Source organism: Nostoc sp. (genome assembly GCF_036916735.1).
GTDB lineage: Bacteria > Cyanobacteriota > Cyanobacteriia > Cyanobacteriales > Nostocaceae > Nostoc.
In genome coordinates, this window is the sequence record NZ_JBALFV010000123.1 from 1 (window position 1) to 115,343 (window position 115,343).

Sequence of the window (115,343 nt, forward strand, 5' to 3'; positions counted from 1 at the left end):
ATGGATGTTCTTCACCCAGCAGTTGACGCCTGAGTGCCAAAGCTTGGATGTAAAGGGGTTCGGCTTGGCTGTATCTGCCTTGGGAGTCGTAGAGAGAAGCCAGGTTGTTGAGGCTTTGGGCGACAGATGGATGTTCTTCACCCAGCAGTTGACGCCTGAGTGCCAAAGCTTGGATGTAAAGGGGTTCGGCTTGGCTGTATCTGCCTTGGGAGTCGTAGAGAAAAGCTAGGTTGTTGAAGCTAGTGGCGACAGATGGATCTGATTCTCCCAAGCGCTTTTTAGTGATTTCTAGACATTGTTCGCACCAGGGCAAAGCTTGGTTATATAAACCTTGACCATTATAAAATGTAACGTTGCCGTAGAAAGGCCAAAATAAATCATCATCGCTGAGGTATTGAATGAGATGATTCGCTACTTCAGCTATATGAGGAATGGCGCCAGAAACGGCAGTGATTTGCTCAAGGGTGGGGGAGTCAGGAATATCTTGGGCGACTGCTACCATTACCTTGCAAAAACTTCGCTTTAATTCTTCTGCTTGCTCTAAACCTGTAAGCTTATATTGAAAAAACTCCCTTAGCAGTGAATGCAATTGGTAAATTCCCTCACCTTTACGCTGTAGCAAATGTAGTTTCAGCAAAGTATCATCTCTAATTTCCTCTAACTCTTCCTTGTCTGACTCTGGTAAACACTGTTCCACCAACTTCCAAGATATAGGTGCGGCGGCAAATAAACTCAGCAAACAGCCAAGCTGCTTATCGGTGTCTTCTAATTCCTGCCAACTCAACTCAAAGGCTGCTAATACACCTCCTTGTGCGGTCATATCGGCTTCTGGTTTAATAAGGGCGGGTTGTTCTAGTCGCTTTTTCTCCAACCGCCGCAACATTTCTGTGAAAGAAAGGTCTTGTTTTCGCGCCAAATATCGCCCGACTAATTCCAAACCCAAAGGCAAATATCCCAACCACTCACACAACTGATTTGCAACAGCCAATTCTTGCTCAATTCGCTGTGGTGTTTCTTTAAAAAATGACTTTAATAACTCCAGTGCTGCTTTTGGTTGCAATACATCTAAAGATAATTCCTTTATAGATGCTCCTAAGTGTTGGCGCGTGGTAATCAACACTTTAAATCGGGAAGATAACGAGGGTAAGTAAGGCTTAACCTGCTGATATTCCCCAACATCGTCTAATACTAGCAGCACATTGCCGCCCTCACGCCAATGCTGAAAGCAATACTGCACTTGTGTGAGGACATCCAAATCTTCTGGCGGGTTTAAGTCAAGCTGCGTTCTGGCAAACTTCACAATTTGAATGCCCACATCTCCAGCCTTTGCCAGCAACCAGCAAATTCCACCTTTGTAAATTTCACGGTGAGCCTTTGCATATTGTAAGGCCAGTTCTGTTTTACCCAGTCCACCCATGCCAGCGATCGCAGCAATTACCACCTGATTATTTTCCTGCAACATCTCATGCAGGTTTTGCAGTTCAGCTTTACGTCCAACAAACTTCACCACCCCACTCAGGGGTAAATTTTGCGGTGTTTCAGTAGAGGGATTTGACTTTACCCGTTCCCGTTCGGGCGAGTACAGTCAGAAGTTATTAGTACCAGTGAAAGTATTTCCCTGAAAGACGTTTTTAATAGAGTCAGCTAACTTTGTAGAATTGATAACGCCTGCTGGTTGCGAGTTTAGGTCATTTGCTAGCGCCTGGACTTTTGGCGCTACTTGGGGATCGGCATTTGCGGCTGCTTCCACTTCCCGCACAGATTGAGCAATTTCACTATCTGCATCTGCTACTGCTTTTAACTCCAGCACTGCTTTACCATAATCTAATGACTGCTGTGGATTTTGCTGTGTTGCATTCGTTAGCAAGGGCAACTTATTTTTATTATGTAGCTGTTCGATTAACTCACGACTTTTGTCTAACGCAGCTTCACCAAGCTTTTCGCCAGTTTTTTCTAGAGCTTTAGTTAAAACTATAGTAGCGATCGCTGTTGCAACTGCTGTTAATGTTACAGGTTCCATAATTTAGTAATAAGATACGACATCATCTGAGAAATACAAATGCAGTTCTGTCTATTTCGAAAATATATCACACACATTAAAGTCAACACACCAACTGATGCAATTTGATACCCAACTGTTACCACGGATTAATGCCACATCCAAGAGAGAAAATGGTAAACAATATTATGTAGATGCCAAGGGAAATCGCTTTCCCAGCGTGACTACAATACTTAATGCCACCAAATCACAAGCAGACAGAGACAGATTATTAAACTGGAAAGCGCGTGTTGGTACAGAAGAAGCTACCCGCATTACTACATCTGCTAGTCGTCGGGGAACCCAAACACACAAACAAATTGAGCGCTACCTCCTTGGACAAAACCCTGTTTGTCCGGAAGCAAGTCGCCCTTATTGGGAGAGTATCCAGCCAGTTTTACAACAAATTGATACAGTTAGACTTGTGGAAGGCTCTGTTTTTCATCATGATTTAGGTTATTCTGGCAAAGTTGATTGTATTGCCAGCTATCAAGGTATTCCCTGTATTTGCGAGTGGAAAACAGCAGACAAACCCAAAGGTTCAATTGAGCATTTATATGAACATCCACTGCAACTGACAGCGTACATAGGAGCAGCTAACGAGTATTATCGAGATTACGACATTCAGCTAAAGCACGCTCTATTGGTAATAGCAATTCCAGAAATGCCAGCTGAAGTATTTTGGTTTGAATCAGCAGTCATTAAAGATTACTGGGAGCAGTGGGAAAAAAGAGTCGCCCAGTTTTGGGAACGCAGAAGTGTTTGGGATTAATCAGTAGAATTCTACAATTAACGAAAGGCTGCATTTTATAACGTGAAGTGAATTTTCACGATTAGTAACAACAAGCAATCTAACCTTGTAATGGCAAGACAGTAATTAACCCAGAAAATCTTGGAAAATCACTTGTGTTGTGAGTGAGTAACTGAGGAATACCATAAACTAGCATCGTGGCGACGATATTTGCATCATGAACTTGCTTACCACCGCTAGGAATTTCCTCCATGAGCGTTAGTAGTCTTTCTGTCACCTGAGAATTATCCTCAGCCACCTGAAAGCGGTTATAGAAATAGCGGAGATCCTGAATTACTATTGCAATGGGTAGTGGGTTGGCAAATTGTTGCGGACGGGTAAGCGTAGCTAAATATTCTCGCAAGACTTGTCGGCTAATCCATAACTCAACCCCTGTATCATAAAAACCTTGGATAGTCTCCATAGCAGCTTGGTGAAATGGAGACTGAATCTGACTAGCGTACACCAGGATATTTGTGTCTAGAAAAACAGAATCACCGCCCCCAATCACCATACATATCCTCACGTCTTAAAGAAAGATTTTCAGGCCAAGGGCCATAATTATGTACAGGAAAGTTTAAAGGAGGACGCTTTTCTTTCCTCTCTACTTCCTCAGTCAAAGGCTTTTCATCAATTACTATTACCACCTGATGCTTACCCTCTGGAATATCCAATGGTAACTGCGCTGTAATCTTACCATCTTTAGTAACTGTGGCAATTGTTTCTATACTTTTCATCTCATTTCTCCTTAATCAATCCATTACAGCTAACACAGCTTTCGGCAATAACTTATCTTTAAACCAAACAATTCTGGCGGGGACATCATTTAATTTTACTCCTGCTTTTTCTAAATTAAGTCGCTCGGAAATTGCCAAAATTAAGTCATCACGTCCAGCCCGTCGCACCTGAGAAAACTTCTTTTGTAAATATTCAGGTCGCCAATAACCAACAATTTCTAACAAAAAAGTGCGTCCATCAACATGAACTAAGCGAAAATCGGGAATCATTACACTACCAGGAATTGGGATTAAATCAACTTCTCGCTCTAACGCCCAACCACTTTTCAACGCATCCCATTTATCAGCAAAGGATGCTTCTAGCATACTATCGTAGGGCTTGCCTGGTGGATAATGGGATACTAAACCACATTCGGAATTGAGAGTAAAACGTCCAGTTTTCCAGGTATTTGTATAAGCATCGCGGGTTTGGAGAATCGACGAAAGACTCCACTTAGTAACGTGAAGTAAAGCGGGAATAAGTTTAGCGATCGCTAATCCATATCGCGTACTAGGATTAAACAAACTCGTCGGCCCATCTATCGTAATTGTAAACCCGTGGTCAGCATCACCTTCAATATAAGCCATCAATTGAAACAACTTTAAATAGCGAAATAACAGCTTATATTCACCCGGAACATTCCGATGAGCATTTAACACTAATTGACTGGCTTTATAAAATACACCCTGCACTTGAGATAAATTATATCGATTTAATAAATCTGGCGCTGTTGGTGCATCAAACACTGTCAAAATCTTATTTTCAGATAAATCAGCATATAATCCATTACGAACCTGTTCTAATAAAACTTCCCGCTCAAGTTCTTGAGTTAACTCATCAGCAATTTGACTCAGAGTAATTTGTGTAGATTCTCGACTAGAAACCGATTTTGCCGCCAACGAAAACACCCGTTCTCTTAACATTTGTGGATCCAAAGGACTTACCACCTCAAAAGTGCAAAAACTGCTTTTGAGAATATAAGCTAACCCTCGCTTCACCCGATAATCTGTAGAATCACCTTCAAAATCAGTCAATTGTCGCTCAAGCACACCTTGAGTCTTCCCCACTGTTGATTGAAAATAATTAATTAACTCAATCGCCAACTCCGAAGTTTTCTGATCAATCTTCAGTCTCTTCGGAATAATCTCCTCCCCGTTTTGGCGATGCATTAGTAACTCTGTCGGTAACATCTGCTGAATTTTTGATTTTAGATACTTCGACTACTTCGACTTCGCTCAGTACAAGTTCGCTCAGTACAAGTTTTGGATTTTGGATTGAATAATTAATTTCTAATTGTTCCGCAGCCTTCAAACTCCGTTCCTTCCCACTCCCATACACAACCTGTAACTTCCCTTTCTCCTCTGTGCGCTCTTTGCGTCTCTGTGGTACCCTTTGGGAAGCAGCTGGCGCGTCTACGTCTCTCCTCTCCCCTCTTCTCCTAGCCGAAGTCCCCTCCTCACTCGTATCCTCCGCCACCACCTCATATAAAATCGCTTGCTTATTCTCAATATTCCCCTTCCGTAAAACCCTCCCCAAACGTTGAGTATACTCCCTAGCCGAACCCGTCCCCGATAAAATAATTGCCACAGAAGCCGCCGGTACATCAACCCCTTCATTCAACACATGAGAAGCAACTAAAGTATTATATTTACCCTCCCGAAACTTTGTTAATATCTCATGCCGTTCCTTCACAGGAGTTTGATGAGTAATTGCCGGAATTAGCAACTCTTGAGAAATACGATAAACCGTTGCATTATCAGCAGTAAAAATCAAAATTCTGGCTGGATAATGTTCTGCCAATAAATCAATTAGAATTCGCAACTTACCATCAGTACCCAAAGCGATATCTTTCGCTTCTCGATGCGCTAACATAGCCCTACGTCCAGATTGCGATCTAGCACTCATTTGCACAAACATTTGCCAACCTTGCAAACTCCCCAAAGAAATCTTAGATTGCTTCAAAAAGTCATTGCGAGTTTGAATTAGTTGATTGTATCTTTCCCGCTCAAGTTGCGATAACTTTACCTTAATTTGGACAATTTCATGCTCTGCTAACGCCTTCCCTGCCAAATCTTCAGCGCGTTTGCGATATACTTCTTGACCAATGAGGATATTTAAGTCAGCGTGTTTACCATCAGTGCGTTCTGGTGTAGCAGAGAGTCCCAGACGATAAGGTGCGATCGCATATTCAGCAATCACCCGATTAAAATCTGTAGGTAAATGATGACATTCATCAAAAACAATTAAACCATATTGATTTCCTAACGTCTCAGCATGAATTGCAGCACTATCATAAGTTGCAACTAAAATTGCCGTTCTATCCCGTGAACCACCTCCTAGCAATCCCACCTCAGCATCGGGGAAAGCCGCTACTAAGTGTGCATACCACTGATGCATTAAATCCAAAGTTGGCACCACAATTAGCGTAGTGCGTGGCGTTGATTGCATCGCCATTTGTGCCAAATAAGTCTTTCCCGCCGCCGTAGGAAGCACAACAACCCCTTGTCTACCCGCCAGTTTCCAAGCTGCTAGCGCCTCAGTTTGGTGAGAATAGGGTTCCATTTCCAAACTAGGAACCAAATCTACAGGATAAAATTGCTTCGCCTCATCGATAAAATTCACATCTTCCGCTTGTAGTGCTTCCACTAGCGATCGGTATCTAATTGCAAGAATGCGGAATTTTTCAACTCTATCATCCCACGTAGCATAATCCATCCAACCTTTGCCGCGTGGTGGTGGATGCAAAATTAATGTGCCGCGATCAAAATTTAATGTAGGAGTACGAGCCATTTTGGGGATTAGGGATTGGGGATTGAGGATTGGGGATTGGGGATTGGGGATTGGTAATTTTTCTATTTGCCATGCCCCATTCTCTAGTCTATTGATTACTAATAACGCAAAAAGTGCATGATTCATCCAACTAACTCTGAGAAAATCCAGGTAGTCATTGCGAATGGAGAGAAGCAAAATGTAGGCGGAGCCTTCCTGAAGGGTAGCAATCGCAAAATCTAGATGCTGCGATTGCAACTCTAAGAGACGTTTCGCGTTAAGCGAAGCTACGCCGTTCGCGTAGCGTCTCGTTCGCGCAGCGTCTTTGATATGAGAAGAGAAGGCTTTACGCTTCATTTCATTACGTACCCTGCAAGAACGCCAAGGGCGAACGCAATGACAAAATATGTTTTATACATTTGGAATGCTCCCAGAGTTTTAGCCTTAACCCAAGCGTATTGAGTTTAATTCAGGTTAAAGACAAAGGAGAAATGATGGCTTATATCCTAAAAGGAATTAATCTAAAAATTTAGTATATCTATGCTCTTTGATGGATAATTAAAAATAAATATATATAATTAGAGCGACTATTATTAAGTTATTGTATATTTGCTAAAACTAAGTTTTACTACCTTAGATAGATTCACAGTAACTAACTGCTTAGATGTGTATTTTTACGATGCATAATAAATGTTAAGCGATGTCTACAACAGTCACTAAGCGGCTGGTGAGCAACTTGCCTTGAGCCTGTCCTCTTGGTAGCCGACTTGTACTGAGCGGCGTCGAAGTAAGGGCGAAGTCGAAGGGAGTCGAACCATGCCTAAGTGCGGGCTACACTAACCCATTGTCTAGCTGATTTTGGGAATAATCCTTTAGCTAGCTGCATAAAAGGAGAAGCCACTTTGAAAGCAATACGTTTCCTTCTAGCGTCCTATTCTGTAACATTATTGGCTGTTGGTAGCGCATTGCTACTAACACTATTGCTACAGCCACTACTGAAACCAACTATTTTCCTGCTATTTTTTCCCGCCGTGTCGGTTAGTGCCTGGTATGGCGGTATGAAAGCAGGGTTAATAGCTACTGCTTTGTCTACTTTAGCCGTTAGCTTATTTTTATTAGAGCCAGTGTTTTCGCTCTTTGTTGACAATCTAAAGAGCATAGTGCGGTTAGGCTTATTTATACTGGTGACAATACTCATTAGTTTGCTCACCTCAGAGTTACGCACTGCTAAACAACATCTTCAAATGAGTTTGCAGAAGCTAGAGGTGAGCGAAGCAAAGTTTAGAAGGTTGGTAGATTCTAACATTATTGGGGTAATTGTAGCCAATATGGACGGGGCGATCGCAGAAGCTAACGATGCTTTTTTAACAATGGTAGGTTATTCGCAAGAGGATTTGTTAGCAGGGCTTCGATGGCGCGACATGATACCACCAGAATATATTGAAGCTAACAACAGTGCGATGCCTACGGCGGCCTACGCCTACGCAGAACTCAAAACCAAAGGTGTGTGTCAACCCTTTGAAAACGAATACATCCACAAAGATGACAGTCGCGTTCCCATTTTATTAGGTTGCGCCTTGTTAGAAAATAATCCAGAGCATGTTATCTGTTTCGTACTTAATTTAAGCGAACGCAAGCAAGTAGAAGCAGCATTGCGTGAACGAGAAGATCAACTTTGCCTGATTACAAATGCTCTACCCGTCCAGATTTTCTATGTTGATGACGAACAGCGTTATCGCTTTAATAATAAAGGATATGAAGACTGGTTTAAAATTCCTACTTCAGAGATTTATGGTAAACACATTAGAGAAATTGTCGGAGAATCTGTTTATCAGTCAATTCTTCCTTATATAGAAACGGTACTTTCAGGAGAACAAGTAACTTACGAAACCCAAGTACCCGATAAAGATGGCACAAACCATTACCTGAATATCACTTACGTTCCCCAGTTCAGTCAGCAGGGAAAAGTTGAAGGATTTGTTGCCCTAATCACAGATATTACACTTTACAAATTAGCACAAGCAGCTCTCAAACAGAGCGAAAAACGGTTAAAGACACTCACAGAAAAAGCCCGCGTAATTCCTTGGGAAGTAAATGCTACTACCGGAAATTTTACTTATGTAGGGCCACAAACCGTTGAGGTTCTTGGCTATCCATTGTCAGACTGGTACACCGATGATTTCTGGGCAAAACAGATGCATCCAGAAGATCGGGAGTGGGCTATCGAGTATTGCTTAGAATCTTCTTTATCACTGAATAATTACGAATTTGAATACAGAATGTTGGCTGCTGATGGCAGAGTGGTGTGGTTATATGACATTGTTAATGTAGTGCGGGATGAGAATGGCCCGCAGCTATTACATGGATTTATAATTGACATTACCGATCGCAAGCAAGCAGAGCAAGAATGCGAACAATTGCTGAAGCGCGAACAGATAGCACGCGCCGATGCCGAAGCTGCAAACCGCATGAAAGATGAGTTTCTCGCCACACTCTCCCACGAACTCCGCACACCCTTAAACGCCATATTGGGCTGGACGCAGCTACTTAGGAATCGCAGGTTTGATGAAACTACTACTGGCCAGGCACTAGAGACAATCGAGCGTAACACCAGATCCTTAGCTCAACTAATCGAAGATGTCTTAGATGTCTCGCGGATTATTAGAGGCACACTCCATTTAAATATTCATCGGGTAAAACTTGCACCAGTTGTAGAGGCAGCAATCGATACTGTGTACCCAGCAGCCCAGGCTAAAGAGATTAGCATCAACTGTAAATTCGACCCGGAAGTAGGGGTAGTTATGGGTGATGCCAACCGCTTACAACAGGTTGTGTGGAATTTGCTCTCCAATGCCGTTAAGTTTACACCCAACGGGGGAAGAATTGATGTGCAATTAGAGCGCATTGAATCTTGCGTGCAAATTCGGGTGAGGGATACAGGAGTAGGAATTGCTGCCGAATTCCTGTGCCATGTATTTGAACGTTTCCGTCAAGAAGACAGTTCGATCACGCGATCGCATGGTGGATTAGGATTAGGGTTAGCGATCGTCCGCCATTTAGTAGAATTACACGGCGGCACAGTCTGTGCCGAAAGTTTAGGAATTGGACAAGGGGCAACATTTATTGTCAATCTACCAATGAAAGCCGTTTATGTAGACGCTAATACCGCACAGCAGCTTTCATCTGTTGGAGATATCGAAGGGGTTAATAATTACCTGCCAAACCTAGATGGCTTGCGGGTGCTAATTGTTGATGATGAGGCAGACGCACGTCATTTGCTCACTATGATTCTGCGACAGTATGGGGCCCAAGTCATGGCTGCTCCATCTGCAAGTGATGCACTGCTTGCCCTGCAAGAATATCGCCCTCATATACTGGTGAGCGATATTGGTATGCCACAAGAAGACGGCTACACACTAATTCGGCAAGTTAGGGCGCTACCAACAGACCAAGGTGGGCGGATTCCAGCAGTGGCGTTGACAGCCTATGCTAGGGCAGAAGATCGCACGCAAGCTCTGTTAGCGGGCTTTCAACTCCATGTCCCCAAACCAGTCAATCCAGGCGAGTTAGCAGCCGTAATTGCCAACCTTACCGGACGTACTTGAATAGTTTTAGGACTTATACCAATTCTGTATGAAGATGCACAAAATATTAAACGAACCCCCAAGTACGCCTTCTCTGCCAGAGGCTTTGCCAACGCCTAGCGTCTCGTTAGAGAAGAGCACCAAAAATAGAGAGTTACTCATTTAGTGCAGCTTTAGTGCAGCTTCACATTAATAGGACTTAGGCACAAGTTACGGAATAACGTAGACGCTGCATCGGCTTGCCGCAGGCTACCGCAGAGGCGCTGAGGACATGGAGAAATCAGAGTTTAATATTACACAAAAAGTGCTAAAAAGCTTAATTTATCGAACCGCCAAGAACACCAACGCGTAACGTCTCGTTAGAGAAGAAAGCCAAGAATCGTAAATTAATTATCCTGCGATGGTAAATGCGTTAATTGACTGCTTAAGGTATGTATTACGCTTGTGTTGGTAGAGCTTGAACTTAAGGTTTTTCATGTTAATATTTTACAGCATATAGTCAAAATTCATCATGAAAAAACGATTAGATTTTAGGAGTTAAAAGGACTGGGGATTGGGCTATCAAACGAAAAATTATGTCCTAGGCTTTAACCGCTCCCAAATTTTGGAATGTTTTCCCAGTCCCCAGCGATGCACTGAGTTTCGACTTTGCAAAAATCGAGTTTCGGCTACGCGGTAATCGAGCCAAGTCGAGATTCAACTGCGGCGAAGTCGAGATTCAACTACCGCTTGTCGTACCCCTTTGGGGAAGCAAGCTACGCAAAGTGTCTCGTTGGCGCAGCCTCTCCTAGAGAAGAGAAGTGTCCCCAGTCCCCAGTTCTTCGGGAACTGATTAGAAACTTGAGGCTGAAGAGAAAGCTGTCCTAGCAGTGCGTAGCTCTAAACCTATTGTTTTGATAACATCGCGTAATTTCACTAAACAATGCCACGCCAAGCCCAAGTAAAAAGCTTCACAAAACGTTGGTTTCCCAAGATTCTCAAAAGAACTTTGATTGTACTGTTAATAATGGGTCTATTGTTAGTACAATTCGCCACTTACACTATGCGCCAATCCTTTGCTCAAGAGAATGGCACAATTCAACTACCTGAACTCAAAGCAGAAGTAACTGTCCAGCGCGATAAATGGGGAATTCCCCATATTTATGCTGCCAACTCCCATGATTTATTCATGGCACAAGGTTATATCCACGCCCAAGACCGATTTTGGCAAATGGATTTTTGGCGACACATTGGTTCTGGGCGATTGGCAGAAATGTTTGGTTCCTCTCAGGTTGACACTGACAGATATCTGCGGACTATGGGTTGGGCAAGGGTGGCGCAGCAAGAAATTCAAGAAATAAATGCAGAGATGAAGGCATACCTGGAAGCTTATGCAGATGGTGTTAATGCTTATCTGGCAGAGCATCAAGGCAGCGCCCTGAGTCTAGAATACACTGTGCTAAAATTCCTCAATCCTGGGTATAAGCCAGAACCTTGGCAAGTAGTGCATTCCCTCACTTGGGGGAAGGTAATGGCTTACGACTTGGGCAGAAATTTCGATAGCGAAATTGAACGTGCTATCCTGCTCAAAACCCTTACCCCTACTCAAGTAGAGGAACTTTTTCCACCATACCCTAAAGAACTGCCAGTGATTTTGCCTAAGTTCGAGGAAGGAGGGCGAGGAAAAATTCAAAATTCAAAACTTGTACTGAGCGCAGTCGAAGTATTCAAAATTCAAAATTACTCAGACTCTAGCCTATTTACCCAGTCTCCAAATGTCTTTGCCGAAGCTATAACCCCAGCTTTAGAGTCAATTACTAAGCCGATGATGGCTCTGGAAAAACTTATAGGGTCTACGGGTATAGGTATTGGCTCAAACAACTGGGTGATATCTGGTGAGCGGACGGCTACGGGTAAGCCAATTTTGGCGAATGATCCCCATTTAGGTGTGCAAATACCTTCTATCTGGTATGAGGTTGGTTTGCATTGTACGCCCAAGAGTGCAGAATGTCCTTACAATGTTACCGGCTTTTCTTTTGCAGGAATGATTGGGGTAATTATCGGTCATAGCGATCGCATTGCCTGGGGTGTGACCAATGTACAATCTGATGTAATGGATTTATACATTGAGAAAATCAACCCGAAAAACCCTAACCAGTATGAGGTAAATGGCAAATGGGTTGATATGCAACTTGTGAAAGAGACGATTCAAGTCGCAGGAAGTCAGCCAATTGTCCAAACGGTACGTTATACCCGGCATGGGCCGATTCTCTCTGATGTTTCGCCTCATCTGAAGGAATTCCAGCCAAGTCAGCCCTTAGAAGTACCGCAAAACTACGCCGTAGCTCTGCGCTGGACAGCTCTAGCACCTTCTAAACTAGGGTATGCTATTCCTCAGATCAATCGCGCTCAAAATTGGCAGGAATTCCGCACTGCTGCCAGTAACTATGATGTCCCCGCTCAAAACTTGGTCTACGCTGATATAGATGGCAATATTGGCTACCAAATGCCTGGTAAATTCCCCATCCGAGCCAAGGGAGATGGGCGTTATCCCGTTCCTGGTTGGACGGATGAATATGAATGGCAAGGCTATATTAACTTTGAGCAGTTACCCAAAAGTTTTAATCCATCCCAAGGTTATATTGCTACTGCCAATAATTTAGTTATGCGTGAATATCCTTACCTGATTACCACAGACTGGGTTTATGGCTATCGGGCACAGCGCATCGTTGAGATGATTTCACAACAAACTGAAGCGATTTCCTTAAAAGATGTACAACAGATACAGGGTGACGATCGCAATCTTAATGCACAAACACTAGTACCAATACTGCAATCTATCACTGTTGATACTCCCCGCTTGCAAGCAGCCCAAAAACTGCTATTAGATTGGAATTTGCAGTTGGAAATGACATCGCCTGCTGCGGCCTTATTTGAAGTATTCTGGAAGCACTTGCTAGCAGATACGTTTCACGATCAGTTGCCTGAAAAGTACTTTCCTGATGGAGGCGATCGCTGGTATGCTGTGGTAGGAAATTTAGTCAAACAGCCCAATAGTTTTTGGTGGGATAATCGCAACACCCCAAAAGTTGAAAACCGCGACCAAATTCTACGGCAGTCCTTTACAAAAGCCGTGGATGAACTAGAACGTATTCAAAGCAAAGATACAAAAAACTGGAATTGGGGCAAGCTACATACTGTTACTTTTAAAAACGCCACCTTGGGTAAATCTGGGGTTGTACCAATCGAAGCTTTATTTAATCGTGGTGCATTTGCCACGGCTGGTAATGGCGAAACAGTCAATGCTAACCGATGGAGAGCAAACGAATCTTTTGAAGTAACTGATATTCCTTCACTGCGGATGATTGTAGATTTGGGAAATTTGGAGAACTCAGTAGCCATTCATACTCCTGGACAATCAGGACATGCTTTCCATACCCACTACAACGATATGGTTGACCCCTGGCGCAAACTTGAATACCACCCCATGCTGTGGTCACAAAAGGATGTAACAACTAATACTGGTGGGACATTGAAGTTAGTTCCAAAATAATTTACCAGTACCGCAAAGCAAAAGTCAGCCCCAACTTTTAAAGATAAATTCGCGTTTAGGGAAGTCAAAAGTTAAAGGTCAAATTAAATTAGGACTATGGTTTAGCGCATCTTCATACAGAATTGGTATAAGTCCTATAAATATAAAACCTCACTCCCAACCCCTCTGCTTGATTACTTGAGCTGCTAGCAACGCTAATGCTGCTGTACCAGCGATCGCACCCCACTGGAGAAGCGGATTTTTTTCTAGCCAGTCAGAAACACTCGGTATAACTAAGTTACCAAAATCTCCGTTAACTCTTTCATCTTCAGCAACAGGTTGGTAAAAATTATTTGGTGCATCTTCAGACTTCGGCTCGGAACTATGTAGTAAATCGAAGCCGACGAGCAGTAACAGTGAATCTACTAATGATGGTGAGACACGCTGTACCACATCTAATATTTTAGCTATATCCCCAACTAAGTAGTCACGAGTTGGATGTTCGGCTACATAGAGGATAGCATCAGCTACAAGTTTAGGCTGGTAGTAAGGTGGTATCCCGGAAGGCTTTACGCCTAATTTCGTCAGACCATTGTTCCAGAAGGGAGTATTGATCACAGCTGGCTTGACACTCGTGACGCTGATCGGCCATTTTTCATGTTGTAACTCGAGGCGCATGGCTTCGATAAAGCCCTCGACCCCGTGCTTGGCTGCCGAGTAAGCACTTTGGTAGGGGAGCGATCGCCTACCTTCCATTGAAGAGACATGGATCAATGCTCCTCTTCCCTCACGCTTCAGATGAGGTAAGGCCGCCATTGCACCATACACCTGTCCCATGAGATCGACATCAATGACATGCTTAAACTCTTCTGGTGTTGTATTGTCGAAAGTGGCAAAGATGCCGACAGCAGGGACATGTACCCATGTATCGAGTCGCCCATACACTTCTACAGTTTTATCTGCGATCGCCTTAACTTGGTCAAATACTTTTACATCAGCTACGCAATAAGTTGCCTCGCCCCCAAAGCCGCGAATCTCCTCTACTAAAGACTTTAGCTTTGACTCACCACGAGCCGAAACTACCACTTTTGCCCCACGTCTAGCAAACTCAAGAGCTGTGACACGTCCGATCCCACTGGAGGCTCCAACGACAGAAACGACTTGCTGATTGATTGGCTTTAATTTCATAAGTGTTACTTTTTAAAATAAATTAGGGATTGGGAATTGGCTTCGACAGCGTTAGAGACTTTAGCTTCAGTAGGTAATTCAGTCGCTTTGTTAGTATCAGTTGTTATTAAAAATATTTCTTAATAACTCTACTATACATATATATGTTAATTATTATTACGGTTGCAGTTCTCTGTCTATTGGGGAATTTGAAAGCGTCACAGGATGTATCTCAAGGCATTGTCTAGACTTTTGATAGTTTCGACTAAGAAGCATCAGGAACTTACCCGAAAAAGTTTAAAAAATCTCATCTGTAGCCGTTTACCTACTTCAGACTCAACTTTTAAATAAAGCAATATCCTGATGCTATTTACTTTTTTTACAAACAGCCTCTTAGTCTGATTCCCTCCTCAAGACAGATGCAAAAGCAGATTTAATTCAACCTCCCGCTTCCTTGATTTTCTGGGCGATGGGTTGCTCATTATGCAAAAACACACGCACACAGTTGCGTCCCGGCAAACCGGAAATTGAGCCACCGCGATGAGTTCCAGCACCAGTAAGATATAAGTTATCAATTGGTGTTTTATAGTTAGCTAATTCCGGCAAGGGACGGAAGCAAAGCATCTGCTCTAAGATCATATCGATGTGGTAATAATTACCTTTGTAAGTCCCTAACAGTTCTCCCAACTCAGTCGGACTTTCGACATGACGGGCGATGATTGAATGTTGCAGATTAGGCGAGTACTGCGCCAGTTTATTAATCACCTTGTCTGCAACTTTGTTTTTCAGTTCATCCGTCCAACCCGTACCTTTTAACCCCGTACCCTCTGCACCAGCAATTTGATAAGGGGCAAAAAACTCTATCTATAATGTGTGTTTGCCTTCCGGTGCCATTGATGGGTCGAGTCCGGTAGGCATTACTATATACATTGATGGGTCTTCATCAGGCATAAGTTCTTCAGTTGTAGAACCGCCACCGGGGAGCGATCGCCCCTCTAATAACAGGACGCTGTAACCAGCTTTCAGTAGGTAGCCTGCACAAACTAAACCATTATGACCAGCGCCAATAATTACAACGTCATACGCTTCCATGATTGCAATGTGGAGATTAAAGTATATTCCCTGATATTAGAAAGTGCTGAAGATATCTAAATCTTTCGTGGGTTATAGAATATTTATATGTCTAACAGAAGCAAATTTATTTTTCATCTAATTTTGCTACTATCTACGTATAGTATTGTGCCCAAATGGGCAAAGCTATAAATAAATCCAAATTTTAGATTACTTGCCCTTTGTCTCACTTTTTACCTGCGTTTTCGTAGTCATTTCTTCCAGTTCTTTGAGGTGTTGTGCATTCACCAGCCATTCTTCTTCTAAGTTAAATTTATCTACACCATATTGACTTTGTTGTTCTTTTAATGTTGCAATTTCATGATTAATTATTGCTAATGCTCTGCCTTGAATAATTGCTTTTTTTAGCAACTCAAACCGTGATGTTTCGTCAAGCTGATGCAACAGCCGTAATATAAAACGACTGATGATAACTTCATCTCCAAAATCAAGAATGCCATTAGATTCATCATTTTGACACAATGAGAGTTGCTCGCTTACATCAAACAAAGCTTCCACAACTGAGGGAATATAATTTACAGGAATTTCTTGTTTAATGGAATTCTCGAGCTGTTCTATAAATACCCTAGCTTGTGTTGTACCGCCTGGAAGTTTTTGTTTAGCAAGTTCTATCAAATGGTTTTTAAATTTGTCTTCATCTCCAACCAAACCAAGGATAGTTTTTCTCTGAATATTAGATAATTCGTCTGCTGATAACGATAGACGAAAGTAAATAGGAAATATTTCTAAACTACACACACGTAGTTGTTCACGCCATTCCAACTTTTGTTTTTCATCTAAATAGGTATTTACCAAAATGAATTTTAACTTCGGAAAAAGGTACATTAGCAAATTTTTAATGGGCTGCTTGTCCTCATCTGGCAGTTGAGCAATCCAGGTATTCAGAAGACTGTTGAGTTCGTCTTTTGAAGGGTTTACCTCTCCTACAAAAATATGAGGATTTTGATGGATTATACTATATATCTTTGGACTAAAGACTCGCAAACACTCAATAGCAATGTAATCAACTGGGTTTACTTCATCTTTTACTGCTGGATACGTCACTGTTAAAGTGTTAACAAAACGAACAATATTACGGATGTTAATAATAAAGCGATCTATTCCTTGAAAGTAAATATCACCCCAGCGAGTTTGGTTAATTTTTTGTTTTTCATTTTTAGTAAATATATTATCAAGCTTTGCAAAAAGCAGCCTGCGAAGTGAAGTTTTATTAGGAATAGGTAACTCAAAACTAACTTGAATAAATTTTTCTAAGTATGTTTCACCTGATATTTCTTTGGGATCTGCAATTGTTTTTCTGACAATTTCTTCTTTGTCAAAAACTATTAAATAGACAACGTTAGTAAAATTCCGCATTGCTTTAAAAATACGAAATAACTGCTTAATATCTTCAGCAGGTAACCGATCAATATCGTCAATTGTTACAACTATTCGCCGTTGCTGCTGTACTAGCGTGTCTTCTACTTCTTCTTTTAATTGGGCAGCTTCCTTATCCTTCTCGTCCAATAATGCTGCTAATGCTTTGCCAGTTTGAGCATAAGGTAGAGGAATGTCTGAAATAATGGCAGCAAAATCAGCTAGTCTCCCTTTCAAACCTCTTGACACAGATGATTCTTGGCTTAAAACGTTTTGTAATTGCTCGAAAAAGCGTCTTGTGATATTTTCGTGTCCAGACAATAACCAAGGATTAAAAGGAACGATGATTGGTTGCTCCTCGTCTGGTTTTTGCTGAAGATAGTGAACTACAAAGTTTAATAATGTGGATTTGCCAGAGTTCCAAGAACCATAAACTGCAATAACAAAACCTTCAGGAAAAGGCATTTTGCAAATGCTGTCTGCTAGATACTTGGCAAAGTTCGCATGTCCTAGCAGGTCTTTTTCTGGATCAACTAAGGAGCTATCTACCGATATATCGTTAATTTCCGTCTGTGCCATAAAAAATTTTGATTGCTTAATACTGCGATCAGAAATAGACCGTGCTGTAGGGGCACAGTAATGCTGTGCCCTTACGAAAGATGTGATTTTTAAACTTATGCATATTTAGCATTTATTGTCAATGCGTAAGTCCTAAAGAAGTAAAACAGGCTTTATACCTAGCTTTGAGACGAATCGTTGTGTACTTCACCTTCCTTGAAATCTGCTGTATGTATTTAAACTATCATTTTTTGAGGTTTTATAAACTTAATTACAGGCGTGAAGTCCAGGTGGTAAATGCTTTAGGGCATATTCTAAAAACAAAATTATAATAAATTTAAATTTAAAATTTATATTAATTGTGTAAAACAAAAATAATCCATCTTTGTGAAAACCCTATAAACTTCAAAAGTCAGTTTTTTCCAATAGTCAATATACTCTAAAACGTCAAATTAAGTGAGCCATTGTAATCCTTTCTCATGTAATTTATGTTCGATATACTGCATTTGTTCGAGAGATTCTCCAGTAGCGATCGCATAAATTTCGGTGTAGATTTTTCCATATTTGACCTTCTCTAAAGCCGATAGGATAATAAAGTCTTTGCGAGCTAGTTCTGGTTTTAAAGTTACTAAAATTGAATCTAACGTTCCTTCCATGCGGTAGTCACTAGAATATTTAGCTACTTCCTTTCCTAGTCCCAGTAGGGTATGACGCTGCAAGCACAGAGGAGTCGAGCCATTGACTCGAAAATTGGCATCAATGGCATAAAATTGTCCGTCTTGGTCTTCAAGCACATCGAACCCAATTACGCCAAAATAACCCTGTTTGTGAGCATACTGACCAATGGCAGCAATCATCTCAAAGAACTTGCTCATGTCTGTGTTGCGGTAGTCAATCAGTCCCCCTAAATAGTTGCCTTCTGGAGTGACAAGTTGGCTGGTAGTACCGATGAGGGTTATCTCTCCCGCCTTGTTGACATAGAATTGTACGCAGTAATTCTGCACCTGATTCTTGATGAACTCGGAGACAATAATCCTATCGAGCAACTTAATATCCAGATATTTCTTGATTTCTTCAAGACAGTAGTTGAGATCGTTGGGGCTTTTGATGATATAAGTGCCTTCTCCAGAGAGTCCGTGGGACGTTTTAATTAAGTAGGGAAATTGTGGTAACTGAATGTCTTCTAGACTACAGGAGTGCAAATTGTAACTCTCGTATTTTGGACATTGTACCCCCAGTTCGGCTAGGGTTACTTTGCTGAGTAAGCGGTAATGGGTGTCTGAATCAATAGCGTGTTTTTCAGGTTTTAGATGATCAAAGGGAAATAAAGTGATGAGTTTGTCAAAGCGTTCGCTGTGACTAAGGTCATCCAGATAAGTCAAGCGATCCATCATCAACCTATTGGAGTAGCTGAAGCCGAAATGCTCTTGCCAGTATGCAAGCAGCGACTTCGGCGGCGGATTAATCGCAATTCCTGGAATGCGATCGCCTAATACAGCTAAAATTTTCCAAGGTTCCTTTTGGCAAATCTTGTCAAAGGAAGTTTTGGTGGCTTCACTACTGCCATCTTGAATAAAATATTTTTCTATGTTGGGATAAGCAGCCCAACTGGCAGTTGCAGGGTAATTTAGGATAAACCCATAAGATGCATCTGTGATGTCTTGAGCAAATAAATCAGAAAGAGAACTTCCTTGAAAGTATTGAAAGTTATATTTTGAGTTCATTTAGCCCTCCGACAAAGTTAATATCATAAAAGTGTAAATATGCAAATATTGCTGTATTGAGATATTTAATCTAATTGCATTAACTAGTTCATACTTTAAACAAATGCGCTCGTAACCTACTTTTAAAAGGGCCAATTACAGATGAGCAAATGTTACACTCTACTAAATATTGGGCGCTTGTATTCATATTATGTCTTTTCGGATTACATCTGGACTATAAATATGAGCTATATAAAATTTTAACTGTTCTAAATTATTGTGTTGATATAATTGGTAATCACCATTTATCGTTTTTAATACAGCAGCATGTTTTTCTTCTTGTTCATAAAAAATTATTTCGTAATCTGCTTGTTTTATATTATTAATTTGTGTCCAAAAATTATTAATATCTGGAAAATTCGGTTGGCTCAAAACAGGTAAGTTAACCTGCTTTTGGAAACTGTCAGTGAACCATCCCCAAACAGTATGAATTGTCAATACCTGCCTAGAATCAGCAGCATCAACTAGCTCATAATTGGTTTTAGCTTTTGGATACCACAATGATACATACATTCCATCTTGTACCAGAGCATCAATCAGAGGCTTAAAATCTAAATCACTTGTGAGCAAAGTTGCTTCATCCATATTTTTCCGAAAAGAATGCCTGAGCATGTCTACAGCAATCATAATGTCAACTTCCTTTTGCTCTTGCCCTCTTCGCTTATCTCGGAATCGAGCAGTACCCTCATATACATGAAATCTATCCAGTGATTTTAAGTGGTTGAATAACTTAATTTTAGGCTTAATACGATTTTGGTAGTCTACTTCATTTTCTCCTTGCTTTTGAGCAGGTAGACAATCGTAATAGAACACTTTATGATAGCCACTTGCTAACCGATAGTAATCTATTTCAAGCTGTTTTTTATCAAAAAGATTCTCTGAAAATAATTCTAGTAGCGAATCCAAACAACCGCCATCAATAAATAAATATTTAACATTCTGGGATACAGGGCTATTGTATAGAGGCATATTAGCGTTGGATATTTGCGGAATAAATTGAGATTTATTGCCAAGATTCAAAGTAGAGGATTTGCGCCTTTGCGTGAGATAAAATTCATCCTATCAATCAGCAACGCCAACATATTTAGGATAAATTTCATTTCCAGGTCAAGTCTAACAATTTAATTATAAAACTATCTCGCAGATGAAAGTCAGCCTCTGTTGCTTGATGAGTTAACGCCCAGTAAGTCACCTCACCATCTCTATGTTTAACAACTGTAGTAATGGCAAGTTCAATTTCTTGCTCTGCCGAGATAATTTTATCCAAATCGACATCTAACGCAAGTGCTAAACTATCGGCTTGATTCTGAACGCTAAACGGTAGCTTTTCAAAAGCTGTTTCCTCTTGCATCCCTTGACGATAGCCATCAAAGCGATAGACATTCCAGTATCCGGTGGGGGAGAGGTTAAATTCCCAATACCGTTGAGAATCTTTGATGCCAAGGAAGAACTCGAAGCAGGTGTCTTTCCATAGTTCATCCTTGCGTAATGATTTATTTGATGGTGCGTCCGCTATGGGTAGCTTGCTTAAGAGTAGGGGTACGGTAGGCTTCTCTACGAGACGCTGCGCCAATGCCAACGCAATTTCTTTTAAGTCGCCTCCAAGGGTGTAGCAGATGCTAAGTTGATTATAATTTCGGGCGATATTGCCTGCAATTTTCAAATTAGGCAGGGATTTTGTAGAAGGAAAGGGTTTGAGAGAAAATGTCTGGTCGTTCATTTCATGTCTTTGATAATGTTACGAATCTGCGTTTCTTGAGATTCAATACTTTCGGTAAGCTTAAACTGGACGATCGCTCTTGCCAAGTTATGTTCTGGGTGTTTAACTTTGAAGTAGACATTTCCTGCTAAATAATCAGCAAAAAATCTCAATCCTAATTCAAAGGTGATCAGACGAATTGCATCGTATATATATGCATACTCATTCTCAGTCAGAAATGCTTTTGCTACCGCGAGATAACCTTGTAAGATTCCCTGGCATAGGTCGGTATCGAAATAAACACTGTCCCAATTCTCAGTTTCTTCTCCAGCCGGATTGCAACCTGATCGTAGGCAATCACCAATATCGTAATGTACCAGACCGGGTTTAACAGTGTCGAGGTCAATGACACTAACGGCTTGCTGGGTAGCAGTGTCAAACATGACATTATTGATTTTTGGATCGCCGTGCATCAGACGCAGAGGTAGCTTGCCTTCAACTTTGGCATCTTCTAGGATATGTGCAAAGGTTTGGCGATCGCTAACAAACTGTAAGCAATAATTAACTTCCGAAGATTGACACGCACTAGTTTTCGCCAACACTTCTTGGTAATGCTGGAGATAAAGCGGTGTAATATGGAACCCTTGCAGGGTATCGGCGAGTTTTTCTGGTGGCAAATCGCTGATCAAATTGTGGAACATCCCCAAGGCATAACCGATTTCTTTGGCCTGTGAGCGATCGCCCATAGTATCGAAAGACTGGGAGCCTTCAATAAAGCTGATCGCCCGCCAAAAGGAGCCATCTGCATCCTTCCAGTAGTCTTGAGCATCCTTAGTGAACAGTACGTGTGGCACTTCCCAGCGACGATTCAGAGGTGTGTGCTGTAACCGTTTGCGGACATGCTCAGTAAAGGTACGCATATTCTGCATAATCAGTTGTGGCTGCCGAAATACTTGTGTATTGATGCGTTGCAGGACAAAATATTGTTCTTCTGAAGAATCTACATTTACGAAGAATGTGTCATTGATATTACCATTTCCAAAAGCTTTAACGCCTGTAACTTTCCCCAGTCTAGCGAATTGATTGGCGATCGCAACCAGATTTTCTGCACCCTGTGTATTAAATTCTTCTGTCATGTTTTTGACCTGTACTACTCCTCACATACATTGCACAAAGGCAATAGGGGATATCGTAGCGCAAGTGTCACGTCGCTTTGCTTTGAATTTAAAATTCAATAATTTTTAATCCCCATAAATAAATTTAATTACTCTGTATCATGAGTCTATTTTGGTTAAAATAATTTGTAATTCTTAATTAAAAAAGGTTTGTTTCCTGATGCTAGGCAAACCTCTACCTAATATCATGTCCGGTGAATCACTTATGATTACCGTATCTGTGCAAACATTGGAAAAGCCTTTTTCCCCCGCTCCCTGCCCCCAGCAAGAACTGCGCTCTAAATGATAAGTCTTTAGCAGGACATGATATAACCTACTGGTTGGTCTTTTCGTTTTAGGATTGGTTCTGCAACCGATGACTACCGATTCCTAATGTTGACTTATACGCAAGACATTTTCGTAATTATGAGGCTTATCACTCATTTGAACCATTTTTATCTCAACAGGAATTCTAACTAAGAGAATTATTCTTCCCAGACATCGATACGGACTTTGCCTAAGTATGGCGCTTGGTACTTGCTGGTCTTGTGCTGGGTGAGTTAATCGTTTACTGACTTCAAAATAAAAAAATACTCAATTACTTCTTGTGGGGTGGGCGACACGAGCGCCATAGGCAAAGGCGGGCTTTTCGGCCTACCCTACAAGATTGGATATTGCCTATTTTCCCGTTTCCAATTCCTCCCGTTGCTTACCATACTCCCGCAGTTGCTTCAACAGGTCTTCTTGAGATGAGTTAGAGATAGACGGACTAGGGGTTGCGATTGGTTCAGAGTTAATGTCAGTACTTCCAAAATTAGCAGGTGGAGGATTAATTACGTAGATGGGTAGGGACTTATTATTAGACATCGCCTCTTGAGTTGGTGCTGGGGTAGGAATTAAATGATTTGGTTTACTCACATCAGTTTTTACCGAATCTAGAGTAGTAGCAACTTGCACTTGTTGCTGCATCTGTTGTGTAGAAGATACCAAACTACTTAGACCATTCACCAATTGCCGCAAATTTTGTCGGAAAGTAGGATCGCCAGTCAACTCATCCAAATCAGATGTAATTTTTTGGCTATTTTCAAAAGTTACTCGTGCTGAATCTAAAGTTTGTTGCAGCAGCACCACATTCTTTGGATCGTTTAAGGTTTTTGAAGCATCACGTAAATTAGCTGAGGCTTGCGCTGCATTTGCTGAAAGAGTTTCTAAATTGTTGATTAATGCTCCTTGAGTGAATCGATTCACAGCTGGTGATAGACTACTGACTGTAACACGCAGTTGGTTGCTGGTTTCGGTGATATTATTCAAAGCGCCAACCAGCGAAGAACGATTTGTTGTCAATAAATTATCCAGGTTGTTCAGCAAACGATTTGCTTGAGTTGCAGTTGTACCGAATTTATTTATTGTTTGACTCGAGGATGCACTAAGTTGGTTTGTCGCTCGTTGCACTGAATTAGCAGTAGCTGAAAAAGTATTAAGTTGTTGTCGCAAGTTTTTGGTCAAACCTTGTAAATCCTGATTTAGCTCAGTAAAACTGGTTGCTGCGCTTGTAGTAGTTTCTAGAACCCTATTGACATTTCTATAAAATTGGGGGTTATTGTATGCAGCAGCTAGCTCAGTTGAACTGCGAATTAATTCATCAACACTAATGCCAACCTGACCTTTTAACCGAGAGTTATTACAAATTATCAGACTGGGATCGCAATTTTTATCTAGGGGTTTAGCAATCACAACCCCAGTAGGTAACGTTGCTTTTGGTGTGATGTCAATAATACTTTCGCTAATTAACCCGCTTTGATTAGCTTCTACCAATACATCCCGGGGGAGAATTAAGTTAGTTTGGGCAATTTCAATCTCTACATCGACGGCATTTGGCCCTGGTTGAATCTGGGAAATAGTTCCTACCTTAACGCCTCGATAGCGAACTGTTGCTCCCTTTTGCATTCCGCCAGCGTTAGCAAATTCCACAATAACTTTGTATGAATGACCAGCAGGAGTGAATCTATTTAACCACAAAAAAACTAACCCAAATACCCCTAATCCTAGCAGGAGTAACAATCCCACAGAGCCTTCTCTAAATGTTCGCCCAGAAGCGAAGCGGCTTGTCATAAGACCTCGCATTTTTTTCCTCCACCCAATAATTAGTTATGAGTTATGAGTCATGAGTTGGGAGTTAGGAGTTGAATTTAACTCTCGCTTCTGATTCTTAACTGCTCACTTTCTAACCAACGACTTGAATCGGCCCATCTACACTTCCACTGAGAAATTGTTTGATTAAAGGATTTTCTGTGTTGTATGTTTCACTAACTGTACCCTGCCACTGCACTCTACCTTCATAGAGAAATATAAGTCTATCAGTTGTACGGCGCATAGTGCTGTCTTGGTGGGTAACAACAGCATAAGTACTACAATCTCCATGTAAACATTGTAAATAACGGATTAAATCTTCGATTACTGTTGAGGCAATGGGATCAAGTCCGGCCGTTGGTTCATCGTATAGTAGAACTTCTGGCCCTTCTGAAGGATTATCGGGGTTGGACATAATCGCACGGGCAAAACTTACCCGTTTTCGCATTCCTCCCGAAAGTTCGGCTGGGTAGAGATCGCCTACTTCTGGTAAACCTACCATCTCCAATTTTTCTTTTACCAAATCTTGGATGCGCGATCGCGGTAGCTTTGAATTTTGATAAAGTAAAAATCCCACATTTTCATCCACCGTCAGCGAATCAAATAGCGCCGCCTGCTGAAACACCATGCCAATGCCAAGCTGCTGGCCACCATCCTCAATCAAACCCTCTCGCCGCACTCCTTGGACATAAATTTCTCCTTCATCGACAGTAAGTAACCCCGCCATTACCCGTAAAATTGTTGATTTACCAGTCCCTGATGGGCCAATAATCCCTAATGCTTCTCCCCGGTAAATGGTCAAGTCTACATTATCTAGAACTTTATGGCTACCAAAAGACTTAGAAACACCTTTCAGTTCAATCAATGGTTCAGTCATTAGTTATTAGTCATTGGTCATTTGTCATTGGTCTTTTTGGCTTTTTCTTTATGTGAATTGTAGTAATAAAATTACCATAGCCGTTGGTTTCGACACTTTGACTACACCTAACTCTACCAGAGGCTGCGCCCTAAGCGTAGCTATGCCGTAGGCTTTACGACTACACCCTTCTCTACGAGAGGCTACGCCCTAAGCGTAGCTATGCCGTAGGCTTTACGACTACACCCTTCTCTACGAGAGGCTACGCCCTAAGCGTAGCTATGCCGTAGGCTTTACGACTACGCCCTTTGACTACGCTCAGGACAAGCTTAGGACAAGCTCAGGACAAGCTCAGGACAAGCTCAGGACAAGCTCAGTGCATCGCTTCACTCAACCAACTGAGTGGTCGAGAGTTGAGCGACTCGTGCCGAGCGCAGCCGAGGTAAGTCGAAATTCGTCAACATAGGTATTTTTTTCATCAGAAATAACCTTAGTTTCTTTGTGTCCTTCTCTACAAGAAGATAGGCAAATGCGCCCTACCCTGCGGGAAGTCGCTTCGTGTCTATGCAGTTCGTTTTTCATATAGTTTAGTGCATCTTAATACAGAATTAGTATTACTTGGCATGGAAGTTCAATTTCACTTTTGATTGCTGCCACAATCCAAGCGCTATTTTTAGCATTAGCTTCTGAAATTAAAAATTGGATTTTGCTCTGGTAGTAATTTTGTCAAGATTCTCGGTCAACCACGGTATTACCTGACTCTACCAACAGGAAATTTACTGACCGATTATCCACAAACACTTGACCAACTGTGTAGCCACTTTTGAGTTCTTCTGTAGCCAATAAATAAGTGGTATCATTTTGAGTAAAGTAAAACAATCTCAGATCATTACGTAGGCGTAGCCCATTCTAGATATCTATTGACCAGCAACAAAAAGGTACAGAGCAAGTAAATTTATTTATGGAAAAATAAAAACTGTATTTCGAGACGGACAGGGCAAGAAATACAGCGCAAAGGCGAGTGTCTTTGCCTTTGCTCTTTGTTACAGAGCAAGTAAATTTATTTATGGGGTTCAAAATGTTTGACTTTTGACTTTTGACACTTCGACTACTTCGACTACGCTTAGTACAAGTCCGCTCAGTGTTAAGTTTTGACTTCCCCGTACCCCTGCGGGGAAGCAAGCTACGCGCAGTGTCCTGTAAAGAAGAGGTTGACTTCAGTCTGTTCTATTCACGATGATATAGTTAGGTTTATTTTTGTCTAAGTAGTTACAAGCTGAAAATTTATATTTTGCTGATAAATGCATCATAGAAAACATCTTAAATGGAAATTGCTATGACACTCAATGCTTCAAAATATGGTTTTTAAATTATTTGGCCGTCTGCTGAATCTTCGCAGATATAGGTTAATATAACTACAAGCGATCGCATGACACTAAACAATAGTGCCAAAAAGTCTGAGAGAAGGCATCGCTAACTAAACCAATCAACAAAATTAAATCAATTCGTAACTAAAATTTTGATTAAATGCTCAGAAGTTTAACAAAATAAAATTTGTTTCATGCCTGTGTGGAAGTTTACGGATGAATGTTGGTGATGGTTGCGATAGCAAAGTGTCCCGCAGGGAATAACTCTCGCTTGCCCCTAAAGATTCTCAATACCAGGGTAAGACGGTTGGCAATCAGTATCAACATCATAGAGCTTATCACTAGAAAACAACGAAGCATTGAGTTAACAGCAAGAGTTTGACTTATTAGAATATCTCTATATCCGCGTCAGGTATTTACTAGAAATGAAAATAAGATAGAAAGTTTGGGGTCACGACTTCATGGGTGATTCTAATATTATTGAGGTTTATGTTGGTTCTCTGCGACTAAAATTGAAAGACAATAAGAAAAAGCTTGTGATTCATCCAGTCCGTGGTGTAGGTTATGCACTGCAGGAGCAATCATAATGACTTGGTGATTTCGGCAAAAAAAGAACATATTAAAGACAAAAGAGGATCATGAATAAAAAATGGGCTGTTAAACGACTGACAATAAATCTCACAACCGAGGAAATGAATAAACTTCAATCATACTGTGCTTCGACAGGAAGGCCAGCAACAGATGTAATTCGAGAATTGCTCCGAACTCTTGAGGTTGACAATGCTGAAAACTCTGAGATGAAAACAGCATACTCAACAAAAACAGTTGGCATTGGGTCAAAATTACAGTAACTATTGACTCAATATCTCGCCAAATATCAGAAATCTGCTACCCTGATTTCCTGACAAATAGGACTAAAGCATGATCATCTTTTGGTCTAGTTTTTGCTGTTCCATCTAGATGTTAGCAAAAGTACTCCCACCAACCATTCTGGTGTGGCGATGACTCTTAATTGCAAAACAAGTGAGGGGGTAAAATGCCCCCTCTTGTCATACTCATTTAAAGACTTAGGGACTTTGAAATAAACAATACCCTACAAGATTGAATCATTTATTTGTTGGAAATCTCCTACAGGTTATTAAAATGGCGATCGCGCTACTTGTCATTTTGCTACAATTCCTTTGAGCCAATTATTATATTGCAGATGACAGGTAGCGCCAGCTGTTATATGCTGGGGACGATCGCCTCTATGTCATCATAGGCAATACATGATCGCCAGACAAACTCAGGCAGCTATTTCAATCTGCTTGGTAACTTTAGCAGGGTTCATAAATCTGGTCATAGAGGGCGCGATCGTCCATACTAGATGTTAGACACCTTCAACCATAGGAGCCGTCTATGTTGCTACAACAATTGAAGGAGCAGGTCTTCAAGCTACCACCCAGCGATCGTTTTGCACTGGTGAGCGCCATCATTGAGTCCTTGCAAGACACGCCAATTTCTCAGCCTGAGCGCTCTAGCGCGATTAGACGGATGCGAGGCTTACTAAAAACTCCCCGTTCGCTCCGGCAAAGTACAAGCTCCGTCTCAGTTTTTCCCCTTGCTCCCTTGCCTCTTTTGACCTCAATTTATCCCTTTATTATGTAACGCCAGTTTTTTCATTGTCTTGGAATCTTAACTGTAACTTACGGTGTTCTGATAGCCTTTTCGATTGACTTCTGACTTTTAACTCCTGCCCAAACTGTAAGTGGCTGTCCGACCTTTTTATACAGCAAGCTTTCTAAAATCACGCCATTATTATTGGCGGTGAGAGTTTTATTCGACTGATGCAAAGATTCATAAAAACCGTTATACCAGCCGTCTTTAGATTTAAGATTAGCTTGGACGAAATCAAATAACTGGCTGGTATAAGTAGTATTGTAAAGCACATGCCAGCCGATCGCAGCTTTCGCACTGAGGAACCGCAAATCGTTGTGTTTTTCTCTGGTATCTGCAATGGTTGCCCAAGGTTCTCCATTGACAAACAAGCTGCTATAAACAAAGTATGGAGGACGATCTAAGTTGTCTTCGGTAACAGCAGTTAATTGTTTTGTCGCTTCATAACGCGCTGCTTGAGCAGCTAAAATGCGATCAGCGTATGCTTTAGGCAAAGCTTGAAACCCAGTTTCGATGCCATCTAAGATATAGGGTTCGCTAAGAACATAGTTATTAGCTCCAGAGTTTTTATAGTCCCGTTGGTCGTAAGGAACTCCCTGTCCGTAAAGATCAACAAAGGCAGTATGAGATTGATAATCCAATGCTTGTGTAACATTCAAGCCCCAAAGCTTTAAACCATAAGCAGCATAATTCTCATAGCCCAAGCGACCTTCTTGATTGTACTGTTCTTTGCCATTAATAACAGCAGTACCATACATTTGTCCATTTTTGGTCAGACGCAAGACTAGCCAACGTTGCCAAATTGCTTCGGTTTTTAGCCGCATCTGTGGATACTTTGTCCCGACAATCTTCAGCCAGATTGCCATCCGCCCTAAATCTATGGCTGACCAACCAATTTCTTCACGTTTTTCTAGTTGACCATAATTAACGGGTACAAGAGTTTTTGCATTATAGACTTTGTTGGGTAGTTCGCCTTTGTATAGAGGCATAGATGCCAATGTATTCAACATTTTAGTCATTTTGGCATCAAATTCAGCCGCAGGCACGATATTGAGTTCTTTAGCACTGACCAAAGCTGCCATCGCTGCTGTCTGATCCCACATACTCACAGAGGCAAAGCCATCAACGGAATTGACTAAGCCAGTTTCATCGTTCCAGTTACGCTGGAAGTATGACCAAGCCTGACGGGCAGTTGTCGTTTCCTCTGGGGTCAGTTTTCCAACTCTAGGAGCAACGTATGGAATTATTGATACTGTTAGTTGGTTCTTAGGAATGGGCTGGCCTGGTAAAACTACGGTTTTCGCATCAAGACTGGCAACTATTTCAGCTTCTTTAGCACCAGAAACAGGGCGTTGGGATTTCTTTGGTTGTACTAATTGTCGTACAGTAGTTTGGGATGTTGATATTTCAGGTTTTGCTATAGAAGTCTTGGGAACTTGCTTAGACCAAACATTTAAAATTGCGATCGCTATTAGACCGGTAACTACTCCTCCGACAGCAGCTAGTATGGACAAACTCTTAGATGGCGGTTGAAAATCAGAACTCATACTGATTAAAGCCTTATCGTTGTAGGTTAGTGTTTTGCGTATTTTTACCAAATACATTCTTCCCAATTTTGAAATCTAACTAACACTCAGAAGTTCACCTGACTACTACAATAAAATAGTCACGCACCCAATCTCTGGAGTTCTAGCAGTGGGATTATTTGATGATTTAAGTCGGTTTCTAGAAAACCGTTTAGAAGAATTCTTGCGTAACAATCCACATTTGGAGTTAGAGGCGCTGTTAGAACAGCTGCGTGAGCAAGAGGAAGGCACATTAAAGCTGATCGCAGATTTACAATTACAAGAGAAGCGATCGCAAGAAGAAATTCTGTCAACAGCTCAAGAAATTCAGCGTTGGCATATCCGTATTCAAAAAGCCAAAAACGCTGGCAGAGAGGATTTGGCAACTGCGGCAGGTGAACGAGAAGCAGCCCTGTTGCGCGAAGGAAATCAGCGCTGGGGACACATGCAAGGGCTGAAAGAACGCATTAACCAATCTCAGGAATTACTACGAAAAATTCAGCAACGGCGACAGGAAGTGCAAGCTAAAGCAGCGCAAGCACAGACAGCCCGTGCTAAGGCGCAAACCCAGCAGCGTTTTGAAACTAGCGGCTGGTCGAATCAAACTAGCAGTTATTCTAGTAGTTTTGATGACTTAGAAGAGAAGTTCCGTAGTTGGGAAACTCAGGATGAGTTAGAACAAATGAAGCGGAATTTAGGAAAATAATCGCAAAGGCACAATCAGCCCCTTTCCTACGGGACGCACTCGCGTTCGTGGAAGTCACGCATTCACGCATTCACGCATTCAAAAATTTACCAAGCCCATAAATAAAAATACTTATGTAGTAATCAATAATACAAGATATACTACGTCAGTTAACTTGAGTAAGCGCATTTATGCGTGGGGAAAGAAATTGCTCTCTTCTCTACGAGACGCTTTGCGAACGTAGCGGGGCGTAGCAAGAGTGCAAATTGCGAATTGGTTTGACGACCAACTTAAACTTGGTTGAACTTACCAGAATAAAGTTCATCAGACACTTGTTTGAGTTTTGGTTCAACTACTGTCAAATGTTGCTCCAAAATTGCCAAATTGCGAATATTAGACTTATAGAAAGCATCAAATAAATCACCCACCAAAGGCACAGTACCAAGGACTGCTTCTAAACCAACATTAAAAATCATTTTGACTAAATCTTGACGTGGTATGCCAAAACGGGTAGCTAAAAATATGATGTAAGCTGAAAATGCTGTACTGATTAAATCACCAGCACCTGGAACCAAACCAATAATTGGGTCTATTCCAATGCGAAAACCTGTTAAAGGGATGCGTATAGATGTATCCATCAGACGGCTGAGTTTGCGGATGCGATTGAGAGTAGCAAGGCGTTTAGCAGCGTCCATAATTACTGATATTTACACTATTCTTAATTTGCACTATTTTTAGTTATTTGTCCTGTACCGTCAGAAATAAAAACGTAGTCTACTACCTACACTGACCCTATGAGATTGCTCCCGAATTTGCTCAAGCCTCAAGTCCGATCAAGCTTGATTTTGTTCTAATTCACTAAGAATTGCTATTAGTACGATTATTAAGCAAGTAAATTATGGAAATTGTATTTAATTTACTAATCATGATTTTTTTTTCTGATAAGGTTTAGTAAAGCTAAGTTTTACCTCTTTTTTGGGTTACTACTATCACATCGTAAGAATACCTAAATTTTTGATTAGCCATTATTAAGGAGGAGAGAATATCAAAAATCTTGTGGTATTCAAAGACAACGTGTAATTAAATACACTTCTTTAATCGCTATTTTGTGTTATTGCCACAGTATTTTCCAAGTGTTTTCTATGAGAACTGAGGCAGAGAGAATAATATGTTTTTAGACATTTTAGCTAGTCTACAACGGTTATTTGTCGGTTACATCCCAGCCGTTGTTTTGGGTAGCTTTATCGGATATATCATAGGCATTAATAGCATGATTTATCAGCTATTTAGGTTGATATTTCAAATACCACATAGTATCCCGCCTATAGCTTTGCTACCTATTGCCCTAATAACATTTCAAGAGAGTGAATCGGCTGCTATTATAGTAGTTTTTTTAGGAACTCTGTGGACAATGATTATTAATACAGCAATAGGGATGCGGCATTTTCACAGACAGAACAAGAACTTTCGAGTAGCTATATTTCATCTATTTCATGCCTTGAAAGTTAGTATTTGGGTAGCCTGGTTTATAGTTATTGCTACAGAAATGTTAATCGGTCCAAAAGGACTTGGCTTTACCCTTTGGGATGCTTATAAAGCAGGCAATACCGATTATATAATCCAGGTGATCCTCTACATCGGTATCATTGGCTTTTTGCTGGATCAATTACTAGATTTTGCAGCCTATATTCTTTCGCAAATAGTTTCAGATGGAAAAAAATCTTCTTAAATTTTATCTAGACTTGCGGATTGCACCTTGCCAGCTAATAGTTTGCTTGGCAGAATGTATTCCTAAAGAACGAGTTGCTACGACTTCAATATCAACGTTGACACCAGAGCGTAAAGCTTCATCAGAAATTTTGAGTTTGCCCAAAGCTAGAGTAAAACGGTTGTAGTCACGAGTTACAAGTTTGTTAGGAATATCTTCTTCTTATTCAGTTTTGTAACCAGAAAAACCTTGCAAGTTATCCTAGGCGCGGAGTTTTATGCAAAACTGAGTATTAGAAGCTGCGCCTATGCGTTGAGGCAAAAAGCTAGTAAATAAGCAGAATGTTAGCAGTAGTGGTAGCTTACTCCTAAAACCATTGTGCCTAAAACTTTAGTTTAATTATCTACTCCTGACGCTGACTTTCAATAATTTACTCCCTCTTGTCCAGTAATGTACTATTGATTTGCGTCAACATAGCACACACCCAGCTTCATAACCAATTAAGCTGTTGTTAGGTCGTCATTAACCTTAACAATCAGCTTGCCAAAATTATCACCCCGAAGTAAACCGATAAATGCACCAGGAGCCTTTTCTAAACCAACAACTATATCTTCTTTATACTTGAGTTGCCCAGACTGCAACCATCCAGAAACATCACGCAAAAAGTCATTAAATCGATGTTGATAATCGCTAACTAAGAAACCTTTGATTAAAGCTCGTTTGATTAGTAGTGGTCTTAAATTAGGCCCTGCTGGAGTAGATGTAGCGTTATACTCCGAAATCAAACCTACTAGTGGAATTCTTGCCCCAAGGTTGATTTGCTGCAACACAGTTTCTAAAATTACACCAGCTGTATTGTCATAGTAAATATCAATGCCATTAGGAGCAGCTTCTTTGAGCGCTGAATCAAGTTCTTGAGTTTTGCGGTTAATGCCAACATCAAAACCTAATTCTTTAACTATATAATCCTGCTTATCGTTACTCCCGACAATTCCCACGACTCTCGTACCTTTAATCTTGGCAATTTGACCTGCTACTGTACCAACAGCACCAGAAGCAGCTGAAACCACAACAGTTTCACCTTCTTTTGGTTGACCGATATCAAGTAGAGCAGCATAAGCAGTCAGACCTGGCATACCCAATACACCTAGACTATAAGATAAAGGTACTTGAGTATAATCAAGTTTACGCAGTGTCTCACCCTTAGATACAGCATAAATTTGCCAACCGTTATTACTAAGAACAAAATCCCCAACTTGAAATTGAGGATGATTTGATTTAATTACTTGGCTGACTGTACCACCTACAATAACTGAATCCAACTCTACTGATGCAGCATAAGACTTACCTGCACTAATGCGACCACGCATGTAAGGGTCTAGAGATAGATAAATGGTGCGGCTAAGAATTTCGCCTTCACCCGGTTCGAGAGCTGGTGTTTCTACTAAAGCAAAATCACTCTCCTTTGGTTCGCCAACTGGACGACTTTTAAGGATAATTTGTTTGTTAATTAATTCAGGCATAAATTATTTCCCTCTAAATTAATCTGACCATTTATATATAGATCTATGTACTCATTCCGAAAATACTTCTACCTTTAGTGTGAGATATGCACAAAAATATAGGATTTCTATTTTATTTTAAAAAAACTCTGCACAACTCGAAAAAAAGCCTGATTCACTATTATTTAGTATGCGATTAAGTAGGTAGCGGGACTTAAACAAATTCGCAATTTGCAATGGGCTTTGCCTCGCTTCGCTCTAAGCAAAGCTATGCCGTAGGCTTTACGCAATTCATAATTACGTTTCTTCAAATAATCTTGGTGTCTAAGATAATATTATTGAATTTGTTTATAATAGCAACTCCTCTGTTTGTAGCTAGACAAAATTACTCTTGACAAACTCTGCGATTTCTATACGATTCCCACCGGGATCGCAAAGGAAAAACCGTACACATCCTGGAATTGGTCGTTGATCGGGAATAATTTCTACCCCATATCCTTTTAGGTGTTCCTCAAAAGCGTTTAAGTTATCGACTTGGAAACAATAATGTCGTCTAGATGCTTGGTTATTGGTGTTTTTCTCTGTACTAATGTGCAGTTCAATATCTCCCAAATTGTACCAGGCTCCTGAATTGTTTTTGATTACTTCAGGTCTGGAAATTTCAGTCAATCCCAAAACTTTACTATAGAAAAACAGCATTGCATCCTCCACTTCTAGAGGATAAGTTACTTGAATATGATGAACTGCTGTGAGCTTCATAAATTTTTCTCCTAGTTTGGGTTAAATTTGGCAACACTACAATTACCTATGCGATAAGCTTTCCCATACTGACGCGTTCTTCGACAAGATAGCCAAGTTTTCTATAAAACTCAACTACTTCTGCCTTAGAGACACTAACTTGGAGATTGATTTTGAGACATTTCATCGCTATCAATATCCTCTCTGCGTGCCGCACTAGCTTGCTACCAATACCCTGCCGTTGATAGTTAGGACTGACCGCAACTGTGTATAGCCAACCGCGATGCCCGTCATATTCTGTAATAATAGTGTTTATAATTACATATAAATCTCCGTAATGTAAAATAATTCAGGCTGTACAGCAAGCTTCTGACTGATTACTAATTTTGGGCTGCTGTGCGATGGCTTATTAGGAAACACCTCATTCCACAGAGCAATTACTGATTCAGCATCAGATTCTTGATATGGTCTTATATTCATCTACATCTCTAAATCAAATGACTTGCCTTTGCCCATTGTTTGTGAAATACTACTCTGCAAAATACGGTAAATCGGTAAAATTTAAGTAATATTATACAAAACTTACCATAAAAAATTTCTTCCTCAAAGCAATTACAGACTAATCTCTAAAATGACAAACACAGAAATTCGCACCGCTCAAGTTAAAGTCCTTAACAGGGATTTGCAAATTGATGCTTACTTAGCTGAACCAGCACAAAAGGGAACGTTCCCAGTAATACCAAAATATTTTTTCAGCTAAAAATTAATCAAGCAAACTCAACATACTCAATAATGGTTCCATCAGGATGCATCGCTCGCATATTGGCTCCAGCAGGAACTTTGTTAGGTTCTGCCAGAATCACTGCACCCTGCTGAATAAGTGCTTCTCGAAAATCATTGAGTGAGTCAACGAGAAATGTTGCATGTGTACTCTTGAATGAAGAGAGTGCTTCTGCCGAACCAGCAATTAAAAGAATAGAACCCACACCTGCGAGTTCCAACTCAGCTTCGGAATATTGAAACCACAACCAACATTTTTCTGTAAAGAGATTTTCATAGAAAGCGATCGCCTCATCCAAGTCTATCGGACTAAGATAGACTCTAGTTAGTACTTTAAGAATTTGCATTGCAAACTGTCTGTTAGGCAGCTAGTGGATTTTATTTTGCTTACTCAGCAATTATAGTTAACTAAGATCGATCAATAATTTATCTTCAATTTTAAAAAGGTCTTCAACTCTGTGTTCACCTAGCTCTAGATAACGTTGTTCGCTGTCAATTAAAATACATTTCATTTTTACTCCTTTAGTCCCATAAAAGTCATCTGTATAGCTATTACCAATATATATACATGATGAAGCATCAGTACTTGGTAAAAATTTGCATAAAATCGTGGTAATTGAGCTATAAAAGTGAAACGCATAGGCGCTTCGCCTCAGCGTAGGAGCGAAAAGGTGGGTGCAGAGAAAGCAACGTAGAGTTTTTAAATTTTATTTGCTATGAGTTTATGAAATCCTGTACTTAGCTAGAGCGATGTATCACAAGAATTCGTAATTACGAACGGGTTACTTTAACGTAACTCTTAATTACAATCACTGGTCAATTTAGTGTAATGTATTTTTGATAACAGCTAGTTCGTTAAACCAGCGCTGGTTATTCTGGGTACTGCGATCGTAGCGTCCTTTTGTATAGAACTACTCATCATATTCGTTGGCTCTAGCGCGATACGACTCAATCTGTTGTTCAAGAGTATTATGTATTATCACCTGCTTTCTGATTCCGTTGAGTTTAGATTTGACGTTGCTATGACTTTTAAAGAAAATTTTGTATTCAGCAAATAAACTTGCCTTTCAGCTTTAATTATGTGATATTTTTATCATTATACATTAATACGGTAAATCAATAAACTTGCCGGAGTTATGCCGTAGTTTTGCTGTAGTCTGATATTAATTTACCCTTTAAAGTAGAGTGATGATATTGACTAAGTTCTTTCTAACCCGACTGTTGGGTATGGCTTTTGCCTTCCTCGAAAGATTCCAAGAACGAAGAATCGGCACTTTTTCGCTACTGTTTGCAGTGGGACTTGGCTTAACTCTGGCTATCTCTGCTTGTTCTCCAAGCGCAAGCGACAACTCTGGCACACCGCAGACAACCCAAGCCCCCAGTCCAGCAGCTAGCGGTACTACAGTTCACATAGGTTACCAGAAAGCGTCAACTGTTCTCTATGCCTTGAAAGCGAGAGGCGAATTAGAAAAAGTTTTCGCAGCTTCAGGAACTTCCGTAACTTGGTCGGAATTTCCTGCTGGACCTCCACTCCTAGAGGCATTGAATGCAGGTAGTATTGATTTTGGCTATACCGGAGAATCACCACCTATATTTGCTCAAGCTGGGGGTATTCCTTTGGTTTATGTTGCCTACGATCCTTGGAGTCCCAAGGCTGAAGCTATTTTGGTACCCAAGGATTCACCTATTAAAAGCGTGGCTGAACTCAAGGGTAAAAAAGTGGCTTTTGCCAAAGGTTCTAATGCTAACTATTTATTAGTAAAAGCCCTGGAAAAGGCAGGGGTACAGTACAGTGACATTCAACGAGTAACTCTCACTCCTGCCGATGCTCGTGCTGTATTTGAGCGAAAAAACGTTGATGCTTGGGCAATTTGGGACCCGTACTTAGCCGCAGCAGAAGCAGCAACAGGCGCACGTATTTTAGCAGACGCGACGGGATTAGCTTCCAATCGTGGTTATTATCTGGCTGCAAAATCTTTTGTTGATGGCAAGCCGGATGCCTTGAAAATAGTTCTTAATCAGATAAAGAAAGTTAGTGACTGGGCAAAAAATAATCCTAGTGAAGTTGCTAAATTTCTTTCTCCAGCTTTAGGTATAGATGTTCCTGTGTTAGAAATAGCAGAAAAGCGGCGTGAGTATGATTTACTTCCACTCACAGATGAAGTAATTACTAAACAACAAGAGGTTGCAGATACCTTCTACAAAATTAAATTGATTCCGAAAGAAATCAAAGTTAAGGAAATTGTTTGGCAAGGCAAATTGAATAATTCATAATTCCTAATACTAACCTTCTGCAAGAAGTAAGCTACGTAATTCGTAATTTTTGAATTACCAATTTGGATGAAACAGCCCTGGCTTTAAAAAAAAGAGCCACTGGGGTCTTGAGGTCTCCTTCAAGCCTGCGAACGCTGCTGTCTATTTTAGAGCATCGATAATCATTTTCATACTCAATGGTGGACGACCACTAGTAATGGCGAAAAGAATGCCTGCGTCCTGAAGTTGGCAAACAGCTGCACGAGCGCGATCGGTTATACCATTTCTTTGTGAGGCTGCGCCAAATTTTCTTTCTTCCTTTATGTCCTTTGCGCCTTTGCGGTTCGTTCCTTATATAATTTGGCGCATCATTATACAGAATTGGTATTAGTATTTTTTCCTTGGTGACTAATGTGCCATCAACATCTGCTAACAGCAGAGAAATTTTATAAAATTGAGTTGAATTTGTTTGACTCATAATCAAGGTACTAGTTGAAGCCAATTTACAAAAAAAGGCAGAGGGCAGGGGGGATGAGGGAGACAAGGAGAATAACTTCCGACTTCCGACTTCCTACTTCTGCCTCCTACCTTCCGAAGCAAATCCTTAGCAAGTTCTTGCCCCTGGTTCATCAATGAGCCAATGCCTAACTAGTCCTGCCGAACCAAGCTCAGAGATGATGTCGCAAAAGAAATTAGAGGCGCTTGCCAAGTAGGATAGGTAGTTTTGTTGAGTGCCGCATTCTCGATCTACTTGAGTTAACAAACAAATTTTGCAACTGCTGGAACATCTTAGCATCCTGAAATTCACCGCAAAGATAGTATGATCGCTGCTCAAGTTGCTGCCAAAGGCGATCATCAACACTAACGGTGGCGAATTCGTGAATATCCCGATTGAGTTGACTGCGAAAGTCGTTTTGGCTGATTTGGGTGTGAGCAACCCCAACAATCGCAAACTCCTGCGGTAGTAAATTGCTACGTGCCAGGTCGTAAAGTGCAGGTAATAATAAACGCTTGGTCAAATCTTCGGCAGCATCAAAGATGACGATCGCGCAAGGCCCAGCAGGATGAACCGAGGTTTAAACCTGAGACTGAGGTGCAGTTGTGATCGTCATGACGAAATCTCCGCGTGTTCTTCGTTATGTCCGCCGAATTGATGGCGCATGGCAGAGAGGATCTTACAGGCAAATTCGTCCTCTCCCCTGGAGCTAAACCGTTGATAGAGAGCGGCACTCAGCACGGGGGCAGGTGTGCCTTCATCGATGGCCGCCATAATTGTCCAGCGTCCTTCACCTGAATCCGACACGCGACCTGTAAAGTTAGAAAGTTGGGGATCTTGGAGCAGGGCGATCGCGGTTAAATCCAGCAGCCAAGAAGCAATGACGCTGCCCCGCCGCCAAACCTCAGCCACATCCGGCAAATTGAAGTCATATTGGTAGTGTTGGGGATCGCGTAGCGGAGTCGATTCAGCACTGGCAGCCCGCTGATGTTTACCGACGTTAGCGTGTTGCAAAATACTCAATCCTTCTGCATACGCCGCCATAATACCGTATTCAATGCCGTTATGCACCATCTTGACAAAGTGACCCGCGCCATTTGTACCACAGTGCAAATAGCCTTGTTCGGCCGTACCCCCTACCTTTTCTCGACCGGGTGTGCGAGAAATATCGCCTAGTCCGGGAGCTAATGTTTGTAGAATCGGGTCAAGATGTTTCACAGCAGCTTCCGACCCGCCAATCATCATGCAGTAGCCCCGTTCTAGCCCCCAGACTCCGCCACTAGTTCCGATATCAACATAGTGGATTCCCTTTGAGGCGATCGCTTTTGCTCGACGAATATCATCAATGTAATAAGAGTTGCCACCATCAATTAAGATGTCTCCTGAATCCAGTTTGGCAGACAGCTCCATCACCATGTCTTCGGTGGGATCTCCTGCTGGTACCATTAACCAGATGGCACGAGGCTTATCGAGCTTCTGCACAAAATCGTCCAAGCTATAGGTGCCGATTGCTCCTTCCGAAGCTAGCTGTTTAACTTTTTCTGGCGTGCGATTGAACACGACACACTCATGGTTGTTTCGCAGCAGTCGGCGGACAATATTCGCGCCCATGCGCCCCAGACCAATAACACCAAGTTGCATTGTTTTTTCTCCAAATATGATTGATTTAAATAGAATTTAGGAGTCACAATTCTTCTTCAAAGAATTTGCTTGATCGCAGTTTTCAAAGTAGCTAAATCGGCTCGAACATCTTTGCCCAGATGGACTCGCAGTGCTAGCCGATCGCGATCAGCTAGAACCTAAAAGTCTCCCCGCACTTGAGCCGCTTTCATTACTCCAAAGGTGTATTTCTGTTTAGGAACGGGGATGTCAGTGGTATCATCACAGGTGATTTGCAGAAATACACCGCTATTTGGCCCACCTTTGATGCCTGCCCTGTGGAGTGCAAGAAGCAAAGGCTAAAGCCGAGGCAGGTAGGAACCTGCTTGGCATCGCGAATTTTTGATCGAATCGCTTGCAGTTGCTCCTGATGAAACTCATTGCGCTCAATATACGCCAACAGTGCAAAATAATCTTCTGCCTGTAGTTGGTTCAAGTGAACACGCAGATAGTCAGCCAGCGATTGAGATTTACCTCCGTAGACTCTGTTAACAGTTGCTCCAGCCATGCACCTAAATCTGCAATTTTCGGTGAGCTAATCAGCGTCACTTTGTCTCGTCGTCCCTGCTTGGCCCAAGCGACGGGGGGAACAACCTTGTTCCCCCACGGAGTGCGTAGCAAGACGAAGTCCGGGGATGGAGTTTCCCGTCGCTTTCAATGAAGAAATAATGATTGTCAAAAGAGGCAAGGGAATTCCGGTGATCATAGTGGTAATTTTGGTGGAAATGGCGGTAATCAGCCTCCTATACCCTCTCCTTGGTTAAACCCATAAAATCCACCTCAACCACATTCAGAGGCTAGTTTTGTTGAATATCTGCGGTGGATGCGATCGCCCTCTTCTGAATACAAAGACCCTACCAAAGTACAAATATTGCAAATGGCCCAAGAGGGAGCAAACTACTCAAAGCGATTAGATGACCTCACCAAACGTACAGAATTAATAGCTAAAAATAGTTTTAAAGTTCAATGTCCTTGGAGAATTCGAGTCGGGGGGCATCGAGGCCCAGAGAGTATTTTATTAACCGCTTTTGATGCTTTAGGTATTGCTTATATTCCCTCTAGTACCTTGCGAGGTATCGTTAGAACCCAAGCTATTCGAGAAATAATCACTCAACAGCAAATAGATTGGAAACAAGCAGAAAAGCAAATTGCACCTTGCTTTGGTTGATTAGACGCAAAAAATAAAAGCGATCGCTTAGGTAAAATAGTATTTCTGGATGCTTACCCTCTGCCCAATCAAAGGGGGAATATTTTTGGTCGTTAGAAAGACTGCGAATTATTTTTGCTTGGCAAAGAGGTGATTTTGTCGAAGCTCAATTATGGTTAAAAATCCATCAAAATCATCATCTACTATTATATAAATTAGCTGGTTTTTTAACAAGATATAGTAACTAGGAATCTGATAGTGATTTTTTCCGGAAGTTGGGATAATGGCTAAATTCTAATAATCTCAACAATGTTGTTGATTCGGAGAAGATCCAAAGTTGGAGTTGCTAGCAATTGCACTGTGGGCTTCTGTTCCTCCCGACATAGTAATAATGTCTCCGTTGCGGTATTCATGGATGGCGTTCTGGGTTGGTTTCTTCCATAGCCCAATACTCGTCTAACGTAAGGCGAGTTATTATTACATCACAGGGACTGGTTTGAGCAAAGACCATAATCAGACCTCTTGAATAATTAGCTCTAAAACTATTATCAGCAACGCAAGGAAGAATTGCTAATGAATAGTCGAATGCCGCAACTTCCAATTGGAGCTACGATGTGCGTAATCGCCTAGTTTGATGTGTTTTATTGCCTTTGGGCAAGAATTCATCCAATTCACCAACAGCAAAGAAATACTGGTAGAGACGGCTTGGCGTTGGGAGCTTGGGAGAGTGCTGGAATATGCCAGTAGTTGAAATGGCGATCGCTATTTTATCCCATGTTTTCCATCTGAGCGATCACTTGTATTACTTGAGCTGATACCTATTTGCGTCCAATCAACATTAAGTGCCGCGCCCCTTGCTGTACCATCCACTGTGCTACTTTTAGACCTAACGCCCACAAGCCTCCAGTAATTAGATATGTCCAATCCGATTGCAACCGCACTGAACAGCCACATAACGCTGTCCTTGTCTGAAGGCGATTTGGTCTTCCCCTTGAGAATCCCAAATATAATATTAATTCTAACCTTTGCCTCCTTAATTGTTTGACATCCCACGGTGATTCAACTACGCCATTTGCCGAGCCATTAACTGGGCAAATAGCCCATCAACAGCAGCTAGTTCCTGAAAATTTCCTTGCTGTATAACCCTACCTGCTTGAAGTACATAGATACGATGAGCGTTACGGATGGTGCTAAGTCGATGAGCAATAACTATCCTAGTAACTTGCAATTTATCCAAACTTTCACTGACAATCGCCTGGGTTTTGTTATCAAGCGCACTAGTAGCCTCATCGAATAACAAAATGCGGGGTTTCAATGCTAAAGCACGGGCAATCAGTAACCGTTGTCGTTGCCCTCCAGAGAGATTACCACCTCCTTCACTAATCACAGTATGCATAGACATGGGCATGGCTGCAACATCGTCAGCAAACCCAGACATCCGCGCTGCCTCCCAAGCTTCATCGAGTGTAATCTGAGCACCGCTAGTAATATTATCGAAAATAGAGGCTGACATAATCCGGCCATTTTGCAGAACGACACCTAACTGTCGCCGTACTGCCTCAACATCCAACCCAGACAAATCTTGACCATCATAATAAATACTGCCATCTTCAGGAGCCTCAAACCCCAACAGCAATCTAAATATAGTAGATTTACCACTTCCAGAACCGCCTACAAGTGCAATAAACTCCCCAGGCTCGGCATGAAGACTGATATCTTCCAGGGTTACAAGCCCATCTTGACGGTAGCGAAACGTGACATAATCCACAGCAATTCTACCCATGAGTTTACCAGGATCGGCTTTGCACAGATCCACTTCCGGGATAGTTTCTAAAATTGGTTGAGCGCGTTTCCACTGGGGAATGACTTGCAAAGCGTCGGTAAGTGTATTGCTTACGTCTGTGGCACCTTTAATAAAAGTACCAAACGCACTGTTAAAAGCCAGAAAAGTCCCAATGCTCAATCCGATTGCACCTGTAGTCTGGGCTGATTCAAGCTGTTGGATAGTAAACCAAAACAGGATGGCAGAAGTTAGCGTCGGCATGACTGTATTGAAAAGGGCAACACCGTCTTCAACGTTCTGGGTGCTAAGTTCCAGTTTTATTTGCCGACTGTAATTTTTACTCCAAGAAGCGAAACCGCGCTCCTGCGCCCCAGCGACACGTAGTTTAGAAATGCCATTGATTAGCTGCACCGTCTGTCCAAAGATATTTCCCTTTATTTCCAACAGTGGACGAACTTTACGGACGAGGAGCATACCAGAGAGTGTAGTAACAACGATTACAACTACTGCTACAGCCACAGCAACTAAAGCTAATTTCCAGCTGTAGTAAAACAAAAGTCCTAAGTTTAATAATGAAAACAAGCCAGTGATTAGAGTAATCAGAGTTGTGCCACTTAGTAGGCGACGGATTGTACTAATTGATGTCACACGAGACTGAAGATCCCCTGTAGTGTATTGGCGAAAAAAGGATACTGGCAAGTTTAGCAGCCGATCCCACACAGCAGCTTGAGTAGAGGCATCCGAAATTGTTTCCACGCGCAAAAGTGCAAATCCCTGAGCCAGCCGAAATACTGCCGTCCCAAAAGCTGCAACCAGCAACCCCAACCCAACTTGTAGCAACAATCCGCGATCGCTATCTGGAATGGCGTTGTCAATCAAAATGGCTGTGGCGTAGGGTGTGAGCATACCCAGCAGTGTAGCGGCAATACCAGTCAAAAAAACGATTAGTATATCCCTGCCACGATTTTGAAGCGCGAACTGAAATAAATCGCCAGCTTTGAGAACTTTATCGGGCAAAGACCGATAAAACATATAAGCAACTGGCGCTAGTGTCGAGGCAATTTTGGCATCTACAGTCAGACGAGTGCGGTCGCTTGGATCAAAGATTTCGTAGCGAGTGGCAGAAATGGGCAGGAGTGCCATCGGTCGGTTGTCCTCTTGGGTATAAGCAACCAAAGGGCCACAGTCCTTTTCCCACCAGTTGTCTCGCAACAAAATCTGTCGCATCCTTAACCGCGAAGCTCTAACAATTGCCTCCAATGGCTCCTTCACCCGCTTCAAATTCTCTGATTTAGCAGGGGGGCGAATTTTCACGCCTAAACACCTGCCTACAGCACCAGCAACAATTAACAACGGCGCACCTTCCAAGAAAAAGGTTGCTTCTTGAGTTCCCAAGGAAGATGCTAGTTCGCCTAGAGCCTCTGCTGTCACCTGGTGATTGAGACGTTCTTGTTCAGTCAGCCGTTGCAGTTCTTCTTGCGCTTCTTGCTGTTCTAGAAAGTTGATATATTGCAGCAGTTGAGTATGAAGCTGAGAAAGTCCCCCAAGCAATATATCTGGGTTGCGGATGGTGCTTGTGGTTTGAGTGGCAAGCTGAACCTCTCCCACAGCTTCTAACCACATACCATCACTGAGGGGAAAAATTCCCGATGCTGGATCTATCAATTCCTCAAGCTCCATCCAGCGTGCATTTCCTTGCTGAATTTGTACCCAAGTGATCGCTTTAGGTTCAGGTTGGAGAGTTTGACCATCAATTAAAGAAAATCGCGCTTCTCCCACAGCCGGGACTTGAATTGCTGAGGTGGCGACATGGGGAAGTGTCGCGTCGATTTGCTCAAGCCAACCCTCCACCAAAGTAATTATTCTAGTATCTCCATCAACAACTAACTCCTCAAAGTATTCTCGGTCTACCTTCAGCAATTCTGTTTCTCCCATCGGCACTGCCAAGAGTCGGCGTTGCCTATCAATAGAGTCATGAGCAGTTCCGAAAAGTGCCTGTTGGGGATTGCTAGTGAACAAATAACGGCGAGTTCCTTCTATAACATTATTTTCAACTGTGACAGCAAACAACGCTACAGAACCGGACTGCACCACCCAAATGGTCTGTGGGTCGTCTAGCAGTATTGGTTCATTTCCTTTAAGGCTGTGCAGTTGCCCTTTAAGGTCTTTGATCCTAAGTTGGTTGATGACCATAATTAAGTTCCCTCTTCACTGCTGATTAACCGTGAGTACACCCCCTCTACTTGCCACAATTCCTCGTGAGTACCTCGTTGCACTACCTTTCCACGTTCAAGGACGATGATTTGATCGCAGTCGCGGATCGTGCTTAATCGGTGTGCAACAATCAGGCACGTACACCCACGTCGCCGCAGATTTTGGTCAATAATTTTTTCCGTCTCCGAATCCAGAGCGCTGGTAGCTTCATCCATAATCAGGATTGAAGGATTGTTAACCAAAGCACGGGCTATTTCTAATCGCTGTCGTTGACCTCCACTTAAATTGGCGGCTCCCTCAATTAGTTCTGCATCAAATCCGCCAGACATGGAGAAAATTACATCATCAATGGCAGCATCTTTACTAGCCCGCACTAGATTTTTATCTGGTACTGTGGTATCCCATAAAGTCAAATTTTCTCTGACAGTTCCGCCAAACATCAAAATATCCTGCTCTACTAAACTGACAGAGTTCGTTAATATCGATTGCGGAATCTGCTTTCTAGGTTGACCATCAAAGCAAATTTCTCCCTCCCAAGGTTCGTAGAGTCCACTTACTAGTTTGGCAATGGTAGACTTGCCAGAGCCGCTCCCGCCTACTAGAGCTACTCGCCCTCCAGGCTTGACTGAAAGGCTAAAGTTTTCAATCAAAGGCGGATCTAGGCGGCTATAGCCAAATGTCACATTCTCTAGTTCGACGTACCCCTGTAATCTAGGCACAGAAGATGAGGGAAACAAAATCTCTTTATCTTTTCCTGCTTCATCAATCGGGTTATCTAACACATCATCTAGGCGAATCAAATTTCCCTCCATTTCTTGGAGGGTACTACCGAAGTTGACGAGATTGTTAACAGGCAGCAAAAAGCTCTGCATTAATCCTTGAAAGGCTATCAGCATTCCGATGCTGAGGTGTCCATCCACCACTCGTAAACCCCCTACAACCAACAATGCCATTGATGAAAGTGACGACAAAAGTGTAGGTAATACTGAGAAGGTTTGGTTTGTCACCCCTAGTTCTTGCTGAGAATTGATCGCCTTGGTGTAGTAACCTGACCATCGCGAAAAGAAATCTGATTCCAAACCAGATGCTTTGAGAGTTTCTATACTTTGGAGAGCAGCAATCGACGCACCAGCAGCTTTACCATACTCTTGGATTAATCGCTGATTAGCATCGACGCGCTGACGAGAGATCCACTGTAAAGTTAAGACATTTACAGCAGCAAAACTAGCTACCAATAAAGTCAGTACCCAGTCATATTGAAGCATAACTAGGGCGTAAAAAATTACCATGACTGCATCAATGACTGTAGTTGCCAATCGCCCCGAAAGCACATCAGCAACTTGGTCGTTGAGACTGGTGCGGTTACTAATTTCACCCGCAAACCGTTGGGCGTAAAAACCAACTGGTAGACGCAGGATGTGCCACAGAAAGCGGCTGGACATTCCCACAGATAGCTTGACTTTCAAGCGGCGCAGATACCGCAACCGCAGCAGGGTTAATACTCCTTGGAGGACTACTGCGATCGCCATTGCCAGTAACAAAGGACGTAGCCAATGCTGCCGTCCTTGTACCAAGATTTCGTCTACAAACACTTGACTAAATACTGGTATCGCTAGCCCGACGAGTGTCAACAAAAATCCTGCTAGTAAACAGTAAATTAAAACACCAGTAGCACTTTGTAGCCGTGACCACAGCGATAAAATCAAACTGGGTTTACGACCACCTGTAGTGAACTCTGGGCCTGGTTCCATAACCAGCACCACTCCGGTATATCCTTCATCAAATTCCTGCCGCGACACCTTTCGCGGCCCGGTGGCTGGGTCATTAAGATAGACATAACTAGAGCTAAATCCCTCCACTACCAGGAAGTGGTTGAAGTTCCAGAACACAATATAGGGAAGGCTGAGGTCTGAAAGTTGATTTAGTTCCTTTTTAAAGCCTTTGGCTTGGAGTCCATAGCTTCTAGCAGCTTTAAGGACATTGGAAGCTTTGCTACCATCGCGAGAGACTCCGCACTCTCGACGCAGTTCTGGTAGAGGCACAATCCGACCATAGTAACCTAGAATAATTCCCAAAGCGGCAGCACCACATTCGACTGCCTCCATTTGCAAAAGCGTGGGTGTCTTTACCCGCTTGCTTTCACCTTTGAGCAGGTTTTGCAGATACTGCAAAGGATTTATCGGTGTCACTAATGAAAGATTAGTAGATACCACTAAAAGACCTCAGAATAGGTAAAACAAATGTAATCGGCGATCGCTCTTCCACCTTGACTCGCACAGATGTAGTCGTTCCAGAAGAGATTTTCAACTGCGGCCCATCAGAAGAAGACCACTTGTAACCGCTAAAAGTGGTAGAATCTGGCTGCAAGTCAGCAAATACTTGAATAACAGCCTCTTGCTTCTCACCCATCAGACTTGTCACTACTTCGGAATTGCCCACTACACTAGCGGCCGCTTCTCTAGTAATCGGAAATGGTGAAACAGTGGTAATCTTACCGACAATACCGCCAAAGCGTTCCCGTTTCACGGTTTGCGGTGTAATTTGCAGCGTCATACCCCGTTGAATTTTCTTACCCTCTGCAACTGGAAAATAGGTTATACCAACCAGCTTGCTAGATGAAGTTTCCGCATCTATACTCCCTAAACGGGTTCCAGCATCAATGACCTGTCCAGGACTAACAGTGATTTCTAGAACACGTCCTGAGTGTTGAGAGACAATCTGGCTGTTATTGCCTAGTTCTTGTTCGAGTTTGGCAATTTCTCGCTTGACTTCTTGAATCTCATTTTTGCGGGTAGTTGCAGTTTGTAGGTCTTCTTGAGCTAGAGTAGCTGCTTTACTATTTTGTTCTTGCAACTGGGCTTGGATGTTTTTGATTTCGTTCAGATTTGAGAGATATTGTTGTTGTGCATCAGCTTCTTTAACGTCTAGTTGCTTCAGCTGAGATTCAGCTTCATCAATGTTTGCACGCGCATCGTCGTATTGTTGCCGCGCTTCTAACACCACATCATCAGGAATTGCCCCCTCTTTCAATAACTTCTGGCGGTTTTCTAGTCTCTTTTTATGAGTAGGAAGTAGCCCTTGGAGTGTTTGTAAGCGTCGCTGTAGATTTAGGCGATCGCGCCCGATTGACACCAGCCCTTTCTCCCTCAACACGGGTGTCAAATCCTGGACAATTTTTAGTCTTTGCTCAAGAGTTAGGCGTTGTTCTTGGATTGCCTTTGTGTCAAGCTGCTGACGCTGCCCTTGTAATAAACTGGCGTTGCGATCCTGCTCCTCTAATTGGGCTAGTTTAGCCTGCGCTAATTGTAATTGTTTACGCAGGTCAACTTGGTCAACTGTTGCTAGTATGTCTCCCTTTTTGACCACATCCCCAACATTCACATTTAAAGCAACTAACTGCCCTGCGCTTTTCGACTGTAGTGGCACAACTGTACGCGGATAAATCAGTACTCCTTGACCTTCCACAGTAATCGGAATGCGTCCATAGATACTCCAAACCACGGCAACTGCTACCAAAGAACCCAAGGCAGTTAAAGGCAGCCAGCTTTTGGGGCTAACTACCTGCATTAGTTGGTCTAATCTTTCAGGTGAAGATAAACGCTCTAGTGAGTCTTTTCGGAATAGGTTTTGCTTGTGTTCAACCATTTAGGATGCCTCGACAATCACTTGTGCGAAAAAATCTCCCTTTTTCTCTAGCTTAAATATTTTAAGTTCTCTAAATAGAGATTTGTACTTAGTAACTTAGAGGGTGCAACATTAGCTATCAATACACAATTTTTAAGGGAAAACTAACAATTTTTTCTTATCCTTAATCTTTGGGTTTCGGCTCATCGTCTAAAACTCCCTTCTCTAACATGAGATTAAAATTGTGAAATGTATAAGCAGGCAAAATACTACGGGTGTCAAATATAGAAGCAATCTCTTTAGCAGTTTTACTACCCTTGTGTATAATTTCACCTAACTCATTGAGATAGGAATCGTAGCGAAATCTAAATTTTTTTAAATTAGTTGATAGTTGGAAACCATCAGGAAGGCTTTCATATTTCAGGTCGCTACGGAAACTTATTAGCTCATTTGGTCGAACTGTCAGAGGCATATTGTCTCTTATCATCCTCTCAAGGAGAATTTTTAGCTGATTGGCATCAGAGAAAGTTCCTTCGTCATAAACTATGTAGCCTAATGGCCAACGATCATTCGCATTACAAGGACTGATAAGTTTGACACTACGCTCAACCATATTGAATAAAAATCCTGTTACACAAGCAATTGTCCCTTGATAAGGAGTTTTGCTATCTTTTTCTACTTTTTTTAGGTTTCGCTTCCGTGTTCTTCCAGCTTCTGCTTTTGTACTATTAGAACCTTCATTTTGAAGTGCTAATTTAACAAATGCTAATTCCTCCGCACTAAATTCTTCATGGACTTGGTTAAACATTTTTAGGGAAAGAATAGAGAAACGATCAAGTGGACATCCCTTTTCACCTGCAAGTTTCAGTAGCGATCTAGTACGAGATGGATCTTTCAAAGGTTGAGCTGTAGTTGTTTGAGGAAACATTCCCAAAACTTCATAAAAATCGCTACAGAATTTTTCGTAATCTGGATTATCAAGGGGATCTGTCGCCCAATAGCAAAAGCCTGCGCCAGCGGACTCTCCTAGTAGTTCTTTGATTAACTCAAGGACTTCGCGCCATAATTGGGCATTTTCTGGAGTGTAAAAGAAAATGTCACTGAGGCGAGGTGCAGCTACTCCGCAGAACCAGCATCCAACAGAACATCCTTTATTAAGTTCAAAACAAACAGGAGCATGAATAATTGAATCGTGAACTGGCTTGATAAACTGACTTTCGGTGCGAGCAATTTGTCGCGATCGCCACGCTTTGAAGTGAGAATTAATGGGAGAATTAGCTATAGACCTGATTCGTTGTGGTCTAATTTTTTCTGCAAGTTCCCAATAACTTCTTAAAAAAGTAGAATCTGATAATTTTTTTTCACTCTTGTTACTTAACTCTGTATCACATAACGTCTTGATTTCTTCAGGATCAATTTTGATATCATAGTGAATAATAGCTCTATACGGATCTATAGATACTTGCTCTCTAAAATTAGCATCTGCATGATACCTTTCTAGAAAACGTTTTGTATGGGTTAAGTTTAATAATTGTGTTTTCATTGTTGTTAAGTCCGTACTAAAATACTTTGATTTTTGGTACTGATATTTAACCTATAGAGACGCGAATTTTTGCGTCTCTACAAGGATTCTGGGCTTAACTGAACAGTATTAGACTACAGTAAGCCTATCTCGTTTTAACTTTGGTGGTTGCAGTTCATCTACAGAGACATTTTAATGCTTTTGGAATACCGTTAAGTAGTACCTACTATGACTCCAGAAGTTACAAAATGCCAATTTCCTCCTGCTACAGCCTCCAAGGCTTCATCAGATAACTCTTCAGAAACTTGTGGACTTCTAGGAAGTGCTAAATAGATAGTATCTGCTGTTTCCTCCACCACTCTAATTATGAGATTTTCAGGAAGTTGTTGACCCAACTCTCTGGTATAAACTGCCTTGGGGTTGTTGATTAGTTCTTGCTTGAACGCTTCATCTTTCCAAGCTTTGGCAATCAGTTCAGATTCAAGTTCTCTACGACCTTTCTTTTGTTCAGTCATGTGACTATTTCCTTAGATTTAAATTACTAGATCTAACACTGAATGAGGATTTATAACGTGCAATTACAAGAACCTGTATTCTTGTAAATTTAGGCTTAAAAATCTCAATTCAGATTCTTGATATCGGTTTATCGAGTGCAAAAGTTGGCAGCAATATAGAATATTTCAGTTGAATTAACTAACGATCACTGCCGTAACAAGTGAAGCTTAAGACTTTTATCAGTCAAAGAGATATGACTTTCTCAAATGCACTATCACTTGCCCTTTATTAGACCACCTACACTGTCTATGGCTTTTCCGACAACATTACCACTTAGGTAGTTCAAGTTTGACTCCCCACTATTTTGGCCACTAAGCCCATCTGACAATCCTTGCTCTAAATCCCTAATGCCTTCTACAACAGGATTTCCTCCTCCGGCAATTGCTTCTAGTTCTTCAGCATTGAGCTGATCCGAAGCTTGAGCTTCAGCTTGCTGTTCTGAAACTGGCAAGTTTTTTTCTTGAAGATTTTCCATTTTTATTTCTCCTTGTGTTCAATAAATTACAGGCTTAATGTTGTTTGATGATATTTGTTTTCTATCTCTCATTAATACCTGCTATATTTAAAACTTTAAATAATCCAAACTACAAAGACAATCCACATTCTTTTGATATAACTAACGTTTTTTTAGATATAAGTTTTGTTTGTAAAACGGGAAAAACACATTTAAAATAATTTGAGTATATAAGACTATCGCTAGACATGGTTAGAAATTTGTTTGTGTTCAATTAATTTTGGATGTAAAATTTAAGAGGATATTTAAAAATTACTCATATTGGCATTAAAAATTTTAAATCCCCCCTAACCTCTTTTTAAGAGAGGTTAGGGAGAATCTAAAAGTGCCTAAAGTCACAGCAAAACACTTTTCCAATAACTTCTTAAGGATTATAAGCTGCTCACACAATGGATAATGTTTTGAAAAAAAATAACGATTTTTTGGAAAATAAATCTTTGTCATCTAAAATTGGCAAAGGATGTATGATTTTATGATACTGGTATGGATAATAAAGTTTTTTGGAGAATGTCAGAATTACGAATTAGTAACTAGACTAAATAATCTCGATAACTATAATTGCAGTCCCTACAAATAGAACTGTAAAGCTACACATTATTTTAACTCCTCCAACCTCCCGATGCTTTGGGGAGGAACCGCAGGGGGTGAGGTTCTTTCTATACGTTTTCATAAAGAATTGGTATTAAGTTAAAACTTAACACCTTAAAATCTATTGCGAATAAAATTAAATTCCTCTTAAACGACTCAACATCCAATCAAATCTGGTTCCTGCCAGTGCCATATTATCTAAAACATAAGAATCCAATTCATCCTCATATTCAACATTTTCATCTAATGATTGACCTTTGCTATAAATGCGTCTGCCATAACCAAGCCGACTGAACATTTCTTGTAGGCGATTTGCAAGCAGCGTAGCAATTACCTGATAAAATCGAGACGCAAAACCTATATCCTGCTGTAATTTTGCTGCTAATTGTTGTCGAGGAATTGACAACACAAGTGAGTCTTTAGTAGTTTTGACAGTTGCAAAAGGCAAACGGGTATCAATGAAAGCTGTTTCTCCCACAATTTCGCCTTTAGATAATCTCCCTATTTCTCTGCTTCTGGTTTCGTCACCCTCTAAAGCAGCAAAAGCACGAGTTAAGGGATTGCGTTCATCCTCACAAACGGAAACTGTCATTGTTCCATTTAGGAGGATATACAGCGCATCCACAGGTCCTCCTTCACGGATAAGTACTGTGTTAGGGGCAATTTTTTGGCTAGTACCTGTAGCCATCAGCCAATCGATGTCACTATCATGCAATTGTTCCAAAACAAACAGCATATCTCTGAGCGTATTGCTCTTAACAAGTTTGCTACGGCCAAGTTGAGAGATTCTATTTGCAAGTAGAATAGCGATCGCTCGATAAAACCGACAAGCAAAACTAATATCCTGCTGCAATTTTGCCCTCAATTGCTGCTGAGAAATCGATATTACCACTGATTTTTCAACTGCTTCAACAGTGGTAGCAGCCGGGTGGACATTAATAAACGGAATTTCTCCTACTATCTCACCACTTGAAACCCGTGCAATCTCTCGTCCTAATGTTTCACTATCCTCCATAGCTGCAAAAGCTTGATCGAGAGGATTGTTTGCAGTTTGCGAAACAGTAATTGTGAATGTTCCATCTAATATTATGTGTAGGGTATCGAGAGCTTTTCCTTGCTGCACAAGAATAGTGCCAGCAGGTATTTCCTTTTTACGACCCGTAGCGATCATCCAATTAATGTCACTATTACTCAATTCCTTAAGTAGAACTTCTGTCATAAGATTAGGGATTAGGGATTGAAGATTGGGGATTAGGGATTAGGCATGAAGAAAAAAGATGCAAGTTGTTTATCTTAATTCTCAATCCCGCAATTGGTCTAGAATTTTTTGGATATACGAGTGCGCCTCAGAGTCAGCCAATTCCTCCAATGTTAAATAAGTCAAAGCGATTAACATTAGAGGTTGACTATTGAGAGTTCTTAACTCGCTTCCATGTTCAGCGTCAAAGCGCTCCAAATTCTCAGCAGCAGACTTCACCAATGCTTGTAGAATCTTAAATGCTCCCTCTGAAAGCGGCGGTTTACCCCGGTAATTTTGCAATCTCCCTCCTTCTCGGTAATCTGGAAACGACTCCAGCCCCAGAAATCGTAAAAACCAATCAGCCCGGTAATGTCCTATAGCCGCTACAATACCTCTGTAGTCGGCAATCAGTTCGTCGAGTAGATTATTCCGCATCGAGCCAAATAAGCGGTGTGTGAAGTAGTGAGTACATTCATGTTCCAGCCGAATAGTTAGCGATAAATGCCGCCATTCTGGTTCCGAAAGTCCGATGTCGCTGGCTGAAACATTGCTATAGAAACCATCACTCAAAATAATCAACCGATCTTGATAGAGCTGCTTTTGCGGAATTAGTCGCCCAAATTCTTCTAACCAATTACTTTCGGAGCAGTTACCAAAATTTTGAGCTGACCATTGTTGGCGATATTGGCGAACCCGATCCCAGTTGTTGAAACCAGTAACTATACAAGCTCCCATAGAAGCAGGGACTGGTAGTGGTTCATTCCGCCTTGTCAGTGCTTGTACCAAACAAACAAAATCTTCTCGGTTCCTAGTAAATAAAATCGGGATGACTCCAGCCAAGCTTTGATGTAGCATCAACTGAAGTTGTTCTGGTTGCTGCAAAATTAAACCAGTTGCTTCGATCATACCATCCACAGAAACACCCTTTCGGGTAGCAAAGCGGTATGCCTCAGTTTGGCTGATGCCTTCGACTATCGGGAACTGTAACTGTACCAACTTACTTGATAAAGCTTGAAAGACTCCTACCTCTTGAGCAAAAGTAGCGTATTCTTCCCACGCAGCTACATGGGGTTCGGATGGAAGCGGAAACTTGGCGGAAAGTGTTGAAAAACTGCGGTCAAAGATATTTTGATTGTAAGCAAGCAATTCTTCTGTCTCCAAGGCAGTAGCACCATAGGAGGCAAGTACACTAGCACGAAGTTGCTGTTGATTGCTCAAGAGTAATTGCCTCCTACTAATACCTCCTTTAGCTCAACTTGATCCATAATCTGCCGAGCAATTTCTTGCACCGTCTGGTTAAACGGATGGTCAGGGTAACGCAAGCAAAACAAACCACTGCTGGCTAACTGAATTATCTCTTCTGAAAGAGGCACAATACCAGCCACTGGAGTGTTGTAGATTGTTTCCATTTGTTCTCGAAGAGTGTTGAAATCCAAAGCTGGTAGTACCTTATTAATTACCAACAGCATTTTGTCCACTTTTAATTTTTTCGCCACCTCCACCGTTACCGCAGTACCTTGGAAGTCTTGGCGATCTGGACGCAGGATGACGACTAAGATATCAGAAATCGCGATCGCTAGTAGGGTTTCTTCATTCAGACCAGGATGAGTATCAATCAACAAATAGTCCAGGTTGAGATAGCGGATTAGATCCTCAAAACCGTCGTTGAGTTTGCCTACGTCATAACCCTCACGTAAGATGCGGGAAATTTCACCTGCCTTAATACTGGAAGGAATTAGGTAGAGGCTGCCATTTACTCTAGATGTCTCCCCTTCCGTATTTAAAGTATGACTGACATCGTAGGCAGCATCTTTAATCACACAGCGTCCCCATAAGTAGTCATTGAGGGAGCGATTCATCTTTTCCTCGTCTAGACCGAAAATAATATGAATCCCTGGTGACTGAATATCGGTGTCAATAATACCTACACGTTTTCCTTGACTGGCAATAATAGCAGCTAAGTTAGCAGTTAAATTTGATTTTCCCGTACCACCACGAAATGAGTGAATAGATACAATTTTGGACATAATGCCATACCTTTGCTATGTGAAAACTTCGATATAGTTGCTATCTGCAAATTTCTTCAATCAGCTACTTGTGCAATGCGACCTTTAAGATTTTGGGCTTTTTGTTGTAACTGCTGGAAGTAATCCGTTTCTTTATCATCATCTTTGAGGGTTCGCGCTTTCATTTTTTGCGCTTTTTGTTGCAATTGCTGGAAGTAATCAGTCTGTGTGATATCAGCTACCTGACGTGCCTTTTTCGCTTCGTCGATTTCAACGTTCAGTTCCATCACTTGCTGTTTTAGCTTTTGCTCTCGTGCCTTTACCTCTTGGGCCATTTGCAGGAAAACGCGCACTAGTTGACCAATATCATCATTGGTGTCAGACACCTTAGCTAACTGATGAGTATCAAAATCATTCTGCTCTACCAGGGATTGTGCTGCTTTTGTAAGCACACGAATCGGTTTGGCAATACTTTGCGCTAAAATCAAGGCGATGATTGCGGCGATCGCTCCTACTCCCAGTAAGCTGCGGCTGTTCTGCCAAATCAGTTCATTTAAGGGAGCATCAAACTCTGCGTGGGCTTTGTTCACTCCCAACACCCAAGGTTGCTCTTGTAAAGGAGCAAAACCGATCATTTGACGCGTCTGCTCGATTGGAGAATAATAGCTGGTGTGACTTGTCTGTTTAGCTCCCACGATCGCAGCTGCTAACTCTGGAATGTTCAAGCTTTTGATTTGCTCAACACCATAAAGCCTGTCAGTTTCGCTCTGCTGTTGTTTGTTAGCTGGCAAGCGGACTAGGCTATGATAAAGCAGCGATTTATCAGGGTGGCTGATAATGACTCCACGCTGGTCAACTAAGAAGGCATAACTTTGAGAGCCAGCCTGCAACGCATTTACAATCGCCCAGATGTCTGCTCCCTTGATTTTTAAAACCGCTACACCAACAATTTTGCCGCCCTCAGACCGTACAGGGTTGGAGAAGTAGATGCCTGGTCGGCCATTTGTTGTACCCAGTATAATGCCAGAGACGTAAGGGCGTCCCTGAATGCTCAAGTGGAAGTATTCACGAAAAGCGTAGTTTTGAGCAATGAATGTGGGGTCGGTGGCAGCAAGGCAGCGCCCCTTTGTATCTATGATATAGACAGCATCATAGTCGGGGTTGGAGCGAAAGACGTTATCAAGCGTTCGTTGCATCGAAGAGCGGAAGGCTGCTTGCTTCTGAGGATTAGTAGCAGCCAGAAAACCTACTACATCCTTGTCAGTACTGACTTGGACTGCAACACGCTGGATGTCGATAATTAGCTGGTCGAGGCGACTAGCGTTACTGGTGGCTAAGAGTTCCAGTTTGCGGTATTCGCTCTCCTCCGCACTCTTTAGGCTTTCTTGGAGGTTGTGATAAGTGGTGAAGCTCATCGGTATAAGGGCAACACAGAGCAGTGCTACCGAGAGTTTCGTTCTGATAGACCAGGCAGAGGGGTTAAACAACCGACGCAAGAGTTTAATTGAGCCGATTTGCCCTAAACTCGACCATACCTTGGGCGGTGGTTGGTAAGGGACAACCTTTAGCCCACCTGCGTTCACGAAGTGTCTCCTTTGGAGAATCGCATCTAGCTCTGCATCACTCATACTATCACTTGATTTTGAGATTTTTGCTAAAGCAGCTTCCCATTCTGGCAATGTAAAACTATAGCCAGCAGCTAGTACAATTTCTAAGCGTTGCTCATCACTGGCAGCATTTTGCAGTTGCTTTTGCAATAGTTCATCTGTGGCTACCTGCTCGTAAAAGGTTCGTGCGCTTTCAACAGACATACATTTTAAGAGGCTATTAAATCAGTTGCCTCAATCCCAAAGAGTAGCAGAGACTACTGCTACTCTTTAGGACTGCTTCGCCTTAACAAGAACCTTTAAAAAGGCTCGGCTCGTCAATTTTGCCAACCAGAATGCAGTAAGATAGGAGATTGAGCATCCAAAACACTGTTTAAAGACTCAAAATTGTCGGTTCCTTTGTTGGGAAGCAATTCTTTCTCTAAAGCAGGGGAATTAATTGTTTGGCTCATATTACACCTCTTGCTAGGGCGTAAGCAGATTTGGGTTCATCCTGCCAGCTATCTAACCAATGGATGCGATCGCTTCATTCAATATAAGAGAAGCTTGAATTACCAGTTACCATTAACTCGACTTGAGTTTGGTAAAAAAATTTCTCAAAATCAAGATGTCTGAAAGTTATTCTGCTTTATTCCATAATCAGGTTTATGAAGATTCAGACATTGAGTTTTAAGATATTTAATAATTAAATAAGTTTATAAATGTTTATCAAGTTTTTTCCCTATATCAGAAACTAAACCTTTGCCCTCTTTGTAAACGTCAGTAACAAAGTCCTTAGCAGCGTCTACTACTTTGCCTAGTTCTATACCACCGGAAACCGAAGTAAGCTCCTCATCAGATAACTCATTAGATTGCTGTTGGGAATCGATTTTCTTTTGGGGATCAATTGGATTGTTTGTCATGGTATGTTTTTCCTTTGGATTTTTTGGTTTAATTCATTGAAATACTATAGGTGACTAAAGCTAATTAATCAGTTTTGTTTTCATCAAGTTTATCAACTTTTTATTTGAACAAACCGAAGGTTGAGATTGATATCTAATAAATTAGAAAATTCAAAAGCTAAATACAATGCACAATATTTGTGTAAAGCTAACAAATTTTTTTATATGGCTACCTACCATCTAATGTTAACGTGCTAAAGGATTATGCTAAGGCTGATACCACGGATGAGGGTCGCGCCTTATTGCAGATCATCCATACTGTGGCTCCAGGGGCTAACTTAGCATTTCACACAAGCTTGAGTACTACGGATTCTTTCGGTCAAGGCATTCAGGCTCTAGCGGCTGCCGGGGCAGATATAATCGTGGATGATTGGAGTTACGTATACCCTGCGATCACTTCTCCTGATGCACCTTTAAACCTAGTAGATTTGGAGCCTCCAGACGGGCCAATTAACCAAGCGATTAACGTGGTAGTTAACCAGGGGATTTCTTACTTCACTAGTGCTGATAATAATTATCTTCCCGCCGATAGCCAAGTACCTGGTATCCCAATATACGGGCATCCAAATAACCCAAATGCACTGACCATTGGAGCAGTGTACTACGGGAACGCAAAATCCTACTCCAGCAAAACGTTCGATGTTGTTGTAAAGCAGGGGCAGCTAGAACCATTCTCTTCCGAAGGCATCCCAGATTCTTTCAAGCCAGATGTTGTGGCTTTGGATGGGCTAGCAAAATTTCCTTTGACTTAGGTGGAGGTTCCCCTCTTGGTGCCAACCCCGACTTCTACACCTTCTTAGGTACTTTGGCATCGGCTCCTTTCACTGTCGCAGTTGCAGCACTGTTACTAGAGGCTGATCCAAGCGCAACACTTACAGAAATCTATGATGCTTTAAGAAATACGGCTGACAGATATTCGTCAGGCTTCGACTCCAAACTTGGCTTCGGACTGATTCAGGCAGAGGATCGTATTGTAGCAGTGGGTGTGGAACCCAAACCAGTCCCCGAACCTTCTGCAACTTTAGGCTTGCTAGGTGTCGGTGTTTTAATTGTTGGTTTGCGCCTGAAACCCCTTAGCAAAAGTTTAAGACTATAGTTAAGCCCACTCAGAGGTGGAAATTCAAAGCTTTTAGTTTGAGCAGCAAACGGGTTTTCCGATTACTGAGGCGCTAGTTCAGCTTTTAACTACTGGATGTGCTGCGCCTTGCGCCAAGCTTGGGGGGTAGTCCCGTGATACTGGCGAAACTGACGAAAGAAATGACCCTCATTCTGATAGCCCACAGCCTCAGCAATCTGATTTGCAGACTGGTTAGTTTCTAAAAGTAAAGCACGCACTGCTGCCATCCGGCGCTCGACAATCCAATGATTCACTGGTTTTCCTGTCTGGCGTCGCACTAGGTCGGTTAAGTAAGCTGCGGAGTAACCTACTGCTTGGGCTACATCGCATAAGGTAATCGATTGATAATAATTGGCTTCGATAAAGTCAAAAACCTCTTTTAGCTGAGGACAAGTAGGCAAGAGGGACTGCGGATCTATCGATTTGGTGTTAGTACTTTGTGGTTCTGGAACTTGCTGGGACTGAGCAACGTAGCACTGGCGCATGGTTACTTGTTTTTTTAATCGGGTAGCGATCGCTTCCAACAATTCTTCTACTGTCGAGGGCTTGGTAAGATAATCATCAGCTCCCAAATTCATCCCTTGACGAACCTCGGTTTTAGTAGATTTGGCACTGAAAAAAATGAAGGGAATTGTTGCTGTTAAAGGGTTTTGGCGCAACGTATTCAAAACACCATAACCATCTAGTTCTGGCATCAAAATGTCGCAAAGTACCAAATCAGGCAAGTGTTCTTGTGCTTGCTGAATGCCAACAAGACCATTTTCCGCAGCGATCGCTTCAAACCCTTCTGCTTCTAAACTGTCTAAAAATATATCTCGGCTTTCGGCCTCATCTTCAATCACTAGAATTTTGGTCATAGTGCCCTTTTGATGTTAAGTGTTAGATAAGTTATGAATATTCATAGACTTTCTGACTGTCCTGTTGCAGAGATTGTCACTGCATTAACAAGGCAATTGTGAATGTAGTACCTACCCCAATCTCGCTAGCAACAGAAATTTGACCACCATGCAAGTCTACAAGCTTTTTAACAAGTGCTAATCCCAATCCATTACCTGGAATATTGCCGACGTTCGTACCGCGATGAAATGGCTTAAATAGCCGTTGTTGATCTGCTACAGAAATGCCAATTCCTCGATCCTTGATCTGGAAAATTACTTCTTCATCCCGACGAGAAACTATCAAATCAATCGTGCTGCCGTTTGGAGAATACTTGACCGCATTTGAGAGCAAATTCCTAAGAATAGGCTGTAGCAATTTTTGATCTACACAGACTATACAATCACCTTGACTAATTAAAGTAACTGTGTGGTGAAGGGTCTTTGGTGACGCCGATATTGGGAAGCTATTGTGTTGTCCATTGTTGGAGCAGAGACTTCCTTTGCTCGATTCTCTCTTGGGAGACGCGGCACGAAAGGGGGATTCTCTCGGTAGTAGCAAGTGGTGTAGTTCTTCGCAGGAAGAAATCTCAAAAGGGACTCCCGGCATCAAGCAAGTGGCGTTGCTTTCGTTCAAATTCATTTCTGCCAATATGTCACTGCACAATTGGATCAAGTTAATTGGTTTTGCCTCAAACTTGAGCTTTCCTGTTTCTGCTCTACCGTTGAGAAAAATTTCATCCATCAATTGGCTGATTTGTTCAACTGCTATTTCCAAGCGTTGCAAGTATTGTACTTTTTTCTCTTCAGTCCATCGATGAAGATGACGTTTCAGTAAACTAGCAGACAGTGAGATAATATTTAACGGAGTCCGAAATTCATGAGAAAGCATAGAGAAAAAGTGCGCTCTATACTCAGTGAGTAGTTTTTCTTGTTCTAAAGCCATCTCTACCTGCTGGCGCAAAACTTTCTCGCGGTATAATTGCTGATTAACGTCTCTTAATTCAGCTATAAGCTGTTGCACTTTGTACTCTAATACTTCATTAACCTTTTGTAAGACGATAGACTCCTGCTGGCGTTGACTGATATTGCGGATTAAGATACAGCCATATTCGTTAAAGTTATATTCTAAATAGATAATAGTAATTTCTACGGTAAAGGTCTGATCTTCCTTAGTTCCATATAAAGATTCAAAGTATAGGTAGCCCTGCTCTTTAATAGTTCTCCAATGCTTTGACCAGACTGCTGGCGAAAAGTCTGGTTTGATGTCGTACATAGTCATAGAGAGTAATTCTTCACGAGAATATCTCACCAAACTACACGCTGCATTATTAGCGTAGAGAAACTTCGCATCTGGCTTTACCCAGAAAACTGCATCTTCCATATCAACAATTACGGACTTAGTGTGCTGTAACTTCTTTTCTAGTAGCAGTCTGATTTGAAAGTTATTTTGCTCTAAAAAGCGGTTGCTAATAACCATAGTTCAAGTCACTAAATTACTAGATAAGCTTTGAAAAATGAGTTTTTATCACTAAGCTGCTGGTTGCATCTGGTCTCATACAACTTTTGTGGAATCGAACCAGAATTGCCATTTCCTGCAAACTTATGGCAGCATTTCAATCCTTTAAGTTAGGCTTTGTTTTCTCAAATTCATCAAAAGCGCCAAGAAACTCCATCCCCTTGTGGGTGGTCGAGGTTGCTCCTGTCGCCGCTTGGACATTGGTAAGTCTTCCTCATGCTCCATGTCCGATTCCCTATGCCCAAAAACTTCATCCTTTTGTGGGTAGAGTTTTTCATACTTGTAACCTATATGACTCATATCTGATTTATGAATAAGATTTCAGATCAAACCTTGATAAAACGGGCTTTTGAGTCTCAGTATGTTTTCAAAAATCAAATCAGAATCCTATATGTAATTTCAATACAGCCCCTATTTGTTTCTCTTGCTACTGCAACTTGTTTTACGCAAATATCTAATTTCGGTTACAAAACTTTACTTAGTTTTTTAAGCAAAAGTCAGTTTTTTGCTTGTGATTGCTTATAAGGGAACTCCAAAGCGATTTCTCTTAAGATCCTTACTTAATAGTGATATCTTTACGGAAATCTGCCAGAGACGGACTTAGGCATGAGTTACGGAATAACGTAGACGCTGCATTGGCTTGCCACAGGCTACCGCAGAAGCGCACAGAAGCCAGTGCGCCCTTGCGGTTAAGAGACTTGTTCGCTCTTAGCGTTCCTGTAGGGTAGCAACTGGCGCGACATGGAGAAATCAGAGTTTAAGAGATATTTCGCGTAAGTCCTATAGATAACTCGCTTAAAGGCATCGCCATTGTAAAGAGCATAAAGCGCATTGGCAATCTCATTCATGTCACGTTCCTGATCCAGAATTATTTCTAACTCTGGTCGAACTTTATAAACGAACTAGTGCCATTTTGCATCCATTCCTGCACCCTATTGCAGAGTCGGTTTAGTTAACCACCCGTCATTATGCTAGTCTTCTGCAATGATAATTTTGTGTTTTGGATAACGAAAAAAGTGATGTGCATTATTATTTATGTTAGTTTCCTCTTAGTCTGTGAAACTCATAAAACTCATTCCAAAACTCATAGAAAAATTTATAATAAATAACATCCTTAAGTAGGAATGGCACTAAGATAAGCTGTAATCTCATTTCACAAAATCTTGTGCTGGCTGACCATGTTGTGCATAAAGTGATGCGAAATCTTCATCCTGATAAAAGACCCCAAGTTCATCACGTAGTCGCATATATAAATTACCTTTTAGAAACGCAGCTTTGGCTATACCTACCGTTTCATCAGGAACGCCTCCAAAGGTATTTCTTCTAGTTTATTAATAATTGAGGCAGCTAACTTAATTTTCTTTCCACCATGTATTACACGGGGAGATACATTTATGATCTCCATGTAATATACGAAAAAGCCGGCTTTTCTATGTTAAGTAATATTTCGCAAACGGTATCCTTCCTTTGCAACATACGTTTTAATCACACGCTCACCCAAGTCTCTTGAGGCAAACATTGGCATTTAGTTATACAATACTATTTATCCAGTATACCTGAGTTTGTGGTTCAATTACTTGAAAATCGCTGTAAATGTTGCTGCTGCTGTTTTGTAAAAAATCGTCGATACAATTCACAATTTGCGATCGCTTGAAATCCAGAAAGTTTAATCAGCCCCATACTGCTTAACTTGTGAGTAAGGATGGGATCTAAAGGAATAGCTTCATTGGCATTCAGAACGGTATCAAAAGCTTGTGCTAACTCAGGCTGTTTTTGCAAGGTTGCCCAGTGACGCTGTAAGTGATAAGAATAAATTCTCCAAGTAGTGGGAGCAGTTTCTAGCAGTTGCGACAGAGTTACCTCCTCTCGACTTAGATGATAGAGAGCTAAGTGTACTAATGCCGGATGCCCCCCGACCATTGCCATTAATTGTCTGGCTCCTTCCCCATCTAACCAATTAATCCTGTAACGTTGGGCTAACTGCTGCACCTCTTCTTGGCTGAAATTGTCTAACTGAATCGGTAAACCTACATTGAAAGGAGACTGATTAAGTTCGAGAGGAACATAAATATCTGTTGAGTGAACTACAAGCAAACGAAGCTTTTGCCAGATGGGTATTCTTTTCGCTTCTTCGTACCAAGAACGTAACAAAGGTAGAAAATCCTTGACCACTTGAGGATACTCGAAAATATGGTTCACCTCATCTAATGCCAAGATTAAGGGAGTATCAATTGATTCTAGTAAATATTCTTGGAAATAGAGGGTACAGCTAGTTTTACTTCCTATATCTTCATCCCAGTACTCGTCTAACATCGGTTGACGCTGAAGCTGGCGAGCAATATTGGCACACAACCAGCGCAAAAGTTGATTCAAGTCGCTTAGAATTGCCTGCTCAACTTGTTCTAAATTCAAGCTAATAGTGCAGTAACCTTGGCGGTTGGCATAGTCAAGAATCCTCAGTAGCAGTGAAGTTTTGCCCATTTCTCTGGGAGCTTTAATCCTGATTAGCGCTCCTGGTTTCTCTATTTCTTGATAAATTTGCTCCTGAAGCAAAGAACGTTCAAGGTAAAAGGGAGAGTCGAGAGGAACTGAGCCACTGGGGTAGCAAGGTGACGTATCTTGGTTAACTGTGGGGGAAAATCGCGTCAGTTCTTGTTTCAAAGGTTTTGTATTTGGTGGTGCTTTAGTGATGACATAAGACTCTAGCAGCACCCGACAATTTTTCTTGGTCATGCGCTGACCAATGATCTTAGAGAGTCGCTCAAACAACTCTGGGGCAACAACATTGGTAAAGTACCCAGGACTGTAACCAGCCTCTATAGCCATTTGGTTATAAGTTCTATACTGCCAAATGCCACGCAGAATCAGGTTTTCTGTGGAGTTAAGAGGACGATTGTGGCTGTCAATTAACAGGCGATCAACAATCTCAAAGAGACAATCAAGGTTCATAAAGATTACAGGCAAATGTCACTAAGATAAAACAAAAGGCAGACGGCTGCTATGCTGAAGGAAGTTAAAGGAAGAAATTTTTAATGTTCTACCATCACAAGCAAATTAGCGCTCGTGGACAGGTTCCATCACTCTGCTAAAAGAAAAATTAAGTTCGATTTTCTAACTTTAGATGTGGCCAGGGATTAAGAGTTTATTTCTTAACCAAATAGTTAAAATCAATATTTTTAGAAAAGTCTTATACTACAAGGATTCTATATTATTTATCATGAGAATGATAGAAAAATGTTAAGTGGTTAATCAAAATTCATTACATTTTCCAGAAAAATTGTTTGATAAGCAAAACTAATTAATAAATAGGAGAAGCAATACGAAAGCTCGTACTATAGCGGTATACATTTGGATGAGATACGAACTTGTGTACTATGGCATTGGTGAGAAGTTAAGTCGGATACCATTTGTTAACAAGCAATAGTACTTAAATTATTGCGAAAATCAGGGTCGGAAACACAATTTTTGAGCAGGCGATGCCTATGGGGGCTAGCCTACACGTCATCTTGATACGCATCATTCATTGGTGTCCCAGAGTTCAGTACAACAGTTAACTTAATACCTATACCCTTTAGAAATTTATAGCATAATTTCTAATTGACAAAAGTAAAATTATGTATTTATATCCTATTTATTATGTTCTCTATACTCAGTTTTAGACTTTGACCACCTCCATGACTCTTGGCTTCTAGCGTCCCTTTCTCTGTGTATTGTTTGAGCAGTTTATATATAAAACTTGGGGCAACTCTGAACCGCTCTGCCAATTTACGTTGAGATATAAATTCGCGTTTATAAGTTTCCGTAATTTTCCGCCGCAAATCTATGGAGTATGCTTTAATTGGTAACAAATTTTACTTTAGATTGTCTCTCACTCAAGTGAAAACCGCTATAAGATATGCTATTCGCTCGCTTTTACTGAACCGTATTACGCTAGAATCCCACTGTAATTAGTAAATAAATAACTAATAACGATCAATGCAACCTAAACCCCAATTCAATCCTTGTTACTCTGTTGAAACTATAGAAACAGATAATGTATTTTTGTTGTCAGAGAGAGAAAAAGTCTGGTTAAGGGATCGCCTTTCTTATAGTTTAGCCGCTTTAATCGATGGCGATCGCAATATTGACGAAATAATAGATACCATCCAACAATCACTACTGCAAGAGTCAAAATCTTTACATGAAGCTACCACCTTCTTCCAAGAAGTTCTCAATATAAGTATTAAAGCCCAATATGCTTTATTACAAATGCAACAAAAGGGCTATCTTGTTCGAGAAGATAACTCTCTTCCATCGTACTTAGGCATATTCTGCCATCATCTCAATATTTCTCCTACAGTAGCCCATCAAAGATTGCAATCGACTAAAGTAGCAGTCAAAACATTAGGTTCAGTTGCTGCATCTGACTTGATTGCTGTGCTTGAATCTCTCCAAATTCAAGTAGCAGACGAAGGTGATTTGACAGTAGTTTTAACCGATGATTATCTCAATCTTGAGCTAGGTAAGTTCAATCAACAAGCATTAAAATCTCAATCTCCCTGGATGCTAGTTAAGCCATTAGGGACAATAGTCTGGATCGGCCCTTTATTCAATCCTCAGAAAACAGGTTGCTGGAATTGTTTAGCACAGCGTTTGCGAGATAATAGACCGATTGAAGGGTTTATTCTGAGACAGAAGCACATTTCTTCCCCTTTAGCTCCTCCTTTGGGTTTTTTGGCATCTACAGTACAAACCGCTTTAGGAATGACAGCCACAGAGGTGTTTAAGTGGATTGTCCAAGGGGAAAATCAACAATTGGAAAGTAATTTGATTGCTTACGATGCGATCGCACTGCAAACTCAAAATCATAGCTGGGTGAAGCGTCCTCAATGTTCTAGCTGTGGAGAGATGGTAAGGTTAACCAACAACCCCTTACCTGTTGTTTTAGAACACCGCCAGAAAACCTTTACCGCCGATGGAGGACATCGTTCTTGTTCGCCACAAGAAACTCTCAGGAAATATCAACATCATATTAGTCCCATTACTGGCGTTGTGCGAGAACTAAATAAAATTCCTGGGAATGGATTAACTCATAATTATATTGCCAAACATCATTTTCTCAGTATTTTCGACGATTTAGCAAGTTTGCGCCAAAATTTGGGGGGTAGAAGTGCAGGTAAAGGTAGGACTGACTCTCAAGCTATGGCTAGTGGTTTTTGCGAAGCGATTGAGCGATATTCTGGGGTGTTTCAAGGGGATGAAATTAGAGAAAAAGGTAGTTACCAACAAATGGGGGATAAAGCGATTCATCCCAATGTTTGTATGAACTTCAGCCAACAGCAATATCAGACTAGAGAACAATGGAATGGTGAGTGTCAAAGCTGGTTTCAAAAAGTCCCCGAACCTTTTGATGAACAAAGAGAAATTGACTGGACTCCCGTTTGGTCTTTAACCCATCAGGAGTTTAAGTATCTACCAACAGCTTACTGTTATTATGGCTATCAACCGGACTATAAACCCGACTGTTGGGCTGATTCCAATGGATGTGCGGCGGGAAATACTCTTGAAGAAGCTATTCTGCAAGGGTTTATGGAGTTAGTAGAACGGGATGCTGTTGCGTTGTGGTGGTATAACTCTCTGCAAAAGCCGCAAGTGGATTTAGATAGTTTCGACGATCCTTATTTTCAAAGCCTGAAACAATATTATCAAACTATTAATCGAGAAATTTGGGTTTTAGATATTACTAGCGATCTGAATATTCCTGTATTTGCTGCTGTTACTCGAAGAAGCGATCGCTCTGTAGAAGATATTGTGTTGGGTTATGGCGCTCATTTCGATGCCAAGATTGCTATTAGTCGAGCCTTGACTGAAGTTAACCAAATTTTACCCAACGTTTTATTTGCCAAAGCTGATGGAAGTACTCAATATCCTCCATCAGCCGATCGCTTGGCGGTAGATTGGTGGAAAACCGCAACTTTGAGCGATCAACCTTATTTAGTTCCAGATAAGAAAATTGCTGCTAAAGTCAGTGGCGATTATCACGAAATGGCAAGCGACGATTTACTCGAAGATGTCAAGCTCTGTCAACAAATCGTTGAGAACAATGGTTTAGAAATGGTGGTTTTAGATCAGACTCGTCCCGATATTGGACTGAGAGTTGCCAAGGTAATCGTTCCGGGAATGCGCCATATGTGGAAAAGGTTAGCACCTGGACGGCTTTATAAAGTTCCGGTGAAAATGGGTTGGTTGCAAGAACCACTGACAGAAGAGCAACTCAACTCTTTTCCTATGTGGATGTGACGTTCTATACTACGAAAAATATTAGTTTCTTGATTTGATATATCTAGGTTTCAGCCATACTAAGCTTGCGGATGCGTGCGGTGCATCCTACTTTATATAGCAATCCTAAATCATAAGCCCTACGGGCACGCTATGCGAACGTGAGAATAGAGAAATCTGGTTTCTTAAAAAACTGGGTTTGTGGCACTTGGAATTCTCATAAATCAAATCGAATTGTTATATAATTTTTGAGATTGAGATATTTCATGTCTATTTTTGTGAAATGGAATCTTCGATAAAAGAAAAATATTTGATAAACAAGTATCATTTTTACATGAGTTTTTACATGAGTTTTTACATGAGTTTTATGGATTGTTGTTTAGCAAATTCTAAATAACAATACTAACAAGACGTATAAACAACAATACTAACAAGACGAAAATGCCTAATATTTAAGATTCATTGAAAAATTATGCGCTCGAAAGTAATATTGGCTTTAATTCCTATTTACTTTCTTCTTGGTAATTGCAAAAATGACGATTTAGAAGCAGCTAAGTCATTTGCTACTTTATCTCAAAGCCTAGCAAGTGCCAATAAGCAAATATCAACTGATATTTATGATTCCTGCGCTCGATCTGCAAGTTGGGAAGCTCTGGGAACAACTGATAGTCGAAAAATTATGCAAGACCAATTGGATGTGTGCGATCGTATTTACCGTCCGAATTTACAAAATACCGAAATTGCTGGTAGTAGATAATCCACCAAAAGATGTCTGAAGCTACGAAAAAATTTTATAGTAATCAGACTTGTAGCGTTACGCACCGACTCCCAATTTCGAGCCAGATTGATTAAAGATCATGCTAAACGGATATGCGATTATTGATGCGGATTCCCACGTTATTGAATCTCCCAGTATGTGGGCTAAGTATCTCGAACCGGAATTTAAACAGTTTGCTCCCTCAGCAGACATGAAAATTCAAGGTGAAGACATTGTAAAAAAAGTCTCTAGGCAAGTTCGAGATCAGGCGAATATACAGATGATGTCAGCTCATCCTAATGCTTATTTCCAAGGCTACAATGTCGAGTCTCACGTTCGAGAGATGATGCAGATGGGGATCGATCTGGCATTCCTTTATCCAACTTATGGATTGTGGCTTTGGGCGATCGATACTATGCAACCGGAAGTTGCTGGCGCTTTTACCCGCGCTTACAACAATTGGTTAAAAGACTTTTGCAGCTATGATGCAGATAGGTTGAAGGGGGTAGGAGCAATTAATCTGCACGCACCAGAGTCAATGGTGCATGAGTTGTATAAAATTGTCGATTTTGGCTGGAAAGCGGTGTTTTTACGCCCTAATCCCGTCAAAGGAAAACTATTGAGCGACTCCGCTTACGAGCCTTTTTGGAGAGAATGTGAACGACTAGGAATAGCAGTAGGCATTCACGAAGGGACTCACAGTCGTTTGCCAACTACTGGAACAGAAAGGTTTAACACTCGTTTTGCTACCCACGCTTGCTCTCATCCGATGGAACAGATGATGGCTTTATTAGCCTTGATTACAGGAGGGGTATTAGAACGTCATCCAAAACTGAAAGTGGCTTTTCTGGAGTCCGGTTGTGGCTGGCTTCCTTACTGGCTGTGGCGACTGGATGAAGAATACGAAAATTTACATTGGGAGGATACAATTCTTAATAATGTCAAAATCAAGCCATCAGAGTATTTTCGCCGCCAGTGTTTTATTGCCATTGAGCCTTCAGAACCATTACTGGCTCAGGTGATTGAATATATTGGCACCGACAACTTAATCTTTGGTTCGGACTATCCCCATATGGATCATAAGCCGAACATCGTTGCAGAAATGGTAAAGCTTGAGGAAAAATTATCAAAAGAAACTGTACAAAAGATTCTTTGGGATAATCCTTGTCGTTTTTATGGTTTGGAGAAAACGGAAAATGACAAGATTAAAATAGAAAAAAACAAATAATCAAATAATAAACTATTTTTATTGTTTGATTATTCATTAAATGTTTGTCTGTAACAAGAGTAAAACATGCTTATTTTGATCGTAAGATTAAGTTAAAATTTAAGGAAGGATTATCATGATAGGAACAAAACAGTGGATATCCAATTGTCAAAAGCTTATATCAGATGAAAAAGATAATAGAAATCATAGATACTTTCAAACAATATTGATCAAAGGTAAAAAAATTTCTCAAATCATTTCTTATATATGGCTTAATCAGGATGAGGAAGCTGCAAAAAAATTAGATGGATATTTTAAAAGAGGTAAAGATGAAGAACTGAAGAAATTGTTATTCGCTAATGATCCTGAAACAGATGAATACAAATTACTAATTAAAGTTTTTAAAGAAGAAAGATTTCTTCCTATTTTTGATGAAGATGATAAACAATATTTCAAGTTTAGAGTAACAGTTGATAAATTTGAAGGTAATCTCAGCGATCCTGGACCTAGTGATGAGGAGGTACTAACTATGACAATTCCCTATCCTCCACGTCCAAATATCTTTGATGATTCTAGTCAAAACAAAGTTACTCCTCTTGATAAATCTCAGTTACAAGAGTGGTTAGACCAAAATCCGGAAGAAAAACCCTACTTTTATGAAGATAACCCTTACATTCCTACAACTACTTCTTGATTTAGATAAGCTAAAGTTTCATAAACTCAAGCTCATCTGAAATATTCAGGTTTTCAGTAGTTTATAACTAGGCTTTCAGGCAAGGTCTTCTAGATTTCAAACATCTTAATTTTATGAAAGTATAAATTGCTAAAGACCCACCCGCACCTAAAACAAGGGTGGCTTTTTTTCATTGGTGCTATCTAAAGCTTTACGAAAAAAATATGATTATCAAAGATACTCAAAAGCTTTTACCAATTCAAATCCGAGACAATTGGCAAATGTCGGATATGGTGCTGGAAATACCACCTCATGGTATTCCTTTACACTCAAAAAGTGTAGAAAGACTCGTGGCAGCAGTAAAATCTAGAAAGAAGGTAGTTGCTTTCAGACCTACTCTACCTGTTTTATCAGAATTGGGTTTACCTCAATATCCAACCCTAGCATATTTGTATCCCCAGGAATTAAGTAATATCTGGAGCCAGTTATTGCAAGAATTTGAAAATACAAATCAGGGAATTTTTGGCATTCCAACACCCTTGACTATTATTTCACAGACCGATCTTGACGAACAGTTACATTACTTTGCAGACTATTATGGCAAGGTTGTAAAACCCTCTTATGTTAGGGCAATTGTTGGAAATACCTGCAATCTCAAATGTGTGATGTGTCCGTATCATAGTTCTTTGCTCAAGCCAACACATACAACAGATTTCTTCACAGGTAATAATGCAATGTCCTGGGAGATGATGGAAAAACTAGCACAAGAATGTGGAAAACAGGGAATAACGATCTTAATTGGCAGTGTGGAGGAGCCATTGCTTCATCCTAAGATTATAGATTTTGTCCGACTTTGTAGACAACAAGGAGTTCCTAGAGTTCATATAACTACCAATGGTCAACTGCTAAATGAAAGTCGAGCCATCGCATTATTAGAAGCAGGTTTAACCAGTATTGATATTAGTATCGATGCTGCTGAACCCGATACTTACTTAAAAATTAGGGGCGCTAATCTCAACCGAGTTGAATCTAACGTTATCAATTTTCTGCAACTGCGCGATCGCTTGAGAATTCCCTGTGAAGTGAAGACATCATTTGTCAGAAATCAGGATGTTACTATCGAAGAAGAACAAAAATTTCGAGAACGTTGGCTATCAAAAGCAGATAGTGTTTTTGTTTTGAACTTAGCTGAATATAAAGAAACTAATATGCGTCTTAGCAAGATTAACGACGCTCTGCAAGATTCGCTCAAACATTATATTCAGAAAGCGCAAGGGAGATGGGCTTGTCTGTTTCCCTTTATGGAAATGGCTGTTTTGCCTGACGGCAGAATATACTACTGTATTGAAACCTTATTTAGACTTGGTTTTGATCAAGATATTGCTAGTCTGGGAGATTACAATAAACAAACTCTGCAAGATATTTGGAGTGGAAGTTTATTTAATCAACTTAGAGGCGATTTAATCCTTAATCAGTTGGATAATAGATCGGCTTGTAAAAACTGCTATATGTGGAAGTCACAAGTTATTAACAAAACTTCTAAAAATAGGTTTCAAGTTACCACTACTATGGTAACTGAGATTTATCAGAAAAATTACTAAATTAAAAGATAAAATTAAAAAAAATTTAGGCACTTCAGAATTGAGAATAAAACACAAAAAAATTGTAGTTATAATAATTTTTTTATGAAGACTATGAAAGATTATCAAATTATTCAAAAAATCTATGAAAGTGCTAATTCATTAGTCTATCGAGCCATTCTCAAGCCCGAGCATCAACCAGTTATTTTAAAGATTCTTAAAGAAAACTACCCGACTCCCTCAGAATTGACTCGATACAAGCAGGAATATGAAGTGACCCGCTCTTTAAATACCGATGGAGTTATTAAAGCGTACAATTTGCAGCGATATGAAAATAGTTTAGTCATGTTTTTAGAGGATTTTGGTGGTGAATCTTTAAAATTGTTAATGCTTGAACGCCAATTTACTCTCAAAGAATTTCTCTATATTGCTATCAAAACTACTGAAAATTTGGCTGATATTCACGCTGCCAATATTATCCACAAAGATATTAACCCCTCTAATATCGTTTATAACCCAGAAACCGAACAACTCAAAATTATTGACTTCGGCATTTCCACTCGTTTATCTCGGGAAAATCAGACAGTTGGCAATCTTGATCGCTTAGAAGGAACTTTAGCTTATATTGCTCCAGAGCAAACTGGAAGAATGAATCGAGGAATAGATTACCGCAGCGATTTTTATTCCTTGGGTGCTACTTTCTACGAATTGCTGACTAATCAACTACCTTTTGCAACCACTGACTCTATAGAATTAGTTCATTGTCATATTGCTCAACAACCTGTTCCCCCACATGAACTTGTAGAAACGTTAAATTTAACGTCTCAACCAGTACCTAAGGCTGTTTCAGACATTGTGATGAAATTGTTAGCAAAAACCCCAGAAGAACGATACCAAAGTGCCTGGGGAATCAAAGCCGACTTGGAAACCTGTCGCGCTCGCTTAGAGAGTTTAGGGCAAATTGACGAGTTTTGTTTAGCAACTCAGGATATTTGCGATCGCTTTGTCATTCCTGAAAAGCTTTATGGTAGGGAAGAAGAAGTCACACAACTAATAACTACTTTTGAGCGAGTCAGTCAAGGTAGCAGTGAGATAATGCTGGTTTCTGGTTATTCAGGAATTGGCAAATCTGCCTTGGTTAATGAAGTTCATAAACCAATATTACGTCAGCGAGGATACTTTATTAGCGGAAAATTCGATCAGTTGCAGCGAGATATTCCTTATGCGGCGATCGCTTTAGCTTTTCAAGACTTAATACGACAGTTACTTACCGAATCTGAAGCAGCACTACAAACTTGGAAACGAGAACTTTTAGCAGCCTTGAATCCTAATGCTCAGGTTATCATCGATGTCATTCCTCAGTTGGAGCAGATTATCGGCAAAGAGCAGCCAGCCGAGCAATTAGGAGCAACTGAGGCTCAAAATCGATTTAACTTATTCTTTCAAAGATTTATTGGTGTTTTTACCAAAAAAGAACATCCCTTAGTTATCTTTCTAGATGATTTACAGTGGGCGGATTTAGCATCTTTAAAGTTAATTGAGTTATTAATAACTGATCCTGACAGCCAATATATATTGATAATTGGGGCCTACCGAGATAATGAAGTTGATGCAACTCATCCTTTGATACAAACCTTAGAGCAAATTAAAAAAGACGGTGCTAGGGTCAACAATATCTCGCTGCAACCATTAGAAATCGAATATATCAATCAATTAATTGCTGATACTTTAAATTACTCGATAGAAAAATCAAAATCTCTAGCAGACTTAGTTAATAATAAAACTCAAGGTAATCCCTTTTTCTTAACTCAATTACTCCATTTTTTGTATAAAGAAAACATTTTGTCATTTGACTATGATAAAAATTGTTGGCACTGGGATATTGAAGAAATCAAAAGAGTAGGGATAACTGATAATGTCGTTGAACTAACTATCAACAAAATTACTAGACTAAATGAAAAAACTCAAAAAGTTTTACAATTAGCAGCCTGTATTGGCAACCAATTTAGTTTAGAAGTTATCTCAGTTGTCAACAATAAATCTCAAGTAACTACAGCTAGAGAACTTCAGCCAGCATTAGAAGAAGGCTTGATTTTATCTCTAAGCAATGACTATAAAATACCTCTACTTTGGAATCAAGAAGAAATATCAAAAAATACTTCAGAAATATCTGATGCTTTTACTCCAAAAATTTCTAACTATATTCCCTATAAATTTTTGCATGATCGAGTTCAGCAAGCAGCCTATGCTTTGATTCCGGATGATGATAAACAATTAGTTCATTTGCAAGTCGGTCGTTTACTTCTAAAAAATATTCAAAAAGATCAGTTAGACGAAAATATTTTTGCTATTGTTAATCAATTAAATGAAGGACATGAACTAATTATCGAGCAATCTGAAAAATATGAATTAGCTAAATTAAATTTGCAAGCTGGGAAAAAAGCAAAAGCCTCAACAGCTTATCAGCCTGCTATAAGATATTTAGAGATTGGGTTAAGATTATTATTATCAAATAGCTGGCAGCAAGAGTATAAATTAACTTTAGAAATTCATAAAGAAACCTTAGAATTACTTTACTTGAGTGGACAGTTTGAGCGAGTTAAAGAGTTATCGATAGTTATTATTCAGCAAGCTCAGGATGTTCAAGATAGGGTAAAAGTTTACGAGTTAAAAATATTATCATATTATGCTCAACTTCAGCAAAATGAATCAATAAAAATTGCTCTAGAATTTTTAGCAGAATTAGAGATATATATTCCTCGTAAAATAGATGAGATAGAGAAGCAAATTAGTCAAGAAAAAGAATATCTTCAAAAAGAATTAGAGAATAAATCTATTGAAGATTTAGCAGAACTGCCTAATATGTTTGCACTAGATAAACTTGCAGCTATATCAATCCTACAGCATATTACTACTTCTATTTCAACTATAAATTTTCGCTTATTTATTTTAATTATATTAATTCAAATTAATCTTTGTATTAAATATGGTAATCCTCCCCAAGCTCCTAGCATTTATAGTTGTTATGGAATGCTATTGTCAGGAAAAATTCAGGATATTGATTTAGGATATAAATATGGTAAACTTTCTATCAACTTACAAAATAAGTTTAATTTACAAAAATTAGAAACTTTGGTAGTGCATGTATATTATGGAATGTTATGGCACTGGAAAGAATTTTTAAGAAATAAATTTGTCCAAGAAAAATTATTAAGTAATATTCAAAAAGGTATAGATACAGGAAATAATGAGTATGCTTGCTATATAGCAATTAGCTACTGTTTAATAAAATTTTTTCAAGGTGATTTTTTACCAGAAATTGAAATCAATTATCAAAAATATACTCAATTATTGAAAAAAATAAAACATGATTACTCTATTGTTTACATGGAAATATGTAAGAACATTGTAATAAACTTACTTAACAAAAATGATCGACGTTTTTATATTATTGGTACCAATGAACAAGAAGAAAAAGAAGGTTTAAGTTTTCTTACAAAAAGTAACAACGAATGGTTACTTTTTATTTTTTATTTTGCTAAGATAATAGTATTTTTTTTCACAAAAAAATACGGACAAAGTGTAGATTGTAGCATTATTTCATATAAATATAGAAATGCTTGTGCTTCATATTTACCAACACCACAACATAATTTCTACTCTTCTATCTCTTTCCTATGTTATTATCCTAATTGCGCTTTAGAACAGCAAAAAGAAATATTAGAGCAAGTCGAAAAAAATCAAGAGGATATGAAAATATGGGCTGGTCATTGCCCCGCTAACTTTCAAAATAAATACGATTTAGTAGAAGCAGAAAAAGCGCGAGTATTGGGAGAAAATTGGCAAGCTCAAGAACTTTATGAAAAAGCAATTCAAGGTGCTAAAAAATATGAATTTATTCACGAAGAAGCCATAGCTTACGAACGCGCAGCAGAATTTTATCTCTCTCTGGGTAGAGAAGAAATAGGACGACTATATCTAAGAAATGCTTATCATTGTTACAGTCGCTGGGGTGCAAAAGTCAAAGTTCAAGCCTTAGAATTGGAGTATCCGCAGTTTCTAATGGATATAAACGACCGAAAAGAAAACCAAAGTATTAATACAACTGAATCTACTGCTAGTACAAATCCTCAAGCCCTTGATATCGTCACAGTTACCAAAGCTTCTCAAATATTAGCTAGTGAAATTAAACTAGACCAACTGCTGGCTAAGTTAATGAAAACAGTAATTCAAAATGGCGGTGCTCAAAAAGGCTTTCTGATACTAGAAAAAGATCATAAATGGGTGATTGAAGCTGAAGGGATAGTAGATTCTGATGACGTGACTCTACTGCGATCGCCCAAGGGGCGGCTCCCTGTGGGAGCATCGCTTCCCATTGACTGTATAGATGGCGATACGCAGACATCTATCCTACCAGTTGCGATCGTTAACTATGTTGTCCGTACTCAAGAAAATGTAGTTCTTAATAACGCTACTGAAGAAGAACAGTTTATCCGCGATCCCTACATCGTCGCTACTCAACCAAAATCGATTCTCTGTACTCCTTTGTTACATCAAGGCAAACTAAGCGGTATTTTATATTTAGAAAATAATTTAACCACAGACGCATTTACCAGCGATCGCATTAAAGTTTTAAGAATTCTTTCTGCTCAAGCTGCTATCTCCATTGAAAATGCCCGTCTCTACGGACAGTTAGAAGATTATAACCGAAATCTAGAGCTGAGGGTAGAAGAGCGCACTCAAGAACTCTCACAAACCCTAGAAATTCTCAAAGCCACCCAAGCCGAACTGCTCTTTGAAAACGAGTTACTTAAAAGTGCTGACCAACCCTCTACCTTTGACTATCAAGTGGGAGGAAGTTTGCCGATGAATGCTCCCACTTATGTTGTGCGTTCAGCAGACCGTTATCTCTACAAGGCGTTGAAGCGCGGGGAATTTTGTTACATTCTCAATCCTCGGCAGATGGGCAAGTCAAGCTTGATGGTACGCATGATACACCATCTCCAGCACGAGGGATTTAGCTGCGGGGCGATCGATCTAACCCGCATTGGTAGCGAAAACGTCACGCCTGAGCAATGGTATAAAGGCTTGACAGTAGAGCTATGGCGAAGTTTTGGTTTACTAAGAAAAGTTAATTTAAAAACTTGGTGGCAAGATCAAGGAGATATTTCTCCAGTACAGAGATTGAGTCAATTTATTGAAGAAGTTTTGTTAGTTGAAGTTGCTCAAACAGATGATGCTGTTTCTAAAAAACTGATAGTTTTTATTGATGAAATTGATAGCTTCTTGGGTTTGAATTTCCCAGTTAATGACTTTTTTGCGTTGATTCGCTCTTGCTATAATCAGCGCAGTATTAATCCAGAGTATCAACGTTTAACCTTTGCTTTTTTTGGAGTCGCTAGGAGTAACGACTTAATTACTGACCACCAAAGAACGCCTTTTAATATCGGTCAGACTATTCAATTGGAAGGCTTTAAAGAGCATGAAGCACAACCTTTACTTCAGGGATTGAGTGAGAAAGTGAGAAATCCTCAAACAGTTTTAAAAGAAGTATTAGCCTGGACTAGTGGCCAGCCTTTTTTAACTCAAAAGCTTTGTAAACTCATCCGCAATTCTTCCTCTCCTATCCCTACCAACAGAGAAGCCGAATGGGTTGAAAATTTGGTGCGAAGGTCGGTAATAGAGAATTGGGAATCACAGGATGAACCAGAGCATTTGAGAAGCATTCGTAACCGCCTTCTTAAAAGTAAACAATCGGCTCGGCTACTAGAACTTTATCGACAAATTTTGGCTCAAGGAGAAATTGTTGCAATTGATAGTCCAGAAGAAAGAGAATTACTTTTGTCAGGGCTAGTAGTCAAGCAACAGGGAAATTTGAGAGTCCAGAACCGGATTTATGAATCTATCTTTGTTTGATTGACAGCTTATCTTAGTGCTGTTTGATTCATATTCCTTTTCAATAGAACAATCGCAAGTATACTTGAAATCAGAATTTGAGAAGAATTTTGAACCATAAATTAAGAGAGAGTTAACGCTATTTCAAGCAACACAGCCGATAGTAAAATAAATCTCTGCATCAAATAATGTGTTATTTTAACCCATTCTCAATAATTCTTTGTCATCGTTCTACCCAATTGTTCTTGTTCCTTTCATGGCAAGCTTTTTGGTTCTGTGATTCGCCATCGAACTCACGTTAATTCAACAACGATCGCCACCAAAACTTCTGGATCGATGGGTTTGGCGAGGTGACGTTGAAATCCGGCGGCGATCGCAAGCTTTTGATCAACTTCTCCGGCATAAGCTGTTAAAGCAATAGCGGGAATTTGTCTGCCTTGCTCAAGCCCAAGGACACGAATTTGCCGCATTAGCATATACCCATCCATCTGTGGCATCCCAATGTCACTGATGATGATATTGGGAATAGATTGAGCGATCACTTGCAGCGCCTCAGTCCCAGACGCAACAGCAGTGACGATCGCCCCATCTTGTTCTAAAACAAAAGCGATGAAGTCCCGCGAGTCCGTTTCATCATCAACGACTAAAATGTGAATGCCGCTCAAATCAGTCTTGTTGACGGGGGATTGATTCAAGCTTGGTGCTTGAGTTAACTGAGGTGCAAGCGGAATTTTAACTGTAAATGTCGCTCCTAGTCCAATACCAGGACTGTCTACTGTGACTGTTCCACCGTGCATTTCCACAATTTGGCGCACGATCGCCAATCCCAACCCAAGTCCGCCAAATTTGCGGGTGGTTGCGCTATCTTCTTGCCGGAAATGCTCAAACACGTAGGGCAGAAAGCCGCCACTAATTCCTTTTCCAGTATCAGTGATTTGAATTTGGGCGTGATTTTCAGCTTGAGATAGGGCAATCGTGATTTGTCCCTTATTATCTGTAAATTTAACGGCATTCGACAGCAGATTCCACACGACTTGCTGCAATCGCCCAGCATCCCCGACTACTACACCCAGAACGGGCGAGACGATTGTCTGAATTTGGATTGACTTGGCTTCTGCGGCTAGCTGAACTGTTTCCAGCGCGGCTGAGATTACTGTATTGAGGTCAATGGGTGAGGTTGATAAGCTCATTTTGCCACGCAGAATCCGGGAAATGTCCAGCAAGTCATCAATGAGTTGCACCTGAAGCTGGGCGTTGCGCTCAATAGTGGCGATCGCAGCATTCGTTTTTTGGGCATCCAGCTTTCCTTTCTGCAACAGCTGTGACCATCCCAGAATTGGATTCATGGGCGTTCTCAGTTCGTGGGAAAGAACCGCCAAGAACTCATCTTTAATGCGATTACTTCGATCTAACGCTTCGGCTCGTGCTTGTAGCTCTGCAATTAAGCGCGATCGCTCTAAGGCAACAGCTACTTGATTGGCTACTGTTTGCATGAGCTCGAGTTCGTCGCGGGTAAAGTGATCGCGTTGACGAGTTCCCAGTCCCAGAGTGCCTAAAACGCGATCGCCCACGATTAACGGATGACTAGCATAAGCTCTGATACCGATTGATTGAACTAAAAGGGCGAGTGGATCGGTGGTTGAGAGGGCATTTTCAACGATAGCTGGCTGGCGATGTTGCACCGCATAACCACACACCCCCTGCCCTAACTCCAAAAATTTAGCTCTCTTAGCAATATCTTCTGAGATGCCGCCATAGGTATTAAGTTCAAGGCGTTGCTGGTCTTCTTGATACAAGTAATTAAAGTAAACTTCCAGTCCCAAATAAGTCGAAATTTTTTCAAACAAACTAGCTAAAAATACCTTGGGATCTTCGTTGACCAACAGATCGTTGGCAACTTCTGAAAGCAGCTTCAGCCGTTTGTTGCTTGCTTTCACGGTCGCTTCAATTTGCTTGCGATCGGTGATGTCTCGTGTCACACCTGCCACTCCTTCGACCATCCCATTTAGACTCAAAAGTGGGACGAAAATGTATTCATAGGCGCGTGTGCCAAATGCACTTGTGTACGGCGTTTCATCTTTGAGCGGTTGGCGCGTCTCGATGACTTGCTGAATCTGCCTTTGGTGTGTAGTTGCTAAATCGGTTGGATAATCTAGGTCAAAAAAGTTTTTGCCGAGGGCTTGGGGCAAAGTTTTTTGCCAGAGGTCGAGCAACGGCTGATTGACGTAAGTGAACCGTCCCGACAAATCGAAGGTGTAAATAAAATCAGGTACGGAAGAGGCGATCGCGTCAAATTTTCGCAGTTGTCGTTCGAGTTCGGCAGAAATCTGTTGCCAAGCGGATTCAGCTTGTTTGCGTTCAGTAATGTCTGCCAGTGCCCCAGGAAAAGCGATCGGTCTGCCATCAGCAGCATATTCAACTCGACCGCGTGCGGCAAGCCAGCGCTCCTCGCCTGTCGCCGTATAAACGCGGTACTCACTAAAATATTCTTCCCCAGTTGCAATCGCCTGGTTAATTGCAGCGACTGTCCGTGGGCGGTCTTCTTCGTGCATTGCTCGTACAAACAGTTCGATCGGCAAACCGATGGTTGCTTCCACAGGGTCAACGCCAAACAAGTGAGCAAAGGCTGCATTCACGATCACCAGATTCTCAGGAATCTTCCACCGCCACGTGTAAATGGCTCCTGCTGCTAAAGCAGCCTCCCATTGCACATGGGCTTCCCGTAAGTCAACTTCGGCTTGTTTGCGATTGGTAATATCCATTGATATCCCGACCATACGCTCAGGATTTCCCGCCTCATCGTACATCGGATGCCCGCGAACGATTACCCAGTGCGTACTGCCATCGTTCCAAACATTGCGGTATTCGACATCGTAATCAGTGCAGTTGGTAATCGAGTCTTGAATTGCCGCCTGCACCCAAGTCCGATCCTCTGGATGAATCCGCTCCATTAAAACTTGGTGCGAGAAATCAGCGTCAATGGGTAGACCATAGTTCATTTTGCATTGGTCAGAAACAGACAGAACGTTTGTTTTGAGATCGAATTGCCAGGAGCCGAGTTTGCTGGTCTTAAGGGCGAGTTTAAGCTGCTGTTCGCTGGCTTGCAGTGTCTGAGCAGCTTGTTTGCGGATGTCTACCAGTTTTAAGGTTGACTCAACACGAGCCAGTAGTTCACGAGCCGAAAACGGTTTGATTAAATAATCATCGGCTCCAACTGCCAGCCCTTCTACACGCGCCTCTTCGCCCGCCCGCACTAATAGCAAAATCACGGGCAACTCTCTAGTTTGGGGGTCAGCCCGCAGTTTATGTAGCAACTCATACCCATCCAGCCCCGGCATCATCACATCACTGAGAATCAAATCCGGGCGGTGTGTCTGGATTGCAGCCAAAGCCGCCATCCCATCGGCGACTGCCTCAACCTCATACCGTTGACTCAACAATCGCTGCACGTAATCGCGCATATCGGCGTTGTCATCTGCCAAGAGGATACGGGCAGAAGGAGCAGAGGGGAAAAACACTGTATCAAAACTACCTTCTTTCTCCATATCTCCTCTGCCTCCCTGCCCCCCTGCCCCTCTGCTCCCCTGCCTCCCTGCTTCTTCTAAAAGCCAGCGCGAAGCTTCTTCAAGGTATGGGTTGACACTGGGTGTGTTTAATGCTGTAGTCCAAGTGGTACTTAACCGCTCTTGTGGTAAATGCGCGTACCCAATTGGAATGGAAACTGTAAATCTGCTGCCCTGTCCTAAGACGCTGGTAACGCTGATAATACCGCCATGCAGTTTCACCAATTCTTGCACGAGCCATAAGCCAATCCCAGAGCCTTCAAAACTTCTTCCCTGTACCTCTTTGACTTGATAAAACCGTTCAAACAGGTGCGAAATTTCAGCTTCCAGAATGCCAATACCAGTGTCTTCAACAATTAAATCCACAGCATTGTGATTTTGCCGCAATCGAACAGTGATGGTTCCTGTCAACGTAAACTTAAAAGCATTCGATAGTAAATTAAATAAAATTTTCTCCCACATTTGGCGATCAACATAGATTGCTTCAGGCAAGGTGGGACAGTCAATCACTAACTGTAGTTCAGCCTGTTCGATCAGCGAGCGAAATACACTAGCTAGCTCTTTTGTCAATGCGGCTAAATCAATCGGTTGATATGAGGCTTGCATTCGCCCCGCTTCTAGTTGCGAAAAATCAAGCAGTGCGTTGACTAATTTTAGCAACCGGAGTCCGTTTCGCTGCACGAGTTCAAGGCGATCGCGCTGTTGGGACGCTAATGAAGCTTGAGTGTCGAGTAACAAGTCTTCAAGCGGACTCAACATCAGTGTTAAAGGCGTGCGAAACTCGTGGGAGATATTGCTGAAAAAAACGGTTTTGGCGCGATCGAGTTTTAACAATGCCTCATTTGCCGCTTGCAGTTGTTCGTTGGCCTCTTGTAACTCCTGCGCTCTAGCATAAATTTCCATCTCCATTTGGTCGATGCGAGTCTGGAGTGATTGATTCAACTGACGCTGCTCATTTCGCTGCTGCTGCATCCGTACAAACTCGGTGACATCTTCGGCTCGGTGAATAATGTGCGTCATTTCACCATTTTCATCAAAGACTGGCGAGTTAGTTGGCGTCCAGTACCGCTCCTCAAAACCACCGCCTTCTGATTTAGGGCGGCGAATGTCATACTTCTGCACTGCCATTGTGTGCGGCTGGCGATGCTTGAGTACGCTTTCTAAAGAGGCACGTAAATTCCGAACTCCAGTAGCATTTGGATCGTCGGGATTGTCTGGAAAAACCTCGAACAAATGGCGACCAACAACCTCTTCTCGTTTTGTCTTTGTTGCCCGGAAGTAAGCATCACTTCCCCCAACAATCATTAAGTCGAGTGAGTAGACGATATACAATCCTGGTATTGATTCAAACAAAGTTTGAAAATTTAGCATATGTTCACCTGATTATGGGAACTCAAAAAAATAAATTATCCAAGTTTAATGTACCTGCCATAATCAATCCTTTTCCATTAAACAGTGATAAGTCACATGACTCATTATTGATCAAAGGTAAAGATGTTGGCGTTGTGGTAGCAATCGTGCAGAAACACGTTGCTCCCTCTTAGATTTGTTAAATGATTCTGGTATCAGCGATTGCTGATTTTCTGAGATGGCGCTACTTATCACTGCTCCAAAGAGATTTGAGGTTTCTTAGAAGAGATTAATCAGACCTTACTATCCAATCAATGGAAAATACACTGCGTTCGCTTTGCGCCTAATTATCCAGAACAAAATCCCATAGAGAATATTTGGTTACAAGCTAAAACATAGGTTTTTGCACTTTGAAACATTAAACAACGTATACAATAATGTCCTAGTAACTTCTGCCGTAACTCCGTTGTTCACAATCTTTATATTTTTGCAAAACTTTTTACTAACACTAATGAGTAGTTTACTACTTTATCCTGATTACTAAATCAATGTTCTAGTGGTCTGTCTCATTAATTTTGATAAGTTCGTAGTTACCACAAGGCATGCTTAAAAATCCAGGACTAAAGTTCTTATTAAGAACTTATTTATGAAGAAACAATAAAGATATAAAGATGTCAGGTACACAGATATTAAATCTAATTTTTTGAAACATCAATAGCTTTTTCCTATCTTCAAATTGATGCAATTAATACATTTTTCTTGTAAAATTAACTTCTAAGTACTACACAGATTCTAATTTTAAATGCCAAGCTATGCATATCAAATGCGTAGGTAAATAAATCAATGTTTACTCTTCAAAAACTATCATTAGCCTTAGTTGGAACAGCAGTTTTTTTCATGAGTGCTAACCCAGCCGGCGCTGTTAGCCTGACTTTAGGAAACTCTACATCTGTTATGGGAGAAGGTCAAAAGACTAGTACTCCAGGAACTAAAACAGTCGACTTCAATTCAGGAACAGCAACCGATCCAAATGGATTTGCTACTTACTCTGGAAGCAATGGAGTTGTCAAAGGAAGCATACCTAATCAATATGCTGCTCCCTTGGGTGATGACAGCTATTACTTAACAGTTGCGCCCTCAGGAATTCAAAATATTCCGGGAAGTGGTGATGAAACTATTACCTTTCGTAATCCTATTGATTACTTTGGGTTCTACTGGGGGTCTATAGACGCCTATAACTCTGTTTCTGTCTATAGCGGAAGTAAGCTACTAGCAACATTTAATGGCACTTCTGTTCAAGGCGCTTTAGCCAATGGCGATCAAACTAGTACTGCAAATAATTTCTATGTTAATTTGCTAGCAGATACTAGTAAAGGAGAGACTTTTGATAAAGTAGTTTTCAGTACAACTGGTATAGCATTTGAAACTGATAACCATAGTTACAGGCTAGCTAGTGTCCCTGAACCTACTGCAATATTGGGCTTGTTAGGGTTCGGCGTTGTGAGTGCTGGTTCATTTCTGAAACGGAAATCAAAGTTAGTTTAAAATAATCTCTTCGCATCGGTTTAAGGAATAACAATATCCTTCTCGTTTTAAGATATAAAACCCAGCAGTTATTGCTGGGTTTTAATTTTGATATCATCAAAAAAATATCAATTCAAAATCCCAATTTTTTAACTATTTGTAGGGAAATGTCTCAATAAGTCGCGGCAAGGAGTGCCCCACCATACATAAAAAGTTGGTGGGGGACAGCAGTTGCTCTACGCAGGTGAACCCCTGTCCCCGCACTGCCACACTGACGCTGCTTTGGGACTGGGGATACAACGACAAGCGGCAGTTGAATCTCGACTCCGCTCGATTACCGCGTAGCTGAAACTCGATTTTTACGTAGTCAAAACTCAGTGCATTGCTGGATACTAAGTACCGAAAAAAAGTTTTTGAAAATTTGGTGGTGGGTAATGAGCAACCACTATAATTTTCGACTTGACACCCAATCCCCAGTCCCCTTTACAGAATACGGTTTTTTAGATAACAATCAGATTTACAAGTATCTACCACAGAGCGATCGCTACGCCCGTTGGTGACAAAGCCTCTTGTAGAGTTGCCATCGCCAAACTTTTCGGTCTACTGACTATATGCCTGATAATTAATAAGGCAATTTATAGAGAGCAAACATGCAGACTCTCCAAAAACTCACACTCCCAAGCATGGGCTGCGGGACTTGGGCCTGGGGCAACCAACTGCTTTGGGGATATGACGAAAGTATGGATGACCAGTTGCAAGCCGTCTTTAACCTTTGTGTAAGCAACGGTGTGACTTTATTTGATACAGGTGATTCTTACGGAACTGGGAGATTGAATGGTCGCAGTGAGTTACTTCTGGGGCGATTCAGCCAAGAATATGTAGGTTTAGGCAAAGAAAATATTTGTATTGCGACTAAGCTTGCTGCTTACCCGTGGAGATGGACACGTCAATCAATGGTAGAGGCTTGCAAGTCATCTGCCCAACGCCTGGGAAGAAACGTAGATTTAGTACAGATGCACTGGTCTACAGCAAACTATGCTCCTTGGCAAGAGGGAGGGCTGTTAGATGGTCTTGCCGATTTATATGAGCAAGGACTAGTTAAGGGAGTGGGACTATCCAATTATGGGCCTAAACGGCTTAAGCAAGTGCAGAAAAAGTTTGCTGAACGAGGCGTTCCTATTACTACTGTGCAAGTTCAATACTCCTTGTTGTCTACATATCCTGTCACTCAACTAAAGCTCAAAGACCTTTGTGATGAGTTGGGAATCAAACTTATTGCCTACAGTCCTCTGGCTTTGGGGCTATTGACAGGAAAATACTCTGAGCAAGGTCTTTTGCCCAAAGGCATCCGAGGTCTGCTGTTTAGGCAGATATTACCAGGAATGCGATCGCTTTTGGCATGTTTGCAAGAGGTGGCACAGTCCAGAAGCAAAACTATGTCTCAGGTAGCAATTAATTGGTGTATCTGTAAAGGAACCATTCCCATCCCTGGAGCAAAAAGTGTGGAACAAGCGAGGGAGAATATTGGTGCATTGGGTTGGCAATTAGACGCCAGTGAGATTGTAGAGTTGGATAGGGCGGCAGCGAATGCAGATAGGAAAATGGTACAAAATATATTTCAAACTAAGTAAAATTTCAACGTTGCTGAATTTGAATATAAATCATTGCAAAAACTTGGTTGAAATCAGAGAAGGAAAATATTTGGATTTTGGACACAGTATTAGAGGATAAGGAGCAATGTCTACTTTAATGGGCTGTGACACTCAAATACTTGCTCTAGGCATTCGCGTAGCGTCTTCGATAGGAGAAGAGAAGGCTTTACGCTGCGCTATCAGTGATATCATGTCCGATTAATTAGTTATAATTACCGTAATCTATGCACAAACCGGAAAACCCTCTTTCTCCCTGCCCTGTGCGGTCATAATGATAAGTCTTTCACCGGACACGATATGACGTACTCCACAACAAAAAACCCCGGTGTAAGTACCGAGGTTTGAGGAAAATCCAATAGTCGATGGGAGATACTGATACCGTTGACAATGAAATAGCAATCCCTTTTTTGAAAAATCTCAACTTCTGCTTAACTTTTCCAGTTTGATGGTACAAGAACCAGACAATTTTTCTAAAAGTAATTGTACTAAAAAGCTCGCCACATCTTGTTTGGTGGACGCTTCTCACTCCCTCAGCATTTAAACAGAGGTGGGAATAAATATTCCAGGTGCAAACCAACTCATACTGATATAAATACCGCGCCCTTTATCAAGAGTTTTAAGTAATTTCAATGCTCCGGCAATAAAGAGGGCGATCAGTTTAATCCAAGGTGCAGCCGCACCAGTAGTACTGCCACCAATAGTATCGATGGCGGTATTAATTGGATCGGCGGAATTGATAAATGAATTCAGAGCCGAATGGCTAATTTCAATGTTGAATCCCCACCAGAAAACATGAGTAGCTACGCCGCTATTGAGTAATGTTGGCAAAGCAGATGTTGGCAAAGCAGATGTTGGCATATCAACATTTTTCCCAGTTTCTTGAAAATATTGTGCCTGAGCTGCTTGAGAGTTAGCTGCGATTATGCGCTCAAGCAACATCGATTCTTTGAGATTATCACCTTTGGTTAGCTCAGAGAAAACTTCTTCCCAGTTTCCATTTAGTCTAGTATTCGCTTCTCTCTGCAATTGATTAATCATTGTCTTTGCTTCCTTTAAAGTAAGTGTAGTTTATTTTCAGTTCGGCATCTGAGATTTGATATCCTCTGTGCCTCCGATAGTTTTTAATTTAGAAAGCAATCGGGTAGAACTAGGGAAGGTCTCAATTAATTTCTCAAAATTATATCGGGTACTTGTAACGCTACTGAGGCTGTCTAAATTAGCTAATCACTGCTCATTAGGCCCCTAATTGTCTTGTTGATTTTCTGGCGAGTAAGGGATACCCAACCCCTGGGGCGGTATAGATTTACCAGCTAATCCTAGTAATGCAAATAAAGCGATCGCGTATGGTAACATGACTAAAAATTGATAAGGAATATTTGCGCCTAGTGCTTGAATTCTTAACTGTAAAGCTTCCGTAGCACCAAATAAAAAACAAGCCATAGTACTACTTAAAGGATGCCACCTACCAAAAATTAAGGCAGCGATCGCAATAAATCCTTTACCTGCGCTCATACCTTCTGTAAAAAATTTTATTTGCACCAAAGTTAGATCAGCCCCTCCTAAACTCGCAAGACAACCACTAACTACTACAGCCAAATATCGCACCCTTGATACTGAAAGCCCAGCAGTCGCAGCAGCTTGCGGATATTCCCCCACTGCCCGCAAGGTCAGCCCAAAGCTAGTATAAAAGAGAATATAGATACTGAGAGCAACTATAATTAACAGTACATATACAAGAACATCTTGCTGGAACAACACAGCTCCAAGTATAGGTATATTTGCAAGACCCGGAATGACCATAGGCTCGATTCCTGGCAATCTTTTAGTGCTACTGCCATTAAATACTAACCGCGCTAAAAATGATGTCAACCCCGCAGCTACTAGATTAATCGCTAACCCTGATACCAACTGATTAACATATAAAGTGATACACATAAAAGCGTGAAGTAAACCGACTAACCCCCCAGCAATCAACGCACAGATAATACCAAGCCAAGGGTTACCAGTATATAATGTTGCGGCTGCGCTAGAAAAAGCACCAGTTATTAACATCCCTTCGAGGGCAATATTTAGCACCCCCGACCGTTCCGAGTACATTCCACCAAGGGCAGCAAATGCCAGGGGTACTGATAAACTTAAACTAGCAACTAAGTAATCTGAGAAAAAGTTAATATTATTCATAGTTATTTTTTTAACGCAGAGGAACGCTAAGGGAAGGGGAGAGTATTGCAGAGAAACTTCCGCATCAAACCTCAGTGTTACTTTGCGTTTTTATTCGTCTTTCTACAGCGAGACTAATGGCAATGAATAACACAGTTAATCCTTGAATTGCATAAACTATAGTCACAGGCACACCAGCACTACGTTGCATGACATTGGCACCGCTACGCAAAGCGGCAAAAAATAAAGAAGTTAACACTACACCACCAATACTACCGCGACTTAAAAAAGCGATCGCAATCGCATCAAACCCATAACCAGATGACACTTGTTCAAATAAGCGGTACTTCAACCCCATCACCTCAGATGCACCCGCCAACCCAGCTAAACCACCAGCTAACCCCATTACTAGCATGATCGTATTTTTGACCGAAATTCGGGCGTAATGGGCTGCTGTGGGGTTAAAACCAACGGCGGCGATTTGGTATCCTAGAGGCGATCGCACTAATAATACCCACAAGAGGACGGCGGCCATTAACGCAAGTATTATGCCCGCATGGGCTAAACTTTGTGGTAAAATAACAGGTAACTGTGCTTCTTTAGCAATTAATGGTGAATAAGGACTAGGTGCGCCTGGTGCTTTTAAGGGGTTTTGCACCAAGTAGCTAACTAAATTTATCGCTATGTAATTGAGTAATAAAGTAGTAATGACTTCATTGACTCCCCGCACAGCTTTCAGATAACCAGGTATCCAACCCCAAACCGCACCAAAGAGAAATCCTACGACAAGTGCTAAGGGAATGTGAATGACAGCAGGTATTCTTTGCACATATAACCCAATTAAAGCGCTACCCAACGCACCAAGGTAAATTTGTCCTTCGCCACCAATATTAAATTGACCAGCCCGTAATGCGACTAATACCCCTAAACTGGTGAATAATAAGGGTGTCATTTTAGTGAGGGTGTTGCCAAACCCAAAGTAAGTAGTTAGGGATTCTTGAAATAAAGCTGTGTAGGCAGTGATGGGATTTGCCCCAGCGAGTAATATGAGCATAGCACCGACAATGAGAGCAGAGGCGATGCCAAAGGCGGGCTGCGCTAACGCAATTAGCGGTGATAGCATTGGTAGCTGTAGAAATCGAATCCAATGACTTTTTATCATGTCCCCGCGTCTTTGCGTCCTTCTATTCCTCTACCCATCAATAAACCAATTTCTTCTATTGTCGCTGTCTGTGCATTCAAAATAGCAACAAACTCTCCTTTGTAGATTATGGCAATGCGATCGCTCATTGCCATCACTTCTTCTAACTCTGTAGAAATATACAAGATTGCGGCACCGCGATCGCGTTGTGCTAATAACTGAGAATGAACTGCGGCTGTCGCCCCTACATCTAATCCCCGCGTGGGTTGCATCGCTACAATTAGATCTGGTTCTCTTGCCAGTTCTCTTGCCAATACTACCTTTTGTTGATTTCCTCCGGATAGTTGGCTTACCTTGATATCTTCTCCAGTCGCCCGAATATCAAATTCTTCCATGACAACTTGAGCATGATTTTTTATTGCTAGTGGTTGTAATAAAAAATTACGGCAAAATGGGAAGTTTTTAAAAGCATTCAAAATCAAGTTTTGGGCAATACTAAACTGCAATACCAAACCCATTTTTTGCCGATCTTCAGGAATATAACCTATTCTCTGGTTAGTAGAGGAGCTACTAAAATCAATTTTACCACTGATGCTTCTTACACCTGCGATCGCATCAGCTAATTCTCGTTGTCCATTACCATCTACACCAGCAATTCCTAAAATTTCTCCAGCCTGTAATTGAAATGAAACATTGTGAACAGCTAGAATACCCCTATCGTTAGCAACTGACAAATTTTGTACCGACGCTATCACTTTCCCCGGTACAGATAAAGATTTATTCACTTGTAAAACTACTTCCCGCCCCACCATCAATTCTGCTAATTGCTGAGAAGTCGTGTCTTTAGTTGTCCTTGTGGCAACTACCTTACCTCGTCGTAACACTGTGACTGTATCGCAGAGATTGATTACCTCTTCTAACTTGTGGCTAATAAAAATAATCGTCTTTCCAGCCGCCGCTAGTTGTCGCAAGATATTAATTAATAATTCTACTTCTCTTAGTGTCAAAACTGCTGTTGGTTCATCCAGAATTAATAGTTGGGCTTGGCGATATAAAACTTTGAGAATCTCTACTCGCTGTTGTGTCCCTACTGGTAAATTTTCTACTTTAGCTACGGCGTCAATTTCTAGCCCATAAGTTTGGGATAAAACCGCAATATCTTGTTGTTTTTGCCGCATATTTAAACACCAACTATTTTCTGTCCCCAGGATAATATTTTCGGTAACAGTTAACTGAGGTACAAGCATAAAATGTTGATATACCATGCCTATACCTAATTTTATTGCCTCATTTGGAGAAGTAATTTTTACTTCTTTGTCTTCTAAATAAATTTTTCCGCTATCAGGTTGATATAGACCACTAATAATATTCATTACAGTAGTCTTACCTGCGCCATTTTCACCTAAAATACCATGAATTTTACCAGCATCAACACTGAAAGTAATATTCTCATTAGCAATAAATGAGTTAAAGCGTTTACTAATATTTTCTAAACGTAAATACATTTAGCTTCATGCTTTGTTGACACAGCGTGTATCTTTACCTGCTTCCTGACAATTTTTAAAGGTAATTTTTTTATCGACAATCTCCTGTTTCACTTTTAAAACATTTTGTTTAACTGTTTCCGGCAGGATTGTCCCAAATTTACCTAAATATAATATATCTGCTCTCTCTAAACCTATAGAATATATTTGTCCTTTGAGTTGTTTTTGTTTTGCAAGTACTGCTATATAAGCTATTGCTATATCCAACCTTTTTACTGCACTGGTTAATACTGCTTTTGGCGCAACATCTAATTGGTCTTTTGTATTACCAAAAGCATAAACTCCTTTATCACTAGCTGCTTGCAAAACTGCGGGTGAAGCACTATCTAACCATTGATAAATTACATCATTACCTGAAGAAATTAACGCAAGTGTAGCTTCTTTTGCCTTAGCAACGTCATTCCAATCGCCGAGAAATGTAGAAGTAATTTGAATATTGGGCTTAACTGATTTTGCTCCTAATTGAAATCCCCGTAGTTCTTCTTGGGTAGCGGGAAATTCCTCTCCAGCAATATAAGCTAATTTATTAGATTTAGTCATAGCCGCGCCAATAATGCCACATAAATAACTTCCTTGCAAATGATCTATTCGCAAAGAGGCAATATTTTCTGCCTTGTTGTTACCATTTACACCTACAAAAAATGTATTGAGAAATTGTGGGGCAACTTGCTCTATAGCTGCATCAAATTGCCCACCGTGGGCGAATACAACATTATAACCCTTGCGGGCAAAGTCTGTTAATGCTTCTGTTTGATCTGCTTGAGCGACTTGTTCTAGATATGCAGTTTCTACACCCAGTTTTTGTTTAGCTAGGTTTAAGCCTTCGTAACCAGACTGATTCCAAGCTTTATCAGTGATCATTCCAGGGAGTGCGATCGCTATTTTAAAACCCTCCCTACTACTAACTGTTGGTATCGTGCTTTGATTGCTCTTGCAAGCTTTCAGGAAGAGGCTAGTAGCAAAAGTAGCTGAACCATACAAAACAAATTTACGTCTAGGAAAATATAGTGTCATATCCTACCTGATGATATATCATCATTTTAGTGAAGAAGGCAACTTTGCTGATTTGACATTAATGTTTATGGCGAACTAAATTTATGGAGGGATGGTGGCTAATAGCAGACAAACACAGTGCTGGCTGGCGATATCAAAGCTTGTCTGGTGCCGTGCTATGGTCTAGTTGACATGATGCGCCCGTCCTGACCGCAACGCCAGCTTATCTGAACCGTATCGATGGGTAGATAATTATATATATGTGGCAATTTTTTTTGTAACGAATTTATGCAAAGCTGTAAAAGAAAAATGCTTTGTTAAACGTTATCTATGAACATCCATAAAGTTTCTACTACTCCCTTAAGCGACCAAAAGCCTGGTACTTCCGGGCTGCGGAAAGCAGTTAAGGTTTTTCAGCAGCCCCACTACCTAGAAAATTTTATCCAATCCATCTTTGATTCTGTAAGGGATTTGCGTGGGCAAACCCTAGTCCTAGGTGGTGATGGTCGTTATTACAATCGTCAAGCCATTCAAATCATTTTGAAAATGGCTGCGGCCAATGGCATTGGGCGAATTAAAGTTGGTCAACAAGGGATTTTGTCTACTCCTGCAACTTCCGCTATTATTCGCAAATACCGGGCTATTGGTGGCATCATCTTGTCTGCTAGTCATAATCCGGGTGGGCCAAATGGTGACTTTGGTGTTAAATATAACATTAGCAATGGTGGCCCAGCCCCGGAAAAGGTGACAGAGGCTATCTACGATCGCAGTAAAGTCATTGATAGCTACCAAATTCTGGAAGCACCAGATGTAGATTTAGAAACTTTAGGTGAATCACATTTGGGAGAGACGGTAATTGAGGTGATTGACTCGGTACATGATTATCAAGAGTTAATGGAGTCCTTGTTTGATTTTGAACAGATTCACCAACTGTTAACAAAAGGAAATTTTCGGTTCAGTATTGATGCCTTACATGCAGTGGCTGGCCCATACGCCCATGCCATTTTTGAGCAACGTTTGGGCGCACCAGTGGGAACTGTGCGTAATGGTACACCTTTAGAAGACTTTGGCGGCGGACACCCTGACCCAAATCTGGTTTATGCCCATGATTTGGTGGATATTTTATACGCAGAGGATGCGCCAGATTTTGGGGCAGCTTTTGATGGAGATGGCGATCGCAATATGATCTTAGGGCGTAAGTTCTTTGTCACCCCTAGCGATAGCCTTGCAGTTTTAGCCGCAAACGCCAAGTTAGTTCCTGGTTATAGTGCGGGTTTAGCTGGGGTAGCGCGATCAATGCCTACTAGCCAAGCAGTAGATCGAGTTGCTGCTCAAATTGGGATTGAATCTTATGAAACACCCACTGGCTGGAAGTTTTTTGGCAATCTCTTAGACGCCGGTAAAGCTACTCTGTGCGGTGAAGAAAGTTTTGGTACCGGTTCTAACCATATCCGTGAAAAAGATGGGCTATGGGCTGTGCTGTTTTGGCTGAATATCCTAGCAGTGCGGCAACAATCTGTTGAGCAGATTGTCCGGGAACACTGGCAAACTTATGGACGTAACTATTATTCTCGCCATGACTATGAAGAGATACAGACAGAACAAGGCAATACTTTAATAAAAAGACTGCGTTCTTTATTGCCAAACCTTAAAGGCAAGCAATTCGGTAACTATCAAGTTGAATATAGTGATGACTTTAGTTATACTGACCCTGTTGATGGCAGCCTTAGTGAGCAACAGGGTGTTCGCATTGGCTTTACCGATGGCTCCCGTATTGTGGTGCGACTTTCTGGTACTGGTACTCAAGGTGCAACTTTAAGGGTTTATCTAGAAAGCTACGAGCCAGATCCCAGCAAACATGACCTTGATCCACAGCTTGCACTTGCTTCTTTAATCACTATTGCCCAAGAGATAGCCCAGATCCGCGAACTGACAGGACGGGAACAGCCAACTGTAATCACCTAGTACTTTGCTTACGCTAGTTTTGAGGTTTGTAGTATGCACAAAGTGTGCTGATAAAATAAGGACGCTTTGTGCTTACTGCGAACTTACTTACCGCCTGACAGGGTTATATCATGTCCGCCTGATTAGTTAACGTGAGCTTTTAAGGAACGGCATTCGTTATGCCTTTCTTTGAAGGCTCATGTTTTATTAACCTAGTTTGGGGGTTTAAGTTGCAATACGGTTCGGTTAAGCCCAAAAAATTGAAAATGTGTCGGTTGGGTTGAAGAACGAAACCCAACAATATGTTGGGTGTTGGGTTTGTTGGGTTTGACTTCGTTCAACTACAAATATTCTTAACTGAACCGTATTGGCTTCGGTTGTAGCGTTGATCTGCGCTAGTGTAACAGTGATAAGATATCGGGCAGAGCATGAAGAGTGCTTTTTGAGTTGTCATAGTGAGAGATAATAACTTTACTACTTCAGCCTGATTTTTGCATACCCTTTTTTTGGCGAAGATATTCATTGATAAATAGTAAGTATTAATCACTAAGATTATGACAGCACCACTCTTGTCCAAGCCGATCGCAGACCAACAAGCCACTGAAGATTTACTCTTCACCTTCACTGTACCAGATGACACTTTCATTGATCCAGATGTCGGAGATATCCTTACCTACACTGCAACTCTGGCCGACGATACGCCTTTGCCGACAGGGTTGAAGTTCAATACTGCTACCAGGACTTTCAGTGGTACTCCCGATAATCAGGAGGTAGGTAGTAGAAACATCAAAGTTACCGCTCAGGATCTTGGTGGAGAAACAGCCAGTGATGTGTTTAAACTCACGGTTAATAATGTCAACGATCCTCCAGTTTTGTCCAAGGCGATCGCAGACCAAGAAGCCACTGTAGGTAGTCTCTTCACCTTCACTGTACCAGATGACACTTTCACTGATCCAGATGTTGGAGATACCCTCACCTACACTGCAACTCTGGAGGACGATACGCCTCTGCCGAGTGGGTTGAAGTTCGATTCTGCTACCAGGACTTTCAGTGGTACTCCCGATAATCTGGAGGTAGGTAGTAAAAACATCAAAGTTACCGTTCAGGATGTTGCTGGAGAAACAGCCAGTGATGTGTTTACACTTGCGATCGTTAAAGACACTTCTCTACTGACAAACATTACAGGCGATATCTTTAGTGTCAAGACTAAGCAGAACATTAAAGGTGATAAAGGAAAACTCTCAATCAAAATTAAAACCAACACCTCCGAAGAGGTGAATGAACTGAGTGTATTTACCGTTGACGATGAACAAGGTAGGATTAACGGCATAGCCCCTGGTGCAGAAGGCTATACGCAAGCGGCTCTTTCGCGCTCCAAGCTGATTTTCTCTACCCTTGGCAATCTGCCTAATGGTTTTAATCCTGCCGACCTGACAAACATCTTAGAATTTGACTCTGATACCAAACTCAGATTTTATCTGGTATCTAATAGCACTACTCAGGATGTACTGTCTGGAAAAAGCTCTTTCTCAAGCGTTACTTTTTCCTCAGTTACAAATAACAACACAGAAGAGGAAGGGTTTTCTCTCAACTTCCCGAATTTGGTTGTGACGATTCAGCCAACAGATCAACAACTAACTTTAGGTACAGATCTGCAAGATCAGTATCAAGGGGAACTGATTGATTTACAGGGTGTGGGACAATCGGTAACAGCTAACTTTGCAGTCAACAGAGAAGCTTCTTACAACAACTATGTGGGCTTTTATCAGGTGGCTGATCAGAATGGTGGCATTGACACTAATGGTGATGGCAAAGCAGATATTCTCGTTGGACAGGATGGTTACGCCCAAGCCGCCGTGCGTGGGCGTGTTTCAGGCATTGACTTGACAGTGAATAACCAAGGGACAGCAAATTCCACTGGGACTTTCGGGGCTGATTCTCTGTTTGCACCATTTATTATTGTTGATGGTACTCCCGATGCGATTCTCAATAGCAGTGGCAATAAGGATATTTACTTTGCATTCTTGGGTGCTAACTCAGATAAGACAGATCACATTCGGACTTTAGGAAACAACACCTTTGGCTTTGAGGATTTGGCAAATGGTGGTGACAAAGATTACAACGATATAATTGTGCAGGTAAATTTAAGTGTCAATCCTGCATAATATCCAATACGAGTAATTACTTAGTCAAATAAAATGACCTCATCCTGGTTGCAAGATGAGGTTGTTTATGCATAGCTATTTGATGGACTCGATATTAATTAAACAAGTAGATTTACTGAAGGCAGTTATTGTCTTTCCTTCATACATTTAATACTTATAATACTTAATTGCTGTAAGGTGACAAAAAATCTTCATCTTTACTTTTCTAGTTAATTTTTATTAAATTAAGCTAGCAAAAAATTTATGGGAAATTCTTTTACAAATCGGGTATAACGCTGTTTACCGAGAAAAGCTTATCGTTTTGCCATCAGTGATACTGTCAATCCTTATATTCAAGAATTTGTAAAAAATAATTTAGACAATTAAAGTTTTTTTATTACATAATTCTTAATTAGGGTATTTACTTAAAAAAGCATTTGTGATACTTTCATGTTGATTATCATAAATTAAAATGGGCAACCCTAAATTTAACAACTGCGTTTTTGTGTTTTAGTTTAATGATGAATATCCATTTTACATAGTAATGCTAAATACTGATTGTCAATTGGTATAAATTGTGTAGCATTAATTGATAACTTATCCATCAATGTATTCACACTTTACTTTATTTTGAAAAACGCATAAATAATTATTGTAACCGTGTGATATAAATACAGACCTGCAATTAGACGAACCTCTCTTGTGTACTTTTGCATATTTATTTAGACACAGAAGTTCGCAGAAGTCTTGCCACGACTAGCAAAAAAGCAAAGACTACCACTGTTAGTAAGAAATACTCCCTAATAATTTCGGCTTAATTCCTCACTTTTACTTGTTTATATGACTTATATTAAGAACACTTTTCTGGAATTTGTCACCACCCTAGAAGGATTTGAGCATTTACCAGATGGAGCGATCGCTAACTTATCAGAACAGCTGCAAGCTTGGCGCTATCGGATAGGTCAGAAAATCATCGGTAAAGAAAGTCTCCCAGAACACATCACGATCATTTATGAGGGACAAGTGCGCCTGTTGGGATACGATCCCCAGACGCAACTGCCAATTACCCTAAAATTGCTGCAACCTGGAGAAATTATCGGCGAAATTGGTTTGTTGCGCGATGTAGCCTGTGAAACGGCGATCGCCTCCACCGAAGTAGTATGTTTAACCGTGAGTGCATCGGCATATTTTAGCTTTCTGGGTTTATACCCAGCTTTTGCCAATGCTCGCAAGAACCGCAGCTATTTAGTGGAAGTTTTCGATATTCTCTGTTCATATTGGAAACAGCAACCAATCGCTACTTTAAATTTTAAAGAAGCGGCAGAAAACGTCTTACCACAGGCAAAAATACATTACCTCCCTCCAGGGGCAACTTCATTTAACCAACTCGATAGCGAAAGGGTCTGGTTTTTGAGTGGTGGAGGCACAGTAACGAAGTTCTCACCTGGCGATCGCATAGAATCGGACGATGATAGAGACAATATCCAAGTCATAAGTCAAAACCCCGCACGGTTGGTTGGTATACATCCGTCAGATTTGATCTTGGAAGATAGTCATGAGATAGTCCTTGCGGTAAGTAACACCAAATCAGCTAGCCAAGAAGAATTAGATATTCCCTACGCATCAGACGAAATAGTTCCCCAGACACCCCCCCCAACCTCAAAGAGTTCTTCAAAACAAAAATACCCGTTTTTTAGTGGTAAGGGAGAATTAAATACAGCCTTCGCCTGCTTCCAAATGATTGCGAAGCACGTAGAAATGCCGTTTCGTCGAGAAGTGGTTCGCCGCATCTTAACTGAGCAAGTCAAACGTCAAGGTGTTATATCGTTTCAAGTGACTGCTTACCTGGCAGAGTTAATTGGACTCAAAGCGCAGTTGATAGAGCTACCAATCGCCTCAGTGTCGCGCATTCCAACACCAGCACTGATTCGCTATGGTAATAATTTTGCAGTTTTATATGAAGTGGATACAAATACCGCAGTTGTGGGTGTCCCATCCAAAGGAATTGTGCGCTGCAAAGTAGCTCAATTGGTTGAACAATTAGATGTTGATCCAACCGACTTTCCGCCCAAAGTTAGGGTATTACTGCTGAGTACTACCAATCAAACGCCGCAAGAACGCTTTAGTTTACGGTGGTTTCTACCCTATTTGTCACGCCACCGTCGAGTCCTGATAGAGGTTTTTGTCGCTTCCTTTTTCGTGCAGTTGGCAGCGTTGGCCAATCCTCTGGTGGTTCAGTTAATTATCGACAAAGTTATCACTCAAAATAGTATTGGCACACTACATATTTTGGGGATTTTACTATTAGTAGTCGGACTATTTGAAGCAGTACTGACTACCTTACGAACCTACTTATTTGTCGATACCACTAACCGGATCGATATGGGTTTAGGGTCGCAAATTATTGACCACTTGTTACGTTTACCACTGCGCTACTTTGAACGCCGACCGGTGGGTGAACTTTCCACTCGGATCAACGAATTAGAAAATATCCGCCAATTCTTGACGGGTACTGCTTTAACAGTCGGGTTAGATGCTCTGTTTTCGCTAGTCTATATCGGTGTAATGCTGATTTACAGTTGGCAACTCACCTTGGTAGGCTTAAGCACAATTCCAATATTTGTGATTATCACCTTAATTGCTTCTCCCACCATTAGTAGACAGTTACGTGGCAAAGCCGAACGCAACGCCGAAACTCAATCTTATTTAGTAGAGGTGATGTCAGGAATTCAAACCGTAAAAGCGCAAAATATCGAATTGCGATCGCGCTTTTCTTGGCAAGAGCGTTACGCTCGGTTTGTCGCTGCTGGTTTTAAAACGGTTGTAACTTCCACCCTCGCTAATTCCACCAGCAACTTTCTCAACAAACTCAGTAGCTTACTCGTTTTGTGGGTAGGAGCTTATTTAGTACTCAAAGGAGAATTAACTTTAGGCGAATTAATTGCCTTTAGAATTATATCGGGTTACGTTACCAGCCCAATATTGCGTTTAGCTCAACTCTGGCAAAGCTTCCAAGAAACAGCCTTGTCTCTAGAGCGGTTAAGCGATATTGTCGATACCCCACAAGAAGGAGAAACAGACCGCTACAATATACCTTTACCTGCGATTAAGGGAGCAGTGAAATACGAAAATGTTTCCTTCCGTTTTGGCACAAGTGGGCCTCTGCAACTTTCTAATGTCAACCTCGAATTTGAGCCAGGGAAATTTGTCGGCATTGTCGGACAAAGTGGATCTGGTAAAAGTACGATGATGAAATTACTGCTGAGACTTTACGAAACTGAGTCCGGCAGAATTTTGATTGATGGTTATGATATTGCCAAAGTGGAACTCTATTCGCTGCGACGACAAATTGGCGTAGTTCCCCAAGAAACCTTGTTGTTTGACGGTAGCGTTCAAGAAAATATTGCCCTAACCAATCCCGATGCGACAACCGAAGAAATTATCGAAGCGGCTCAGGTTGCGTGCGCCCACGAATTTATTATGAACTTACCCAACGGTTACAACACGCGGGTAGGAGAACGGGGTTCTGCACTTTCAGGGGGACAACGACAAAGAATTGCGATCGCCCGCTCTGTTTTACAACGACCAAAATTACTGGTTTTAGATGAAGCAACCAGCGCATTAGATTATCCCACAGAGCGGCAAATATGTCTCAATTTAGCCAAAGCATTTAAGGGTGATACAGTATTTTTTATTACCCATCGGCTGAACACTGTAAGTAATGCAGACATGATCGTTGTGATGGATAATAGCAGAGTTATAGAACAAGGTAGCCATCAAGAATTAATGGCTGCTAAAGGTCATTATTTTTACCTGTATCAGCAACAAGATGTGAACTTGTAATTAGTCATTGCATTGGGCATTGGGCACTTGTACTGAGCTTGTCCTGAGCGTAGCCGAAGGGCGTAGTCGAAGTATGGGGCACAGGGCAATGGGCATTAGTTATTAATTCTTGTTTGTCCGTCACTCCTTCATCTCCCCTTGCCTCCCCTGCTCGCTCATCCCCCTCACTCCCTGCATCTTTTTCAAAGGATTTTCAGTTTGACCAACATTCCATAGATATAACAATAACTGTAGAGTAGATACTATCACAAAATCTCAAAATCAAGGTTTTCACATTGGTAAAGAGTGCCTACTCTACAAAAAATCCCAAATCTAAAATCCCAAATCTAAAATCCAAAATCCAAAATCGTTATGACTCAACTTAATGGAAATCACATCAACGGCAATCATAAAAATGGAGTCAAGCAAGATTCATTAGTACTTACAAAACAACAGAAAGCTGCTCAACAGTCTTTAATCAACTCAAGTAGTCAAGAATTTGAGCAATCTATTGTCTTGCGCCAATCTCCAATGTGGTCGCGTACAATCATGATCACTCTAATGGCATTAGCCTGCTTTGGGATTGCTTGGGCTTATTTTGCCAAAATTGAGCAAGTAGTGCCAGCAACAGGGCAATTAAAGCCAGAAGGAACAGTCAAAGAAGTTCAGGCTCCTGTTAGTGGAGTCGTGAAAACGGTTTATGTTAAAGATGGGCAAGAAGTAAAGGCAGGCGATCCACTAGTGACTTTTGATTCCATCGCTTCTGTTGCTGAATTAAATTCTTTGAATAAAATTCGCCTTGCATTAACTAAAGAAAACCAGATTTATCGCCGATTGTTGGGTGCAAGTACCGCTACGGGATCTGAACTGTTATATTTGCGCGGGAATTTGCCACAAGAAACTGCTTTTCTGCTGAAAAGTCGGGCAGCATTAGTAGGAGAAAATGAATTATTACGGACTCAATTAAAAAACTCAGGTCAAGATTCGGCGTTAGGAATTGATGAGCAACAACTTCTACAAGCTGCCAAAAAAGAATTAGACTCTCGCTCGTTGGCAGCGCAATTAGAAGTAGAAAAAATTAAAAAACAACTAGCTCAAAATAAATATAAGCTGGAAGATAGTAAAGCAAGTTTAGCTATTCAAAAGGGAATTTTAGCTAAACTTAAGATATTATCAGAAGAAGGTGGTATTTCTCAACTTCAGTATCTCAACCAACAACAAGAAGTACAAAACCGCACGGCAGAAGTAGCACAATTAGGCGAGGAAGAAAAACGCCTTCAGTTTGATATAGAAAAAGGGCAACAAGAGTTAAGCAATACTATGGCTCTTTCTGATAAAAACATTTTGGATAAGATAACTGATAACAAACAGCGGATTGCCGAAATCGATAGCCAATTCATGAAGATTATTTTAGATAATGAGCAGCGTTTGGCAGATGTAAATAGTAAAATATCTCAAGCACAGTTAAATGTTAAATATGAAGAACTCCGTGCGCCTGTAGCTGGAACGATTTTCGATTTACAAGCAAAAAACCCTGGATTTGTAGCGACTCCGACTACAAAACTCCTGCAAATAGTCCCAAATGAAAATTATATAGCTGAAGTTTTCATCACTAACAAAGATATTGGTTTTGTGCGGAAAGGTATGAAGGTAGATGTCCGAATTGACTCCTTTCCTTACAGCGAGTTTGGCGATATCAAAGGGGAAGTAACTGAGATAGGATCAGACGCATTACCACCAGATCAAACACATCAGTTATATAGATTTCCGGCAAAAATTTCATTGGATAAACAATTTTTAGTGATTAAGGGTAAAAACGTAAATTTACAATCAGGTATGTCAATTAGTGCTAATATAAAAGTACGCGAAGAACGGACTGTGCTTAGTTTATTCACTGAGTTGTTTACCAAGCAAATTGATACTCTTAAAGAGGTACGTTAAATCAGTGAGCAGTCAACAATTATCAGTTATCAAGCGTATAAGTAGAGCGGTGTGAATAATTCAAGGTTTGTAGTGAATGCGAGTCGTTTGCTAATTATTCATTTGAGCGATCGCCGTTTGTAGAAGAATTTTAGTCTATACTTTCAGACCGCGATCGCAAAACACCCAACCTAATACAATAGACATAAAAGTGAAAAGGAATGTAGAGACGTAGCATTGCTACGTCTCTACAAGGGTTCCTAGATAACACATATTTAATTTTTGGCTTTTGGCTTTTGAATACGTGACTTCCGCCTTGCGGTACTAGGCTAATGCCCCTACCTTCTCTAATAATCCCTGAAACAGCCTTAAGCCATCGCTATTCCCCAGCATAGCGTCAGATGCTCTTTCTGGGTGCGGCATCATCCCCAACACATTGCCCTGGCGATCACAAATTCCGGCAATGTTGTTGAGTGAACCATTGGGATTCTCCCCTTCATAGCGAAACACAACTTGCCCATTATCTTCAATTTTTGCAAGAGTGGTTGCGTCAGCGTAGAATTGCCCCTCTCCGTGGGCAATGGGCAAAGTGATAACTTCACCAGTCGTATAAGCTTGTGTCCAAGAGAGATTAGTCCGCTCAACTTTTAAAGGGACGCGATCGCAGATAAAATGCAAATCCCGATTTCTAGTCAACACCCCTGGCAAAAGTCCAGCTTCAGTTAATACTTGAAAACCGTTGCAAATACCGATTACAAACTTACCCTTTTGGGCATGTTCGATAACCTGCTGCATCACCGGTGAAAAACGCGCGATCGCACCGCAACGTAGATAGTCCCCGTAACTAAAGCCACCAGGGATAATAACGACATCCAAATCAGCAATATCCGTTTCTTGATGCCAAACCATGCGAGTCGGTTGTAAGAGCAAGTCTCTGGTTACATAAGCAACATCGCGATCGCAATTAGAACCTGGAAAAACAACAACACCGAATTTCATGATTAATCAAAGGGAGTGGGGAGTAGGCTTGCCATGACTTGTATTGAGTTCAGCCCGAGCGGAGCCGAGGGGCGTAGTCGAAGTAGCGTAGTCGAAGGGAGTGGGGAGCAGGGGAGGCAGGGGGAGCAGGGGAAGCAGGGAAGAAGAAAAACTATTGATTCTTGCTCAATCCTCAATCCCCAATGCTCAATCCCTAAAATACTCCAGTCTGTGTTTCGACCTCAATCAAATCAAAGCGATAATTTTCAATCACCGGATTTGCTAGCATTTGGTCACAAATGCGATCAAGGTCTTGACGCGCTTTCTTCTCATCAGACGAGGTGATGGTGAGTTCAATGTACTTACCAATCCGCACCTGGTCAACGTTCTCGTATCCCATTTGCTTAACACCAGATTGTACAGCCACGCCAGCAGGGTCTAAGACTGAAGGACGAAGCGTCACGAAAATTTTGGCTAGATACTTGGTTTGCACGGGCTTTTGCTGAATGCTGCGATCGCTATACTATAACTTTCTGTTCCAACTGAGTGAAAATAAGATTACGAAGCCGTTAAAGTTAATTGATCAATTAGCCCATCTAACAGCTTCAACTACAGTAGCATATTAAAATAATTGTCTATGAGAGCCATACGCACCCGCAGTCAAGAGCGTATTTTCAACCTACTGAAAACCATCAAAAAAGGCATTTCCGCTCAAGATATTTACGTAGAACTACGTAACACAAATCAGAGCATGGGTTTAGCAACAGTTTACCGTTCCCTAGAAGCCTTAAAGCTCGAAGGCATGGTACAAGTGCGGAATTTGGCTAATGGTGAAGCCCTCTATAGTCTAGCGCAGCAAGACAAACACCATCTTACTTGCTTGCAATGCGGTGTCTCAATTCCAATTCATCAATGCCCCGTTCATGACCTAGAAGACCAGTTAGAATCGAGCCATAAGTTTAAAGTTTTTTACCACACCCTAGAGTTTTTTGGGTTGTGCAGCGAATGCCAAGTAAATCAAGCTACTGGGATTAGTCACTAGTTATACCAATTCTATGAGAGGAATAAAGCGTGTTTTACTCTTGAATTATGATTGGAGCTTTCAAAGTCTCCGGCTTTGCTCCTGAATTCTCTCGTAATAAATGCTTTATTCAAATAAAACTCAACCAACTAAATACATCTACAACTGTTAATTGCCAAGTTTCCAAAACACTCAAAATGGGTAAGATATCTTGCTTCTCTTTTAATTCTGGTAATTTATTGGGTTCAAAAATCATGATTGACTCATCAGCAGAATCGAGTAACCAACCTAGCTTTGCTCCATTTTGAATAGAAAATGTAATTTTGCTGATAACTCGGTTGGGTGATTGTTCCGGTGAGAGAATCTCAATTATCCAATCTGGGGGAATCTCAAATTTATTCGCAATTCTACCTTTAGCATCAAGGGGAATTCTTTGCCATTCAAACACAGCAATATCCGGTACTATTGAACGACCTTCAAATGTACAGCGTAATTCAGGAAAGGCATAAGCAATTTTTTGCGGTTTAGCAATCTCATTAATAGCTGTGATTAAACTGCTTTGTAAAGTACTATGTTTTCCTTGGGGCATAGGTTTTTGGGAGATTTGTCCGTTAAAATACTCGCTTGCTGGCTTTGTCTCTGGTAGTTTTAAGAACTCTTCTACACTTAATACTGTAGTTGACTCAATAGATAAGGTCATAATTTACAACTTATCAAAGCTTGATTATTTTATCATTGGCAGAATGCAACAATTTAGTCCGTAGGCGTAGCCTGTTGTAGACATTGCATTTCTTCACTGCTGATTATAATTTTATCAAATAGCCTTAACGGGAGGATTTCAAGTTTGCAAATATACCAGATGATTGCTCCCTCTCCTTATTAAAAAGAGGCTTGGGGTGAGGTTTTACAAGACTGTTTACGAAAGTGAGATACTCACTGCCTTAACCCCCTTGTCGAGACTCTAAGGGGGGAAATTCAAAGTCTCTCTCCTTTTAGGAGAGAGATTTAGAGAGAGGTTTTCCAGATATCATGAAAAGTCAGGTTGTACACAAGCTAACTCTCAAAGCTAAGAATAAAACGTGTTTGACTTCTGAATTTTGCAGTAATTAATTTTGCCTAGCTATTTATTAAAAGAGAGTTAACTAGGGCGGTTATTTTCTAATCCTGGGATTTGTTTAGAAAACAATTCGTTAGAGTCAACTTGACCATCTGAAACGACAGAACGGATACCCTCTAAAGCAGCAGGAATAGAACGCGGATCTATAAAAATCACCTTGCTGCTATCACTTTTACCAATTGTCGCGCCCATATCGAGATAACCCAAGGCAAATAGTACTTCCACTGCTTTATTGGCATTGGGGTTATTGTGGAGCTTTTGGGCAATAATTTCTGATGACTCTGCGATCGCCTGGGCTTTTAGAACCTGTTGCTGACGTTCTGCTTGAGCTTTCAGAATGATCGCCTTTTGTTCGGCTTCCGCTTGCAAAATTACCGATTTTTGACGAGCTTCCGCATCCAAGATTTGCGCCTCAGCTTTACCTCTAGCGCTATTGATGGCAGCTTCGCGATCGCCCTCAGAAGTTAAAATTGCTGCCCGTTTGCGTCGTTCTGCCGACATTTGCAATTCCATCGATTCACGCACTGCTTGAGACGGAATAATATCTCGCAGTTCTACCCGTGTCACTTTCACACCCCAAGGATCGGTAGCAACATCCAAATCCTGTAATAAAAGCTCACTGATATGGGAACGAGCAGTAAAAGTTTGATCCAACTCCAGTTGTCCCATTTCGGCACGAATTTGAGTCAGCACCATATTTATCATTGCCGCCTGGAGATTTTCTACCTTGTACCAGGCTTTTTCCATATCCACAATCCGCCAGTAAAACACTGCATCTACCTCAATGCCGACGTTGTCACGAGTAATGCACTGTTGGGGGGGAATATCTAAGACTTTTTCTTTGATAGTTTCTCGGTAAACAACTCTATCTACGAAAGGAATGACTAAGTTTAGTCCTGGTTCTAGTTTTTTGTTATAACTACCCAATCTTTCGACCAAAGCTTGATTGCCCTGATTAACAACTTTCACTGAACTTGCTACAGCAGAACCACCAAGAGCTAAAAATACTAGTAAAAAAAACTGTTCCATTGTGTATCTCCTAATTTTTATTAATTAAAGGGAGTGCAAAGTAGAGGAGATGAGTGAGCAGAGGAAGTAGAGTCAGAAGAACTATTGAATTTTGACAAATGACAAATGACAAATCACAAATACTTAAGAATTCAACAGATTTTCCGGTACAACAATCAAAGTAGTACCTTCCCTCCTAACTACATAAACTCTTTGATGGGGTGGTATAGTAAATTTGTCATCGTCACATCTTGCTTGCCAAGAATTTCCCTCATAGCGCACCCGCCCTGTTTTTCCAGGCAGAATTTCTGTTAAGGTTTCAGCTATGACTGCATCCTGAATTTTTAATTTGCGTTGTCTTGGTTGCAAAAACCGACGAGAAAGTATGATTAGGGCTGTGGAAAGCAAGAGCCAAACCACAATTTGCAACCATACACTTCCCATACCCACTCCAGACAGCAGCGCCACCACAAAAGCGCTAATTCCCATCATGAAGGCGACAAACGCCGATGGTAAGAAAAGTTCCATTAAACACAGAACTGCTCCTGTCATCAGCCAGATTAAGGTAAAACTTGGCATAGCGCCATCCTAGTCTCTACATTATTGACGTAAATGCATTTCTACGATTAGATACAGCCAGACCTAAGTTATTTACAGAAAACAAAACTTGGTATTTTTACCAATAATTTTGATTAATTTCAGTAACAAGATGTAGCTAGCAGTACACAATTACAGTCTATTCTAGCCTTGAAATCTTTGCTAGCTATAGTTGATCGAAGTTCATGAGTTGATTGTTTTGTTAAATTTATACCTTTATGATTTCTACTCAACTGATAATTTATTGTATAAATCCAGCCTGTAATAGCCCGATTAATCCTATTGGAGATAGTGTTTGTGCCACTTGTCAAACTCCTTTAGTTCACCGCTATCTTTGGGCTACTGGCTCATTGTTTGCCAAAATCTCACCAGGTACGAGGGTAGCACAAAGGTATGAGGTAATTAGTCCCCAGATTTGGCTGGATACTAAACCAGGACTACCGCCAGATGTACCTGAAGAATTGCCAACAGAAGTAATTTCTTATCTACGGTTATATCAAGAACGGTTACATCTCCCACAGCCTTATGGGTTTGCTAGTAACCTTGAGGGAGATACAATTGATACCCTCTTATTAGAAAATGTGCCGATAGATGAAAACGGAAATATCTATCCAACTATTGTTGAGGCATGGGAGCAAGCAACGGCGGTACGACAAGTTTACTGGCTATGGCAAATTATCCAACTTTGGACACCTTTATCAGAATTAGGACTTAGCCGCAGTTTACTAGTAGTAGAAAATTTGAGAGTTCAAGGTTGGTGTGTGCGCCTGTTGGAACTCTACCAAACACCAGCAGATGAAAAACTGAGTTTACAAAATCTCGGAGAGTGTTGGCGATTTTGGTTAATGCCTGCCAAGGCATCCGTAGCCAAAGGGTTACAGAAGATAGTCCAGCAGATGTGTGAAACTGAGGTTGAGTTAGAGACTGTTAAGATTCAACTCAATAATTTACTACTAGCATCTGCTGCAGAATTGCCATTGGTTTTGAAGGTGGCAGGCTCTACGGATATTGGCCCAATTATGGCTCAAAATGAAGACGCTTGCTACCCAAATGCTTTGAGTGACCTAGATGAACCTTTATTGCCTCACTTGTCGATTGTTTGCGATGGCATTGGCGGACATGAAGGCGGGGAAGTTGCAAGTAAGTTGGCGGTAGAGTCTGTAAAGTTACAAATTCGTGCTTTATTCAAGGAGGTTACAGAACAAACTGTACTTGTACCACCAGAGTTGTTGCAGCAACACTTAGAAGCAAGCTTACGGGTAGTAAATAATTTGATTAGTGTCCGTAATAATGAACAAAAACGCCAAGGCAAAGAACGCATGGCTACAACTATTGTTATGGCGGTGCAAGTTCCACAACGAGTGCAGACGAGTACTGGCTGGCAATCAAATAATACTCATGAACTTTACTTGGCTAATGTTGGCGATAGCCGTGCCTATTGGATTACTCGCAATTATTGTCAGCTACTGACAGTAGATGATGATGTGGCAACGCGAGAAGTGCGTTTTGCTAAAAGCTTGTATCGAAAAGCACTCTTAAGAGCAGATGCTAGCGCTTTAACTCAAGCATTAGGGACAAGAAATGCAGAATCTTTGCGTCTCAAGGTTCAACGATTCATTGTAGAAGAAGATGGCATATTGCTACTTTGTTCTGATGGTTTAAGTGATAAAAACTTGGTGGAACAATCTTGGCAAGATTATGCAATACCCGTATTAATAGGTGAATTGACAGTTGAAGATGCTGTCTGCAACTGGATTAAATTAGCAAACGAAAAAAATGGGCATGATAATACGTCGGTTGTTCTCACTTATTGCCGTGTCTCCCCAGAATACTTAGTATCTGTGACTCCGGCGTTGCCAGAAGAAATTATAGAAGCAGAAATACAACAAGAAGAAGAGGAACAAGAACTAGAAGAACTAGAAGAACTAGAACTGGAAGAACCAATTTCTTTTACAGAAAGTTCGCAAGCTTTGCTAGATTTGGATCTAGATTTGGATCTTTCAGAAGAACCAGTTTTAAGCGCTGAAATCCCACCAACCTTAATTACAAAATCTAAGCGGGGTAAAGGTTTGGTAATGCTGGGGGGAGTGTTAGCGTTGCTTGTGGGAGGTACAAGTTTGGGATTATTTGCTTGGTGGCAAATTAATCCTCAAAAATTCCAGCAGATGTGTCAACAACTTCCCCAAAGAGTGCAGCAAGTGTGTCCGGGTGGTAAATAGGGATTGGGAGATAGGTTATACCGAAATATTGTAATGTTGATGAGAAACATTAAAACATTCCTTATGAATGTTGTAATGTTTTGGAGAAATGTTGCAATGTTTGCCAGAACAGCTTCTATATTCAGGATGATGGACAATAAAATAGCGATCGCTAGTGAGTCTAGATAGTTTAGCGATCGCACTACAGATAACTCTACATGACTTTGGCAAAGGCGATCGCTCTGGGAAGTTGTAAAATCACATGACTTCGATGAACCTCTCCCCAACGCCTCTTTGAGACGGAGAGGGGCTTGAATATCCTGAGTTGGGTACGAAATATTACGATTTTTAAGCCTCTTCCTGCTTCGGGAGAGGTTTTTTGGAATCTGTCGAATTCACGTTAATCAAATCCGCGTTCCTCAAGTTTTCTCATTTCGAGTGATGTTAACTCTTTGAGTACGGTAAACCGTATTTGCTCGTTAGTTCACAAAGATTAATTTAATTGTTAAGTTTAGTTACATAAATAAAAAAATCCTGTAACCCTTGCTAAATGGGAGAAATTATGAAAATCGGTAGTATTCTTAGCGATCAACACAAACTGAACAACTTAGCGATTCAGCCTAAACATTACATCACACAAGTTAAGCTCTCTCAGAAATAAGGCTTATTTAACATTGCGATGAAAGTTACAGATCAATTGGTGCATTTTTTAAAGGAAGAGTTGGGTATTCCTAGTGGAGCAATTTCTCTTGCTTTGCGACATTGTGAGCAGACCCCCAACTTTCTGGCTATGACCCTCTGGCAGTATGGACTGGTAACACTCGATCAGTTAGCCCAAATTTTTGATTGGTTAGAAACAGCATAAGCTGCTTCAACTATTTGGATGGTAAATAACTGACTTTCTGAAGTTTTCATTTTAAGGATTGGTAATATTTATGGCAATTAAAGAACAGCCTAAGTCACCTCGTTTTCGGATCATTGCTAATATATTACTGGCAGTATCAGGGCTATTTTTGCTCTTAAATTTATTTTTACCTGGTTTATTTGCCTCTGGCCCTACTGGTGTTCCTTATAGCTTATTTATTCATCAAGTACAAGAAGGAGAAGTCAACCGCGTTTCTGTTGGTCAAAACCAGATCCTCTACCAACTAAAAACAGAAAATGCCGAGCCGGGCCCGGTGTTTGCAACTACACCAATCTTTGATTTAGAGTTACCCAAACTGCTAGAAGAAAAAGGAGTTGAGTTCGCTGCTACACCTCCACCCAAGAATACTTGGTTTACAACCCTCTTAAGTTGGGTGATTCCACCACTGATTTTTATTGGTATTTGGCAATTCTTTGTCGCCCGTGGTGGCCCCCAAGGTGCGCTTTCTATTGGTAAAAGCAAAGCTAAGGTTTACGTTGAAGGCGATTCAGCTAAAATCACCTTTGCAGACGTGGCTGGGGTAGAAGAAGCCAAAACTGAGTTAGTGGAAATTGTGGATTTTCTCAAGACTCCAGCACGATTTACGCAAATTGGCGCTAGGATTCCCAAAGGTGTGTTATTGGTTGGGCCTCCGGGTACTGGTAAGACACTTTTAGCGAAAGCCGTAGCAGGAGAAGCAGGAGTTCCATTCTTCAGTATCTCTGGTTCGGAATTTGTAGAATTGTTTGTTGGTGTAGGTTCTTCCAGAGTGCGGGATTTGTTTGAGCAGGCTAAAAAACAGGCTCCCTGTATTGTATTCATTGATGAATTGGATGCGATCGGTAAGTCTCGTAGCAGTAACGGCTTTTACGGTGGTAATGATGAGCGAGAACAGACCCTCAACCAATTATTAACAGAGATGGACGGGTTTGCAGCTGGGGATGCAACGGTGATTGTATTAGCAGCTACCAACCGCCCCGAAAGCCTTGACTCTGCATTGCTGCGTCCAGGTCGCTTTGACCGCCAGGTGTTAGTAGACCGTCCCGATTTATCTGGTCGTGAAGCAATTCTCAAGATTCACGCTCAAAAGGTAAAATTAGGAGATGATGTAAATTTAAGAGCGATCGCTACTCGTACTCCTGGTTTTGCTGGTGCAGATTTGGCAAACTTGGTGAATGAAGCGGCACTATTAGCAGCCCGTAATATGCGTGAAAGGATTGCTCAAGAAGACTTTGCCGAAGCAATTGAGCGCGTAGTCGCTGGTTTAGAGAAGAAGAGTCGGGTGATGAACGAGACTGAGAAAAAGATTGTTGCTTACCATGAAGTCGGTCACGCAATGGTCGGGGCGCTAACAACAGGAAACGGTCGCGTAGAAAAGATTTCGATTATTCCTCGTGGGATGGCTGCTTTGGGCTACACTCTGCAATTACCAACTGAAGACCGCTTTTTGATGAATGAACATGAACTGCGGGGTCAGATTGCAACTCTATTAGGTGGACGTTCCGCCGAAGAGATTGTGTTTAACAGTATTACAACCGGTGCTTCCAACGATTTGCAACGAGCAACTGACTTGGCAGAACGGATGGTGACAACTTATGGTATGAGCAAAGTCTTAGGGCCACTGGCTTACCAACAAGGACAACAAGCAATGTTCTTAGGTAATGGTGCTAGTAATCCTCGGCGGGCGGTGAGTGAAGATACAGCCAAAGCTATTGATATCGAAGTCAAGGAAATCGTGGAAACAGCCCACGAACAAGCCTTAGAGATTCTCAGACAGAATCGAGACTTGCTAGAAGCGATCGCTACTCAACTCTTAGAAACAGAGGTTATTGAAGGGGAAAAACTGCATAGTTTGCTAAATCAAGTTAAACCTGTAGCTAATTCGTAATACTTCGACTTCGCTCAGTACAAGTCCGCTCGGCACAAGTCGCTCAGTACAAGTTCGTAATTCGTAATTAGGAAAGTCAGGTTTTAAACTTAAAGGTACGCAGAGAATAATCTTTGCGTACCTTTGCCTTAAACCTCTGCGTTACTTTGCATTTTTAATACTCTGGAACAGAAGGATCAATTTCTCGACTCCAAGCGGTAATTCCGCCTTTGACATTCGTCCCAACAATCCCGGCTTCTTTGAGAATACCGAGAGCTTTTGCTGATCGCCCGCCCATCTTACAATGAGCAATTAAACGGTGACCGTTCAATATTTCTTTCACCTTCGCAACACCATTGCCATTTTCAATGTCTGGTAAGGGTATCAACACTGAACCAGGAATTTTAGCAATGTCGTACTCATGGGGGTTGCGGACATCTAGCAGTACAAAATCCTTCGCACCACTATCGAACAACTCCTTCAAATCCTTAACAGTCATTTCTTGCATTTCCATCTGCTGTTTAGCCTCCTCTGCCTTAGCTTGTGGAATTCCGCAGAATTGTTCATAGTCTATCAGTTTTTCAATGACTGGGCGAATTGGGTTAGGACGCAGCTTCAACTCCCGGAATTTCATATCTAAGGCGTTGTATAGCAGCAATCGTCCACTTAAGGTATTACCTTGTCCCAGAATAATTTTGACAGTTTCCGTTGCTTGGATTAAACCAATAATTCCTGGCAAAATTCCCAATACGCCACCTTCTGCACAAGAGGGAACCATTCCTGGTGGTGGTGGTTCTGGGAAAAGGTCACGATAATTTGGCCCACCTTGATAGTTAAATACAGTAGCTTGTCCTTCAAAGCGTAAAATTGAACCGTAGACATTGGGCTTATTTAGCAATACGCAAGCGTCGTTAACTAGATATCTGGTGGGGAAGTTATCAGTTCCATCTACAACGATATCGTAAGGTTGAAGGATTTCCAGGGCGTTTTCGGAAGTTAGCCGGGTTTCGTATAAATCAACCTGACAATAGGGATTAATTTCGTGAATGCGGTTTTTTGCTGATTCAATCTTAGGTTTACCTACCCAGGATGTACCGTGGATTACTTGGCGTTGTAAGTTGGAAGTATCGACAACATCGAAATCGACAATCCCGATACGTCCAATACCCGCCGCCGCCAGATATAAAAGTAGTGGTGAACCTAGTCCACCTGTACCGATACACTGGACACTGGCAGCTTTCAGGCGCTTTTGTCCTTCTAGTCCTACTTCCGGCAAAATCAAGTGTCGGGAGTAGCGTTCGTAATCGTCTTTGGTCAACTGGATTTCATCCAGATTGGGATTGAGCGACATACCATGTACCAATAGTTTCAAGATTTAATCTAGTAATTTTAGTATTATTAAAATACTAATTTAGTGTTTAAGTTGTTTTTTTATCTTACTGTGGGAAAAGCTACTTCTGTACCTCTTCGGTGGGAGCAATGCGATTTTGTGAGATGGGTAAGCAGGGGAGACAGGGGAAGAGAAAAAACAAGTGTATAAGCAATCTGTTTAGGTAGTAAAAAATACTAGCATTGTCTATTTACTCCCCCTGCTCCTCTGCTCAAGAAAGCCCATTTCATCAGGATCTCACTTTTTCGCGTTGCTCCCAAAAGCAACCTAGAGAAGGGAACCCCCGGCTGCTTTATCTGAGGCAGACTGGCTATTTTACTACTTTGTCAATACTTGCCAGCTGTACAGGGTACCAATGCCAAAAACGCGGGGTGGTTTCACATCACCATGCGGTGATTTAAGGAGCGCTCGACTACAACAGCCGTAGGAAACAGTCACTATACAACTATGGGGCGATTAGTACCAATTACTACGGTGATGATGGAAGTCCCTGGTGTGAAGATGGAGCAGATGTAGGGGTGCGATGGGGCGATCGCATTAAATAAAAGCGCAGCAGTATTTAAAAAATGTATAATTTCCCTAAGGCTAATTCTGTTGGGAAATATTAGAATTTTCAGATTCCTTGACCACTATCTTTTCCCATTCTTCTAAAGTTTGATTTTGAACTCGCATGACATTTTTTCTAAAATTTTCAATTGCTACTTCATCGGGTAGATTTAGGCTGTAGTCTGAACCTATTCTTAGTTCAAAATTTAGTCTTTCATTTTCAAGTGAATTAGCACCACGTCGGGAACGAACCCAACTAGACCTCCAATTATAAACAGCCAAAGACGCAGAAATAGATGCTATTGCAGGTGGAATTGCCTGGACATATTTAGGTGTATTATCCATCAATATTAATATTGGTGTAATTCCTGATAGAGCAACAGCAGCAAACTGTGAAAGAAAATATGCCCACTGGAAACCTGTGCTACTTAATCTATAATACTTCTCCCATTTTTTACAATGTTCTAATGCTACTTGAGAAGCTTTCTGAATCTGAATGACTTCACTAGCCCTTTCGTTCATAAGTTGAGTTATATAATTTACACCTACTTAAATCTAAGCTTGTAGCCTGACGATTACAAGTCGGATGGACAATTTGAATTTGCATATTATGCGATCGCTTGTCTTTCGCCACCACTCACAGTACATTTGTATCGATAAAACTGCTTAGAGAAAGCCACAGTCCCCGCCGATTAAGTGCGGGGATTTCGTTGGCTTGACCAAAGACAAACCACCCCAGATTAAGGAGGAGTGGGAAGAATTTATGGCAGTGTGGAGGGATAGTTGCGATGGTTCTTTTGGAAAGTGAGCGATCGCCCCTACCCAATTCTTAGAGAAAAAAAGAGCGTAGGCGCAGCTCGTCGTAGACATGGCATACAAAAAAGCCCAGTCATCTCTAACTGGGCTTTTAACTATCTCAATCAATTATTGGAGGTGAGTAGTTTCACACTATGCAGCAGGTTGTTCCAGATTAACCTTGACAACTTTGTTCTTTTCTTGCTCAGTTTTAGGCAATGTCAGATTCAAAATGCCGTCTTTATAATTTGCGGTGACATTGGTATTTTGAACCCTAACAGATAGAGGAATTACACGTTGGAATTTACCATAGTAGAATTCGCTCTTGGTAGTGCCATTGTTTTGGGTTTTAGTTTGGGACTTGCGCTCACCACTAATGTGAACAGCATCTTCAGTGACTTGAATATCCAGGTCTTTAGCTTCAAGTCCTGGCAGTTCTAGCTTCAGAAGAATAGCATCATCAGTTTCGTGTAACTCAGCAGATGGAACTTTGATAAAATCTCTGTCAAGCCGTGCAGATGGTACTTTAGTATCTCCCAATAAGCCGTTGATGTGACGTTCTAAAGTGTTCAATTCTTGCCAGGGGTTATAACGACGAACTAGCATATTAATTTTTCCCTTGTGTTATTAGTAGTTTTGGCTCAACCAACTTTGGATTTAATTCCTTGCTTTGATTACTATATTAGTGAGAATTACAAAGCTTGTAAATTCGGTTTTTTCACCTAATAATTGATGATTACCGTCTTTAAAATTAGGTAGATTATAAGGTGTAGAAAACTGCAATATTATTGGTTCGGTAAACCCTATAAATGCTGAATTGAATTTGACTACACATCGCGTTCTTATATCAGCCAGAAGTGGGCATATTTCTTTGTCGGCGCAGCCAAAAAGCTGCCCCCATCATGCCTATAAAAGCCGACACAGTGGTAGTGCTTGGCTCTTTCACTGTTTGAGAAAATACCTGAATGGTTCCACTGACTTTTGATTTGCCTGTGGTCGGAATATTTGGGTCTAGACTGATTTGATAGACTTCTCTAAGTGTCAGTGTGCCGACAGCGCCTTTAAATAAACCTTCACCACTAGTAATAGTAAAAATATTTGTGGCAGTACCTTTTGAGGAGAGAAAGTCAATTACTCCAGTAGCGTTATTTGTGCCAAACAATTTATTACTGCCGTTACCAAACAACACTACCTCGCCTACTGGCAAGCCCTGCAAGCCTAATGTGGCGGCATCTGTGTTAAACCGGAACTCTCCAGTAGCAAAGTTAACTTGACTGTAAGTTAAACCGCTAACTTTCGTTAAATTATAAAGAGCATCAATACTTTGCCCTGAAATATTTGTTACTGAAACATCTGGCGTGATGGGTTGAGACGTGGAGAATACGTCATAAGTGGCATTGAATGTATAAAGCTGTTGTGCAATCGCACTTTTTACATCTAACCCAAAACCAATTAAAGCCAAGGCGACTGTCACAAGCCATGCAGTGTATGAGCGATGCATAAAAATTTAGGTATTTAGCAGTAAAAACACTGACTAGAAGAATACAGCAATATTTAAGTTATCTTTAACCTACCTAAACGGTTGCCCCCAGCGCTTCCAGTTTTCCTTGTTAAATGGACTGCGCCACTTCAAAATCAGACTCAACTCCAACTCTTGCCGTGCGCGTCGCTTAACAGGTGCATCCCACCAAAACGTGATATTAACTGCTGTTTGTAACCCATAACGATAATCTAAGTCCTGGTAGCTGGCGATATAGTCTTTGCAGCCATGTATGCCCTTCCACGCTTATTACTTCTGCACGTCTCACCCACATACAGCACTAGTCCAGCCGCAAAGTCAACAACAAAGTA

At 41.1% G+C, this 115,343-nt stretch carries 88 protein-coding genes and 5 pseudogenes; 31 read left to right on the top strand and 62 right to left on the bottom strand.

Annotation, left to right across the window (positions count from 1 at the left end; genetic code table 11):
- The coding region (locus V7L20_RS30840) for a tetratricopeptide repeat protein (protein WP_334747727.1) at positions 1 to 1,510 on the bottom strand (1,510 nt) is incomplete at its 3' end.
- Positions 1,511 to 1,585: 75 nt separating this feature from the next.
- Positions 1,586 to 2,020 (bottom strand): hypothetical protein, encoded by a 435-nt coding sequence (locus tag V7L20_RS30845; protein ID WP_334747728.1) that lies wholly within the window; start codon positions 2,018 to 2,020, stop codon positions 1,586 to 1,588.
- A gap of 97 nt (positions 2,021 to 2,117) precedes the next feature.
- Between V7L20_RS30845 and V7L20_RS30850 the strand changes: the two genes are divergently transcribed.
- Positions 2,118 to 2,810, top strand: a complete 693-nt coding sequence (locus tag V7L20_RS30850; RefSeq protein WP_334747729.1) for a PD-(D/E)XK nuclease family protein — start codon at positions 2,118 to 2,120, stop codon at positions 2,808 to 2,810.
- 79 nt (positions 2,811 to 2,889) lie between these two features.
- On the opposite strand, the gene V7L20_RS30855 is transcribed toward V7L20_RS30850, so the two are convergent.
- Genes V7L20_RS30855 through V7L20_RS30870 form a run of 4 tightly spaced genes read right to left on the bottom strand, consistent with a single transcriptional unit; the run spans position 2,890 to position 6,395 of the window.
- Positions 2,890 to 3,342, bottom strand: a complete 453-nt coding sequence (locus V7L20_RS30855) for a type II toxin-antitoxin system VapC family toxin (protein ID WP_334747730.1) — start codon at positions 3,340 to 3,342, stop codon at positions 2,890 to 2,892.
- On the bottom strand, positions 3,323 to 3,565 hold the full coding sequence (locus V7L20_RS30860; protein ID WP_334747731.1) for a hypothetical protein: 243 nt from the start codon (positions 3,563 to 3,565) through the stop codon (positions 3,323 to 3,325). The genes V7L20_RS30855 and V7L20_RS30860 overlap by 20 nt, the downstream gene beginning before the upstream one ends.
- A 15-nt stretch (positions 3,566 to 3,580) precedes the next feature.
- Positions 3,581 to 4,795 (bottom strand): DUF790 family protein, encoded by a 1,215-nt coding sequence (locus tag V7L20_RS30865; protein WP_334747732.1) that lies wholly within the window; start codon positions 4,793 to 4,795, stop codon positions 3,581 to 3,583.
- Positions 4,725 to 6,395, bottom strand: a complete 1,671-nt coding sequence (locus V7L20_RS30870; RefSeq protein WP_334747814.1) for a DEAD/DEAH box helicase — start codon at positions 6,393 to 6,395, stop codon at positions 4,725 to 4,727. Before V7L20_RS30870 ends, V7L20_RS30865 begins: the two co-directional genes overlap by 71 nt.
- Positions 6,396 to 7,198: 803 nt before the next feature.
- On the opposite strand from V7L20_RS30870, the gene V7L20_RS30875 reads away from it, so the two are divergent.
- Complete coding sequence (locus tag V7L20_RS30875; RefSeq protein ID WP_334747733.1) at positions 7,199 to 9,979, top strand: hybrid sensor histidine kinase/response regulator; 2,781 nt, start codon at positions 7,199 to 7,201, stop codon at positions 9,977 to 9,979.
- A gap of 901 nt (positions 9,980 to 10,880) precedes the next feature.
- Positions 10,881 to 13,490, top strand: a complete 2,610-nt coding sequence (locus V7L20_RS30880; protein ID WP_334747734.1) for a penicillin acylase family protein — start codon at positions 10,881 to 10,883, stop codon at positions 13,488 to 13,490.
- A gap of 150 nt (positions 13,491 to 13,640) precedes the next feature.
- Here V7L20_RS30880 and V7L20_RS30885 read toward each other — a convergent pair whose 3' ends face one another.
- The 12 genes and pseudogenes from V7L20_RS30885 to V7L20_RS30935 form a co-directional block, all read right to left on the bottom strand.
- Positions 13,641 to 14,657, bottom strand: coding sequence for an SDR family oxidoreductase (locus V7L20_RS30885; RefSeq protein ID WP_334747735.1), 1,017 nt, complete (start codon positions 14,655 to 14,657; stop codon positions 13,641 to 13,643).
- 417 nt (positions 14,658 to 15,074) lie between these two features.
- A pseudogene (locus tag V7L20_RS30890) lies at positions 15,075 to 15,587 on the bottom strand (phytoene desaturase family protein); the annotation flags it as partial.
- A gap of 6 nt (positions 15,588 to 15,593) precedes the next feature.
- A pseudogene (locus tag V7L20_RS32925) lies at positions 15,594 to 15,755 on the bottom strand (FAD-dependent oxidoreductase); the annotation flags it as partial.
- 162 nt (positions 15,756 to 15,917) lie between these two features.
- Complete coding sequence (locus V7L20_RS30895) at positions 15,918 to 17,702, bottom strand: KAP family NTPase (RefSeq protein ID WP_334747736.1); 1,785 nt, start codon at positions 17,700 to 17,702, stop codon at positions 15,918 to 15,920.
- Between the two features lie 431 nt (positions 17,703 to 18,133).
- A complete protein-coding gene (locus tag V7L20_RS30900; RefSeq protein WP_334747737.1) occupies positions 18,134 to 19,405 on the bottom strand; it encodes a carbamoylphosphate synthase large subunit in 1,272 nt (423 codons plus the stop codon).
- Positions 19,406 to 19,588: 183 nt separating this feature from the next.
- Positions 19,589 to 20,464, bottom strand: a complete 876-nt coding sequence (locus tag V7L20_RS30905) for an NYN domain-containing protein (RefSeq protein ID WP_334747738.1) — start codon at positions 20,462 to 20,464, stop codon at positions 19,589 to 19,591.
- A gap of 76 nt (positions 20,465 to 20,540) precedes the next feature.
- Positions 20,541 to 21,164, bottom strand: a complete 624-nt coding sequence (locus V7L20_RS30910; RefSeq protein ID WP_334747739.1) for a DOMON-like domain-containing protein — start codon at positions 21,162 to 21,164, stop codon at positions 20,541 to 20,543.
- Positions 21,161 to 22,279, bottom strand: a complete 1,119-nt coding sequence (locus V7L20_RS30915; RefSeq protein ID WP_334747740.1) for a phosphotransferase enzyme family protein — start codon at positions 22,277 to 22,279, stop codon at positions 21,161 to 21,163. Before V7L20_RS30915 ends, V7L20_RS30910 begins: the two co-directional genes overlap by 4 nt.
- A gap of 696 nt (positions 22,280 to 22,975) precedes the next feature.
- On the bottom strand, positions 22,976 to 24,421 hold the full coding sequence (locus V7L20_RS30920; protein ID WP_334747741.1) for an MlaD family protein: 1,446 nt from the start codon (positions 24,419 to 24,421) through the stop codon (positions 22,976 to 22,978).
- A gap of 100 nt (positions 24,422 to 24,521) precedes the next feature.
- Entirely contained in the window at positions 24,522 to 25,304 is a 783-nt protein-coding gene (locus V7L20_RS30925) for an ABC transporter ATP-binding protein (RefSeq protein WP_334747742.1), read from the bottom strand.
- 369 nt (positions 25,305 to 25,673) lie between these two features.
- Positions 25,674 to 25,865 carry a hypothetical protein gene (locus tag V7L20_RS30930; protein ID WP_334747743.1) on the bottom strand — a complete coding sequence of 64 codons (192 nt, stop codon included), beginning with the start codon at positions 25,863 to 25,865 and terminating at the stop codon, positions 25,674 to 25,676.
- A 144-nt stretch (positions 25,866 to 26,009) separates the two neighbouring features.
- Entirely contained in the window at positions 26,010 to 26,162 is a 153-nt protein-coding gene (locus V7L20_RS30935; protein ID WP_334747744.1) for a hypothetical protein, read from the bottom strand.
- A gap of 837 nt (positions 26,163 to 26,999) precedes the next feature.
- On the opposite strand from V7L20_RS30935, the pseudogene V7L20_RS32930 reads away from it, so the two are divergent.
- A pseudogene (locus V7L20_RS32930) lies at positions 27,000 to 27,237 on the top strand (winged helix-turn-helix domain-containing protein); the annotation flags it as partial.
- A gap of 811 nt (positions 27,238 to 28,048) precedes the next feature.
- A complete protein-coding gene (locus V7L20_RS30950; protein ID WP_334747747.1) occupies positions 28,049 to 28,297 on the top strand; it encodes a hypothetical protein in 249 nt (82 codons plus the stop codon).
- Between the two features lie 38 nt (positions 28,298 to 28,335).
- On the opposite strand, the gene V7L20_RS30955 is transcribed toward V7L20_RS30950, so the two are convergent.
- Positions 28,336 to 29,853, bottom strand: coding sequence for a DUF3131 domain-containing protein (locus V7L20_RS30955; protein ID WP_334747748.1), 1,518 nt, complete (start codon positions 29,851 to 29,853; stop codon positions 28,336 to 28,338).
- A gap of 148 nt (positions 29,854 to 30,001) precedes the next feature.
- Between V7L20_RS30955 and V7L20_RS30960 the strand changes: the two genes are divergently transcribed.
- Positions 30,002 to 30,577 (top strand): TIGR04376 family protein, encoded by a 576-nt coding sequence (locus V7L20_RS30960; protein ID WP_334747749.1) that lies wholly within the window; start codon positions 30,002 to 30,004, stop codon positions 30,575 to 30,577.
- 269 nt (positions 30,578 to 30,846) lie between these two features.
- On the opposite strand, the gene V7L20_RS30965 is transcribed toward V7L20_RS30960, so the two are convergent.
- A complete protein-coding gene (locus V7L20_RS30965; RefSeq protein WP_334747750.1) occupies positions 30,847 to 31,251 on the bottom strand; it encodes a DUF4112 domain-containing protein in 405 nt (134 codons plus the stop codon).
- Positions 31,252 to 31,724: 473 nt separating this feature from the next.
- On the opposite strand from V7L20_RS30965, the gene V7L20_RS30970 reads away from it, so the two are divergent.
- Positions 31,725 to 32,285, top strand: coding sequence for a nitrate transporter (locus tag V7L20_RS30970; RefSeq protein WP_334747751.1), 561 nt, complete (start codon positions 31,725 to 31,727; stop codon positions 32,283 to 32,285).
- Positions 32,266 to 32,451, top strand: a complete 186-nt coding sequence (locus tag V7L20_RS30975) for a hypothetical protein (protein WP_334747752.1) — start codon at positions 32,266 to 32,268, stop codon at positions 32,449 to 32,451. Before V7L20_RS30970 ends, V7L20_RS30975 begins: the two co-directional genes overlap by 20 nt.
- 313 nt (positions 32,452 to 32,764) lie before the next feature.
- Here V7L20_RS30975 and V7L20_RS30980 read toward each other — a convergent pair whose 3' ends face one another.
- From V7L20_RS30980 to V7L20_RS30990, 4 genes are all read right to left on the bottom strand, one after another.
- Positions 32,765 to 33,787 carry an NADP-dependent oxidoreductase gene (locus V7L20_RS30980; protein WP_334747753.1) on the bottom strand — a complete coding sequence of 341 codons (1,023 nt, stop codon included), beginning with the start codon at positions 33,785 to 33,787 and terminating at the stop codon, positions 32,765 to 32,767.
- A 354-nt stretch (positions 33,788 to 34,141) separates the two neighbouring features.
- Positions 34,142 to 34,525 carry a VOC family protein gene (locus tag V7L20_RS30985; protein ID WP_334747754.1) on the bottom strand — a complete coding sequence of 128 codons (384 nt, stop codon included), beginning with the start codon at positions 34,523 to 34,525 and terminating at the stop codon, positions 34,142 to 34,144.
- A 46-nt stretch (positions 34,526 to 34,571) separates the two neighbouring features.
- Entirely contained in the window at positions 34,572 to 34,853 is a 282-nt protein-coding gene (locus V7L20_RS32935; protein WP_442943667.1) for a GNAT family N-acetyltransferase, read from the bottom strand.
- Positions 34,823 to 34,984 (bottom strand): hypothetical protein, encoded by a 162-nt coding sequence (locus tag V7L20_RS30990; protein WP_334747755.1) that lies wholly within the window; start codon positions 34,982 to 34,984, stop codon positions 34,823 to 34,825. Before V7L20_RS30990 ends, V7L20_RS32935 begins: the two co-directional genes overlap by 31 nt.
- A 151-nt stretch (positions 34,985 to 35,135) precedes the next feature.
- On the opposite strand from V7L20_RS30990, the pseudogene V7L20_RS30995 reads away from it, so the two are divergent.
- Positions 35,136 to 35,243, top strand: a pseudogene (locus V7L20_RS30995) (dienelactone hydrolase family protein); the annotation flags it as partial.
- Positions 35,244 to 35,271: 28 nt separating this feature from the next.
- Here the strand turns inward: V7L20_RS30995 and V7L20_RS31000 are convergent.
- Positions 35,272 to 35,631, bottom strand: coding sequence for a VOC family protein (locus V7L20_RS31000; protein WP_334747756.1), 360 nt, complete (start codon positions 35,629 to 35,631; stop codon positions 35,272 to 35,274).
- Between the two features lie 844 nt (positions 35,632 to 36,475).
- Here V7L20_RS31000 and V7L20_RS31005 point away from each other — a divergent pair.
- Positions 36,476 to 37,558, top strand: coding sequence for a sulfonate ABC transporter substrate-binding protein (locus tag V7L20_RS31005; protein ID WP_334747815.1), 1,083 nt, complete (start codon positions 36,476 to 36,478; stop codon positions 37,556 to 37,558).
- A 141-nt stretch (positions 37,559 to 37,699) separates the two neighbouring features.
- On the opposite strand, the gene V7L20_RS32940 is transcribed toward V7L20_RS31005, so the two are convergent.
- The 4 genes from V7L20_RS32940 to V7L20_RS31020 form a co-directional block, all read right to left on the bottom strand.
- A complete protein-coding gene (locus V7L20_RS32940) occupies positions 37,700 to 37,861 on the bottom strand; it encodes an HAD hydrolase family protein (RefSeq protein ID WP_442943668.1) in 162 nt (53 codons plus the stop codon).
- A 368-nt stretch (positions 37,862 to 38,229) separates the two neighbouring features.
- Positions 38,230 to 38,556 carry a hypothetical protein gene (locus V7L20_RS31010; RefSeq protein ID WP_334747757.1) on the bottom strand — a complete coding sequence of 109 codons (327 nt, stop codon included), beginning with the start codon at positions 38,554 to 38,556 and terminating at the stop codon, positions 38,230 to 38,232.
- An 89-nt stretch (positions 38,557 to 38,645) separates the two neighbouring features.
- A complete protein-coding gene (gene gnd, locus V7L20_RS31015) occupies positions 38,646 to 39,674 on the bottom strand; it encodes a phosphogluconate dehydrogenase (NAD(+)-dependent, decarboxylating) (RefSeq protein WP_334747758.1) in 1,029 nt (342 codons plus the stop codon).
- A gap of 190 nt (positions 39,675 to 39,864) precedes the next feature.
- On the bottom strand, positions 39,865 to 40,200 hold the full coding sequence (locus tag V7L20_RS31020) for a hypothetical protein (RefSeq protein WP_334747759.1): 336 nt from the start codon (positions 40,198 to 40,200) through the stop codon (positions 39,865 to 39,867).
- 315 nt (positions 40,201 to 40,515) lie between these two features.
- On the opposite strand from V7L20_RS31020, the gene V7L20_RS31025 reads away from it, so the two are divergent.
- The gene (locus V7L20_RS31025; RefSeq protein WP_334747760.1) at positions 40,516 to 40,860 is read left to right on the top strand and encodes an RAMP superfamily CRISPR-associated protein; all 345 of its coding nucleotides are present in this window, start codon (positions 40,516 to 40,518) and stop codon (positions 40,858 to 40,860) included.
- A 797-nt stretch (positions 40,861 to 41,657) separates the two neighbouring features.
- Here V7L20_RS31025 and V7L20_RS32945 read toward each other — a convergent pair.
- From V7L20_RS32945 to V7L20_RS31085, 13 genes are all read right to left on the bottom strand, one after another.
- On the bottom strand, positions 41,658 to 41,780 hold the full coding sequence (locus V7L20_RS32945; RefSeq protein WP_442943663.1) for a KR domain-containing protein: 123 nt from the start codon (positions 41,778 to 41,780) through the stop codon (positions 41,658 to 41,660).
- 122 nt (positions 41,781 to 41,902) lie between these two features.
- A complete protein-coding gene (locus V7L20_RS31030; protein ID WP_334747761.1) occupies positions 41,903 to 44,815 on the bottom strand; it encodes an NHLP bacteriocin export ABC transporter permease/ATPase subunit in 2,913 nt (970 codons plus the stop codon).
- Positions 44,816 to 44,817: 2 nt separating this feature from the next.
- On the bottom strand, positions 44,818 to 47,049 hold the full coding sequence (locus V7L20_RS31035; RefSeq protein WP_334747762.1) for an NHLP family bacteriocin export ABC transporter peptidase/permease/ATPase subunit: 2,232 nt from the start codon (positions 47,047 to 47,049) through the stop codon (positions 44,818 to 44,820).
- Positions 47,036 to 48,481 carry an NHLP bacteriocin system secretion protein gene (locus V7L20_RS31040; RefSeq protein ID WP_334747763.1) on the bottom strand — a complete coding sequence of 482 codons (1,446 nt, stop codon included), beginning with the start codon at positions 48,479 to 48,481 and terminating at the stop codon, positions 47,036 to 47,038. Before V7L20_RS31040 ends, V7L20_RS31035 begins: the two co-directional genes overlap by 14 nt.
- A gap of 163 nt (positions 48,482 to 48,644) precedes the next feature.
- Complete coding sequence (locus tag V7L20_RS31045) at positions 48,645 to 50,003, bottom strand: radical SAM family RiPP maturation amino acid epimerase (RefSeq protein ID WP_334747764.1); 1,359 nt, start codon at positions 50,001 to 50,003, stop codon at positions 48,645 to 48,647.
- Positions 50,004 to 50,194: 191 nt separating this feature from the next.
- Positions 50,195 to 50,497, bottom strand: coding sequence for an NHLP leader peptide family RiPP precursor (locus V7L20_RS31050; RefSeq protein ID WP_334747765.1), 303 nt, complete (start codon positions 50,495 to 50,497; stop codon positions 50,195 to 50,197).
- A 254-nt stretch (positions 50,498 to 50,751) separates the two neighbouring features.
- Positions 50,752 to 51,012 carry a hypothetical protein gene (locus tag V7L20_RS31055; RefSeq protein WP_334747766.1) on the bottom strand — a complete coding sequence of 87 codons (261 nt, stop codon included), beginning with the start codon at positions 51,010 to 51,012 and terminating at the stop codon, positions 50,752 to 50,754.
- A gap of 763 nt (positions 51,013 to 51,775) precedes the next feature.
- The gene (locus V7L20_RS31060; protein WP_334747767.1) at positions 51,776 to 52,858 is read right to left on the bottom strand and encodes a cyclic nucleotide-binding domain-containing protein; all 1,083 of its coding nucleotides are present in this window, start codon (positions 52,856 to 52,858) and stop codon (positions 51,776 to 51,778) included.
- Between the two features lie 81 nt (positions 52,859 to 52,939).
- Positions 52,940 to 54,097: a DUF7005 family protein gene (locus V7L20_RS31065; RefSeq protein WP_334747768.1), complete on the bottom strand. Its 1,158-nt coding sequence runs from the start codon at positions 54,095 to 54,097 to the stop codon at positions 52,940 to 52,942.
- Positions 54,094 to 54,906, bottom strand: a complete 813-nt coding sequence (locus V7L20_RS31070; protein WP_334747769.1) for a MinD/ParA family ATP-binding protein — start codon at positions 54,904 to 54,906, stop codon at positions 54,094 to 54,096. The genes V7L20_RS31065 and V7L20_RS31070 overlap by 4 nt, the downstream gene beginning before the upstream one ends.
- A 56-nt stretch (positions 54,907 to 54,962) precedes the next feature.
- Positions 54,963 to 56,696 (bottom strand): Nif11-like leader peptide family RiPP precursor, encoded by a 1,734-nt coding sequence (locus tag V7L20_RS31075; protein ID WP_334747770.1) that lies wholly within the window; start codon positions 56,694 to 56,696, stop codon positions 54,963 to 54,965.
- A gap of 113 nt (positions 56,697 to 56,809) precedes the next feature.
- Positions 56,810 to 56,944, bottom strand: coding sequence for a hypothetical protein (locus V7L20_RS31080; protein WP_334747771.1), 135 nt, complete (start codon positions 56,942 to 56,944; stop codon positions 56,810 to 56,812).
- A gap of 243 nt (positions 56,945 to 57,187) precedes the next feature.
- Positions 57,188 to 57,394, bottom strand: a complete 207-nt coding sequence (locus tag V7L20_RS31085) for a bacteriocin (protein ID WP_334747772.1) — start codon at positions 57,392 to 57,394, stop codon at positions 57,188 to 57,190.
- Positions 57,395 to 57,624: 230 nt separating this feature from the next.
- Between V7L20_RS31085 and V7L20_RS31090 the strand changes: the two genes are divergently transcribed.
- Together V7L20_RS31090 and V7L20_RS31095 are read left to right on the top strand one after the other, a co-directional pair.
- Entirely contained in the window at positions 57,625 to 58,185 is a 561-nt protein-coding gene (locus tag V7L20_RS31090; protein WP_334747773.1) for a hypothetical protein, read from the top strand.
- Positions 58,170 to 58,529 (top strand): S8 family serine peptidase, encoded by a 360-nt coding sequence (locus V7L20_RS31095; RefSeq protein WP_334747816.1) that lies wholly within the window; start codon positions 58,170 to 58,172, stop codon positions 58,527 to 58,529. Before V7L20_RS31090 ends, V7L20_RS31095 begins: the two co-directional genes overlap by 16 nt.
- An 89-nt stretch (positions 58,530 to 58,618) precedes the next feature.
- Here V7L20_RS31095 and V7L20_RS31100 read toward each other — a convergent pair whose 3' ends face one another.
- The 4 genes from V7L20_RS31100 to V7L20_RS31115 all read right to left on the bottom strand — a co-directional run bounded on the left by V7L20_RS31100 (position 58,619) and on the right by V7L20_RS31115 (position 63,893).
- Positions 58,619 to 59,407, bottom strand: coding sequence for a response regulator transcription factor (locus V7L20_RS31100; RefSeq protein ID WP_334747774.1), 789 nt, complete (start codon positions 59,405 to 59,407; stop codon positions 58,619 to 58,621).
- A 76-nt stretch (positions 59,408 to 59,483) separates the two neighbouring features.
- Positions 59,484 to 60,905: a sensor histidine kinase gene (locus V7L20_RS31105; protein ID WP_334747775.1), complete on the bottom strand. Its 1,422-nt coding sequence runs from the start codon at positions 60,903 to 60,905 to the stop codon at positions 59,484 to 59,486.
- Between the two features lie 144 nt (positions 60,906 to 61,049).
- Entirely contained in the window at positions 61,050 to 61,244 is a 195-nt protein-coding gene (locus V7L20_RS31110) for a hypothetical protein (protein ID WP_334747776.1), read from the bottom strand.
- A gap of 1,269 nt (positions 61,245 to 62,513) precedes the next feature.
- Positions 62,514 to 63,893, bottom strand: coding sequence for an AAA-like domain-containing protein (locus V7L20_RS31115; RefSeq protein WP_334747777.1), 1,380 nt, complete (start codon positions 63,891 to 63,893; stop codon positions 62,514 to 62,516).
- A 1,026-nt stretch (positions 63,894 to 64,919) separates the two neighbouring features.
- Between V7L20_RS31115 and V7L20_RS31120 the strand changes: the two genes are divergently transcribed.
- The 6 genes from V7L20_RS31120 (at position 64,920) to V7L20_RS31145 (ending at position 77,335) form a co-directional block, all read left to right on the top strand.
- Positions 64,920 to 67,223: a TOMM precursor leader peptide-binding protein gene (locus tag V7L20_RS31120; RefSeq protein WP_334747778.1), complete on the top strand. Its 2,304-nt coding sequence runs from the start codon at positions 64,920 to 64,922 to the stop codon at positions 67,221 to 67,223.
- Positions 67,224 to 67,674: 451 nt separating this feature from the next.
- Positions 67,675 to 67,959, top strand: a complete 285-nt coding sequence (locus V7L20_RS31125) for a hypothetical protein (protein WP_334747779.1) — start codon at positions 67,675 to 67,677, stop codon at positions 67,957 to 67,959.
- 100 nt (positions 67,960 to 68,059) lie between these two features.
- Positions 68,060 to 69,187 (top strand): amidohydrolase family protein, encoded by a 1,128-nt coding sequence (locus V7L20_RS31130; protein ID WP_334747780.1) that lies wholly within the window; start codon positions 68,060 to 68,062, stop codon positions 69,185 to 69,187.
- 115 nt (positions 69,188 to 69,302) lie between these two features.
- Positions 69,303 to 69,860, top strand: coding sequence for a hypothetical protein (locus V7L20_RS31135; RefSeq protein WP_334747781.1), 558 nt, complete (start codon positions 69,303 to 69,305; stop codon positions 69,858 to 69,860).
- A 203-nt stretch (positions 69,861 to 70,063) separates the two neighbouring features.
- Positions 70,064 to 71,440 carry a radical SAM/SPASM domain-containing protein gene (locus V7L20_RS31140; RefSeq protein ID WP_334747782.1) on the top strand — a complete coding sequence of 459 codons (1,377 nt, stop codon included), beginning with the start codon at positions 70,064 to 70,066 and terminating at the stop codon, positions 71,438 to 71,440.
- 84 nt (positions 71,441 to 71,524) lie between these two features.
- Positions 71,525 to 77,335 carry an AAA family ATPase gene (locus tag V7L20_RS31145; RefSeq protein ID WP_442943665.1) on the top strand — a complete coding sequence of 1,937 codons (5,811 nt, stop codon included), beginning with the start codon at positions 71,525 to 71,527 and terminating at the stop codon, positions 77,333 to 77,335.
- 272 nt (positions 77,336 to 77,607) lie between these two features.
- Here the strand turns inward: V7L20_RS31145 and V7L20_RS31150 are convergent, their stop codons facing one another.
- The gene (locus tag V7L20_RS31150; RefSeq protein WP_334747784.1) at positions 77,608 to 82,248 is read right to left on the bottom strand and encodes an ATP-binding protein; all 4,641 of its coding nucleotides are present in this window, start codon (positions 82,246 to 82,248) and stop codon (positions 77,608 to 77,610) included.
- Between the two features lie 195 nt (positions 82,249 to 82,443).
- On the opposite strand from V7L20_RS31150, the pseudogene V7L20_RS31155 reads away from it, so the two are divergent.
- From V7L20_RS31155 to V7L20_RS31170, 4 genes and pseudogenes are all read left to right on the top strand, one after another.
- Positions 82,444 to 82,623 (top strand): annotated as a pseudogene (locus V7L20_RS31155) (IS630 family transposase); the annotation flags it as partial.
- 447 nt (positions 82,624 to 83,070) lie between these two features.
- Positions 83,071 to 83,772 (top strand): Npun_F0296 family exosortase-dependent surface protein, encoded by a 702-nt coding sequence (locus tag V7L20_RS31160; RefSeq protein WP_334747785.1) that lies wholly within the window; start codon positions 83,071 to 83,073, stop codon positions 83,770 to 83,772.
- A 413-nt stretch (positions 83,773 to 84,185) separates the two neighbouring features.
- On the top strand, positions 84,186 to 84,311 hold the full coding sequence (locus V7L20_RS31165) for a hypothetical protein (protein ID WP_334747786.1): 126 nt from the start codon (positions 84,186 to 84,188) through the stop codon (positions 84,309 to 84,311).
- A gap of 90 nt (positions 84,312 to 84,401) precedes the next feature.
- Positions 84,402 to 85,382, top strand: a complete 981-nt coding sequence (locus tag V7L20_RS31170) for an aldo/keto reductase (protein ID WP_334747787.1) — start codon at positions 84,402 to 84,404, stop codon at positions 85,380 to 85,382.
- Positions 85,383 to 85,940: 558 nt separating this feature from the next.
- Here the strand turns inward: V7L20_RS31170 and V7L20_RS31175 are convergent.
- The 5 genes from V7L20_RS31175 to V7L20_RS31195 form a co-directional block, all read right to left on the bottom strand.
- Positions 85,941 to 86,441 carry a hypothetical protein gene (locus V7L20_RS31175; protein ID WP_334747788.1) on the bottom strand — a complete coding sequence of 167 codons (501 nt, stop codon included), beginning with the start codon at positions 86,439 to 86,441 and terminating at the stop codon, positions 85,941 to 85,943.
- Positions 86,442 to 86,645: 204 nt separating this feature from the next.
- Entirely contained in the window at positions 86,646 to 87,584 is a 939-nt protein-coding gene (locus V7L20_RS31180; RefSeq protein WP_334747789.1) for an ABC transporter permease, read from the bottom strand.
- 64 nt (positions 87,585 to 87,648) lie between these two features.
- Positions 87,649 to 88,686, bottom strand: coding sequence for an ABC transporter permease (locus tag V7L20_RS31185; protein WP_442943666.1), 1,038 nt, complete (start codon positions 88,684 to 88,686; stop codon positions 87,649 to 87,651).
- 35 nt (positions 88,687 to 88,721) lie between these two features.
- Positions 88,722 to 90,209, bottom strand: coding sequence for an ABC transporter ATP-binding protein (locus V7L20_RS31190; RefSeq protein ID WP_334747791.1), 1,488 nt, complete (start codon positions 90,207 to 90,209; stop codon positions 88,722 to 88,724).
- A gap of 6 nt (positions 90,210 to 90,215) precedes the next feature.
- Positions 90,216 to 91,262 (bottom strand): BMP family protein, encoded by a 1,047-nt coding sequence (locus V7L20_RS31195; RefSeq protein WP_334747792.1) that lies wholly within the window; start codon positions 91,260 to 91,262, stop codon positions 90,216 to 90,218.
- Between the two features lie 309 nt (positions 91,263 to 91,571).
- Here V7L20_RS31195 and V7L20_RS31200 point away from each other — a divergent pair, with 309 nt between their 5' ends.
- From V7L20_RS31200 to V7L20_RS31215, 4 genes are all read left to right on the top strand, one after another.
- Positions 91,572 to 93,206 carry an alpha-D-glucose phosphate-specific phosphoglucomutase gene (locus tag V7L20_RS31200; protein ID WP_334747793.1) on the top strand — a complete coding sequence of 545 codons (1,635 nt, stop codon included), beginning with the start codon at positions 91,572 to 91,574 and terminating at the stop codon, positions 93,204 to 93,206.
- A 533-nt stretch (positions 93,207 to 93,739) separates the two neighbouring features.
- Positions 93,740 to 95,350, top strand: coding sequence for a putative Ig domain-containing protein (locus tag V7L20_RS31205; protein WP_334747794.1), 1,611 nt, complete (start codon positions 93,740 to 93,742; stop codon positions 95,348 to 95,350).
- A gap of 819 nt (positions 95,351 to 96,169) precedes the next feature.
- A complete protein-coding gene (locus V7L20_RS31210) occupies positions 96,170 to 99,172 on the top strand; it encodes a peptidase domain-containing ABC transporter (protein ID WP_334747795.1) in 3,003 nt (1,000 codons plus the stop codon).
- 351 nt (positions 99,173 to 99,523) lie between these two features.
- The gene (locus tag V7L20_RS31215) at positions 99,524 to 101,092 is read left to right on the top strand and encodes an HlyD family efflux transporter periplasmic adaptor subunit (RefSeq protein WP_334747796.1); all 1,569 of its coding nucleotides are present in this window, start codon (positions 99,524 to 99,526) and stop codon (positions 101,090 to 101,092) included.
- Between the two features lie 303 nt (positions 101,093 to 101,395).
- Here the strand turns inward: V7L20_RS31215 and purQ are convergent, their stop codons facing one another.
- Together purQ and purS are read right to left on the bottom strand one after the other, a co-directional pair.
- Positions 101,396 to 102,070 (bottom strand): phosphoribosylformylglycinamidine synthase subunit PurQ, encoded by a 675-nt coding sequence (gene purQ, locus V7L20_RS31220; RefSeq protein WP_334747797.1) that lies wholly within the window; start codon positions 102,068 to 102,070, stop codon positions 101,396 to 101,398.
- A 193-nt stretch (positions 102,071 to 102,263) separates the two neighbouring features.
- Positions 102,264 to 102,542: a phosphoribosylformylglycinamidine synthase subunit PurS gene (gene purS / locus V7L20_RS31225; protein ID WP_334747798.1), complete on the bottom strand. Its 279-nt coding sequence runs from the start codon at positions 102,540 to 102,542 to the stop codon at positions 102,264 to 102,266.
- 144 nt (positions 102,543 to 102,686) lie between these two features.
- On the opposite strand from purS, the gene V7L20_RS31230 reads away from it, so the two are divergent.
- Positions 102,687 to 103,091 (top strand): Fur family transcriptional regulator, encoded by a 405-nt coding sequence (locus V7L20_RS31230; RefSeq protein ID WP_334747799.1) that lies wholly within the window; start codon positions 102,687 to 102,689, stop codon positions 103,089 to 103,091.
- Between the two features lie 109 nt (positions 103,092 to 103,200).
- Here V7L20_RS31230 and V7L20_RS31235 read toward each other — a convergent pair whose 3' ends face one another.
- From V7L20_RS31235 to V7L20_RS31245, 3 genes are all read right to left on the bottom strand, one after another.
- On the bottom strand, positions 103,201 to 103,770 hold the full coding sequence (locus tag V7L20_RS31235; protein WP_334747800.1) for a Uma2 family endonuclease: 570 nt from the start codon (positions 103,768 to 103,770) through the stop codon (positions 103,201 to 103,203).
- A gap of 438 nt (positions 103,771 to 104,208) precedes the next feature.
- Positions 104,209 to 105,216, bottom strand: coding sequence for an SPFH domain-containing protein (locus tag V7L20_RS31240; protein WP_334747801.1), 1,008 nt, complete (start codon positions 105,214 to 105,216; stop codon positions 104,209 to 104,211).
- Between the two features lie 123 nt (positions 105,217 to 105,339).
- On the bottom strand, positions 105,340 to 105,774 hold the full coding sequence (locus V7L20_RS31245; RefSeq protein WP_334747802.1) for an NfeD family protein: 435 nt from the start codon (positions 105,772 to 105,774) through the stop codon (positions 105,340 to 105,342).
- A 236-nt stretch (positions 105,775 to 106,010) separates the two neighbouring features.
- Here V7L20_RS31245 and V7L20_RS31250 point away from each other — a divergent pair, with 236 nt between their 5' ends.
- Positions 106,011 to 108,011 carry a protein phosphatase 2C domain-containing protein gene (locus V7L20_RS31250; RefSeq protein WP_334747803.1) on the top strand — a complete coding sequence of 667 codons (2,001 nt, stop codon included), beginning with the start codon at positions 106,011 to 106,013 and terminating at the stop codon, positions 108,009 to 108,011.
- Here V7L20_RS31250 and V7L20_RS31255 read toward each other — a convergent pair.
- Entirely contained in the window at positions 107,963 to 108,277 is a 315-nt protein-coding gene (locus V7L20_RS31255; RefSeq protein WP_334747804.1) for a hypothetical protein, read from the bottom strand. The genes V7L20_RS31250 and V7L20_RS31255 overlap by 49 nt on opposite strands.
- Positions 108,278 to 108,669: 392 nt before the next feature.
- Between V7L20_RS31255 and V7L20_RS31260 the strand changes: the two genes are divergently transcribed.
- The gene (locus V7L20_RS31260) at positions 108,670 to 108,855 is read left to right on the top strand and encodes a DUF2949 domain-containing protein (protein WP_334747805.1); all 186 of its coding nucleotides are present in this window, start codon (positions 108,670 to 108,672) and stop codon (positions 108,853 to 108,855) included.
- Positions 108,856 to 108,925: 70 nt separating this feature from the next.
- Positions 108,926 to 110,782, top strand: coding sequence for an ATP-dependent zinc metalloprotease FtsH4 (gene ftsH4 / locus V7L20_RS31265; RefSeq protein WP_334747806.1), 1,857 nt, complete (start codon positions 108,926 to 108,928; stop codon positions 110,780 to 110,782).
- 154 nt (positions 110,783 to 110,936) lie between these two features.
- Here the strand turns inward: ftsH4 and moeB are convergent, their stop codons facing one another.
- The 4 genes from moeB to V7L20_RS31285 all read right to left on the bottom strand — a co-directional run bounded on the left by moeB (position 110,937) and on the right by V7L20_RS31285 (position 114,993).
- The gene (gene moeB / locus V7L20_RS31270) at positions 110,937 to 112,112 is read right to left on the bottom strand and encodes a molybdopterin-synthase adenylyltransferase MoeB (RefSeq protein ID WP_334747817.1); all 1,176 of its coding nucleotides are present in this window, start codon (positions 112,110 to 112,112) and stop codon (positions 110,937 to 110,939) included.
- A 624-nt stretch (positions 112,113 to 112,736) separates the two neighbouring features.
- Positions 112,737 to 113,219 (bottom strand): SLATT domain-containing protein, encoded by a 483-nt coding sequence (locus tag V7L20_RS31275; RefSeq protein ID WP_334747807.1) that lies wholly within the window; start codon positions 113,217 to 113,219, stop codon positions 112,737 to 112,739.
- 426 nt (positions 113,220 to 113,645) lie between these two features.
- Positions 113,646 to 114,098 carry an Hsp20/alpha crystallin family protein gene (locus tag V7L20_RS31280; RefSeq protein WP_334747808.1) on the bottom strand — a complete coding sequence of 151 codons (453 nt, stop codon included), beginning with the start codon at positions 114,096 to 114,098 and terminating at the stop codon, positions 113,646 to 113,648.
- A 241-nt stretch (positions 114,099 to 114,339) separates the two neighbouring features.
- A complete protein-coding gene (locus V7L20_RS31285) occupies positions 114,340 to 114,993 on the bottom strand; it encodes a hypothetical protein (RefSeq protein ID WP_334747809.1) in 654 nt (217 codons plus the stop codon).
- Positions 114,994 to 115,343: the final 350 nt, after the last annotated feature.

Bases quoted from the DNA above. Each gene is read 5' to 3' on its own strand.
- V7L20_RS31080 (WP_334747771.1), bottom strand. From the start codon at position 56,944: ATGAGCCAAACAATTAATTCCCCTGCTTTAGAGAAAGAATTGCTTCCC.
- V7L20_RS31020 (WP_334747759.1), bottom strand. From the start codon at position 40,200: ATGGCTGGAGCAACTGTTAACAGAGTCTACGGAGGTAAATCTCAATCG.
- V7L20_RS31070 (WP_334747769.1), bottom strand. From the start codon at position 54,906: ATGTCCAAAATTGTATCTATTCACTCATTTCGTGGTGGTACGGGAAAA.
- V7L20_RS30885 (WP_334747735.1), bottom strand. From the start codon at position 14,657: ATGAAATTAAAGCCAATCAATCAGCAAGTCGTTTCTGTCGTTGGAGCC.
- V7L20_RS31165 (WP_334747786.1), top strand. From the start codon at position 84,186: ATGAGCAACCACTATAATTTTCGACTTGACACCCAATCCCCAGTCCCC.
- V7L20_RS31145 (WP_442943665.1), top strand. From the start codon at position 71,525: ATGAAGACTATGAAAGATTATCAAATTATTCAAAAAATCTATGAAAGT.
- V7L20_RS30895 (WP_334747736.1), bottom strand. From the start codon at position 17,702: ATGGCACAGACGGAAATTAACGATATATCGGTAGATAGCTCCTTAGTT.
- V7L20_RS30915 (WP_334747740.1), bottom strand. From the start codon at position 22,279: ATGACAGAAGAATTTAATACACAGGGTGCAGAAAATCTGGTTGCGATC.
- V7L20_RS30920 (WP_334747741.1), bottom strand. From the start codon at position 24,421: ATGCGAGGTCTTATGACAAGCCGCTTCGCTTCTGGGCGAACATTTAGA.
- V7L20_RS31030 (WP_334747761.1), bottom strand. From the start codon at position 44,815: ATGGTCATCAACCAACTTAGGATCAAAGACCTTAAAGGGCAACTGCAC.
- V7L20_RS30965 (WP_334747750.1), bottom strand. From the start codon at position 31,251: ATGGACGCTGCTAAACGCCTTGCTACTCTCAATCGCATCCGCAAACTC.
- V7L20_RS31075 (WP_334747770.1), bottom strand. From the start codon at position 56,696: ATGTCTGTTGAAAGCGCACGAACCTTTTACGAGCAGGTAGCCACAGAT.
- V7L20_RS31280 (WP_334747808.1), bottom strand. From the start codon at position 114,098: ATGCTAGTTCGTCGTTATAACCCCTGGCAAGAATTGAACACTTTAGAA.
- V7L20_RS31185 (WP_442943666.1), bottom strand. From the start codon at position 88,686: ATGCTATCACCGCTAATTGCGTTAGCGCAGCCCGCCTTTGGCATCGCC.
- V7L20_RS30975 (WP_334747752.1), top strand. From the start codon at position 32,266: ATGGAAAAAAATCTTCTTAAATTTTATCTAGACTTGCGGATTGCACCT.
- V7L20_RS30985 (WP_334747754.1), bottom strand. From the start codon at position 34,525: ATGAAGCTCACAGCAGTTCATCATATTCAAGTAACTTATCCTCTAGAA.
- V7L20_RS30955 (WP_334747748.1), bottom strand. From the start codon at position 29,853: ATGAGTTCTGATTTTCAACCGCCATCTAAGAGTTTGTCCATACTAGCT.
- V7L20_RS31125 (WP_334747779.1), top strand. From the start codon at position 67,675: ATGCGCTCGAAAGTAATATTGGCTTTAATTCCTATTTACTTTCTTCTT.
- V7L20_RS31170 (WP_334747787.1), top strand. From the start codon at position 84,402: ATGCAGACTCTCCAAAAACTCACACTCCCAAGCATGGGCTGCGGGACT.
- V7L20_RS31130 (WP_334747780.1), top strand. From the start codon at position 68,060: ATGCTAAACGGATATGCGATTATTGATGCGGATTCCCACGTTATTGAA.
- V7L20_RS30990 (WP_334747755.1), bottom strand. From the start codon at position 34,984: ATGAATATAAGACCATATCAAGAATCTGATGCTGAATCAGTAATTGCT.
- V7L20_RS30845 (WP_334747728.1), bottom strand. From the start codon at position 2,020: ATGGAACCTGTAACATTAACAGCAGTTGCAACAGCGATCGCTACTATA.
- V7L20_RS31210 (WP_334747795.1), top strand. From the start codon at position 96,170: ATGACTTATATTAAGAACACTTTTCTGGAATTTGTCACCACCCTAGAA.
- V7L20_RS31100 (WP_334747774.1), bottom strand. From the start codon at position 59,407: ATGACCAAAATTCTAGTGATTGAAGATGAGGCCGAAAGCCGAGATATA.
- V7L20_RS31060 (WP_334747767.1), bottom strand. From the start codon at position 52,858: ATGACAGAAGTTCTACTTAAGGAATTGAGTAATAGTGACATTAATTGG.
- V7L20_RS31240 (WP_334747801.1), bottom strand. From the start codon at position 105,216: ATGGAACAGTTTTTTTTACTAGTATTTTTAGCTCTTGGTGGTTCTGCT.
- V7L20_RS31180 (WP_334747789.1), bottom strand. From the start codon at position 87,584: ATGAATAATATTAACTTTTTCTCAGATTACTTAGTTGCTAGTTTAAGT.
- V7L20_RS31190 (WP_334747791.1), bottom strand. From the start codon at position 90,209: ATGTATTTACGTTTAGAAAATATTAGTAAACGCTTTAACTCATTTATT.
- V7L20_RS31245 (WP_334747802.1), bottom strand. From the start codon at position 105,774: ATGCCAAGTTTTACCTTAATCTGGCTGATGACAGGAGCAGTTCTGTGT.
- V7L20_RS30930 (WP_334747743.1), bottom strand. From the start codon at position 25,865: ATGAAAAACGAACTGCATAGACACGAAGCGACTTCCCGCAGGGTAGGG.
- V7L20_RS31000 (WP_334747756.1), bottom strand. From the start codon at position 35,631: ATGCAAATTCTTAAAGTACTAACTAGAGTCTATCTTAGTCCGATAGAC.
- V7L20_RS31285 (WP_334747809.1), bottom strand. From the start codon at position 114,993: ATGCATCGCTCATACACTGCATGGCTTGTGACAGTCGCCTTGGCTTTA.
- V7L20_RS31250 (WP_334747803.1), top strand. From the start codon at position 106,011: ATGATTTCTACTCAACTGATAATTTATTGTATAAATCCAGCCTGTAAT.
- V7L20_RS31105 (WP_334747775.1), bottom strand. From the start codon at position 60,905: ATGGTTATTAGCAACCGCTTTTTAGAGCAAAATAACTTTCAAATCAGA.
- V7L20_RS31230 (WP_334747799.1), top strand. From the start codon at position 102,687: ATGAGAGCCATACGCACCCGCAGTCAAGAGCGTATTTTCAACCTACTG.
- V7L20_RS30900 (WP_334747737.1), bottom strand. From the start codon at position 19,405: ATGAACTCAAAATATAACTTTCAATACTTTCAAGGAAGTTCTCTTTCT.
- purQ (WP_334747797.1), bottom strand. From the start codon at position 102,070: ATGAAATTCGGTGTTGTTGTTTTTCCAGGTTCTAATTGCGATCGCGAT.
- V7L20_RS31055 (WP_334747766.1), bottom strand. From the start codon at position 51,012: ATGGAAAATCTTCAAGAAAAAAACTTGCCAGTTTCAGAACAGCAAGCT.
- V7L20_RS30855 (WP_334747730.1), bottom strand. From the start codon at position 3,342: ATGGTGATTGGGGGCGGTGATTCTGTTTTTCTAGACACAAATATCCTG.
- V7L20_RS31195 (WP_334747792.1), bottom strand. From the start codon at position 91,262: ATGACACTATATTTTCCTAGACGTAAATTTGTTTTGTATGGTTCAGCT.
- V7L20_RS30970 (WP_334747751.1), top strand. From the start codon at position 31,725: ATGTTTTTAGACATTTTAGCTAGTCTACAACGGTTATTTGTCGGTTAC.
- V7L20_RS31275 (WP_334747807.1), bottom strand. From the start codon at position 113,219: ATGAACGAAAGGGCTAGTGAAGTCATTCAGATTCAGAAAGCTTCTCAA.
- V7L20_RS30925 (WP_334747742.1), bottom strand. From the start codon at position 25,304: ATGACTGAACCATTGATTGAACTGAAAGGTGTTTCTAAGTCTTTTGGT.
- V7L20_RS30860 (WP_334747731.1), bottom strand. From the start codon at position 3,565: ATGAAAAGTATAGAAACAATTGCCACAGTTACTAAAGATGGTAAGATT.
- V7L20_RS30865 (WP_334747732.1), bottom strand. From the start codon at position 4,795: ATGTTACCGACAGAGTTACTAATGCATCGCCAAAACGGGGAGGAGATT.
- V7L20_RS30850 (WP_334747729.1), top strand. From the start codon at position 2,118: ATGCAATTTGATACCCAACTGTTACCACGGATTAATGCCACATCCAAG.
- V7L20_RS31150 (WP_334747784.1), bottom strand. From the start codon at position 82,248: ATGCTAAATTTTCAAACTTTGTTTGAATCAATACCAGGATTGTATATC.
- V7L20_RS31260 (WP_334747805.1), top strand. From the start codon at position 108,670: ATGAAAGTTACAGATCAATTGGTGCATTTTTTAAAGGAAGAGTTGGGT.
- V7L20_RS31140 (WP_334747782.1), top strand. From the start codon at position 70,064: ATGATTATCAAAGATACTCAAAAGCTTTTACCAATTCAAATCCGAGAC.
- V7L20_RS31120 (WP_334747778.1), top strand. From the start codon at position 64,920: ATGCAACCTAAACCCCAATTCAATCCTTGTTACTCTGTTGAAACTATA.
- V7L20_RS30980 (WP_334747753.1), bottom strand. From the start codon at position 33,787: ATGCCTGAATTAATTAACAAACAAATTATCCTTAAAAGTCGTCCAGTT.
- V7L20_RS31050 (WP_334747765.1), bottom strand. From the start codon at position 50,497: ATGACTGAACAAAAGAAAGGTCGTAGAGAACTTGAATCTGAACTGATT.
- V7L20_RS31215 (WP_334747796.1), top strand. From the start codon at position 99,524: ATGACTCAACTTAATGGAAATCACATCAACGGCAATCATAAAAATGGA.
- V7L20_RS30870 (WP_334747814.1), bottom strand. From the start codon at position 6,395: ATGGCTCGTACTCCTACATTAAATTTTGATCGCGGCACATTAATTTTG.
- V7L20_RS31045 (WP_334747764.1), bottom strand. From the start codon at position 50,003: ATGAAAACACAATTATTAAACTTAACCCATACAAAACGTTTTCTAGAA.
- V7L20_RS31175 (WP_334747788.1), bottom strand. From the start codon at position 86,441: ATGATTAATCAATTGCAGAGAGAAGCGAATACTAGACTAAATGGAAAC.
- V7L20_RS30910 (WP_334747739.1), bottom strand. From the start codon at position 21,164: ATGAACGACCAGACATTTTCTCTCAAACCCTTTCCTTCTACAAAATCC.
- gnd (WP_334747758.1), bottom strand. From the start codon at position 39,674: ATGCAACTTGGTGTTATTGGTCTGGGGCGCATGGGCGCGAATATTGTC.
- V7L20_RS31115 (WP_334747777.1), bottom strand. From the start codon at position 63,893: ATGAACCTTGATTGTCTCTTTGAGATTGTTGATCGCCTGTTAATTGAC.
- V7L20_RS31110 (WP_334747776.1), bottom strand. From the start codon at position 61,244: ATGAGTCATATAGGTTACAAGTATGAAAAACTCTACCCACAAAAGGAT.
- V7L20_RS31200 (WP_334747793.1), top strand. From the start codon at position 91,572: ATGAACATCCATAAAGTTTCTACTACTCCCTTAAGCGACCAAAAGCCT.
- V7L20_RS31205 (WP_334747794.1), top strand. From the start codon at position 93,740: ATGACAGCACCACTCTTGTCCAAGCCGATCGCAGACCAACAAGCCACT.
- ftsH4 (WP_334747806.1), top strand. From the start codon at position 108,926: ATGGCAATTAAAGAACAGCCTAAGTCACCTCGTTTTCGGATCATTGCT.
- V7L20_RS31135 (WP_334747781.1), top strand. From the start codon at position 69,303: ATGATAGGAACAAAACAGTGGATATCCAATTGTCAAAAGCTTATATCA.
- moeB (WP_334747817.1), bottom strand. From the start codon at position 112,112: ATGTCGCTCAATCCCAATCTGGATGAAATCCAGTTGACCAAAGACGAT.
- V7L20_RS31040 (WP_334747763.1), bottom strand. From the start codon at position 48,481: ATGGTTGAACACAAGCAAAACCTATTCCGAAAAGACTCACTAGAGCGT.
- V7L20_RS31025 (WP_334747760.1), top strand. From the start codon at position 40,516: ATGCGATCGCCCTCTTCTGAATACAAAGACCCTACCAAAGTACAAATA.
- V7L20_RS31085 (WP_334747772.1), bottom strand. From the start codon at position 57,394: ATGACAAACAATCCAATTGATCCCCAAAAGAAAATCGATTCCCAACAG.
- V7L20_RS30950 (WP_334747747.1), top strand. From the start codon at position 28,049: ATGTTGCTACAACAATTGAAGGAGCAGGTCTTCAAGCTACCACCCAGC.
- V7L20_RS31235 (WP_334747800.1), bottom strand. From the start codon at position 103,770: ATGACCTTATCTATTGAGTCAACTACAGTATTAAGTGTAGAAGAGTTC.
- V7L20_RS30880 (WP_334747734.1), top strand. From the start codon at position 10,881: ATGCCACGCCAAGCCCAAGTAAAAAGCTTCACAAAACGTTGGTTTCCC.
- V7L20_RS31160 (WP_334747785.1), top strand. From the start codon at position 83,071: ATGTTTACTCTTCAAAAACTATCATTAGCCTTAGTTGGAACAGCAGTT.